We start from the raw sequence: 109906 nt of genomic DNA on the forward strand, positions 1-109906 counted from the left end.
AGTCCCGCCCCGGCCAAAGCGCCGCGACGCTCAAAGGCGCCGACCGCCGCCGTCAGTGTCACTGTCACGTCGGCTGGCGAGAGCGCATGGACGGTGTCGATTTTCCATGGAGCCAAGAAGCAGGGGAGACCGACCGAAGTGACCGCAGATCGGGTGGCGCGAGCGATGCGCGAGCTCGGAGACGACGCCGCGATCACGGCGGTCGACGGGGTGATCGAGTCGGCTCGGTCCGCGGCCAAGAAGCGAATCGACGAGCTCAGCCACGAACTGGAAACCGCGCGAGCAGCATTGGCCCATCTCGAGGGCCAGGGACGGGACAACTGACCGCGACGTCGAGCGCGGGCATCTGTCGCGACTACCCGGAGTCGCATCCGTTCCGCATTCCACCTGGCACTATTGGGATACGTCCGTCCACCGCGTAGGGGAACCAATGAAACGACTGTTGTCGGTACTCGGATCGGTCACCGCGCTCGCCTGCGTAATCGCAGCGCCCGCACATGCTGCCGGCCCGCCAGACGCTGTCAAGATCGCGAATGGTGCGGTCGCCGTCGCGCGAGGCTCCACGATGCTTCACACCAACACGTTCGGTCCATATGGGTGCGAAGACTTCGTGGACGCCGCCTACGGCCGAACCACCGCCAACGGGATACCCCACGATGGTGCTATGGCCTTCTATCACCGCCTGGCCGCACGCGGGGAGGGGCACAGCCGGCTCCCCGCTCCGCTGGGGGCGCTGGTGTTCTCCAAAGGAGAGGACGGCGATCACGTGGACATCTCCATGGGTAACGGCCAGTACATGAGCGGCGGTGTCCAGGGCTTCGGGCCTGGTTGGGGTGATGGCACCAACAACCAGATCCTGCCGTCGGCGAATCTGGGTAACTGGCACCTCGTGGGCTGGGCGTACGCACCGTGGAGCGCGACAGGGTTGTGACCTGAGCGCACCACAGTTGGTGCGCCGCAGATATTCACTGCGGCTGCGCGGTCGGCTCGTCCCAGCGGACCGCTCGGCCTACAGCCGCAACGCCCGCAGGGTGACCTGGGCCATCTGCCGCTCGCCGAGAGCGTTGGGATGAACGGGGACCGTCTGGACGTCGGTGATCAGTGGCTCTATCCACCGCACGCCTTGTGGCTTGCAGCTGTCATGGCCGACCGATGCGGTAGCGGCGTCGACATAAGTGATACCGGTCAAGAAGGCGGCCCGGCGGATGGCGTCGTTGAGGGTTGCCTGGATGCCGTGCATGTACGGAATGTCGCCGGGTGCGATGGGGAATCCGGCGCACTGCTGCACCTTGTTGGGCAGAATCCACGGATAGGCGACGACGGCTGTTCGGGCCAGGGGAGCCCGGGACCGGACCGCGGTGAAGGCACGGAACAGCTTGGGGAATGTCTGCCGACGGACCTCGGAGGCGATGGAATCTCCGTACATGGCGCGGCACGGTGATCCTTGGCCGGCCGTAGTAGCGGCTGCGGCAACACATTTGGCGACAGTCGAACCGAACACGTCGCCATCGTTGCCGCCGATCATGAAGGTGACCAGCCGTGTTCGGAAGCTCAGGGCATCGAGTTGCGGGCGGAGGCCGGGGTACTGCGACCCGAAGAAGTCGTTTGTCTTTGCTCCGCCGCAACTCACGTCGGTCAGTCGCGCGCCCGTCCGGGCGGCAACGAGATGCGCGTAGTTGATGCTCGACTGCGCGCACTGCGGGAGTGTGCCCGGAGCAGTGGGCAACACTCCGGACCCGGCCGAGTAGCTGTCTCCGAGATTCACGTAGTCGAGCGTCGGTCCGGGCACCCGCGGTGCCGCGGACACCGAACCAGCCGGTATCGATAGTGCGATGGCGGCGGCGGTCAGGATCGAGGCCCCGAAAGTCAATGCAGATGCTCGCAAGTTCACAAATCGAGATATAACACAGATCACATTCTCTGGAAGCGATTCCGAAATCTGACAATGCCGTTGGACCGATTAAGGTGATTTTCGGAGAATCGTCGATCTCCGGCGATGCAGTTGGTGCTCAACCGAAGTCGCGGCGACCGCGGGTGCACGTCGACAAAGTGGCGCCATTGGACTTCTCGGTTACCAGACGGTCATTTAGCCAAGTGTCGCATTGAGGTTGATTGTGCCCCGCTTTCGACGTCGCCGAGGAATCGCCTAGCGCTCTGGGGGTATGTCCACCTGGACTAGGGTGAGACGGTCGGCATCGATAGTGCCTGCATGGAGGAGGTACCCGTGTATCAAGGTGACCAGTTCCGCATCATCGACGTCAGTCCAACCCGTAGACCTCGATCGACGCTCGATTGAGGGCGGAACTCACGTGGTAGTGCTCGGCCATCGTCGAAGAGTAGGCCATCGGGCCTGAAGGAGCGTCGCTATGCCAACCGTTCCCCTGTGGGTCATACGCTGGGGGTGAGACATCCAAGCTTCGTGAACCCCGCTGCGGTGGAGACGGTTCGCGACGTAGACGCAGGAGACACGCCGTGGCCAACAACTACACATCGCCTGCCGAATGGTCCCGGATGGCTCGCGCAGTCGCAGAGGCAACTGACTTGGGCATCCGGGCGGCCCGGGCGCACGACCTCGAGAATTTCGCGGACGCCGTCGAACAGCTCGAGAACCATACCGAGGCAACTCGTGACCTGCACGCCCACATGGTGCGCGAGCTGCTCGAGACCCAGTATCAGGATGGCGTGAGCGGTGACGATGTCTCCGAAGTACTGACACGCACCGTCGGCGGTGCCGGCCTCTGGAACGTGCCGGTGGATCCGTCAGCCGTCGCGATGGTGCTCACCGTCGCGCTGGGTGTGGGGGAGAGTTCCGACACCAGTGACGCTCCGGCAACCACCATCCCGCCGGCCGAGATCATCGGTGCGGCCATTCTGGTGGTCGCCGACCTGGCCGCAAGCGCTGCAATCCATCACGAGCCATCCCTGGTGCGCGCAATGGAGGAGATCCGCCGCGCGCAGACGGTGGAGATGCCCTGACGGACCGAACCGGAAGATACCCAGATCTGACCAGAAGGCTGCTGCGACGGCCAGTCGACCGAGCGTATCGTTCAGCTGACCGTCGGTGACCAGCGGATACTTCACCTGTGGCCGATCCGGCGGTGGCCCGACCTCGGCAGAGTCAGGTGATCGGAAGTGCAGCCAGCGCCAGGTCCGATCCACGCGGTCCGACTGCGCAGAGACCCACCGGAGGACCGGCAACCGGGAGGGGGCTACTCACGGCGGGACGCCCGGTGATGCCGGCAAGACACGTCAGCTGGAAGGTCCGTGCACGAGTGTTTTCGATGACGGACCCACCGATGGCTGCGCTCGAACGCATGGGTGCCGTCGACGACGCTGACGCAGGAGAAGGATCGCGTCGCCGAACACGCTGTTGATGCGGTTGCGCGCCGTGGCGAGGACTTTGTCGGCTGCGGCGAGGTCGGCTGCGGTGACACCTTTGACGCCGTCTCGAACCTGGATCGGACATCAGGATTCAGTGACGTCCAATGCTGCGAGATCCACGCTCCGTGAGCTTGCCACACTTCCCATCCCTGGCGTGCCTGAAAGGCCTTGACCCACAGAGGTAGTGCACTGGTATCGAATGAGACCGAGCGCAGCGGCATCCGTGCACCCAACCTTCTGATACCGGCGCGCACAGCATTGGCCACATCGGGACTTGCGAGGTGGATGATGCCCTCGGAGTAGACCAGCGGGACGTCGACTCCCAGTCGGGCAGTGACCTTCATGACGATCGGTTCGACCCGATACCGCTGGGAGTTTCAGCTTCTCGACGGCGAAGAGGAATCCGATCTCGCCGACCTCGATGCACTCGCGCCTCTCCTGCGACCGTGGCTCGGGGTCGTCGGAATCGATCAGCTACATCTTGCTCGCTCCGCGCATTACATCTTCCGCGCGCGTCGACGAAAGATGACAGACCGCCGCGTATCCCTCCTGGTCGATTCTGCACATCTGAGGCCACCGGTGAGCGGGCAAAGTGCGGGTGCGGGGATTCGCGACGCAGCGAATCTCTCCTGGAAGCTGGAAAGTGTATTACGGGCACTTTGCGCACGCTCGACCGCTACGACGGTCACCAGCTAGGCACTCGGCCAAGCCGACTGATCAGATTCGTTGACCTGAACCCGACGGATCCTCCGGCGCGACAACTGCCCTCGTGGCTGCGATCGGCGCCGAACGCCACGCTGTCTATTGACAGTCGCGCAAGCCGTTCGGGCCAGGTCTGCAGGACTGCCGTATCGAAAAGCAGGATCGTCCCTGGGAACTTGCTCAACCGCGCGTTTCGCGCTGCCGACCCCAACCGGGTATTGGTCACCGATTTCACCTGTGTCAGAACGTGGGCCGGCTGGGTATACGTGGTGTTCATCATCGACGTGTTCTCCCGCAGATCGTGGCCCGGCATGCCGCGACGAGCAAGGATGTCACCCTGGTGACCATTCCGCCGCGGATGGCTGTGGCAACGAGGACCCTATGGTCATCCGGTCAAAGATGGTGATTTGATACATCATTCGGACGCAGGGTCGCACTACGCCTCGACGCGGCTCACGCAGAAACTATCGTTGGAGAAAATCTCTGCATCCATCGGATCGATCGGCGACGCCTACGACAACGCGCTGATCGAGTCCGCCAACGGCCTCTACAAGACCGAATGCATCCACACGACGATCTTCCATCACGGCCCGAACAAAACCATCGCCGACGTCGAGTGCGCCACCGCAGCCTGGTCGACTGGTACAACTGCAGCCGCCTGCACTCGAGCATCGGCCTGATCCCACCCAACGAATACGAGGCGTGCCACCACGCTGGCCACGTACTCGAGCAAGCCCCCACATTGGAGGCGGCACAAACCCGGGGACATGAAGACCTCCGGTTTCAGGAGCGGTTCCTAGACAGCTCCACACCTCACTCGGAGGTCTTCCCAATGTCACGTAGACGCGCCGAACGCCTCACCCAGCGTTCCGGGGCAGTACAACTAGTCATGGGCGGTGAATTGTAACGACACGGACCCCAGTCCGACCGGAATGATGGACATCGAAGACGGATCACATCCGTTCTCGTCTTCGGTGGCGATATCGTCACCCGCAGCAGTGGCTGTGCGGCGTACAGTCGAGGGTATCGGGTCGCCCGCGTCGTCGACGCGACCGCAGGCTCGGTTGAATGCGTCCGCATCGCCGGGCGGGACAGGAGCGTCAGTCATGACGCCGACAACGTCAGCACGATCCATCAGCACCGATGCCAGGGTGTCCTTCAAGGCACAAGTCACTCGCAACGACCATGTCGACGGAGCCTGGTGGCCGCAATCGGACGACCTTCACGCTGAACTCATCACTCTCCTACACTCGGTCGAGGCTCGAGTGAATCCCGTTGCGCGAGTGGTTTTCCACATGGGGGATTGGTCACAACCCCCAGTGTCTCGGACCGTGATCGATGATCACATGGTTCGATTCGACGGATACCACGACTGGCCCACCGGTGCGGTGAAGCTTCGTGGCCCCGGCGATCGAGATGCTCTGACGCTGATGGTGATCCCGCCGGGTACCGATGCCGACGCAGCGGCCTTGGTTACCACGGCAGCGGCCGATCCGGCCAACACGATGACGATCGGCGAACTTCTCGAACAATGCACGCCGTCCCTGAACGTCGACGAGCAACCATCGAGCTGATGAGCTGAACGGGAAGCCGAACACCTACACTCACTCAACCAACCCGGTGTTGTATCGACCAATTGAACTCGCCCAGTACACGTCGACGCGGCTGACGCAGAAACCATCATCGGGGAATACCTCTGTGGCAGTTCCCCGATAGTCGGTCCAGGCCGTTCTAGAGCCAGTTCCTACGTGCAGTCGATCAGTCGATCTCGCAGCCCACGGGATGGTGTTGGTGGGTGCACCCGGCAGCGTAGTCGGCCGGGTCTGATATCCCAGGGCCGAGCGCCGGTGTCTGTGGTTGTGGTCGTCTTTGAAGTCGCCGATCACCACGCGAGCCTCCAGAAATATGCGCCAGAAGTTGCGGTTCAACACTCGTCGCGCAACCGATTGTTGAACGACTCGATGAACCCCTTGTTCCACGGCATGCCGCGCGCAATGTAGGAGATCCCCACCGACCCTGTGCAAAACGTCTGTAGGGCTTCTGAGATGAACTCAGGCCCGCTATCCAAGCGCAGCACCAGCGGCGGTATGCCAAGCGCGTTCCGGAGACGTCGGCGATGTGGGCCGCCAGGCGCTTATTGGGGCGCTGGGACTCTGACGAGCTTCGCTCATTCTGGCTCGAGTACGGGCCGAAGGAGCTGGCGGTGGCGGTGGCCACATTCAACAGGGCGGTTACCCGCCGCGGCGACGTTGCCGCCGCATCGTCCATAGCGATCGGGGATTACGGCCTCCCTGTGTGTGGGAGATTGCATTTCGCCCCGGCGGTCCCGTCTCTACCGTGCATTGGGGTTGACCTAGGCCAACCTTGAGGGCGCAACCGTGTGGGGTAGGAATGCCGACGCCGGTGCGCTGTGGATCACCAACAGAATTGGTTTTGATACTCGATGATCACGGCGACAATTGTTGCTGCGGTGATTGTTTCCGCGGCCATGCCCCTGGGTTTGGGTTTCGGATCAGCTGATCTCGGTTCGTTGTTCCCGGGATCGGTGGGTGGTGACTCGGCCCCTCCCACGTTGCAGATTCGCTATGTCGACTCGGTGTCAGTCCCCGACGACCTCCAGTTTGCCGGGTAACGCGTTGGTGGCCTGTCGGGGTTGGACTACTACAGGCCCACCGACACCTATGTGGCCATCAGCGACAACCGTGGCGAAGAGGGACCAATCCGCGCATACACGTTGAAAGTCCCTCTCGATAGGGCAGGTAAGCCCGCACAACCGCACTTCCAGCGGCTCATCCGGCTGCGCGATACCAACGGACAGCTGTACGCGCCGCGAACTGCGGACACCGAATCGATCCCGTGGACACCCAACCATCACGGCTTCGTCTACACCAGTGAGGGCGAGGCAAAGGTCGGCCGGGCCGGCTTCATCCGACAATCCGATCTCCACGGCAACGTCGTGAGGGACTTTCCGATCCCCAAGGCGTACGCACCACGACTCGGCACCGCTAACACACCCGTGTCCGTGATTCGGGACAACCTCGGATTCGAGAGCATGAGCCTGGGCCAAGGCGGCGCGACCATCGCAGCGCTGAGCGAGAACGCATTGGTTCAGGACGGCCCATCGGCCTCGGTCGACTCGTCAAGCCCGGCACGCCTGTTGAAGATTGACCGCGCCACCGGCGCCAACTTGGGCGAATTCATCTATCCCGTCGACCGTGTCGCTCCGGGTGCCCTGCCGGTGGCCACCGGCGCCTCTGAAATGCTCACCGTCGACCACGACACCTTCCTCACGCTCGAGCGGAGCCTGATCCCCGACAAGGGCTTCACCGCCAAGATCTACCAAACCTCGACCACGGGCGGGGACAACGTCGCGGGCGCGGCCTCGATCCCGAAGACCGCGACACCGACGACCAAAGAGCTGATCTTCGACTTCGGCCCAACGTCGATGTCGGCGAGTTCAATCGTGGCGCGACAGCTGCAGGAGTCGCCGCCTTGGCATGGAAGTCCGACTATCGGGGCCTGGCAGCTACCCAGTGCGATCGAGCGCTGTCGCGTACCCACCAACCTACGCATGCAGGAGGTGAGCCGGAAGAAACCTACTTCGGGCGCGAGTCGCCAAAGGCGTCGGGAAGATTCTCACTTCCGCTGACGTTGTGAAGTTCACCATCAACCACTCCATCACTGCGAGACGGGATGCGACCGATGAAAATTGAAAAGAACGTGCAGGTGATCCCGGGGTCGCCAGAGATCGTCACCCAACGACTGCGTCTGCGACCCTGGGCCGTCGAGGACGCCAATGCGGCGCTGAAGATTTTCGGCCATCGTGATGTATCCCGTTGGCTCGCACCGGCTCTGAATACGATCACGAATCGCGACGAGATGCGGAACCTCCTCGAGGCGTGGCTCTCAGAATCACCGGCGATCGACATGCCGCTCGGCCGATGGGCCGTGGAACTTCGCGAGAGTGGCGAACTCGTCGGAGCAGCCTCGCTCCTGCCATTACCTCCGGGCCGAGCTGATCTAGAGATCGGTTGGCAAATTGCGCCTGCACATTGGGGGCACGGCTTCGGCGCCGAGGCCGGACATGCCGTCGCCCACCAGGCCTTCTCCACCGATGTCACCGAGGTGTTCGCCGTGGTGCGGCCGCGCAATAACCGCGGCATCTCCACAGCCCGTCGTGTCGGGATGGAATGGGTCGGCGAAACCGACAAATACTACGGTCTCACACTGCAGGTCTACCGGTTGGCGAAGGCAGATCTGGACATATCGACACCCGGCGATGCGGAGACAGCGGGCCCAACGGAGAGCTTCAACACCCAGGCGCTGTAGGCATGAGAGTGACGGCGTAGGGATGTCGGGGGCATGAAAGAGCTTCGCAATGCCGACCGTTCCCCCGTGGGTCATACGCTGGGGGTGAGACATCCAAGCTTCGTTGAACCCCGCTGCGGTTGGGAGACGGTACGCGAGTAGACAGGAGACATGGCGCGATCACCTACCGATCACCTGCCGAATGGCCCTCGACGGCTCGCGCTATCGCGGAGGCAACTGAACGGGGCATCCGGGCGGCGCGCGTCCACGACCTCGAGGGCTTCAACGAAGCCATCGAAAGCTAGAGATACGCCCTGGGGCGCGAGAGGTACACGCGCACATGGTGCGCCAGCTACTCGAGACCCAGTATCAGGACGGCTTGAGCGGTGACGATGTCTCCGAAGTGCTCACCCGCACCGTCGGCGACGCCGTCTCCTGGGACGCGCCAATCGATCCTTCGGGTGTGGTGCTGATTCTCACCGGCGCGCTGGGCGTGGGGGGAGCAGTCCGACAACCATGACGCTCCGGCAACAACCGGTCCGCCTTCCCTGATCACCGGCGCAGCGATCCTGGTGATAGCCGACCTGGCTGCGACCGCTGCGCTCGATCACGAGCGATACCTGGTCCGCGCCGTAGAAGAGACTCGGCGTGCTCAGACAATGGAGATGCCCTGAGACCATTCGAGAACCAAGGGCAACGGCTGAACAGGCTTGGGCAGAAGGCCGCGGTGCAGCGAACTCGGAGTGCCACACTGCAAGCGCGACGCTACGCGCAATGGTCGACCGGCCGTCCGGCCATCGATCGCATCATGTGGTGCCGTGACAGGGAGCGACGCTTTCATGATCGCCGTGTGCCCCTGCGCGGACACTGGAAAGCATTTCACCACAACATTTTTCATCGCTGTCCGACCGTTGTCTTCTGACGATCTTTGGCCCACCTTTCCGCCTCTCTCGAGTGTTCGCGCCACCAGATCACGCCCACGGCTGCCACGTTGACGGCCATGAGGATGAGGTAGGAGGGTCCGCCCGCGCCGGCGGAGCGTTCGAAGGTGGGTGATTGCCCGTTGGCGAGTGTGATGTTCAGGATCGAGGTGATGAGATTGTTGACCACGTGGAAAGCGATCGGCGCTTCGAGTCCACGGCTGAGCACGGCCATCGTTGCGGTGCTGACACCGAAGACGACGTAATAGGCGAACAGCCAGGGATCGGCGGAGCCGTGGACAAGGGCGAACAGGATGCTGGAGACGGCGATCCCCAAGCCGAGCGCCGGGCAGACGGCGCGGACCCAGGATGCGGTCGCCGGCATGATCAGTCCCCGGAAGATGACTTCCTCGCCGGCGGACTGTAGGGGAGCGGTGAGCACCGTGACCGCCAGTAGCGCAACAGTTGTCCCGGTGATTCCGAACCCTGCCCATTGTGTCGATTCGGGTGCGATCAGCGCGGTGGTAACCGCTCCGGCCGCGATGAGGACAGTCGACAGCGCCCCGTAGACCGCGAAGCGGCGAAGGTCGAGACTTCGTTTGAAGCTGAGCAGACTGCGCCACGGGACCTGCACGGCCCGAGCGGTCACGACAAGCGCGATGAGCGCAGTCGCTGCGACGCTGAGATTGTTCGCCAGCTGAGTGGTCGGGGCCATCTCGGAGGTGAACATCTGGTCGCGTCCGTCGATGAGAGAGGACACGGCGTAAAACGCGAGCTGCATCCCGAGGAACAGGATCAGAATTCCCGGCACGAGCAAGGCAGGCTTCCACCACTCCATACCCAGATGGGCGCCATAGCGGCGGTTGGCACGCAAGCCCTTCGACATCACTGGTCTCCTTTCGATAGTCGTCGTCAGTTCCCGGCCGCGTCGAGGAGCCAGTGGTAGCGCAGACGCAACGCTCGTTCGGTGCTCGCGATTGCGGCCGCTACACCGAGACTCGCGTTGAGCCACAGCGGAAGCGTGATCAGCGGCTCGATGCGTCCAAAGCGGTCTGCGATTGGCGGGACCTCGGCGAGCGGCACGACGATCTGCTGCGCCAGTAGGCCGATGCCCACCAGGAGCACCAGGATCGACGTTGCCGCGACGAGGCGGCTCGCCGCCGGGTGATTCAGGCCGAAGCGTGCACGCCGTCCTTCCGACGATCGTGGGTCAGGCGTCAGTTGGCGCTCGCCGCCGCCCTCGGCGACGAAGTGACAACGCTTGATCCCAGCCCCGCTCATGGCAACCTCGATCACCCCGCCGTCGATGGGAAACGCCACGGGCAATCGTCCGACCGCCTCCTGACGGCCGTCGCAGTAGAGCTGAGCCCTCACCTCGCCGGAGGACTGGTTGCCCCAATGACGCACGTCCACCGAATATCGTTGTGACTGAACGTCTTCATGGGTCTGCGCGAGATGAAACAGGGCGCGGCCCGGCAACTGCCACCACCGGAAAGGTTCGAGCATCCGGCCGTCACCGGGTTCGACGCGCTTCTGAGCGCGCCAACGTTGCCACTGCTGGAACATCGAGTCCTCCTCGGGTACGGCGACCCACTAACACGGTGTACTAGTTCGGACGTCTTCAAACTAGCACGCCGTACTAGTACGATGTGCTGCTAGGAGGTGAGGTGCCATCATGAACAACGAGAACGTGCCGAGCACACCTGAGCGGATTCTTGCCGCAGCAGCGGCGATCATCAACGAAGAAGGCTTGGGTGCGCGTCTCAGCGTGCGAACTGTCGCTGCGCGCGCCGGGGTGAGTACCGGGTCGCTGCGCCACCATTTCCCTACGCAGCAGGACCTTCGGGATGAGGTGATGCATCGCATCTATGACTGGATCGCGCCCGCCGACAACATCCACGACACCTCGATCCCGGCCCGGGACCGTCTGGTGCATTGCCTGCAGCAGGTCCTGGGGTTGATCGGCAGCGGACCAAATGCACGGTCCTCGATGGTCGACATGGTTCGAACGTTCATAGATGGCGAACAGACCGACCAGACGCGCGAGGCCTACCTCGCCATCGAGAATGACAGCCAACGAAGGATTGAGGCCTGGTTGAAGATAGTGGCCGACGAAGGCACACTTTCGCAGGAAGTCATTCCCGACCACGCTCGCTTCCTCTACACCGTCGTCAACGGCCTCGGGCTCGAACGCGCACTGCCGGCGGAGGATTCGATCGCAAATCGAGAGCTGACGACCCTCTACATCGCGGTGGACTCCGTACTCGACACATGAACTCAATCGACAAATGAATGAGTCGTCGGTGACCGGCGGTGACAGAAGGGCCCGGCATCCATCGCTCCGCCGAATGCTCGGTGAGTCTCGCGGCGCAGCGGCAGCGGCCCTCGAACTCTTGCAGCACGGCTGGTCGGCGTCGATACCGATGCTCTGGGCGTCGCCAACGCACGGAATCGGGCATGACGTCCCGATGGGTGGGAGCCGATGTAGCCCAGGCATTTCCACGTCTGCTTCGGTGGGGTGCGTCACCGTGGATGCCTTGTGGACACCTCGAAGTGACTCCTCACGATGAAAGGCGTTTCGTTCATGCGAGTTCGATCGTTCAAATTGTCATGCGCCCTGGTGGCGGCCGCTATCACGGCGACGTTGAGTGGGACATTCGCGGGACCCGCGACGGCCGCACCCGCAACGGGCGAAATGTTCGTCACCCTTGTCCGGCACACCGAGTCCGCAGGAAACGCCTCCGGCCTCATCGACACATCCGTACCCGGCCCCCATCTGACCGCTCGCGGGCAGGCGCAGGCCGACAAATTGGCCGTCGAACTGACCGGGAACAAGTTTGATGGCGCCTACGCCTCGAACATGGTGCGGACACAGCAGACTGGCGCCCCGACCGCCACGCGTCACCACCTCGCGATCAATGTGCAACCCGGATTCCGCGAGATTGAGGCCGGCATCTACGAGGGCACTCCCGAGGCGGCTGCGATGGGCGGCTATCTGACCGCGCCGATCAAATGGCTGTCGGGCGATCTCAATGCCCGAATCCCGGGCTCTATCGACGGTCACGAGTTCGACGCCCGCTTTGATCAGGCCCTGGCCACCGTACAGCGCAGCGGCAGCAAACGTCCCGTGATCTTTTCCCACGGTGGCACCATCATGTTCTGGTCCATGATGAACGCGAGCAACGCAGATCCCGGCAAACTGCGCAGCGACCCGATGCGCAATGGTGGACACGTCGTGCTCAAGGGCAGCCCCAAGAAGGGCTGGAAGATCATCGAGTGGGTGGGAAACCCCGACCTCGGCTAGCACGGCGACCACCAGGCGATCGATCTGCACGCGGCTTTACCGACGATCTCACAGTAGGAACGGTCGATGGGGGTCAAACCTCGTGCGCGGGACCACCACCGTCACCTCTCCGAGGACGACCTGACAGACCGGCCAGTTGTCTCGGTGCGGATCTCCGCTCGAGCGGGGTAGTGGTGAAAGGCGACCACGACTCCGGTGAGCGCTTCGCCGGAATCTCCGTGGGCGCCCTCGAGAACTACGGAATCGATGCGTTCTCGGTCGCCGAGATGGACGGTCATGGTCATCGCCGGTCACGACCCTCATCTGGTTCGTCGGGGACCGGAATGGATTGCTCCAGTGCATCGGCCTCGTCGACGTCTGGCGGTTGCGGGTGACGGCCAAAAGGCAGGCGATGAGTGCGCGAGCTCGCGACGAAATCATCTATCGGTCACCCCCTCGAAAGATTCCTCGCCCATCGAATCGTACGCAGCTCCCTACGGCGTCACGCGCCGGTCTCGCGGGAGCGTTCGGCGACCGGTTTCGACTCTGGCGAGCCCTTCTGGCGAAGGTAGATCGAGCCACCGATGATCGCGGCGACGGCGATGAACTCGCTCTGCCAGTTCTGCATCGACTCGAACCAGAATTGGGCGGTGCCGAGGTAATCCCACACCGAGACGGTCGGTTGGCCATGGTCGAGCTGTTCGCTGTTGTAGGCCGCGGCCCCACCGACGGCGTGGAGTGCGAACGAGGCGAAGAAGAGGACGAAGAATGCGCCGGCGAGGCTGTTCTGGTAGATGGTCAGCCAGATGCCGCCGCGGCGCACCGGCCAGGGACTGCGTGGGTCGGCGTGCACCGATCGCGGGTCTTGATCTTGTGGTGAGGTCTCGTGTGGTGGTTTCGACTCTGACGAGCCCTTCTGGAACAGGAAGATCGTGAGAACCACGTACATCGCCATCTGGAGGAACTCGGACTCCCAGTTCTCGAAGACCGCCTCGACGAAATCACCGGTCCGCAGATAGGACCACACGCTGATCGCCTCGGTCGCGCCGTGTTCCATTTGTTCGGAATTGTAGTGGCGCACCCCGGCCATGATCATCCCGACGAAGAAGACCGCGAACAGCGCCAGACAGGTCAGCAGAAGGCCATTCTCGTAGGCCCACGTGCGCAATCGCCGCCGTCGATGTCTCGGTTGGTCAACCGTTGCCACAGGCTGACAGTACCTGCGATCAGACGGACGGCACGGCTCACCAGATGGATCCGGACTTGTTTGAGCCGGCCCGCGATGTGGCACTCAGTGTCCACCCGAACCGAAGAAGGCCGCCCCCATGGACGCCCGGCGGACGCTCCGTGATCGCCGCGAGCGGCGTGGTCGTCGACGAGAAGCTCGTCCGGCCGCCCGTCGTACCGGTGGCGCGGTACTCGGGTCTGCCGTATCTGGTGCCGCTCGTCGAGCACGATGTCGAGGGCCCGCGTCATCTGGTCGTGACGGTCGACCACACACGAGTGCCGACATCGCCGTGGTCGACGGCGACGCCACCATGGCAACAGAAGCCGTTCAGGCCGTGGGCCATCCGGTACACAAAGCGGCCGGAGCCGAGACGCCCAAATGTGGCGGCCGGCAACAGAGGAGCGACAAGCAGAACCGCAGGAACATTCGTGAGGTCGCCGAGCGGCTCAGCGCGACGTCGACAGGGAGAAGCCCACGGTGGTGTTCATCGTCGGCGGGACGCGTCGAGGTCGGACATGGCATCGGTGGTTTCGGAACGAGTGGGCGAGCTCGTTGATGTGCACACAGGGTACGTCACAGTGGTGACGACCACGACGCCGTTACGCGGGCGGTCACCGAGGAGTTCGAGCGCAGGCGGAACGCGGTGATCGCCGACGCCGCAGACAGATACGTCGCAGAGGCGGGTCGCCGGTGGGGACTGGCAGCCGAAGGACTGACCGCGGTGTGTGGAGCGCTGCGCAACGGCGAGGTCGAGACCTTGTTGATCGGCGATCTGGAAGCGGCGACCGTCGTCGACGGAGGGGCCTCAGCTCGGTGACACCCACTCCGGAGAAACTGTCGGAACTGGGTCTCGCGCCGCAACGCAGCCTGCCCGCGGACGAAGCGTCCCGGTGGCGGCGGTGGCCCTACGCCTGCGTTTCCTCGTCGATCGCTACATCGGAGGCCATCTCGAACTGCGCGATGGTCGCAGGCGGCTACCCGTGACGTTCTGGGGCCAAACGTCCGTCCATCGTCGTTTCGAACCGCAGGAGACCGGGTAGATCTACCAGATGACGTCCAACAATTCGGCCGATGGCCTGCGGATCGTGGTCTGCGGGGCGACCGGGAATGTCGGTACCAGCGTGATCAGCGAGTTGCTCCGGCACGATGACGTGGCGGACATCCGTGGCATCGCACGCCGGCCGGCGAGTTGGACGGCACCGAAGCTCTCGTTCACCGCCGCGGATGTGGCCCGCTCGGATCTGAGACCGCTGTTGCGTGGCGCCGACGTCGTCATCCACCTGGCATGGCTGTTCCAGCCGACCAGGCATCCCGAGGTGACGTGGCAGAACAATGTCGGGGGAGCCATCAAGGTGTTCGAGGCGGCAGCGGCAGAGAACATCCCCGCGGTCGTTTACGCGTCTTCCGTTGCCGCATATTCGGAGGCGGATCCGAGCCGACGGGTCGATGAGGGCTGGCCGACCGACGGGTGGGGCGCGGCGGCATATCCGCGTGAAAAGGCGTATGTGGAAAGGTGGCTCGACGGTTACGAGCATCGCCATCCGAGTATTCGTGTCGTCCGGATGCGGCCTGCCTTCATCTTCAAACGGACCTCGGCGTCCTCCCAACGGCGCCTGTTCGGCGGGCCGTTCGTGCCCGGACGTTTGGTCCGGCCACAGTCGTTGCCCGTGGTGCCCCGGGTGCGCGGGCTGAGCGCGCAGGTGGTTCACACCGACGACGTCGCAGCGGCATATGCTTGCGCAGCGCGGACTTCGGTGCGGGGTGCCTTCAACCTCGGTTCGGAACCCGCGGTGGACTCGGACTTCCTGGCGCAATACTGCGCCGCGCGGACGATTTCGGTATCACCGCGGCTGCTCACGACTGCACTCGGGATCGCCTGGCGCTCTCGGCTGGTCCCCGCCACTCCTGGCCTGTTCGACACCGTGATGCACCTACCTCTGCTCGACAGCACACGAGCACGAGAGGAACTGTCCTGGGAACCGCGCGATCCGCGGGCGGTGCTCGACGAGTTCGTCGACGGCTTACGGGCAGGAGCAGGCGACGCGACACCGCCACTCGCGCCGGACAGCGCACGACGACGCCTACACGAAGTACACACCGGTGTCGGTGAACGCGAGAACTGACGCCGTCACACACCCAGTGGACCCGACAAATCGCACCGACGAGGAGCCCCGATGTCGACAGATGCAATCGTCATCCTGAAAGACGACCACAAAGAGATCAGGAAACTCTTCAGGGATTTCCGCAGCGCCGGTCCCAACGCGACGAAGACCAAGCGGGACATCGTCGGAAAGATCATCGAAGCGCTCACCGTGCACACATATATCGAGAACGAATGTATGTATCCAGCGGTACGTGAGGCCGTCCCCGACGTCGAGGACGACATCCTCGAATCGTACGAAGAACATCACGTCGCCGACCTGCTCGTGATGGAGCTCGTCACGATGAAACCCGAAGACGAAAGATTCGATGCGAAGACGACCGTACTGATCGAGAATGTCGAACACCACATCGAAGAAGAGGAATCCGAGTGGTTCCCGCAGGTGCGTAAGGCCCTGGGCCGTAAAGAACTTCAGCGCCTCGGTGGGGAATTGCTCGAGCTGAAGAAGACCGCCCCGCGCTCGCCGGCGCAGCCTTCCGCACTGAAGAAGACGCTCGACGCGATCGTCAAATAGACTCGAGGACTCATAGACGGAGGTGAGTTGTGACTGGCGACGACGTGGAGCGGATCTGCGCTGACATCGCGGCCAAGGCCGAGGGCAGGGGCGTGCGCATCGGGGTCGCCGAATCGCTCACCGGCGGCAACATTGCCGCCCGGCTGAGTCGTGCGCGTGGGTCGGGGGAGTGGTTCTCCGGTGGCATCGTCGCCTACCGGCCGGAGGTCAAGTACGGCCTCCTCGAGGTGCCGGACGGCCCACTGGTCTGCGCGGCTGCGGCTGCGGCGATGGCGCGGAGCACGGCGCGGCTGTTGAGCGCTGACCTCGTGGTAGCGGTCACGGGCGAGGCCGGACCCGATCCGCAGGAGGACGAGCCCGGCACGGTCTGTTTCGCACTGTTCGACGGCGGCGAATCCGCGAGCGCTGAGCAGTGTTTCAGCGGCGAGCCCGGCGAGATCGTTGCCGCCACGGTCCAGCACGCGCTACTCATGCTGTTGTCACGGCTGGCCGAACGATCAGGGCAATAAGCGATCTCCAAGGCTGCTGGACAGAACCTTGGAGATCTGGCCGTGACGAGCACCCGGGTGACCGCCGCGGTTGTGGTGAGAACTACCCATGGGCGTGGTCTGGTAAACCACCTGTGCAGGCGAGCGTCATGCCATCGGCTGTACCCGTTGAGTGCTGGTCTGACACATCTCGATCGCGCGGGACAGAGTTGCAAGCATGCCCAACTCGGCGTCTTCGCGGGCGTTCCGCGGAACGTGGTTCCGCCTCGTCATCCGCAGCACCCACATGGCGTCGCGGACGGCGGTTATGTTCAGACTCGCCGCAGCCAGAGCCGTTGACGGGCGACCCGTCGTAACCCGTCGACCTCGTGGTCGGGCTCGCTCTGTTCGGTGACCTCGAGAATGTGAGTGAAAAACTCGGTCTCGTCCATCCCAAACCGATCTCTGATCAGGGCCGGCGGTCCTCCTCCGTATCGTGCCCATTGTGCTGCGAAAGCCAGGAGCTCACGTTCTGGCGCTCGGTGTGTGGTTGAACTCATGCCCTGTCTCCGACATCAGGCGATTCGGATCTGGCGGAATGGTCATGAGCCGATCGACCGCTGTCCATGACTGCGGTCCACCAATCATGCAGGGGCGAGGGATCTGGCCACACCACATCAGAGGGCGGACCGCCCTGGGATTTCCCCGTCATGGTTGGCACTCCAGGAGTAATGACTTCTTGATTCGGGTTGACGGCCATACGTTGGCCTTCTCTCAAAATGGTTCGACGTGGCCAGCATTCTTTGGCTGTGTGAGAGTGTCCGCAACAGGCGGGTGCCAAACATTCCACCCCCGGCACGCGGCATCGTCGTGGATTCGGGAACGCGGATCAACGAGCTTGCGATCACAGCCACAGTCATTCGACATGGCTTGGCGCGGCATCACACAACAATGCGACAGCGAGATTCGCTGGGGGCGGGGGATTGCCCCGCTTGGACTGAGCGGGGCAATCCCCCCAGGCGGCACAGGCTTGCATACCTGCGCTCATGGGACAGATCGGGTCAGTCGGGTCTGGTGGTGATCGCCTGCGGATGGTCGGTGGCTTCGACGGCGATCTTGCGTGGCTTTGCCTTCTCAGCCAGCGGGATCGTGAGGGTCAGCACCCCGTTGTCGTAGTTGGCTGTGATTCCAGCGGTGTCGATGCCCTCGCCCAGCGACAGCTGACGCCGATAGGCACCCGAGAAACGCTCGCTGGTCAGCCAGTGCACGCCCTCTTCCGAGGGTGTACTGCGCTGCGCCGACAGGGTGAGCACCCCGTTGTCGACGGCGACATCGATCGATCCCGGATCAGCCCCGGGTAGGTCCGCAACGAGCATGTAGTGGTCATCGACCTTGTACAGATCCAGCGGCATGAACCGCGGTGTGCGCTGAGTACCGGCCACCGAGCCGGTCATCAATCCACGAGCAAGCGCATCAACATCGCCGAACGGATCAAAACGAAGCACAGCTACTCACCTCCTGAACATCAGGCTGCCCGCCACCCGTTGACGAGCAGCACACGCTGTACGACAACGAAAATAGCACCATCAACCCGGATGCGCTAGCACTCCTCAGCAAAGAGTGCCAGCGGTGCGATTGATTGCAGTCTCGCGCTTGAGGGAGCTGGAAAGTCAAGGAGGACAGCATGACCGACGAAACAGTCGGCGCCGGAAACCGGGAGACGATCCGATCCCTTCGTCCCTTGCGCCTGCCGGCGCCGGGCAGCAGAGCCCCGCTCGCTGTGGTCACGCGTGATCTGCTCGAAGTCGTCTGGCACTGAACTCACACGATCATCACGACGATTCCGATGAGCGTACCGATACCGCCGCCGGAACCGCCGGTTCAGCAGACGCTGCGGATGCGACAAGCCCAAAGGTCTGCGGCGTGTGCGGCGGGGTGGCGCCTGATGGAACGCCCACGCCCGAGTCGAGATCGGGAGTGGTTTGTGGATCGGGGTCCGGATCAGCTGGAGGATCGTGCTCTGGGATGTGGTCGGACAAGAGATCTCCTCGGATTTGTCGAACGCCGGATTGAGGCGAACGTAGGTATCCGGCTACCCACGACGCGATCGACCACACCTCGGGACCATGGGTCGGCGTTTACCGTTATGTGCCATGGGGCAATCCTTCGTCGCCGCTCGAGAACTGGGGCGGGAGAGGCGTTCGTGTGGTCGAAGCCGCGGCGGGCGATCGACTCGGGTCATTTGGCATCCGCGGCTCGTTGCTGAAGGAGGTGCGAAGTGTCAGCACAATTCATCTGCGCAACTTGCTGCGCCGACCCGACGAACGCAGCCAACGTGCGGCAATGTCGACGACGAACAGCGAGCGTCAACAGGTGCGGCCGGGAATCCGGCGGCGGATGGACACCTTCACCGATCAGGCCGCCTTCGTCCTGGGGCGACGCAGCGAACTCCTGGCCACCAACTCACTCCTCGACGCTCTACTCACTCCGTTCATCGACGAGCCGTCAGAACAACGCACGCAACCTCCTGCGATGGCTGCTCACCGACCCTGCTGCCCGCCGACTCTACCTCGACTGGGCGCAGGTCACCTCCGAAGTCGTCGGGGTGCTGCGTGCAGAAGCAGCTCGCCACCCGAATGACCCGCTCCTGCAGGACTCCTCACTGGCCGCGAGATCAAAATGCTGAAGATATGCAGTAAAGAGCGTGACCAAATCCAGCGCACTCTCCCAATTGATTGGTCCTTGCTGGGCGGTGGAGGAGTTGGCAAAGGACGCAAGCAAGAATCGGCTGGCGGAAAGCAACTGCGCGTCGCGTTAGGTGGTCTGCCCGGCAGTGGTCGCCGTCACTGACCGAGTTGCACAGCAAGAGCGCCCGAATGCGCCGCCTAGAGGCCGGAGACCAACTGTTTGACCTTCTGTCCCTCGGCAGCCGAGAGCCCATCGTTGATCTGGACGAACACCAAGGCGTTCGACGATCCGTATCGGTTCGGCCCGGCGAGCGCCGCAACCTCGTCGTACGCCGCAACGGTCTTATCGTAGATTTTGCTGTCCGAGAACACCAGGAGACGATGCCGCTCTCGAGAACGGTTTGTTCATCAAACCTACTCTGTATGATCAAGTGCCCAACCGATCCCGGCTTGCGCAAGAAGAAATCTTCGCCCCGGTGGGCGCAGTCATGACCTTTCGCACCGAAGACGAGGCTATTGCGCTGGCGAACGATATTCCCTACGGATTGACGGCCGGTTTCTGGACCACCGACCTCGACCGTGCTCACCGTCTGACACCGGCACTGCGCGCCGGTGTGATCTGGATCAATAAGTGGCGTCTTCACACCACAGCTGCCGTTCGGCGGCTTCAAATCCAGTGGTGTAGGGCATGAGACTGGCCTCGATGCACTCGAGCAGTACACCGAGAAGAAAGCGGTCTACCTCGGCATGACCCCCCGCTAAGACCGGCTGGCCCGTCGTGCGCGGCAACACGACGGGCCAGCAACCCACCAAGAGTGGCATCGATGCTCGGATCGTCCCGGCATCCGGTGCGTTTGAGCTCGACTAAGAACAGCTCAGGGTGGTGGACAGAGGTCCAACGTGCACCATGTTCACCGCCCCCAGCCCGACGTTTGCCATCGATTGCCTCTCGATCGTGCGCTCACCCCACGATGGTCAGTGCGCAAAAGATGCGGTTGCGGCCGACGACCGCGCGGCTATCGAACGTCTGGCGATATGGCCTATCGAGCTGGTCGTTTCGATACGTGCATGGTGATGGTGGCGGTGACGAAGGCGTGTCCGTGGGCGTCGAGGACGTCGACCGGGACGGACAGTTCGGTGGGTTCGTCGGTGAAGGTGGGGATGGAGTCGAGACGAGCCACCGACGAGACAGCGGTGGTGGCTGCGGTCTTGTACCGGACGCTCATGCCCACTGGTATCCATCGGTGGGTGGACGGCATGGTGGCGTCGGTCATCATCCCTGCGGCGAGCTCGGCCATGTTGCACGAGGCAATGGCGTGGTAGCTGCCCAGATGGTTGCGAACGCTTCGCCGGTTCGGTGCGGAGACTCGGCACAATCCGGGGCGCAATTCCTCGATCCGCGGATGCACGCTCCGGAAGTAGGGCGCCTTTAAACACAGTGCCTGGGTGAAGATCCTGTTTCCGAAGGGTATGCGTTGCAGCGTGTTCCAGATCTTCAAGTTCGTGCCGGCAGGTGCGGTGCTGGTGGTCATGGGACGTCCTGATGTCGCGGCGGATCGATCAGTTTCGGCCTTGTTGCAAGGCAGTGGTGACCGATGTGTACATGGTGGTTTTGATGGCTCCGAGCGTGTCTGGATTCTTGCCGAGAATCGGTGTGAGCCGGGCGGTCGCGACGTCGACGAGGTCAGCTTCTGGTGCTGTGTCGTCGACGATGCCAGCTGACAGTGCCTCGGGACCGCTAAACCGGCGCCCGGTCGTCATGGCAGTCAGTGCCGCCTGAGGGCCAAGCTTGGCTTGAATGAGGGCGGCCATTCCGGGCGTGAAGGGAATGTTGATGTCGACCTCGGGAAAGCAGAAGTAGCCGCGGTCGTCGCGCATCACCCGATAGTCGTGCGCCGTTGCGAGCATGGCGGCTGCGCCGAAGGTGTGGCCGTTGACCGCCGCTACGGTGGGGAGCGGAAATGTCAGGATCCGGCCGAACAGAGTGTGTACCTGATCGACGTACCATTCGGAACGGTCACCGTGAGTCAGGAGCCAGTCGAGATCTAGCCCGTTGGAGTAGAACTTTCCCGATCCGGTGGTGATGAGCCCCTGGGCGTTGGCGTTTGCGGCAGTCAGGTGCGCGTTAACGGTGTCGAGCCAGTCGGGGGAGAACCTGTTTTCATTGTCGCCGAGGTTGAGTACGGCGATGGTGTCGTGATATTCCAGGGTCGCGGTCATGGGACATCCTTTCGAAGTTGGCGTGATGGTTTGGCTGGCGGAGGGTCGATGGTCAGCACAGCTCGTACGGCAGCGGCGAGCCGTTCTCGTGCCTGGTGATCGGCAGTCTGCTTGCCGCGCAACAGCAAAGCGGTGGGCAATTCAACAACGCAGTCACGGATGACCGCGACCGCATACCGGTCGACCCGATCCCACAGATTCCGGGAGAGCCCGATGAGCAGGTCGCCCAAAGTCTTGTCGAGTGTGCGCAACTCCTCGGCGATGTCGGCGGGAATGTCGCTTGAACCCAAAAGCTCATCGCGGCGCACGGTGAGGAGAAACCGAGCCGAGACGGGATGCTCGATCAGAAACAAGGCAGGCGTGTCGGCCGCTGCGACCACCGCATCTACCGCCATGTCACGACTTGAACCGCCGGCGAGTGCCTCATTGACGGTGTTCCGCTGCAGCGCAAGGAACTGCCGAGCCGCACGCACCCACACCCGCCCAACCAACCCTGCCCGCGAACCGAACGCGTTGTAAATAGCGCCATTCGACACCGACGTTGCCTCAGAAAGAGCCCGAACAGTGACAGCCGCCGGCCCGACATCGACGGCCAACTTCTCGGCGACGTCCAACAAATGGTCGTGGTCGTGAACGCGGGGGCGTGCCATGAACCCACCATAACAGAGCACCTGCTCTGAAACCTAGCGCGATGGTTGCGAGCAGGCCGGGCCATAGCGATGACCGTGAGAAGTGTCCATTGGTGTGAATCAGATCGACTACGCCGTTAATTGACTCTCCATCGCGGGCGGTGACACAGGGCTAGGCCCGTTCGTTTCGTCACTGGTGACGAAATATCTTGTGGGACAGGAGGAACTGGTAACGAGACGTGTTGAAGTGAGACGAGTAGACCCCGCGCAGCCATTGGTTGCTGTTGGCGGCCAATGGCTAGGTTTCGTGTGGACGGCCGACGCCGAGACCGTTTGTTCTACACTCGGGGCATGGGGAGTTGCCGTTGCAGGTGAGTGCGGTCGTCTTCGATTGCGATGGGCTCCTGCTCGATACGGAGACATGCTGGTCGCGCGCAGAAGCTTCATTGTTCGCCGATTATGGGTACGGGTTCGGGCCTGCGGAGAAGGATCTCCTGATCGGACGAACGCTCGAGGCTGCGTGCGCGAACATGGCCGACTTAGGGCGCCCAGGTACTGGCCCCGAGCTGCAGGGCCCTGTTGCCACGGGTAGAGCAAGAACTCGCTGTCGGAGTCGAACCTATGCCCGGTGCCGTCGAGCTTTTGAAACTTCTGGCAGGCCGGGTGCCGCGCTCGGGGTGGCGACCAACAGTCAACGGGGCATGCTCGACGCGGCGCTCGCCGCAGCATCGATTGCCAACTTTTTCGCGGTCTCTGTGGCCGCCGACGAGGTCGCCCACCCCAAGCCGAACCCGGAACTGTACCTCCGTGCGTTCGAGCAGCTGTCGGCTTCACCGCGCACCTGTGTCGCACTCGAGGACTCGTCGACGGGCGTCGCAGCAGCGCGAAACGCCGGTGCTTACTTGATTACCGCTCCGTCTCAGCAAGGAAAGAAGCTCGAGGGAGACCTTGTTGCTTCCGCGCTCGATGACCCTCGTATCGTCGAGTGGGCGCTCACTGTCGACACGATGTGACCGCGCGGGTCAGTGTTCTCCATTATCGGGCGGTGTTCGTTTTTTGAACTGGCTGCGGAGTTCGCTCTCTAAGGCTGCCTGGGCGGACGTGAGCGCCCGACGCGTTGTGCCGATTGGTGCACGAAAGGCGCAGTGCAACAGATTCTTTCATCTATTTGAACTCGTCCTACTTAACTGGTAACGAGACGTGTTGAAGTAGGACGAGTAGGACCTAGGACTGCGTCTAGCCCCTTGCATCTGGTGCCGGCGGCAACTCGTCCCGAACGCCGAGTTCAGTCCGGCGGCTGGGCCTCCGTTAAAGGGGTCGGGGCCATCGCCGTGAAGGTGATCAGAACCGGCACTGTCGGCACCGGACGCAATGATGGACGAGTGAACTTCGATCAGATAGCCCGTATGGATGACGGCGCACCACGCGTCGCGCGCATCGATGACGTGCCAGCCCTGTTCTACCTCGGTATCGAAGCACGACGTGAGCTCTGGGGCCACGTCGGCCTCGTGCCCACACTTGAGTGGCTCTCCCGCATCTTCGCTGACCTAGACCTGTCACGCATGACCAACAGTGATGACGAGGTTGTGCTCGCGTTTCTATCCGAGGTCAGCGAACCAGCCAGCGCGCAGACTACCGGCTTGCTGGCTCACGGCAACGCTGTGCTGCATCCGATGCCGTTGTTCCTGGCAATCAAGGAAGTCATAGCGTGGGCCGATGTGGACGGAGATGCCGTGCCCACGAGTGATGAACTCCTTGCAGTCTTTCTGAGTCTGTCGGCCGAAGCTCATGAGGCGGCCATGCCGACCGAGGGGGCAGGATTTGACCAGGTGCTCGCCGAGATGACGCTGACCCGCCTGACCCAAACGGCGCTGCTGTATCCCGAACCACTAGAACTTCTGTCGGCGTCGACGGAGGGGATCTGGTACCGAGGTTGGTCAGACAGGACCTCGGCCAAGGTCAAGCGCAGCCTGGCCAAGCGTCCAGCCGCGCAGTGGGCCGAGATCACCGGGGTTGATCTCGACGACTTCCTGTCACTCGGGTGGTTGTTCTACAACCTTTGGAAGCACGAAGGATTCACGTGTATCGAGCCTGAATTCTTCGCTCAATACGCCGTTGCACCAGAGGCCGTCGACTTCCTGATGGACCATTGCACAGTGTCGATCGCAGAGCTGCGCACACAGCTGGCGCAGGAACGATCCGAGAACGCGTCGCTGTGGACTCGATACAAGCTTCAACAGACCCCATTTGTGCGTATCGACGACGGCACACTGCTGCCTATGAGATTTCAGTACGTGATCCAGCGCATCTTCGGAGACCATCTCTACCTCGAGACCGAACACATGCTACGTGCGACCGACTCGAAGAAGGCCGACCACTACGCGGAGGCGATGCGGAACATCTTCGAGGAACGCGTTGGCGAGGTCCTCCGACGCATCTGTACCTACGACGAATCGGGGGAGACAGTCCTCGTTGAAGAAGCCGAGATGAAGCGAGTCTGGCGAACGAACAAGTCGACGCTGCCGAAGATCTGCGACTTCGCGCTCTTTCGTGGGCACGGTTGCATTCTGATCGATGCCAACATGCGTAACTTGCCCCAACCGTTCGCGGAAGGCGAGGCGACGATCGAATCGCTACAGCTAGAGATCGAACAACGGTTCACAACAACCAAGTTCCGACAGTTACTCAGCACCGTCGAACTCTTCATGAACCGCGGCTGGAACAGGCTGCGTACGGCGGTCACTGGCCGCACCAGATTCGTCCCGATCGTGGTTGTTCCCGACGCGGGAATCCCGGGCGACATCGCGGTCGAGAACGCTGTGTACACCAGAGCATTCGGCCTGGTAGTTAAGTACAACGAGAATCCCAACATCACCAAGGTCCACGTGCCAGCGATTCTCACCTGGCGTGACCTACTCAGACTCGATGGACTAGCCGAACGCGGCGTCGACATCTTTGTCCTGCTCAAACGCTGGCGCGACATTGACGCTCTGGGTCGGTTCGGCCGTGAGCAACTACCTGTGCCGTTGAGTGAGTTCCTAGATCGTCGATACCCGGACTCACCGATGAGTCAGCGTGAGCACCGGCGAGGGTGGGACCTGTTTGAGCACCTTCGTTCCCACGTAGAGCAACACGCGATCGCGGCTGCTCCCGCGGCCCTTCGCCAGACGTTGGCAGCAGAGTTCGCGCACCAACGACGCCAGCTGCCGACATTCGACAACCGACACGAGTTCACCGAGCGCGATGGCCGCGCCATGAGAATCACCAACAGTTCATCGGATTGCGATTGAGGGGAACGATAACGGCTACAACAGATCCACTGTTGGCTTGTAGTGCGGCGGCTACGGGAGCGACCCAAGAAGCGGAAAATACGCTGTCTCACAAACACTTTCAATCGTCCTAGTTAACTGGTAACGAGACGTGTTGCAGTTGGGCCTGCGCGTCGAGGCATCCCGGCTTCCTTCGTTTGCTCAGCGAGTGCGCAGACGGTTCGTTCTTCCCGTTTGCTGGGTCGGTATCGTCTCCATAATGGAGCCCCGACAGCTCGACCGCTTGATCGAACAAGTTGTATCCGAAGCAACAACGTGGATGGGCGATGACGCCAGTGACTCACGACGCGAAAACGCTGCACACACCTGGTCACGTTTCCTCCAAGCGCTCAACGCGCCAGCGAGTATCGCGTGGCGCCTACACAATCCGGACACCGACGATGATCGGCTGCTACAGAGGCTCGACGCACCCCTAGTGGACCTCTTAGCTTGGGCATGCGACGTGACGACCGCCGCACTCGCTGGAGACGATTCACACGATGGCGTATTGCCCTACCTACGGTCCGGACTCCTGAACCACTTCACCACCGAGATCAGCAAGCCGTTCACCAACCTGTCTATGCCGGAAATCGCTGAAGGCGAATGGGTAGAGCCGGCGGCAATAGCCCTGAGCGACTTCTTGGACCAAGTACTCACTGAATACCCGGTCGCAGAGACAGCCATCCCTGTGACGGGGGAGATGTTCCTAACTCCGCCCGAACAGTCCACACAACTCTTCACATCTGCCAGCCCTCGGCAGGAACTCATCCGACAGCTCAACAAGGTCCGCGGTCGTCTCCAAGCGGAGTTCGAGCTAGCGGAGATGGTTCGCGCGGCCCGTGAAAAGCGCAGAGGCTGTCAAGGACATCGAAAAAGAGGCAAGGTCGGCAGCGGGAGGTATCGCAAGTGCGACTCTCGCGCAGCACTTCGCGAAGTTCGCAGCCAACCATCGCAAGTCGTCTCAGCTGTGGTCTGCGTTGACGATAGTTAGCCTCCTGGCCGTTGCAGCTATTGCTGCCCTTGTACTCTTCCTCGGCAACGACTCCGACGCTAGCCCTTGGGCAGAACTGCTGCATCTTGCGTTAACACTTCCGTTCGCGGCGATGGCGGGCTGGGCGTCACAGGTCGCCGGTCGCCACCGCGACCAGTGGGCATGGGCGGCGGCGACGGAAGCGCAGCTCATGACTGCACCCCTCTACGCCGAAGCACTCAATGATCCGCAGAGCCGATCCGACTTGCTCACACAATTTGGCCAGCGAATGCTGAGCGCGCCGGTCACACGCACGCCCAGCGAATCCGAGACAGCCTCGTTACTTGCCGGGCTGCAGTCGGTGATCGTCGAACTCGGCGAGAAGAACAGGGATTGACGCACTCTCCTTCGGCGGCGATGCGGGACGGCGGGAAAGATCGCGGAAGCTATCTATGCCCCTCGGAATTTCTCAACCCAACCTGCCTGAGACAGATGCTGGTTGGTTGTTCTTCTGTGGTTGATGCCAACGATGGTCGGGAGTTCGGAGGGCTTCCTGACGCAGGGGCGAGCTTTCTTCATCATTCCCATAAACAGCAGGTCAGCGGCGCCGGGGGGATCGATCCCGCTCATGGATGGGCGAGTAGGTCGGAGACTCCAGGAACCACTCCGCACCCAATGGTCGAGTCCTCTCATCTATTTGAACTCGTCCTACTTTTACGCCGATAAGATACATTATGTCAAGTAAACACACTGCATATCGCATTGCTCAGCAACGGAACTCAAGTGCCCCACCCACCACCATCCCAACCTGCGCATGACGTCATCGCGCAAGTCCCAGAAACGCCATCAACGAGCGTTCGACTTCAACGAGCTGTTCGGATGTCAGACGGCCGACACGCGTCTGAACATTCGACCGTCGTACCGCGGTTAGCTTGTCAACCATCACGTCACTGTCCCGCTCGAGGCCCGAGATCGCATCGCGATCACCCGGGATACGAATCCGCAACAAGGGCGCATCGATGAGCTGGCTCGTCATCGGCGCAACTACCACCGACAGAGTCGAATCGAAAAGGTCATCCTGCACGATGACGGCCGGCCGCGGTTTGGATGCATACACACCACCCGCAACGGTCCAGATTTCGCCGCGAATCACGCCTCGTCGTCCCAAGGCGCAGCGACAGCCTCGACGAAATCCTGCTCATCCCCATCGGCGTCGGCCTCTGCCACGAGAACCGACTGCCTGTGGGCTTGCGCGGCAAACTCTGGCGTTCGTACGTCAGGAACCCAGACCTGCAACGGTCGCAAACCTCGCTCACGCATCCGGCGCCGGTACTCGCCAACCCTGTCCCTCACTGCCATGCCCACATGTTACATGTAACGCTCCGGACTGGCCAGGGTGCGCAGCCCCGAGTTGGATATGCAGGAATCGAATATGCAAGGTTACCAGTACATCCTGCATATCGCATTGCGCCGCACTAGTATTCATGCCACCACCACCCCTGGTCGGGCGCCCTTTTCTGTTCAGCGCTCAGACTGTGACGACCTCAACGAGGTCGTCGAGCCCGATCAGATCCGACGGATTGCGCGTGTACAGGCGGGCATCGTGGGCATGGGCGGTGGCGGCGATCAGCAGGTCCAGTGACCGTGCGCGGGGCTGACGGCCCGCCTCGACGACCGCGGCTGCCACCCTGCCGTAGCTGTCGGCGACCGAATCGTCGACCGGCAACGCGTCGAAGGTCCGCTCGATGAACAACAGCCGCCGCAACCGCTCGGCGCGCGCAGCACTCGACTTGGCCACCAGCACCCCGAAGTGCAACTCGCCCAAGGTGATTACGCTAAGTGCCAACTCCCCCGGGATCGGCTGAACATCGGTGGCGATGACGACACTGGTGTCAAGAACGCCCCTCACTGCGGCCCCCACGGATCACGCACGCCGTGATCCACCGCGGCCGTGTCCTCGGCCCACTCCAGGTCGGCAGGGCCGGCGAACAACTTCTCCACATCGGCCCAGTCCCGCCACGTATTGGTCGTCGCAGGCACCAACCGCGCACTGGGCCGTCCCGAAACGGTGATCGTGATCTCCTCGCCTGCCTCCACTCGTCGCACCAGATCGGAGGCATCCTGGCGCAATTCACGTAATCCCACACTGCCCATAACCCCAGTGTAGCACCAGTGCTACACTGGGGTTATGGGCACGCCAAGGGCAACCACCTGAGTTCAGGTACACCGAGAGCTATCGGCATGCCAGTTGCGCGATGTCAATCGCCGCCGGTGTCGGTGTGTGGATGCGACAGCCATGTGTGCTGGAAATGGTTATCGGACTTCCGGCGGCGGAGATCCTCAAGTGGTTCTCGTGTCGCGCGAAACGAACGATGCGGTTCGGGTGGGTGTCGAACCGATAGGTGAAACCCCACAACTCTCCGTGAGTGGCAACGGTGTCGTTCACCCAGGTGCTCGGATTCCCCGGAACGGGTGCGAAGAAGTCCCAGGCGATGGCATCGCGCAGTTCGCGCCGGAAGTTGGCGAAATCGTGGATACCCGCGTGCAATTGAGCTGTCACCGGTACTCCGGCCGCGCGCAACGCCCTGGCGTATGACTCGAATCCCGGGCGTATCAATCCGATTTCACCGGGGTAGTCGCTCACGATGTTGTTGTCGTTGGGTTCACCGTCACTGGTCGGCGTGCCATCTCCGCTCGCGACAAACACGCGGGTCTTCGTCAGATTCGCGGCGAGACGGACGGGATTGTGTCCATACGCGTAAAAGCCCTCGAAGGGTCCGTAGACCTGGGTCAGGTCCAATGGTTTGCGCGCGTTGACTTGGGAGACCAGGCCGGCAGCATTCGGCATACCCGGGACGAGTTCGAGGTCGGTGAGACCGGAGATCGTCGCGACCGAACCGAAGAAGCCGGGGAGACGGCCGCCGAGGTAGGCGGCCCCGAGGCCACCCATCGAAACCCCGGCGAGCGCGTGCCACCGCCGCTCCTCGCGGATGGGATAGCGCTTGAGGATCTCCGGAATGACCACGTCGAGGTAGTAACTCTCCCAAGAGGGTTGACTCCTTCGGCCGCCATTCCACCAGTCGGTGTAGAAGCCGGTCGCACCCTCCGGCATGACGATGATGCCGGGGAAACCGGCGGCGGTCGTCCTGATCCGGCCCAGTTCTGAGTCAGACCAGGTCCGGTAGTCGCTGCTGGCACCGGCCAGCAGGATCAGAAGCGGATACTTCTTGTCAGGCGTGTATCCGCTGGGCAGTAGAACTTTGGCTCGTGGAGGTCCCGGGTAAGGGGCTGCGTGTTCTGCATTGAGGACTGACCCCAGCCACACATCCGCTACCTGACCCGGTTGTCCCGGAATCATGATCTCGACGAGGCGGTTGGACGGGGTTGCCATCGCAGTCGCTCCCCCATTGGCGATTACCGCCAGCAGCGTCGCCACCACGCATAACAGCGCGGCGACGACGCGTCGGCGAAACGGGCGTGCAGTGGGCGAGGCCGCCCATCGAACCTCTACCACGATCCGTCTGTGTGCCATTCTTCCTCAAGCCTTTTCGAATCCGTGGGCCATCATGGTGCCGAACAGGACGGCGGTTTGCTCGACGTCGAGGTCATTCGACTCGTCCAGGACAACCCGGACGGCCGCGTCGCAGGATGCCATGAATAGCTCGATCAGCGCGGGTAGCTTGCGATCGAGGTGCCCGGTGTGCCACCAACGCGTCATCGCGGGTGCGATCCACGCCGTAGCGGCGTCGGACACGGTCTTGCGTCCGGCCGCCACTCGTCGGCCGGCGGCGGACTCCGGGTGGGCGTCGAAGATGAGACGCCACGCTGCCGGACGATTGTCCACTGCGATCAGCAGCGCTCGGTAACCGTTGATGAATGCATCCACGGGATTATCACCCCGTGCACCATGAAGGGCCGCAAGTGTTTCGTCCACAAGGACACCCTCCTCGCGATCCAGCAAGGCGTCGAGCAACTCTTCACGACCAGGGAAGCACGCGTACACCACGGGACGCGTCGCGCCCAGCCTCGCCGCGACCTCGGCGATGCTGACTGCGGGAAGACCTTTTTCCAGGGCGATCTCGAGGGCGGCGTCGAGGACGAGCGGGCGTCGACGCTCGGGGCCGAGGTGCGGAGCCCGTTGTCGTGGTGAGGTGGTTCGGGTTGCCATGCCGCGAAGTCACTGACCTTTCCTGCGGGTTGATACAGCCCTACTACGAGACCGGGCGGTTGGTCGGAAGATTGATGAAGCTCGGTGAACGCGGATCGATCGTGATGGTCTGCGGGCGCAGTTGCGACTCGAGGAGAAGAGCGGGGATCATCATTCCCTTCGGGAAGTTGGCGGCAAAGATGTCTACCCGCAACCGATGGCCTGGTCGTAGGACGAGATCGGTTGGATTGAAGGCGATGTCGAGAACTGTCGGATCACCGGGAACAACCGGTTGGCGATCTGAGAGTGCCGTATACGGAACCGGTTTGATGTAGTCACCACCTGCGGATCTCCTCGATCGTGCAGCGTCGATCGCACGTAGGGATGCGGTCAGCTGACCCGATGTCACGACCGTGGGTTGCCCGTTCGGTGCGACATCGTTCAGGGTGGAGGTGAAGTATCCGTCGGTGGTCTGCAGTTGCGTGTTCAGGTGCAGGCTCACCGGTCCTGAAATCAGAGTTGGCGCAGTCACCGGTCGGGAGGTGAACGTTGCGGCGGCAACCTCGGAGATCCGGGCGTCTTTGGCGCAACCGTCTATGAAGCCCGCCACGCCTGCGGTGCCCTGAGCCGCATCGCGGGAACACACGGTGGCCAATCCCGGTGATACGACCGCATGCGCGCGATGGCGGGGCTTCTCCGGCGAGAGCGATCCGTCGAATGCGACGACGCCGACGCTCCTGCTGCGCGCGCCGGTCAGATATTGGCGCCCATAGGTCATCCCTGGTCGCGGATAGCTCGAGGCACTCGTCCACGCACCGCCCTGCTGATAGAGGGTGGCCGGGCTGAATCGGTCGATGCCGTTGTCAATACCCTTGAGCCACTTGTCGAACCATGCGCGCTGAAGGACATCCAGACGAGGAGGGGCGCCGGTGGAACCGAGGCCGGAGCCGATGGTCGAGTGGTACCAATTGCCCATCAAGAGCTTCTTCTGTGCAGGTGGCAACCCGATGGCCGCGACGATGTCGGGTTCGGAGTTCGTGAACAGATCATGCCACCCGCCGACCAGGAACGTGGGAACTCGGATCCGTTCCGGATGCCCGAGAATCCCCTGTCGGAACGGACGATTCGGGTCGATGATGCGTTTGACATCGGGTGGAATGTTCTTGACACTCGCGGTGAAGAATGCGCGCAGCAACGTATCGAAAAAGGTGATCGGACTCGACACGCGATCAGCGAGCCACCTCCAGTCGAACTGGCCGGTCACGATCGACTGGACGTCGGGTAACCATTTGAGGGTGTTGACCGCGGCGACCCACATCGGAATGAAGCCGACAGCAATTCCGCCACCGGGTGCGATGACATCCTGGAGAACATCACTGCCGGGTGCTGCGGCGAACACGGCCTTGATCGCCGAGTTCGGCTGCTCGGCACCTTGAAGCGCATTGATCGCCCCATAGGAGAGGCCGGTGGCTCCAACCGTCCCCGTCGACCACCGCTGGCGTGCTGCCCATTGGCTGACCTCGGCCACATCTCGTTGCTCTCGCTCGCCGGCACCGGTCCACACTCCTTGTGAGAATCCCGTGCCGCGGACGTCGATCACGACCTGCACGTAACCGGATCTGACCAACTGACGATCCACTGCGACGGTCCGGGCCACACCGCCGGTGAGAACGCGAAGCTGCTCACCGACCGCAGAGAGCGGGGTGCCGGAAAGATTGAACAGGTCGAATCGGTTGATCACCTGGATGATTGGGTCGTACAGACCAGGAATCGCCGTGGCCGATTCCATCAGCATATAGAGCAACTTGGTATACGGCGTCATGTTGACAACGGTCGGCAGTCGCCGGGTGACGATACGTCCGGACGCATCCATTGGCCGATACACGTTGGCCTTCAACACGGTTCCGTCGCTCATCCGGATCGGCACATCCCAGTCGATGTGCACCCCCGGATACTTCTGTGGCCGGTCCGCGGTCGCGGTCCACTGAGCCGCGAGTGCCGCATCGGTGGCCAGTGGTGCGGCCTGCGAGGTCGGAGCCGGCGCCGGGGAGATCATGATGAGGCAGATCGCCACGAGGCCTATCGCTAAGAGGGCCGCGGCCCGCGACCGCCGCCCTACCCCAGCGTCGAGCCCATGCGTGGTGGCCACGGCATGATGGTAACTCAATTTCCTTCAGTGGCGAAGGGTTTTCCTACAATAGTGAAGGAACTAGGGTTTGACCAGTCCACCAGCATTTGTTCGCCGACGATATCGACTGGAACAGACTTGACCAGTTCAACGTTATCGTTCCCAGTACCCGGACTGCTTATTGCACTGCGCTACATGGACATTCGCTTCAAGCGCCCGCTTCCACTGCCCGACGTCAGCCGGCGCAGGCCCCGCCGACTCGGCGCCACTCTTCATGGGTCAGGAGCGTAGCGTGCGCCGGACTTGTCAGCCGCTGACATCCCTCGGTCCACGGAGTCGGCACACCTCACCTCGCACGTAGCGTCCCCGTGTCCCGAGGCACGTGTGCGGCTTCCGCTCGATCAATCGGACACCAGCCAACGCCTGCGCTTGGTCGCGTAGTGACTTCGCAGTCGCGAACCGCGGACCGCACCGGCGTAACCGTCCTCTGTCAGAATCGACAGCGCCCGCGCAGTGTTCCCGTCGGGCCGGAAAGTGACCGCGTCAGCCAGTCCGATTGTCATAAGAATCTCAAGACATCGCGCCGGCATCTCGAGTCCTGGCAGCCTACGTCAGACCGGAGGGCACGATCTTGCCGTTGACCGTCACGGTGACCTCGCCGGTCTGGGTGTCCTCGGTGACCTTGCCGTTCTCAAAACTCGCCGATTGCACGGCACCATCAGTGGTCACGTCGCTGGTGGGAACTCCCAGAGGTCCCGGCGAGCCGTTCTTGCCGGTGAGCGACGGGGTGCCGTCAGGAGCACGCTCAGTGTTCCATGCGTCCCGAATCTTGCCCGACGTGATGATGTACGCCGGCGTCCCCGAGTCGTCGTTCTTCGCGATGATCACACCGCCTTGGAACTGCTGAAACACGACGCCACTCTCCCGGGTCCCAGCGTTGTGATCGCCGGTCAGCGGCTTGCCGAGCGCATCCTTCTGGGCGTCGGTCGCCGACGCGTACTTGACGGCGATCGGACCACCCAGTGTCACCACAACGTCGCGTTCGCCCGCGATTTCCACTGCGGCGGGCTTGGCCTGGGGCGTCGTATCCGCAACCGTGCCGGTGGTCGTATCTTCGCTCGTCGCTGCCGCCGATTCCGACACCACAGTCGCGGCCGACGAGACCTGCGACGCGGCGTCATCCGTCGTGGCATCGCTACCGCAGGCAGTGGCAACCAGCATGACCGCAAACAGGCCGGCGACGAATTGGGTGGGGCGGGAAACGATCTGCCTCATGAGTTCCTTTCGATCCTTCGACACATAGTCGATCCCACCAACGTGCCGCAAACCTTGGCGCACTTCGTCGTGCCACACTGTTCGCCCGCGTGAGAACCTCTGCACCTTATCCCGCGAACGGTCCTCTTGGCAGCGGGAGAGCAAGCCCAATATGCAGCAATCGAATCTACGGATTGCTAGTAATCCGCTGTATATTCCATTGGTAGTCAAAGCTTCTCGGCATCAATAGCCCGACGCCGAGCCGCAGATCCCCTACTGTCGATCGGGGTGGGTCACAGACCGGAGCTCAAGTCGCGGGATTCCCGCGAAGTCGGCTGGATTGCATGTGTAAAGCGGCAACGCATGGGCGATCGCGCTCGCCGCGATGAGTGCGTCGTACGCGCGCGCCGCAGGCTTACGCCCCGATGCGCGAAGTGCCGCCGCGACGGCGCCAAACGTCCGCGCACAGTCGCCATCAAACCGAAGAACATCAAAGTCCGCCTCGGCCTGCTGCAGGTGCTGCTGACGGGCGCTGCGCTCGGCATCGTCGCGCGCTACGTGCGGGAAAGCTCGGCGAGCGTGATCGCGCTGACAACCGATTCATCCGGAAGCTCGGATGGGTCAGATAGCTGACCGAGGAGAAGAACAGTTGAGGTATCCAACATCCCCTGCTTCGAACCTTGTGTCACAGTGACGGGTCGATCAGATCGTCGATGTCGCCCCGGAGCGCATCCGGACTCACCTGCGGAAGATTCTTACGGCGACGAATGAGTTCCGCTGGGCCGGCGCTGGTTCGAGGTAGGGGGTGGAGCTCAGCCACCGGCGCACCGTCGCGAGTGACGACGATGCGTTCTCCGTGCTCAACGCGGCGCAGGACTTCTCCCCCGTTGTTCCGTAGGTCGCGCACCGTCACCGTATCCATGCGAGCAAGTGCATCACCGGTGAGACGTCGGCACACGGCATCAGCCTGCACGGCTATCAGCAGCAACCCGTGGAAGCCCCGAGGACGTTGCACAGCGCATGCAGCGCATCGGGCCGGGCCCGGTAATAGACATTCATGCCACGCCGCTCGGGTGCGACCATGCCCGCCTTGCGCAGTTGACCCAGGTGATGACTGGTGGTGGCCTCGGTCAATCCGACCGTCGCCGCGAGATCGCAGGTACAGATGCCCTCCCCCGGCTCATCAGTCAGCAGAATCGAGAGCAGTTTGATCCGTACCGGATCGGCAAGGGCCTTGAGCCGCAACGCGATTTCCAGAGCGGCGTCATCCGCGAGCGGTGCCGCCGACACGGGGGCGCAGCAAATGGGTGCGCTGATATCGATCATCGGCAACGTCTTCGGCATGGTACGACCCTACTCGGCTTGTTGACATATGTCGAAAAGGTGTGCATGCTGGGTGACATCCCGATAGTTCGATATATGTCTCACAGGTAAAGGTGATTGATCATGTCCCGCATGCAGCTCGCACTCAATGTCGATGATCTTGATTCCGCGGTCGAGTTCTACTCGAAGCTGTTCAACACCGACCCGGCCAAACGCAAGCCCGGGTATGCGAACTTCGCGGTCGTCGACCCGCCGCTGAAGTTGGTGCTCCTGGAGAACCCCGGAGAGGGTGGCACGATCAACCATCTCGGCGTCGAGGTCGAATCCAGCGACGAGGTGCACGCCGAGATCGCCCGGCTATCCGGCGAGGGCTTGTTCACCCAGGAGGAGATCAACTCCACCTGTTGCTTCGCAACCCAGGACAAAGTGTGGGTGACGGGCCCGGCAAACGAAAAGTGGGAGATCTACACCGTGCTCGCCGATTCCGAGACCTTCGGGACCAGCCCGAAACTGCTGCAACAGAACGTAACTGATGACGCGGACGGAGTTTCGGCGTGCTGCGGCGGAAGCGCTGCCAACTCTGCTGATACCCGAACGGCGTGCTGCTGAAGGGGCCGCACCGTACGCCCTTGCGAACTATTCCAGGCGGTCGGCGAGGGCACGGATTCGGTCGGTGATGTCGTCACGTACCAGCCGCATCCGCTCGATGCCGTCGATACCACGATGCGAGGGTTCGTCGGTGTTCCACACCTGCAGATCAACCCCGGCTGGTGCGGTGACGTCTGCGGTACCGACGACGACCACCAGATCTGCCGCCAGCATCAGCTCCTCGGTCAGTCCGCGAGGCTGATGATGGCCACCGTCGGCACCGACCTCGGCAAGCACTTGGGCGGACAGCTCATTGATCTGAGCACCGGCCCTGGCGCTGGTGCCGGCCGAGGATGCAACGATGCGGTCGGTCACCGTGGGCGTGAGGCGTTCGGCCATCACCGATTTGCCCCGGTTGCTCACACACACGAACAACACCTTGGTGGGTTCAGGCATCGCGAACGCTCTCCCTCATCGAATCCGCGGGTAGGGCGAATCGGCGGCGCAGTGCCAAAGAGACATACACCAGCCCGATCAGTACCGGAACCTCGATCAGTGGACCGATCACGCCTGCCAGAGCCTGGCCCGAGGCGGCACCGTAGGTAGCGATCGCGACCGCGATGGCGAGTTCGAAGTTGTTGCCCGCGGCGGTGAACGCCAGAGTGGTTGTGCGCTCGTAGCCGAGTCCGAGGACCGCACCGAGGGCGAATCCGCCGCCCCACATGACGGCGAAGTAGATCAACAACGGCAGCGCGATCCGTACGACATCCCACGGCTGCGAGGTGATCTGTTCGCCCTGCAGGGCGAACAAGATGACGATGGTGAACAGCAGGCCATACAGCGCCCACGGCCCCAACCGGGGCAGGAACGACGCCTCGTACCACTCGCGCCCTTTCGCCCGCTCCCCCAGCCGCCGGGTCAGATAACCCGCAACGAGGGGGATGCCGAGGAAAATCAGCACCGATTTCGCGATCTGCCACGGCGAGGTATCGATGGTGGTCTGCTCCAGGCCGAGCCAGCCCGGCAGCACCGACAGGTAGAACCAGCCCAGCACGGCGAACATGACCACCTGGAACACCGAGTTCAACGCCACCAGCACCGCGGCGGCCTCCCGATCCCCGCATGCGAGGTCGTTCCAGATGATCACCATCGCGATGCACCGGGCCAAACCGACGATGATCAGCCCGGTCCGGTACTCCGGCAGGTCCGGCAACAGCAACCAGGCCAGGGCGAACATCAACGCGGGCCCGACAACCCAGTTCAACAGCAGCGACCCCGACAACAATCGGCGATCACCGGTCACTGAGTCCAGCCGGTCGTAGCGCACCTTCGCCAGCACCGGATACATCATGATCAACAAGCCCAACGCGATCGGCAACGAGATCCCGTTCACCTCGACGGCCGCCAGCCCGTCACCTAGGCCGGGCACACCGCGGCCCAGGAGCAAACCGACCCCCATCGCCGCACCTATCCACACCGGCAGGAACCGGTCGAGAGCCGAAAGCTTCCCCGCCACAGCGGTATCCGACGAGCTGCTCATTCGGGCACCTCACACGACCGCGATACCCCCACCACCGACGCCAGACCGCCGAGTAGATCGGCCAACTCGGCCAACGCATCGGTGTTCACCCGGTAATACACCCAAGTGGCCCGGCGTTCACTGGTCACCAGTCCCGCCTGGCGCAACACCTTCAGATGATGCGAGATCGTCGGCTGCGACAGATCGAATGGTCCCGAGATGTCGCACACGCACGCCTCACCACCCGGATGCTCCGCCACCTCCGACAACAACCGCAACCGCACCGGATCAGCGAGCGCCTTCAACGCCGGCGCCAGTGCCGACGCCTCTGCGGCACTCAACCCCAGGCCGGCGCCGGGGGCCAACAGGTTCTGCTTCGACATTCATCAATATTGACATCTATCGAATCAACCGTGCAAATGACAGTCGGCTATACCGACCAACGCGCACACTACCAACGAACCGTGTCATGGCGACACCGCCAGCCAAGGCGCACCCACCACGTCCCGCTCTCCCCCGCGGCCGGAAACCGTCATGCTGCGGTGTCGGTGAAGTAATCGCCGGTCTCGAGGTCCTCGAGAAGTGTCGCGTGGGCAGGGGCCCAATCGAGCAATTTGCGGGTTCGAGCGCTCGTGACCGGTGCGTCGACACCATACGCAACGCCGAGGAACGGGTTGTCGAAGTGTCGTGGAGCGTCCTCGGGTGCCAGCGAGCACGTCGGTACGCCGAGCATCGCGCCGACTTTCTCAGCGATGTGCTCGAATACGACGCCATCTTCACCGGCACCGTGCAAAACGCTTCCGGCTGGGGCATTTTCGACGGCGAGACGGAACAACCGCGCGGCGTCCCGCCGGTGAATCGCCGGCCACCGGTTCCGGCCTTCGCCGATGTAGGCGGACACGCCGGTCCTGCGAGCAGTCGCGACAAGCGTCGGGATGAAGCCGCGATCCTTCGGACCGTGAACTGTCGGCGCCAGTCGGACAACACTCGACCGCACGCCGCGCCCGGCAAATGCCAGACAAGCCTCTTCACCAGGGATTCGGTGCGCGCCCAGTGCCGAACTGTCCGTCGAATCCAGCTCACTGCTGACGCGGCCGGCCGGCATGACGAGGGTGCCCGAGGTACTCACAAATGGCTTGTTTGTTCCGACCAGCGCGTCGCCGAGCGCGACTGTGGCGGCGACATTGCGGAGTGTGAGGTCATCGAGATCCGAGAAGTCACCCGCGATACCCATATGCACCACACCGTCTGCGTGAACCGCTCCGGCGTGAAGTACGTCAGCATCATCCAAAGACCCACTGAGTGGCTTCGCCCCAAGCGCTTCGAGGCGTGCGGCGCTGGCGGTGGAACGGGCCAGTCCAGTGACAGCGTGCCCCGCTGCAATCAACTCGGCGACGATGGCAGGACCCGTTTGGCCGGTTCCGCCGGTTACGAAGATGTGCATGAGAACTCCCAGTGGCGGTACTTCAACAGTCGTAGTGTCTGTCACTGACACTACCACTGTCCAGTCAGTGACTGACACAACCCGTACCATCAGTACATGCCTCGAAGCGGAGAAGCAGCCCGGCAACGACTTCAAGCGGCGGCGCTCGATCTCTACGGTGAGCGCGGATTCGACTCGGTGACCGCGGCAGAGATCGCCGCCAGAGCCGGAGTCACCGAGCGCACGTATTTCCGGCATTTCGCCGACAAACGCGAGGTGCTCTTCGATGGTGAAGCACCGCTCCGAGAGGCCTTGTCTACTGCAGTAGAACGCGCTCCACGTGATCTGCCACCAGTGCCGACACTCTTGAGCGCCCTGCTTGCGGCCGCGGTTCCAAGACTTGAGGCGAACCGTGCCCTGACCGTGGCCAGGCATCAGGTCATCTCGGCATCCCCCGCGCTACGGGAGCGTGATCTGGCGAAGGCGGAATCCCTGACCTCCGCGCTCGCGGCGGCTCTCGAGCACCGGGGTGTCGGTGAACGCGCGGCACGCCTGGCGGCCGAGGTTGGCATGGTCACTTGGGCCCAAGCAGTGAACATCTGGCTGATCGAGCCGGTGATATCTCTGGCGACACACCTCGCGAATGAGTTCGATGCCCTCGCCGAACTGACCAGGCACATCAGCACCGAACGCGACCGTACTGAAGACCTCAGTACGCGTTCTTGATGACGAAGTAGGACCCGCGGATGGTGCCCGCGAGCTTCGACTTCTGCCGCGCGAACTTGAAAGTCGAGGCGAGCTCCTCGGGAATCTCCATGCCGTCGGAGAGTTTGAAGCCGACCGCCCGCTTCCCGCCGTCGTCGAGCGCATACATCACGTTGATCGACAGGCCGCTCTCGTAGAAGACGTAGGCCATCCGGATACCGTCGACCTCGAACTCAGTCGCCTCCAGAGGGCGAGAGCCGATGACGAGGCCTCGCTCCTCCTTGAGGATCCGATGTATCCAGTCGACGGTGGAAGTCGCTTCGTCCGCCGGCTCGACGGTGAAGACGTGGTCGTACTTGTTCTTGAAGTATCGCGCCTCGTTGGCCCGCAGCCCCGCCAGCGCCTCGGGCACCGGCGATGACTCGAGTCCGACGACTGAGACATTCTTGAAATCCACGGCGTATGCCATATTGACTGCCTTTCTGTCCGGTGAGGTCCTGCTCAGCTGCAGTGAGTTGGGGTCGTGACTCCGCTTCATCTCAAAGACTGCCAGTTCCGACCCGAGGCCGCCCCGAGTCCGGGTGATCGAGATGTGGGGAGTGGCAACGCCTGCGCCCTGCCTTGGTCTTCAGTCTTCGGTCTTCGCCCCATCCGACAGCCGGCACCCACTCGCGTTCACGGACCAGCGACCAGTACCGCCGCGAGGCCTTCTCGCAGATCCTTGACGAAATACTCGGGAACCTCCAGCGACGGGAAATGTCCTCCGTGCTCAGGCGAGTTCCATCGGACGATGTCTCGGTACCTCTCTTCGGCCCACGGACGCGGGCACTTCTCGATATCGCGGGGGTACATCGTGATTGCCGATGGGACGTCGACCCGAAGTTCGGGGTCGACCGAGTTGTGGCTTTCGTAGTAGATGCGCGCCGCCGATGCGCCGGTCCGCGTCAGCCAATACAGAGTGACGTCGTCGAGGACGCGGTCTCTGGAAATCGTCTCGAACGGACTGTCTTTCGTATCGGACCACTCAGCGAACTTGTCGAGGAGCCAGGCCAGCAGCCCGACCGGCGAATCGACGAGCGAGTACCCGATTGTCTGCGGTCGGGTCGCCTGCTGCTTCGCATACGCCGCGCGGTGGCGCCAGAAATCTCGGGTGTCCTCGGTCCACTTGCGCTCGGCCGCCGTCAGCCCTTCCGTCGACAACCCGGGCGGTGCCTCGGCGAACAGCGTGTGGATGCCGAGAACGTGTGTTGGGAACCTGCCGCCGAGGACCGTGGTGATATTGCCTCCCCAATCACCGCCGTGGGCCACGAACTTGCGGTAGCCGAGCCTGCCCATCAGTTCTACCCAAGCGGCCGCGATCTTTTCGGTCCCCCACCCGGTGGTGGTCGGTTTGTCGCTGTAGCCAAAGCCCGGTAACGACGGGACCACGACATGGAACGCCGGCGCATCCACGTCTTCCGGATCCGCCAGTTCCTCAACGATATCGACGAACTCGGCAATACTGCCTGGCCAACCGTGCGTCAAGATCAGTGGAGTGGCGTCTGCGCGCGCAGATCGCTTGTGCAGGAAGTGGATTCCCAGACCATCGATCGTGGTGCGAAACTGCCCGATCCGGTTGAGCCGGTCTTCGAAGGACCGCCAGTCGTACCCGGTGCGCCAGTAGTTCACGATCTCGACGAGATCGACGAGCGGAACGCCTTGTTCCCATCGACGTGGATCGGGTGCGGCGCGATAGACCGTCTCGGCTTCCGGTAGCCGGGCCGCGACAAGTCGCGCGTGCAGATCGTCGAGGTCAGCGTCGGTTGCGTGGGCATCGAATGCCTCCACGTCGCTGGTCGGACGGGCCATGAGATCGGTACCTCCGGATCATCGCGGAACCGGCACATGCATGGAACCGGCTAAGACAGTTCCACTGTAGTCCCGCCGTGCCCGATCGCAACCAGCTAAGGTGGTTCCATGCGAGCCGAGTTTCCAGACTTTCGCCTCGGTACCGAGCTGGCCACCAGCTTCACGGCAACGCTGACCGAGCGACAGGGCGACGCCGTAGAGCGCATTCCCACGCCGCAACGACTCGTCGACTGGCTGGCGGTGCACGGCCTCGCCGTGGAGTCCTGCACCACGGCCCAGCTCGATCACGCCCGGGAACTGAGGGAATCCATTCACGCCGCGGCGACGGCGACCGCGATCCAAGCCTCTCCCCCAGCGTCTGCCGTCCGAATCATCAACGCCTGCAGCGAACAAGGCCGGGCCGCGGCCATCCTGACACCCGACGGCAACCGTCAATGGCGGCTGAGCTCCGCTTCCTGTGTCGAAGATGCCCTCAGCGTGATCGCAGCCGACGCAATCAGCATCATCGCAGGCGAACGGACCGGCAGGTTGGCGTTGTGCGCATCACCAACCTGCCGAGCGGCCTTCTTCGACACCAGCCAGAGTCGCACCCGCAGATGGTGTGACATGAACACATGCGGGAATCGTCAGAAGAAGGCGCGCTTCAATGCCGGCCGGCGCAAGAATGCCGGATCAGCGGAATGATCTGCTGCCGCCGCACATCGCTCGAGAAGAGCTGTACACATGGCCGCACGGGCATCCGGTCACCGTGATAACGTCCGCCCACCACTGTGACAGTCCGACAACACACCTTCGAGGAAAGAAGCCGAATGTGGCCGCGGTGAATCGAGTAGTACCCAACCTCGACGTGTCGGACCTCCCCGAGGCAGTAGCCGAGCACCAAGCCGCGTTAGGACTCACGGTCTTGATGGACCACGGCTGGATTGTGACACTCGGCGATGAGGAAGGACACCAGCTCAGCCTCATGACCCGCGACGCGACCGGCCCGGCAAACCCAGCAGTCTCGATTTTTGTCGATGACGTCGATGAAGCGCTCCGAAAGGTACAGGAACAAGGCCTCGAGGTGGTGCACCCCCGAACGGACGAGCCTTGGGGTGTCACGAGGTTCTTCTATCGTGACAGCAGCGGAAATGTGGTCAACGTCGGAATGCACACCATCGTCGGGTAGCGGTGCACAGAAGCGCACGAGAATAAGGTGACTCCGCGAGAATGCTGATCGAACGGGCGAACTACGACGACCCCGCCCTCCAGGCGTTCTTGCGGGCACATATTGACGACATCGCGCCCACTGCGCCGAGCGACAGTCAACATGCGCTGACCATCCACGAGATGAGGGAATCACCAGGATTCAGGTTATGGGTCGCGTACCTCGACGACGAGCTCGTGGGCACGGTCGGGCTCGGGCCGGTAACTGAAGGTCACGAGGAATTGAAGAGCATGAGGACGGCGCCCCATCGACGCGGCAGCGGGATAGGACGGGCTCTCCTCGACCATGCGTTGGCCGACGCCAGAGGCCGCGGAGTGCACCGCGTGTCCCTGGAGACCGGCAGCATGGCTCATTTCGCGCCCGCTCGAACGCTGTACGTCCGAGCAGGATTCGTCGCGTGCGGCGCCTTCGGTGCATATCCCGCCGACGATCCGAACAGCACATTCATGACGATGGTCGTGGACTGACACCCGCTCGGTCGAGTTACTCGGGGCCGCTGCCGAACCATCTGGCCAGGCCAGTGTGCAACTCCGACTGCGTGTCCCCTACCCACGCGACATGCCCGTCCGGACGAAGCAGCACGGCCGGGACGTCGAGTTCGCTGCTGGTGTCGACGACGTGGTCGACTCGGTCCTTCCATCCTTCGACCGATAACCGACCCGTTTGATCGAGCAGCAGCCCACGGCCGGCGTGCATCAGATCGTAGAGGTTCCCGCCGCTCGCACTGATGTTTCGCAATCGCCGGCCCACGAGATCGTCGCCGTCACCGAAGTCGTACCTGACCGAGATCGCCGTGATCTTCTCGGTCAGGTACCGCGAGACATCATCGAAATCCATCAGCTCAGAGATCAACCGCCGCACCGCTTGTGGCCCGACCTCGGTGGACACCAAGACTGCCTGTGCACGCGTGTTGTCGAGTACGTCGGCGGCCACCGGCCGTCGTTCGGGTTCGTAGCTGTCGAGCAGATCGTGTGGCGCCCACCCATTGATGGTGGCGGCGAGCTTCCAACCGAGGTTGAACGCGTCTTGGACCCCGAGGTTGAGGCCCTGCCCTCCCATCGGGGGGTGGATGTGTGCGGCATCGCCGGCGAGGAACACTCGGCCACGGCGGTAGTGCTCGGCCAACCGGGTGGCATCACCAAAACGTGACAGCCATTGCGGCGAGTGGACGCCGAAGTCGGTGCCGGCGATCGCCCGCAGCTGTCGCTTGATGTCGTCGAGGGTCGTCGGGACCGCGCGATCCTCGACGACCTCGGCTGCCGGCACCACGAGGCGATAACGGCCGTTCCCCGACGGGGAGGGTCCGATTCCGAAGCGCTTCTGCGTTTCACGGATTTCGGCGACCCTGGCGGTCAGCTCCTCGTCCGGCATGGTGACGTCCACTTCGCCGATCAAGGTGTCCGCACTCGACGGCTCGCCGGGGAACCCGACGCCGATCAGCTTGCGGACGGTGCTGCGCCCACCGTCGCATCCGATCAGGAACTGCGCGCGAAGTGTTGTGCCATCGGACAATTCGGCGGTGACCCGATCCTCGTCCTGATGGACGCCGACAACACTCTTCCCACGACGGATCTCCGCACCGACTTCGGTGGCATGCTCGGCAAGGATCCTGTCGATCTCGGGCTGGGGTATGCCCAGTACGTAACCGTGCGCAGTGTCGAGATGCGTGGGCGCCGGTTTGGCGATACCCGCGAAGAAACCACCGAGCGGATACTTTCGTCCGCGCGCGAGGAATCTGTCCAGCAGGCCGCGCTGCTCCATGATCTCGATCGTGCGTACGTGGATGCCGAGCGCACGGACCATCGGGGTGGGCTCGGCGTCCTTGTCGAGGACGACGACCTCGATGCCCTGCAGCCGGAGCTCGCCCGCCAGCATCAACCCGGTCGGTCCGGCGCCCACGATGATGACGTCACTCATACAGATCCCTTCGCCGGACAAGACGTGCGCTTGCTCGCAGCAGACGAGTCTGCACCATCACCGGGGTCTTGCCGCAAGCCCCGGACCACGCGATATGGTGAGAGTGGCGCAATCAACCAGCCTGCGCAGCGCAATGCGTCGAGGCGCGCGGCGGATTGTTCAGGATTCCCTGAATACAGATATCCCTGTACTATCGTCCCATGGAATCGCAGACCCTCGTCCATGGTGAGGCGCTGACCCGCTTCGGCTACGCATTGTCGGACGCGACCCGCACCCAGGTCCTGTTGCGACTGCGGACCGGACCCTCCTACCCCGCCGATCTGGCCGATTCCATCGGGGTGTCACGGCAGACTCTGTCGAATCACCTTGCGTGCCTTCGCGGATGCGGATTGGTGGTCGCAGTTCCCGAAGGTCGGCGATCTCGGTATGAATTGGCCGATCCGCGGATCCGTAACGCTCTCGACGACCTGATCGGACTTGTTCTGGCAGTCGATCCCGCATGCTGCCCCGATGCCCAGACCGAAAGTTGCTGCTGATGGACGTCGGCCTCGGTCTCCCCGAGCGGATCGGGCCCGACACAGAACGCAAACAGATCCTCCAGCGGCGAATCCGCTGGTTCGTGGCAGCCACCATCACCTACAACGTCATCGAGGCCGCGATCGCATTGGCCGAAGGCGCACGGGTCTCCTCGACTGCGTTGATCGGATTCGGCCTCGACTCGGTCATCGAGGTGTCGTCGGCGGCAGCGGTGGCGTGGCAGTTCTCCGGACGCGATCCCGAGGCCCGCGAGAAGACGGCCCTGCGGATCATCGCGTTCTCCTTCTTCGGCCTGGCGGTTTACGTCTCCGCGGAATCCGCGCGCACACTGCTCGGCTGGGGTGCAGAAGCGCGGCATTCGACCATCGGAATCGGCTTGGCCGCAGCAAGTCTGGCAATCATGCCGATCCTTTCGTGGTTGCAGCGACGCGCCGGCGGTGAACTCGGTTCCAGGTCCGCGGTTGCCGATTCCAAGCAGACGCTCCTGTGCACCTACCTCTCGGCGGTTCTACTCGCCGGACTCGTCGTCAACACCCTCTGGGGCTGGTCGTGGGCCGACCCCGTCGCCGCACTCGTCATCGCCGTCATCGCCACCCGCGAGGGAATCAACGCATGGCGCGGCCAACTCTGCTGCGCTACCGGACACCCCGGTGACGACTCCGAGTGCGACTGTTGCACGAGTGAGTGACAGCACTTGACGAACTTCTCCCTAATGCAGGCATTTTCGGATCCATCGACTCAGATCTCGAACACCGACCAGCAGATGCCGTTCCGCAATCGCTGGTCGTCGAATACCAGCTCACGGATCGCGTCCGGGAGTTGCTCACGCTGCCACCGACACTCGAGACGTCCCGCGGCCTCACCTCGACCTTCCGGCGCTGCCGCACGCACTGCCTTGATCGCGTAGGCGGCCGCACCCAGGTCGTGGGCGGCGACATGGGCCACCGCCCCGGCCTGCCCGGCGGCATACGCCGCGTGACGAGGTGCTCCACGCAAATCCCGCGCCGCTCCCATCGCGTGTCCACCCGCTGCGCGAGCATCCATCATCTTGACCTCGCCACGGACCCATGCGCGCGCGTGTTCGATGGCCTCACGTGGACGCGGATCGTCGGGACGCGCCTGCTCGAAGAGGCCGAGGACGTGCTCGGCACACGCCGCTGCCCACAGCGCCAGGAGTTGATGATCGGCATCGGTGAGAGTTCCGCCGCGCCGGATGGTGATGAAACGAGGATCGCGCTCCTTGGGGAGAATCACGTTGATATCGTCCCAGACCGTCGCCCCCGCGCGTCTGCTGTGATTCAAAGATTGCGCCCAGCGGATCAGCTGCGCGCCTCCTCGACGCTTCCCGACAGAAAGTCGACGAGCCCGTGGGGCGCGCTCTTGCCGAGGCAGAGGTCCAGGATCTCCCATGCGTCCACGGCGGTGGCCGCGCTGCGGTGGAACATCGCGGTCTCGTACGCCGTGAGTGCCGCGTCGATGTCGTCGGGGTACGCGGCAATCGCATTGCCGAGCTCAGCACCATCGAACATCGCCAGGTTCGCGCCGTCGCCGGACGGCGGCATCAGGTGTGCGGCATCCCCGAGCAAGGTCACCCCGGGCACCCGATCCCATCGATGGTCGTTCGGGAGCGCGTAGATCATGCGTGGCACCGGCGCAGTCTCACCGTCGGTGATCAGAGCGGTGAGTTCCGGTGCCCATCCGTCGAATTCGGCTGCGATGCGAGCAGCCGCACCCGAGTCGGAGAAGTCGATGTCGGCGATCCACTCGGCCGTTCGGTTCAGCTGGACATACGTGTGCAGGACACTCCCCGCCTCACGATGCGCGGTTATACCGGTCCCCGGGGTGAGCGCATACATCGCGCCTCCCCCGACAGCGTCGGCCGTTGCCGCATGGCGTTCGTCGGCGTCGTACAGGTATGTCTCGATGAAGGTCGTACCCACGTATTCGGGCGTCGCGCCGGACAGTAACGGCCGGACCTTCGACCAGGCCCCGTCGGCGCCGACGAGGAGCTCCGTGACCACTGTCGTCCCGTCGGCGAAGGTCAGCTCGTGGCGCCCATCGCCCACTACGGAGACGCCTGCGAGCTTCTTTCCCCACTGGACCGTATGCGCAGGCAACGAGTCGAGCAAGATCTGACGAAGGTCTCCACGGAGTACCTCGGGACGCCCCGTTCCGTCGTCGGCAGGGTCGTCGAGCAGGATCTCTCCCGTCTCATCGAGCATGCGGGTGGCGTCGCCGCCTACGTGGATGATCGCGCGGAACTCCTCGGTGAGTCCGGCCGCCTCGAGCGCGCGCTGCCCATCGTCTTCATGGATATCGAGTTGACCGCCCTGCGTTCGCGCCTCGGCCGAAGGATCCGCCTCGTAGATCGTTGCGGGGATGCCGTGGACGTGCAGGACGCGGGCGAGGGTGAGGCCCCCGAGGCCCGCACCGATGATCGTGACTGGTGTCTTCATGGGAATTCTCCTTTCAAACATGCGTTGGAACGCCGTTCCATATCTCCATCTTGGAACACCGTTCCAACTATGTCAAGATAATCGCCATGGCCACCAAGACGCAGCGGAACGAACGACGCTCAGATGCTCTGTCGAAGGAGCGGATCGTCGAGGCCGCGATCGAGATCCTCGACACCGACGGCGAGAGTGCATTGACGTTCCGTGCGCTCACCGCCCGCCTGGCCACCGGTAGTGGTGCGATCTACCACCACGTCGCGAACAAGAACGACCTGCTCGTAGCCGCTACCGACGACGTCATCGCCCGGGCGGTGACCGACGTGGCCGAGGAGACGGACCCGCGCGAGGCGATCCGCGGTATCGCCTCCGGGGTCTTCGACGCAATCGATGCCCACCCGTGGGTGGGAACCCAACTCTCCCGCGAGCCCTGGCAGTCCGCGATCATGCAGATCTTCGAGGGCATCGGACAACAGCTACAGGCTCTCGGCGTTCCCGAACGGGCACAGTTCAATTCGGCGTCCGCGCTCGTGAGCTACATCCTCGGTCTCGCAGCGCAGTACTCGGCGGGCGCGAGGCTCCTCGCGCGCGAGACCGACCGGTCGGCCTTTCTCGCCACCGTCACCGAGCGGTGGATGCAGGGCGATCCCGCGAATCATCCCTTCCTTCGACAGGTGGCGACCCAGCTCCCCGAGCACGACGACCGCGAGCAATTCCTGGCCGGTATCGACCTGTTCCTCGCCGGCGTGACAACCGTCCGATAACACGATCACTCAGGCGTCAGCCTCAGGGTGGCTTGCGCGGCAGAGTCCGACATCATCCTGTCGACGGTCGCGACGCCGTACCGACGGTATTTCCGGCGATAGGCCGCGTCGACGTCGGCGCGCAACTCAGACGAACCGACCCCGACGTCCTCGACGGTGACGTCGGCCTCGATCTCGCCGACGCGCACGCGAGCCCGGCGCGAGTCGAGAACGTGCTCGAACCATCCCGTCGGTCGCCGGTACCAGGTCCGGACAAACACCTGATCATCGACGCGCACGACCCAGATCGGCACCCAACGGCGCAGACCTCCGCCTGCGCTCCGCACCGCGATCTCGAGTTCGTCACCGGAGTCGACGGCGCCCAGCTGTTCAGCCGACCACGTCACGATGGCAAACCCTGCGGCGGCGGCCACGCCCGAAGGCCGTACATGTAGGTCGTGAGGTACTCCTCGATCACCGGGACACGAATCTCTTCGGATTCCGGGATCGTGATGAGCAGCGCGTAGAGGCCGACCAGGAACGACACGCCGTTGTGTACCACGTCCACCTCGTCGGGGATCTCGCCGCGCTCTCGGGCGCGCTGCAGTTCCTCGACGACGGCACCGACAACCGGATACTTGTCCCACTCCTCCGACGGTGGCCGGGTCGTTGAGAAGTGCAGGGCCAAAAAGTCTTTGAACAACAGGCGTCCGAGGCGACGCTCGAGTTTCAGCAAGACACGGACAGATTCGGCCAGGGTTTCGCGCACGTCATGGTCCCGTCCGAAGAATCGTGTCAGTTCGGCCGCCATCTGAACCTGTTCGCGCTGCTCCAACTCGATCAGCACGTGTTCTTTGGTGGGAAAATGGAAGAAGAAGGTGCCGTGGGCCACCCCGGCCGCCGACACGACCGCGCCTGTGTCGGCGGCAGCCATTCCGGTGCGTTTGAACTCTGCAATCGCTGCTCCCAGCAATCGTTCTCGCGTCTGGAGGCCTTTCGAGCGGCGCTCCTGCGGCTTCGCTTTCAGCGGTCCACCCCTTGTCCTCGTCGAACCAGCCTGCTTCCTGCCAGCGATCGTACCCCAAAACAAAACTGACTCAGATCAGTAATTCCGCCGCGGACCGACATGCTGGCGCGTTACTCTGCTCGGAGAAACATCCGATACGCGAACGGTTTCGAATGCAGATGTAAGGTCAATCGGTCGGATTGTCGACGCACGAACTGACTGTTGTCAGTTGTTCGGGAGGGTGACGTGCAGATCGTCGAGCAAGCCCAAGACCTGCCGAGCGCAGGAAACATCAAGGCACAGTGGGTGAGCCTCTGGACAGGTCCGGCAGTCGGGGTGGTCCTGTTGGTGGCCGCGCTGGCTTTCCCGGGCTTCTGGCCGCCGATGTCCCCGACGATGTCGGCGGACCAGGTCGGCGCGTTCTACGCCGACCACACCGCGTGGATCCAGTTCAGCCAGGTCACGTTCAACCTGTGTGGGATCCTGGTGCTGCCGTTCTTCATGGTGATCGTGGTCCAGATGAAACGTATGACCACGCAGAGCCACGTCTTCGCCTACTGCTACCTCACCGCCATCGTCAGCAGTGCCACCATCTTCGCGTTGTCGAACATCCTGTTCCTGGCAGCCGCTTTTCGCCCCGAACGCGATCCGGAGCTGATCATGCTGCTCAACGATCTCGCGTGGATCGTCCTGGTGGCCCCGGTCGGAATGATGGTCATGCAGTTCGTCCTCCTCGGTCTGTCCGTCTACTTCGACGACGGTCCGGATCCGGTGTTCCCCCGGTGGGTCGGCCACTACTCGATGGCCACCGCGGTCGCCATGCTTCCTGCAGCGGCCGCCGGCGTCTTCCGAACCGGCCCCCTGGCCTGGAACGGCTTCCTCACGTTCTGGCTGCGCTACGGCGCGTTCGCCCTCTTCGTCGTGGTCATGTTCTTCGTCCTGCGACGGGCCGTCATCAATCAGGCCGTCACCGACGAAGTGGTGGCCGCGTGAGCATCCTGACGCGCAATCGCGCTGCGGACGTGACCGACCATCCGCCAGGTAAACCCGACGTCCGGCTGGTCACCTGGTTCTTCCCGATCTGGTACGGCCTCTTCGGCGTGATCATCTGCGTGCTGACCCGGGTCACGCCACCACCACGGCCGGACGTCACCGATGCCGGCAAGGTCGCGTTCTTCGCCGAGCACGGCGTGACGATCCAGATCGGTTTCAGTCTGTTGATGGTCCTGCTCGGCGGAGCAGCCGTGACCAACGGCCTGATCATGTATCACATGAAGCGGATGTCGGTCGGATCGACGTTCGCCTACGGGTACATTGCCGGCATGGGAGTCGGTGCGCTGCCCGGTTTCCTGCTTGTCGCCGTGTGCTTCCTGACCGCGACGTTCCGCCCCGACCGCAATCCCGAACTCGTCGGTCTGCTCTATGACCTCGGCATGCTCTCCTACAACGGTTCACTGGGCTGCTTCACGGCGGCCTATCTGGTGCTGGCGATCGCCATTCTCTACGACAAGAACGAGATCTTCCCCAAATGGTTTGCCTACGTGACCATCTGGCAGATCATCACCGAAGTCATCGCCTCGCAGATGTTTCTGTTCCATTCGGGACCGTTCGCGTGGAACGGGTCGATCGCCCTCTGGTGGGCGGTGGTGATCTTCTCTGTCTGGCTGGGAGCGCTGATCGTTCTGCTCCGACAGGCCGCCGCACACGAACCCGCAGACTCTCCGGCACCGGACTGAACCGACGCAAGGAATCATTGATGTCACGAGCGCAATCGCGACTGCCACTGTCGTCACCGGGCGCACAGCGACGGGTCTCCAAACCATCTGCCCGCCAACATGATCATCACCTCCCCGGCGATGGCCACATGTGGGTGATGGTGATCGGTGACCTGATCATCTTCGGTGGGTACTTCGTCGTCTTCATGATCTATCGGACCATGGACCCGAAGGGATTCCTTCAGGCGCAACAACACCTGGACATCACCATCGGCGCCATCAACACCGTGATCTTGCTGACCAGTTCATGGTTCATCGCCCGCGCCGTGCTGGCGACACGCTCCCAACGCCACGACCAGGCCATACGCCTGACGTATGCCGCCGGCGCCGGTGGTCTGCTGTTCATGCTCCTCAAAGGATACGAGTGGTACACCGAGATCAGCACCGGACACACGAACAGCGAGATGTTCTTCTCGTTCTACTACGTGCTCACCGGCGTGCATCTGGTCCACGTCCTGATCGGACTCATCGTGTTGAGTGTGGTTGTCCGGGAACTGCGGAACCCGACCCGCCAACGCGCCTCGATGGTCGAGTCCGGCGCAATCTACTGGCACATGGTCGATCTCCTGTGGGTGATCATCTTCGGCCTGCTCTACGTGATGAGGTGACCCGATGACGGACCTGACGGACTCCCCCACCCGTGCGACGTCCGCACGCACAGTGACGTGGGTTTGGCTGATTCTGGTCGCGATCACCATCGGCTCATGGTGGCTCGCACCTGCCCATTACACGGCGGGATTGCAGCCGAGTGTCGTGATCACGACGGCCGTCCTGGTGATCACGTTCATCAAATCGCGGTTGATCATCGGGTATTTCATGGAGGTGCGCACCGCACCTCGCTGGCTCAGAATGGCGACCGACTCGTGGCTGGCCGTATTGTTCATCGCCGTCTTCGCGATCTATCTCGTCTGAGGAAGTCGCGGATCGCCACGAACTCTAGGTCCCGCTGTTTCGGCTCACCATCTCAGCGATCCAGACGGGCGCGAACGGTGACGTGCATCCTGGCGATGTCGGATAGTCTTTGAGCACTTCCAGTCGCTCCCCGATGTCGATTGCGCGCGCCCGAAATTCCGGGTGCGAAATGCCGATCTGGGCAAGACACGTGTTCATGGCCCATTGGAGTCGATCCGGCGCCCCTTTCATCTCGGCATCGATGACGTCGAGCAGTGCGGTGAGATCGAGGCCGTCCGGTCGCTTCGTCACCCGCTGCGCGGTCAGTGCCCAGCCTGCACTCGCGACCGCCGGATCCGGATCGTCCAGCCAGGCCAAGCGCAGTTCCTCTGAGTGCGGGTTCTTCGTCACCACGTAATTCACGAGCCAGTCGTGCACCTTGGGTGTGCGTGCGTCACGCACCATGACGTCCAGCTCGTCGCGGTCGAACGTCTTGGGACGGCAGATCAGGATCGCCAGCAATCTGGCTGCCGTGTCCCCGGTCTCCCAGAGTTCACGTGCGAGTTCGTGCTGCGTCTTCAATCGCTTGGCGACCGCCCGCAACGCGCTGAGGTTCACACCGTGGTCGTCGCCGTGCCTCGAGTTGACGGCACGCACTTTCGGGTTCTCGAGTTCAGCGAGCTCGGTCATCACCTCGGCTACCTGCACCTCCGGCACCGGCATACCTCCTCCATCACTGTCACGTCAGTCGCGCGCGACGCTCCGCAACCAAGATGAGCCACTGCACATGAGCGACGCTCTATCCCGACAAGGGCCGCACCTCACCGATCTCGTACTCGGTGACCGATGCCGACCGTATCGCGGCACCCTGATCGTCACTCGGGCCCCCGCCACGGAACGCTTCGACGTCCGCCTGTGACTCCCAGCGCTCGAAGATGTTGATGCGCCCGGAGTCGAGCAGATCGGGATCGATGATGAAGTCGTGGCAGCCGGACGTGCGACGCGCTTGTTCGACAACGCGGACGCAGCCCGCGAGGTAGATCTCGCGCTGGTCGGGATCGACCGTGATGTGTCCTGCGACGATGAGCATGGTTGCCTCCCGTTCCGGTATGGGATTCTGCTGCGAACCGATCACTGATGTAGACCTCACCGGCGTGCGCATCTCATCGGAAGCGCCCGGTTCCAGGTAGGCAGATACCGTGTCCGTGACGACGAAGTGCACAACACCGACTGGGGGATCTCATGAAACCCGCTTGGCCACACCATCTTGTCACTGCGAGCGCAGGCGCTGTCGCAACCAACGTGGTCCCGCATCTCGCGCATGGACTCGCCGGTAGGCCCTTCCCCACGCCGTTCTCCGATCCGCCCGGGGTCGGCGACTCGTCACCGGCCCAGAACATCGTCTGGGCATCGATGAACGCCGGGTTGGCCGGTGCGATGGTGTACACACAGCGCTCCCGCCTGCGCAGCGCAGAATTCTGGGGAGTCTTCGGCGTCAGTGCGACAGCGGCCGCATTCGGTCTGCGGTCCTATTTCGGACGGGCCCGAGCCACGGCCTGACCACCCGATGCCGACCCGCCGGCGCCGAAACTATCCGGATGCGCGCAGGTGATCCGAGGTGTCACCGACGAAGTCCAGGTATCCGTAGTCACGTGAGCTGAAGATCCACCCTTCGCCGCGACGGGTCACGGTGTCGAGATGCCGGCCCGATGCGACGATCTCGATGCGACCGTCGCGCTGCTGAAGCACCGTGTAACAGGACCGGACATGCGCGCGATCTGGCCCGTCGAACTCGATGATCGGGTTCGTGATCAGGTGCCGGGTGCGCGGTGTGCCGTCCGGATGGACGATCACCATGGTCTCGAACATCGCGCGGACATGCGCGGCGCCGCGTCCGGTGACCTCGCCGCGAAGTGCGATGTCCGCATCGGCGAACAACTCGCCGACCGCGGCGAAGTCACCGCCGTCGAGGAGTTCGGCGTATCGATAGAGCAGCGTGCAGATCGCCTGATGGTCGGCGTGGTCGGTCATGACTGAACCGTAACCGGCAGGGTGCGGAGGCGCCGCACCATCAGGCTCCGCTCCCACTGCGGATCGGTGGTCTCGACGTCGAACGCCGTGGTGGAGTCGAGGAGGAACTCGATCGCGAGCTTGGCCTCGAGTCGAGCGAGTGGAGCACCGACGCACATGTGCAGACCTTTGCCGAATGCCATGTGCGGGCGGCGCTTTCCCTGGTCCAGGCAGATCTGTCCGGGATTGTCTACGGCAGCCGGATCGCGGTTGGCCGAACCCCACAGCAGATACAGGTGTGATTCAGCGGGTAGGTCGGTGTCACCGAGTGTGGTGTCCGCGACGACGTGGCGATAGTGGCCGCGGAACGGTGATTCCAGCCGTAGCGCCTCCTCGATGAACAGCGGCACGACGTCGGGGTGGGAGCGCAGGTCTGCCTCGATCCCCGGGTGCATCCCGAGCAACCAGACAGCACTGCCGAGCAGGCTGACGGTCGATTCCGACCCCGCCGCGACGAGTTGGATCAGGATCATCACTGCGCTGTCGTGATCGAGCCGGCCCGCAGCGACGAGGCGCGCAAGGTCGCCCATCACGTTCTCGCCGGGGACGACAAGCGCACGTTCGAAGGCCCCCGCGAGATATGCACTGAGCTCCCCCACCGCCTGCGTGGCGTCGGCAAGCTGTCCCGCGGTGACCACCCCGTCGAGGAGGACGGTGCTCGAGAAGGCCCAGCGAACCAGGTCGTCGATGTCGTATGTCGGGAACCCGACCAGTTCCGCGACAACGGCCATCGGCAAGCGCTGGGCGATCGCGTGGACCCAGTCGATGTCAGAACCGTCGAGACCGTCGTCCCACAGTCGCCGGAGTTCCTGTGCGATGAACGGTTCGAGCCCGCGCACTCGCTTGGCGACCATCGACGGCATCACCATCGTGCGGTGCATCCGATGCAGCGGTTCATCGGCGGTCGCCAACACATGCAATGGCGAGCCCATCTCCGCGATCGGGTATTCCGACACCGTCCCGTCGTCGTTCCACACCATCGTCGCCGTGAGATTCGACGAGAAGTCCTCGGGACGTCCCACCGCCTCGGCCACCAGATCCCATGAGCCGACCAGATAGAACGACGAGTCCGCGAGCCGTGTCACCGCCCCCTGCAGGCGAAGCGATTCGAAGTAGGGATACGGGTTGTCGAGATCATGCATGTGACCAGCCTCGACGACGTCGGGTCCGCGACACAACCGGGTAGCCGCAAATCGACACGGCCGACACGACCACACCGAGTCCGGTCGTCTCATCCGAACGTTGCGACCTGCGGAGCGACTTGAGATAGATCATCAATTCGTCTCACACTGAGATATGACGAACGACTGGTTGATCGGGGGAAAGCGTTCCGACTCGGCCCGGGACCGTCTGTATGCCGTCGCCACCGACCTCATCGCGCAGCGTGGGGTCGACGCGTTCGACATCAACGAACTCGCCGGGCGCGCTCACTGCTCACGCGCGACCGTCTACCGGCACGCCGGCGGCAAGGGCGAGATCGTCGAGGCGGTGCTCGCCGCCACATCGGCCGACATCATCACCGAGGTACGTTCGGCGATCACCGACCTGTCCGGAGAGCACCGCGCGATCACCGCCATCACTGTCGCTCTCGAAGCGATCCGCGCGGACCGGGTTGCCCGACAGTTCCTTCGGTCGCGTCATCTGATCGGCGCGGCCGGCACCGTGATCGCCTCGGCAACGGTCACCGATCTGGCCGCCGAACTGATCGGGGTCGATCGGGACGACAACGCGCTCGCAGCATTCGCGGTGCGCACGATCCTGACGATTCTCATCTGGCCACCGGCCGATACCGAGCAGGAGGCCGATCTGATCCGCGGAATCGTCGCGGGAGTCTTCCGACGCGATTTCCCGATCTGACACGGTGAGCGGCGCTCGGACCCAGATGTCCGTTTCGTGTTCGGTGCCGGTAGCGGTTCCCTATTCTGACCGGCATGGCCGAGAAGATCCGCACAATCGTCTGGGGCACGGGCAATGTCGGCCAGGCCGCCATCCGCTCCGTTCTCGCGCACCCCGATCTCGTCTTGAGCGGGGTCATCGTCCATTCTCCGGACAAAGTCGGCCGCGATGCCGGTTCCCTCGCCGGGATGGACGTCGATGTCGGTGTCGCCGCCACCGACAGCTTCGATGGCCTGAAGGCCGACACGGACGCCCTCGTCTATGCGGCGTCCGGCGACATCCGCCCCGATGACGCCCTGGCCGACATCGTGCGGGCAGTCGCAGCGGGTGCCGTTGTCGTCACACCGTCGCTGTATGCGCTCTACGACCCGCGGTCGGCGCCGGCCGAGATCAGGGACCCGGTCGTCGACGCGATCGCGAGCGGCAATGGTTCGCTTTTCGTCTCCGGCATCGATCCCGGATGGGGCAACGACATCCTCCCACTGCTCGTCAGCGGCCTCGGTTCGCGGATCGACGCAATCCGGTGCCAGGAGATCTTCGACTACACCACCTACGACCAGCCCGACTCGGTGCGCTACCTGGTCGGCATGGGACAGCCGATGGACTACGAGCCGCCGATGCTGACCGGAGGTGTGCCATCGATGGTGTGGGGCGGTCAGATCCGTTTGATCGCACGGGGCCTCGGCATCGAGATCGACGAGATCCGCGAGACCATGGAGCGCAGGGCTCTCGCCGCCGATGTCAGCACGCCGGCAATGGGTGTCTTCGAGTCGGGCACGCAGGGAGCTGTTCGATTCGAGGTGCAGGGCATCGTGGGTGATTCGATCCCGATCGTGATCGAACACATCACCCGGATTCACGCCGACTGCGCACCCGAATGGCCCTCGCCTCCCGACGGGGGCGACGGCTCGCACCGGGTCATCATCGAGGGCAGCCCGCACATCGAGATCACCGTCGAGGCCACCGATGACGACGGCAACCGCGCTGCCGGAGGCAACGCGACGGCGGTCGGGCGCTTGGTCAACGCCATCCCCTGGCTGGTCACCGCCGACCCCGGCCTGTACGACGCGCTCGAGGTACCACTGAGCCCAGCCGTCGGCAGAGTGGGCGCCCCACAAGAACCGTGATCGTGGCGCGCCGGATCAGGACAGCTGAGCCAGATTCTGAATCGATGCCCGGACATCCGATTCGATGACTCGTGCCACCAGCCTCCCGACCGGACCGTTGAGCAACCCGCCCCGCAGGTCCGCGTGCAAGCCGAAGCGAGAGCCGGGACCGGCAGGCGTGACCTTCATCGTGAGGGTGATCCGTACCCCGCCTCGACCGTGCCCGGCGAGCGCGATCACCTCGGGCTCGACGTATTCGGTCACCCGCCAATGGATCACGTTCCGAAAGCCTTTGACCTTGATGAGCGAGGAGATCCGCGTCCCCTCCTCGATCCGGGCCGGGACGTCGCCGCGCCATCCGCCGAAGATCGTCATCCATTCGGAGAACCTGCCGAGATCTGATGCGAGCTCCCATGCGGCCGCCGGCGCGATGTCCGAGTGAACCCCTACCTCTACCGAGGCCATCGCCCCTCCCTCCATGACGAATCGCGGGCACCTCGTGCCCCTGCCGACCGTACGATGAAAGGGTGACGTCCGCCGACTCGTCGATCATGGGGAACCCCGGGGTGCAGCTGCCAACGGTCGGTGTCGAGGAAGAATTCATCCTGGTCGACCAGCTGACCGGGCATCCGGTCGGCCGAAACCGTGAGGTCGCTGCGGCGGCGGCGAGGCGCGGCCTCGATCTGGACCTGGAGCTGACGTCCTGCCAGGTTGAGGTCGCCACGTCGGCATGTGCGACCGGCCAGCAGGTTCTCGCCGAGCTGCGCATGCTTCGTACCGTTGTCGCGAATGCCGCCGACGAGGTCGGTGTTGCCGTGATCGCCGCCGGCGTGCCTCCGACAGTGCCCGACCACTTCCCCATCACCGACACCGACCGATACCGGCACATCGGGCAGAGTTTCGGAATGCTGGCGCACGAGCAGGGTATCTCCGGATGTCACATCCACGTCGGTGTTCCCGATCGGGACACCGCAGTGGCGGTCAGCAATCACCTGCGACATCGTTTGCCGATCTTGCTTGCTCTGTCTGCCAATTCGCCGATCTACCGCGATGCCGACACGGGGCACGCCAGCTGGCGCTCGGTGCTCTGGTCCCGGTGGCCGGCGTCGGGACCGCCGCCGCATCTGCGCTCTCGCGAACACTTCGAGCAATTGGTGTCGATGTTCGTGACCAGTGGCGCGATCCTCGACGATCACATGGTCTATTGGGACATCCGCCCATCCGATCACCTGCCCACCGTCGAGATCCGGGTCGGCGACGTCCAGTCCCGAGCCGACGAAACCGTCGTCGTGGCAACGCTCGTCCGCGCCCTGGTGATCACCGCGCTGGACGACATCGCACACGACGTCACACCGCCGATCATCGATTCCGCCGTCCTGGCCGCGGCCATGTGGAAGGCGGCACACGATGGCATCGACGGAGATGGCATCGATGTGGTGACGCAACAATCGGTTTCGGCGATCGACCAATTGGCGTCGCTCGTGACCGACAGCCGCCCAGCACTCGACGCCCTCGGAGACACCGAATTGGTGGTCGCGGCCCTCGCCCGCCTCCGCACTGAGGGCAATGGCGCCACCAGGCGGCGAGATCGGTTCTTGCAGAGGGGAACCGGACGTGACGTCGTCGAGTCGGCCGCCCGCGAGTTCACCGGTTGAAGTGCCGTGCTGAACGCGTTTCTTCAGGTGCGCCGCAGAATCGGCCGCAAGTCGTCGAGCTTGTCGAACAGATGCCAGACGTAGCCGGTCGTACCGTTCTCACGGAGGGGGTGGAGATCGGCGAGTGCCGGATCATCTCGATAGCTCTCGAACGCCTCGATCGAATCCCACTCGACCAGCACCATGACCTGCCGAGGAGCGACGTCACCGACCTCGGCACGCCGGAACGCACCCAACGAGATGACGCGCCCACCGTGTGACTGCACCTCCGCCACCGACCGCCGCGAGTACGCGCGATAGTCCTCGTTGTCGGCGAGATCGAACAGGTTCAGTGCGTACACCGGGCCATCGTCGTCAACCATCGGTCACCTCTTCTCTCGAGCGGCCGCGCACGATCAGCGCAGTGTGGCACCGTAGGCGCGACCGACGCGAAGCACCATCAGGACGCGACGATCGGCAACCATCACGTCTCGATACTCCGCCCAGTCGGGATGCTCGCCTGCCCCTTGCCGGTAGTAGTCCACGAGGGCATCGACCTCCGGTCCGTTCGGATCGGTTCCAGGTCCGATCAGAGTCACGTCACCCTCGGCGGTCGCCCATGTGTAACCGTCGGGACTGGTGTATTCGATCGCCGCGCGCGGATCCCGCCGAAGGTTTGCCGTCTTGGCCCGCCCCTCGGTCATCGACACGTAGATGGTGTCGGTGTCGCGGTTGTAGACCGATGTCACCGGGGACAGCTGCGGGAGACCGTTCGACTTGATGGTGGCGAGGATGCCGAGCTTGCTGTCGGCGATCAGGGCTCGTGGATCGAACTGTTCGTCGCTCATGCTCATGCCAACCCGGTGGACCGGGTCAGCATTCCGAATTGGATTTCTACCCTCCCGTAAGGGTAGAGTCACCGCTCGCGCCTGACGCCCACACGCCACCCTGGCCCGTGACCCCGTCACCTGCTCGTCGCGTCTGGGCTGAAGGAGTATTCGCATGTCCTCGACCGCCACCGTGGTCTCCCCTGAACGCGAACAATCGGTGCTCGCCGCCTTGCGGTCGCCCCGCCGGCTGCGCACCGAGGTTCTGGCAGGCGTCGTCGTCGCGCTGGCCCTGATCCCAGAGGCGATCTCGTTCTCGATCATCGCGGGTGTCGATCCCCGGGTCGGACTGTTCGCCTCGTTCACCATGGCCGTGACCATCGCGATCGTCGGTGGACGCCCCGCGATGATCTCCGCCGCCACCGGTGCGGTCGCGCTGGTGGTCGCGCCGCTGGTCAAGAGTCACGGCCTGAACTATCTGATCGCCGCCGTGATCCTCGCCGGTGTGTTCCAGATGATCCTGGGCGGCATCGGACTCGCGAAGCTGATGCGGTTCGTGCCGCGCAGCGTGATGACCGGCTTCGTCAATGCACTGGCCATCCTCATCTTCACCGCACAGCTCCCGCATCTGATCGGTGTGCCGTGGCTGGTCTACCCGATGGTCGCGGTCGGCATCCTGATCATCGTCGGGCTGCCGAGACTGACCGCGGCCGTCCCCGCGCCCCTCGTCGCGATCGTCCTGCTGACCGCCGCCACCATCGTGTGCGGACTCTCCGTTCCCGATGTGGGTGACGAGGGTGAACTGCCCGACAGCCTCCCCTCGTTCCTGATCCCCGACGTCCCCTTCACGTGGCACACCCTCACCGTGATCGCTCCCTACGCCTTGACCATGGCACTGGTCGGGCTGCTGGAGTCCTTGATGACGGCGAAGTTCGTGGACGACCTGACAGACACCCACTCCAACAAGTCTCGGGAGTCCGTCGGCCAGGGCGTCGCCAATATCGTCACCGGCTTCTTCGGCGGCATGGGCGGGTGCGCCATGATCGGCCAGACGATGATCAACGTCAGGGTGTCAGGTGCCCGCACCCGCATCTCCACCTTCCTCGCCGGGGTGTTCCTGTTGATCCTGGTGGTCGGTCTCGGCGACGTGGTGGCCCTGATCCCGATGGCAGCGCTGGTCGCCGTGATGATCATGGTCTCGGTCGGCACGATGGACTGGCACAGCATCAACCCGAAAACGTTGCGGCGCATGCCCAAGAGCGAGACCACCGTCATGCTGGCGACGGTCGCCGTCACGGTCGCCACCCACAACCTTGCCTATGGCGTCATCGTCGGCGTCGTCACCGCGATGATCCTCTTCGCGCGTCGCGTGGCCCACATGACCGAGGTCGTCGAGGTCGCCCATCCAGACGACGACACCCGGGTGTACGCAGTGCGCGGCGAACTGTTCTTCGCCTCCAGCAACGATCTCGTCTATCAGTTCGACTACGTCAACGACCCGCAACACGTGGTCATCGACATGAGTGAGTCCCACATCTGGGATGCCTCGACCGTGGCTGCACTCGATGCCATCACCACCAAATACGAGGCCAAGGGCAAGACGGCGACCATCGTCGGCCTCGACGACAGCAGCGCCGCCCGCCACGAACGCCTCAGCGGGCACCTCGGCGCCGACCACTGACCTGATGCCCGAAAGGACACGTCACGTGAGCACTCCCGACGACAGCGACCACGGACATCGACAGATCGGTGAGGTCGCCGCCGAAACCGAGTTGTCGATCAAGACCATTCGCCATTACGACGACGTCGGTCTCGTGGTCCCGTCGGCCCGATCGGCCGGCGGATTCAGGCTCTACACCCGTAGCGACATCGACCGACTTCTGGTCATCCGACGCATGAAGCCTCTCGGTTTCACCCTCGACGACATGCGGCAGCTGCTCGCCGCCCAGGACGCGATCTCCGGATCGGACGGTGAGGCGCCCGCGATCGCGGCGGCCGCCACCCTCGCCGAGTTCCACGAGCGGGCCGAGCATGCCTGCGCCAAACTGGCCCGCCAGCTCGACTACGCACGCGAACTCACCGCCCAACTCGCGGACCATGCCGACCGGCGATAGTGCCCCGACGGCACGGGCGATCCGGAAATCGGCGCATCTGTCCGGATTTCCGACACGCGATCGGGTGACCTGAATCTGCGGGTCAGGCGACGGGCTGATGAGAGAATGAGCCGTCCGATGCGTCGAGGGAGGTGAGGAGCCGTCACGATGAGCCCCGAAGACAGCAATCCCCAACCGGCTGAAGAGTTCCGCGTCCCGGTGGGCCGACTGATCGCCATGACTCCCGTCGGAATGGTGGTAGGCGCGGTCTGCGCCCTGCTCCTCTGGGGCATTTCGGCTCTGGCCGGGTTGATCGAGCATCTGATCTGGGACGATCTCACCGACGCACTGGGGATCTCTTCGGACACCTGGTGGTGGATAGTGCTCGTCCTGACCGCGACCGGCCTGCTCGTCGGACTCGTCGTCCGGTATGTGCCGGGGCACGCCGGGGACGATCCGGCCACCACAGAACTGGTCGCCAAGCCACTCGCACCCAGTGTGGTTCCCGGCCTTGCGGTGGCCGCGATCCTCGGCCTTGCCGGCGGCATCAGCCTGGGACCCGAGAATCCGATCATGGCGATCAATGCGGCGTTGGTGGTGGCCATCGGCGCCCGATTCATCCCCAAGGTGACCGCACACGACTGGGTGGGGTTGTCGACGTCGGCCACGGTCGGTGCACTTTTCGGAACGCCCGTCGCGGCCGCCCTCATGCTGTCCGAGGCAAACGAGGGCGACCAGCGCGTGCCACTCTGGAACCGCCTGTACATACCGCTGGTCGCAGCGGCGACGGGCTCGTTCGTCATCACACACTTCACCGACCTCGACATGTCGCTCGGTCTGCCTGCCGACGACTTCGGCGGAGTCGCGGAGGTCTTCGTCGCCATCGGAGTTGCGATGGTCGCGGCCGCGGCCGGCGTCGTCGCGTCACGGGTGTTCGACCCCTTGCACAAGCTCCTCCACCGGATCGGGAACCCGATCCTCCTGCTCACCACCGCAGGTCTCGTCCTCGGACTGCTCGGCGTGGCCGGCGGGACGATCACGTTGTTCAAAGGCCTCGATCAGATGAAGGAACTGCCGGATCGCATGGCGACGACGACTGCGCTCGGGTTTCTCGCTTTGGCAGGCATCAAGCTGGTCGCGCTGCTCATCGCCAGCGCCGCAGGCTTCCGTGGTGGACGAATCTTCCCGGCCGTCTTCGTCGGCGCCGCATTCGGTTTCGCGGTCCACGCCCTGTGGACGGACCTGCCGGTGACGGTGACCGTGGCCGCGGCCACTGCCGGAATCGTGGTGGCCGCCACGCGCAACGGATGGATGAGCCTGTTCCTGGCATTGGCCGTGGTTCCGCAGTTGGACCTGCTCATACCGATGCTCTTCGCGACGCTCGCGGCTTGGCTGGTCGTCGTGAACCGCGCCGAACTCCGCGCCACCCCGATCATGTCGCGGCCGGCGCAGGCGCCAACCGAACCGACCTGACGACTGCTACCGGTCCGACGACACGGTCGCCCGCTGCGCTTCGCCTGCTGCTCGGTCGACCCTGATCAGCGACCGGTCGAACAGTGTGATCAGCACCAACAACACGGCAGCGATCAACATGAAGACGGCCAGCTCGTGCAGACCGCCATCCGTCGCCTGCGTCCCGAAGAAGGCGCCGCTCGCGCTCGATGCGAGCATCGCGCCGAGGTACATGAAGGTGCGGAGGAGACCGGACGACGCGCCCATCCGCTCCGGATCTGCCTGGTGATAGAGAGTGTTCTGAATCGCGAGATTGACCAATCCCTGTGGAACACCGACGATCACAGCGATCACGATCAGGAACCACACCGCCGAGGTCTCGTGCACGAACAGCATCAGCACGCAGGCCACCACCATGGTCGACGCACCGACGAGCAGCTTCCCGCGGATCTGCGGACGGCGGCCGGTCACCACCGCCACCACGATGCCGGTTGCGAATGCAGGCATGAGGACGAGTCCGGCCTGCGAAGCCGACAACCCACGCCCGCCTTCGAGCCACTGCGTGAATCCGTACAGGAACGCGTACGTCACCGTCGCGCCGAGGACCGAACGGAGGTAGGTGACGACCAACGGCGCATTACCACCGAGCACGCGCACGTCGATGAACGGATCGCGGGCACGTAGTTCACGGATTGCGAAGCCGCCCGCGGCGACGACGGCAACCGCGACCAGCCACAGTCGATCGATGCGGAAGTCCATCAGCAGGACGAGGATGGAGATCATCATCCCGGAGAAGAGAATCACTCCCACCACATCGAACCTGGAGTCGGTATCGGTGCGCGCCGCCAAACGCGTCCGGCGCGGGAGGACCAGCAGTCCGAGGATCAGGCACGCCACCGACAGTGGGATGTTGATGGCGAATACCGCTCGCCATCCGCCGATTCCGATGAGGAGACCACCGAGCGTGGGGCCGACCACCGCGATGGTCTGGGTGGTCACCGACAGCGCGGTGAGCACGCCTGCCGGACTGGAGACGCCGGTTCGCTTCTCCTCGCTGCGGATCAGGTACATCGAGGCCGGATACGCTGCGCACGTGCCGAATCCGAGCACGACACGAGCGGCGATGAGCATCCAGAGTCCGGGGGCGAACATACCCAACAGTCCCGCGATGCCGGTGAGCACCGCACCGATCAGATACAGCGGTCGAGGACCGAAGATGTCGACAAGTCGGCCGAACAGTGGCTGGCCGATCGACGTCGCGAGATACAACGCGGCAACCAACCAGGCGGTCTCGGACGCCGGCGCACCGAACGCCACCGCGATGGGCACGAGCGCAACCGCGATGATCGAGGAATTGATCGGGTTCAGGATGGATCCGAGCATCATCGGCGCCAGGAGGCGTCGATCGAACCGCTCGGACCGGACATTCGGGACGGTGGTGGGCGCGGTCATCGGCGGGCCAGGTTCTCGATGATCCCCGCCGCGCGATGCAGGACTCCCAGTTCCTGGTCGGTGAGAGTTTCCTCGATCGTGCGGGCGAGCCATTCGTGGCGGGCGTCGCGGTTCCCCATCTCGGCATCCCGGCCCGCATCGGTCAGGACGACGAGCTGGCGGCGACGGTCGGTGGGATCCTGCGTCCGGCTGACGAGACCGAGGTCTTCGAGCGCCGAGATCGTCACGGCCATCGATTGCGGCCGGACCCCTTCCAATGCGGCGAGTGCGGACGCCGATGAGGCCTCCCCTTTGCCGACCCTCGCCAGCACCGATGCCTGTGCTGCAGACAGTTCCTGGCCGTCGGAGACCTCACGGAGACGACGGATGAGCCGGCCGATCGCCACTCGGGTGTCGAGCGCGACCTGGAGTGCCGACGGAGCGGCCTGCGGGTTCGCTTCGGAGGTGTTTTCGGGCATAATCGACAGTCTAGACTGAGCAGTTTGGAATTAACAGTCCGGACTGTCTAATGTGTGCCGCATGACCCACTCACGATCAGTCCTGCTCGCGATGGATTTCCAGAACGGAATCGTCGATCGCCTCAGCTCGCCGGATGTTCTCGCACCTGCGGGCCGTGCCGTCGCGGCGGCGCGCACCGCCGGCGTTCCCGTCTTCTTCGTCCGGGTGGCATTCCGGGCCGGATATCCGGAGGTCGCCGAGACCAATCAGGGGTTCGCCGCCGCCAAGCAGCACGCAGGCGACACGATGGTCGAGACCGGGCAGGGCACGCAGATCCACGAATCGCTCGCACCGCAGGCAGGCGAGCCGATCATCACCAAACGCCGGATCAGTGCATTCACCGGCAGCGACCTCGACGTCCTCCTCCGCGGCGCGGGCGTCGACACGTTGATCCTGAGCGGAATCTCCACCAGTGGAGTCGTCCTGTCGACGCTGCGACAGGCCGCCGATCTCGACTACCGCATCACCGTTCTCGAGGACGCGTGCGCGGATACCGACGACACCGTGCACCGCGTGCTCATGGACGCGGTGTTCCCGCGCCAGGCGACGGTCACCGCCACCGACAGCTGGATCAGCTCGCTCTCGGCGTGATGCGCCTCGAGTGGATCAGCGCGTCGCGGTGCGACGGAGTTTGGTGTTGACGAACTCGCCCATTCCCCATCGGCCCAGTTCACGTCCGTAGCCGGAGCGTTTCACACCACCGAACGGCAGGCCGGGCAACGTCGTTCCGTGCTCGTTGATGTAGGCCATCCCGACATCGAGGCGGTCGGCGACCTCTGCGGCACGAGCGATGTCGGTACTCCAGACCGATCCGCTCAGGCCGAAGGCGACGTCGTTCGCCAGTGCCACCGCATCGTCGGCGGAGTGCACCCGGTAAACCATCGCGACCGGACCGAAGATCTCCTCGGCATAAGCGTCCATGTCCGGGGTGATCCCGGTGAGAACCGCGGGTCTCATGAACGCGCCGTCGCCGTCCACCGGTGCCCCACCCGTGTGCAGCGTCGCTCCCTGGTTCACCGCCGTCGTGACCTGCTCGACGACCGTGTCGCGCGCGGACACCGACGACAACGGCCCCACGTCGGTGTCCGGGTCGGTCGGATCGCCCACCACGGCCCGGTCGAACTCTCCGACCAGCCCTTCGACGAAGTCATCGAAGAGATCGTCCACCACGATGAAGCGTTTCGGGGAGTTGCACGCCTGACCGGCGTTGGACAGGCGGGCGCGGGCTGCGATCCGCGCCGTCCGCGCCATATCGTCGGTGTCGAGCAGCACGAACGGATCCGAGCCCCCGAGTTCGAGGACGGACTTCTTGAGATGCTTGGCGGCCTCTTGCGCCGCCGCTGCACCGGCAGCCTCGCTACCCGTGAGAGAGACCCCGCGGATGGCCGGATGCCCGAGCAGTTCGGCGACCTGATCGGCGCTCGCGTACGCGTTGATGTAGACGTCCTCGGGCACCGATGCGTCGTGCAACACATCGGCCATCAGCGCGGCCGAGGCCGCGCAGATGGATGCATGTTTGAGGATGATCGTGTTGCCCGCCAACAGGTTCGGCGCGACGAACCGAGCCACCTGATAGTAGGGATAGTTCCACGGCATCACTCCGACGAGCGGTCCGATCGGCAGGGTCTGGACGAGTGATTCCGCAGCACCCTGGGGATCGAGCGTCTCGGTGACCAGCAGTTCGGGGCCGTGTTCGGCGTACCAGCGGTAGATGTCCGCCGCGAGCTGCACCTCCCCGGCCGCCTGTTTGGTCGGCTTGCCCATTTCCGTGGTGATGGCCTGCGCCAGTTCCGTCGAGCGCTTCTCGTACAGGTCCGCGGTTCTGGCCAGCGCCTCGGCACGTTCGGCCACCGATGCGTACCGCCAGGTCTCGAATCCGTTGGCGGATCGTTCGGCGATGTCGTTGATCTGGTCGTCCCGCAGGCCTGGGTATTCGTGCTCAGTCCTACCGGTCGCCGGGTTGGTCGTCACATAAGCACTCATGACCCGATGCTACGGACTCCACAAGAGGCCATGGGCCACCTCGTCGGTCTCGTGCGAATCGGGGTGCTCGGAGCCACAACTGTCATCACGACGCCGCCGACGCAACTATCGTGACGGATATGGCCAATCGAACACCGGACTCTCCAGCCACCGACGTCGACATCAAGCCCAGAAGTCGAGACGTCACCGATGGTCTCGAGAAGACGGCAGCACGCGGGATGCTGCGCGCTGTCGGCATGGGCGACGACGACTGGGTGAAACCACAGATCGGCGTCGGCTCGTCGTGGAACGAGATCACCCCCTGCAACCTGTCGTTGGACCGTCTCGCCAAAGCCGTCAAGGAAGGGATCCACGCCGCAGGTGGATACCCCCTGGAATTCGGCACCATCTCGGTGTCGGACGGCATTTCGATGGGACACGAGGGCATGCATTTCTCGTTGGTCTCCCGCGAGGTGATCGCCGACAGCGTCGAGACCGTGATGAGCGCCGAACGCCTCGACGGCTCAGTGCTTCTCGCAGGTTGCGACAAGTCGCTCCCCGGCATGCTGATGGCGGCCGCCCGTCTCGACCTCGCCAACGTCTTCCTCTATGCCGGCTCCACCCTGCCGGGGTACGCCACCCTCTCGGACGGTTCGGAACGACAGGTGACGATCATCGATGCCTTCGAGGCGGTCGGCGCCTGCTCACGCGGATTGATGAGTCGTGAGGACGTCGACACCATCGAGCGCGCGATCTGCCCCGGCGAAGGAGCGTGCGGTGGCATGTACACCGCCAACACCATGGCCAGCGCCGCCGAGGCGATCGGCATGTCGTTGCCGGGCAGTGCGGCGCCACCGGCCCCCGACCGGCGACGCGACCGGTACGCCCGGGAGAGCGGCGAGGCGGTGGTCGAACTCCTGCGGCGAGGCATCACCGCACGCGACATCATGACCCGGGAGGCATTCGAGAACGCGATCGCCGTCGTGATGGCCTTCGGTGGCTCCACCAACGCGGTCCTGCACCTTCTCGCGATCGCGAACGAGGCGGAGGTCGAGTTGTCGCTCGACGATTTCTCCCGGATCGGCTCGCGGGTACCGCATCTCGCCGACGTCAAGCCGTTCGGCAAGCACGTGATGACCGACGTCGACCGGATCGGCGGTGTCCCGGTCGTCATGAAGGCGCTCCTCGATGCCGGGCTGATGCACGGCGATTGCCTCACGGTCACCGGGAAGACGGTGGCCGAGAACCTGGCCGACATCGCACCGCCCGATCCCGACGGTCTCGTCCTGAGAGCCACCACGAGACCGATACACCCGACCGGCGGGATCACCATCCTGAAGGGCTCGCTCGCGCCACAGGGGGCCGTCGTGAAGTCGGCCGGCTTCGATTCCGACGTCTTCGAAGGCGTTGCGCGAGTCTTCGATCGCGAGCGGGCCGCGATGGACGCCCTCGAAGACGGCACCATCACCGCCGGGGACGTCGTGGTGATCCGCTACGAGGGCCCCAAGGGCGGCCCGGGTATGCGCGAGATGCTGGCGATCACAGGTGCGATCAAAGGTGCCGGACTGGGCAAGGACGTACTGCTGATGACCGACGGCCGATTCTCCGGCGGGACAACCGGGCTGTGTGTGGGGCACGTTGCACCGGAGGCCGTGGACGGCGGCCCCATCGCACTCGTCGAGGACGGTGACCGGATACGCCTCGACGTCGGAACCGGAACTCTCGACCTGCTGGTCGACGAGAACGAACTCGACAAGCGCGCACAGGGATTCACTCCCCTGCCGCCGCGCTACACGCGCGGCGTCCTCGCGAAGTACTCGAAACTCGTCACCTCGGCGTCCGAGGGAGCGGTGTGCAGATAGGACCTCACGCAGGGGCGCACCGATGAAATTGCTGGTCGCCAATCGCGGCGAGATCGCCCTCCGGATTCTGGCAACCGCGGCCTCCATGGGGATCCCGACGGTGGCGATCCACCCCGACGACGACGTCACGTGCGCCCACGTCAACCGAGCCGATGAAGCAGTCACACTGGCGGGCGCCGGGGTCACGAGTTATCTCGACATCGGCGCGATCGTCGATGCTGCCCGCGACACGGGCGCTACGTTGCTCCATCCCGGTTACGGATTTCTCGCGGAGAACCCTGCACTGGCCCGCGCCTGCGCGGATGCCGGGATCACGTTCGTCGGGCCCACGCCCGAACATCTGGACAAGTTCGGCACCAAGACGTCTGCGCGTGACCATGCCGCCCGGTGCGGGGTGCCGACGATCGCAGCGACCGACTCCCCCGCCGATCTGACTGCGGCGCAATCGCTCTGGGACCGCCTGGGCGACGGGGCCGCGGTGATGGTGAAAGCCGTGGCGGGCGGCGGCGGACGCGGGATGCGCCACGTATCCGACCGTGATGGCCTCGGTCCAGCGCTCGAGCGCTGCGCGTCCGAGGCCCTCGCGGCGTTCGGCGACCCGTCGGTCTACGTCGAGGAAGCGCTCATCGACGCCCGTCACGTCGAGGTGCAGGTACTCGGCGACGGCTCAGATGTCGTCGTCCTCGGTGATCGCGATTGTTCAGCGCAGCGCCGCCGTCAGAAGCTCGTGGAGATCGCACCGGCGCCTGCGCTCGATGCCGTGGTACGGGAAGAACTTCACCACGCCGCGGAGAAGCTCATGTCGGGCTACCGCGGACTCGCCACGGTCGAATTCCTCGTGGGCCGAGAGACGTTCGCGTTTCTCGAGGTGAACCCTCGCATCCAGGTGGAACACACCGTGACCGAGGAGACCACCGGCCTCGATCTGGTCGAGCTGGCACTGCGGGTCGCGACCGGCGTGACCCTCGCCGAACTGGGCCTCACGTCCTGTCCACCACCGCGGGGTGTCGCCATCGAGGCACGGGTCAACACCGAGACCGTCGGCGTCGACGGCGACGTGGCCGCGGGTACGGGGCGCCTACGCCGATATCAACCGCCCAGCGGACGTAACATCCGGGTCGACACCCATGGATACGCGGGCTACGAGGTCGGGCCTCGCTACGATTCCCTGCTCGCCAAGGTGATCGTGCGCGGCGTCGACACCGAATCGGCCGCACGCGACTGTGCTCGGGCCCTGGCTGCCTTCGACATCTCCGGAGTTCCGGTCAACACCTCTCTGCTGCAAGCCATCCTGGCGCGACCGGAACTCGGCGACGGGCGCATCGACACCACCTTCGTCGACCGTGAGATCGCCGAACTCGTGACCGCCCCGGGGCAGTCGATCCTGCCCACCGACAAGGCCGCCGCCGAAGACCAGACGGACAGGGCCGGTCCACCGCGCAAGGCGTCCCAGCCCCCGGCGGGAGCGCGTGTGGTCCCGAGTCCGTTCCGGGGGGTCGTGGTGTCGCTTCCCGCCGCGGTGGGAGATGTCGTCACCACCCGAACCGAGATCGTCGTGCTCGAATCGATGAAGATGGAGCACGTCGTACACAGCCCGGTAGCAGGGCAGATCACCGCACTCAACGTCCGCGTCGGTGACGCCGTCGACCTCGACGACGCAGTTGCGTTCGTCGTGACCGGCGACATCGACGGCACCACCGACGACGCCACCACCGAGATCGACCTCGAGCACATTCGACCCGATCTCGCCGAAGTGCTCGCACGGCACCACAAGACCCACGACGAGGGTCGCGCCGCGCCAGTCCGCAAGCGTCACGCGCAGCAGCGGATGACCGCCCGCGAAGGGCTCGCAACCCTCCTCGACGAGGGCAGCTTCGTCGAGTACGGCGCGCTGACCATCGCCGCGCAACGTCGCCGACGCAGCGTCGACGAACTCATCGACCGAACCCCGGCGGACGGACTGATCACCGGGACGGGCCGTGTCGACGGCATGCCCGTCGCCGTCATGTCCTACGACTACACCGTGCTCGCCGGAACACAGGGGCTGCACAACCATCAGAAGACCGACCGTCTGCTCGAGCTCGCCCACCGCCGAGATCTCCCTGTCGTGCTGTTCGCCGAAGGAGGCGGCGGCCGGCCAGGCGACACCGACACGTCCGCGGTAGCCCAGCTCGACGTCACCACCTTCCGGCTGATGGCTCAGCTCAACGGCAAGGTTCCGACCGTCGCGGTGGTCGCGGGGTATTGCTTCGCCGGGAATGCCGCGCTGGCAGGCAGTTGCGACATCATCGTCGCAACCGAGGGATCGAGTCTGGGGATGGGCGGACCGGCGATGATCGAGGGCGGCGGGCTCGGTCGGGTCGCGCCGGGCGAGGTCGGACCGATGGATGTGCAATGGGCCAACGGCGTGGTCGACCGCCTGGTCCCCGACGACGCCGCCGCGCTTGCCGACACCCGGCGGTATCTCTCCTACTTCCGTCCGTCGTCGGTGGATCCGGCGGCGGAGTCCGATCACCCCGCTGCCGGGGACCAGCGGCGCCTGCGCCACCTCATTCCCGAGAACCGGCTGCGCGCATATCCGATCCGACCGGTCCTCGAGGCGCTGTGTGACACCGGCTCGGTGTTCGAACTCCGCGCCGGGTTCGGCCACGGCATCGTGACGGCACTCGCGCGTCTCGACCGGGTCGCCGTCGGCATCATCGCCAACAATTCACAGCATCTCGGGGGCGCACTGGACGGCGACGCCGCCGACAAGGCCGTACGTTTCCTCGAACTCTGCGAGGCCCACCAGCTGCCGATCGTGTCCCTCTGCGACACACCGGGATTCATGGTCGGCCCGGAGGCCGAACGAACCGCGACGGTTCGGCGCTTCAGCGACATGTTCCGAGCCGGGGCGCGACTGACCGTTCCGCTCGTCATGGTGGTCCTCCGCAAGGCCTACGGCCTCGGCGCCATGGCGATGGCCGGCGGCGACCTCCATGCTCCGGTGGCGACACTCTCATGGCCGACCGGCGAGTTCGGCGGCATGGGACTCGAAGGTGCCGTTCGCCTCGGGTACCGCGACCAACTGGAGGCCATCGATGACTCCGACGCACGACAGGCTCGCTACGACGAACTCGTCGCGATGCATTACGAACACGGCAAGGCCCTCAATGTGGCAAGCGTGTTCGAGATCGATTCGGTGATCGACCCCGCCGACACCCGGGCGACGATCGTCCGCTGTCTGGCCGCACACGGCCCGATCCGGGCCGGCTGAGAACGCCCCGGCGTCTATCATCACCGCATGCGCCTCGAGGACCTCATGACGATCGTGCCGACCACAACCACGGAGGCACTGGAGTTGTTCGACAGCGCGGAACCGGTTGAGCCCGACGCAATGCTCGGCACCTGGCGTGGCGCCGAGCTGCCCACCGGCCACCCGATGGATGGCTTACTCGCCGCAAGTGGCTGGTGGGGAAAACAATTCATCGACACCGAGACGGTGCACCCGTTGCTCTTCCCCGCACGTGACGGATCATCACTCTGGCCGATGAATCCGGTCCACGCATTTCGCGGCGTCGGACTGGGCAGATTTCCAGCGGTGAAGCGGCGATCGTTCGCGACACCGATCGCAGTGCTCAGTCCGATGGTACGAGCCCGGAGCGCCAAAGCACGCCTGCGAACGACCCGGTACCGAGGGACCGACACAGCCACGATGATGTACGACCAGCTACCGATCAACGATGTGTTCCGTCGGCTGTCCGACCGGTCGGTCCTCGGAGCGATGGACATGAAAGGTTCGGCGCAGCCGTATTTCTTCGTCCTGTCGCGCGACGACTCCTTGCCGGTGCGGTAGAGCGGGCCGCCAGCCGCACCTGTCGCGTCAGTCCAGGCAGAACTCGTTTCCTTCGGGATCCGTCATCACGATGTGCCCGCCCGCGAGCGGCGGCGCGGGTTCGTGGCGTGCCACGCGATTCGCGCCGAGTCCGACCGTCCTGGTGCATTCCACTTCGAGAGCGGCCATCCGCTCATCGCCGGTGAGTCCCGGAGCCGACCGGACGTCGAGGTGCACCCGATTCTTTGCCGACTTGCCCTCCGGCACCCGTTGAAAGAACACTCGCGGGCCCACTCCGTCCGGGTCGATCAACGCCGAGGCGTCATTTCGATTCTCCGGTGGTATGCCCATCGCTTCGAGCGCGGCCTCCCAGCTGTCGAAACCTGGTGGCGGATCCTGGATCCGATAACCGAGAACCTCCGCCCAGAAACCGGCGAGTGCCGCCGGGTCGCCGCAGTCGAAGGTCACTTGGAATTCGCGCGCCATCACTGTCTCCTCTCGATCGCGAGTGCCGATACCGTCACACTGCCAGGTGATGCGGACAGGTTCGGTCCGTTACCTCGGATCGAATCCCTTTCGGTAGCGTTACCCGCATGAAGATCCGTCGCGGCGCCCTCTTGTCGATCACAGCTCTCGCATTGACGCTGACCGCCTGCACCTCGGGCACCGAGCCCACCACAGACACCACCGACAGCGCGCCGACCAGCGCAGCAGCTGCCGCGACGTGCCCCTCCGACGCACCCCAGGGCTCGGTCGACCCCGAATGGACCCTCCAGGGATCCACCGGCAGCGTCGCGGTTGTCGGGTCCACCGACACGGCCGCCCCGCGGATCGACGTCCAGACCCCCTTCGCTGTCACCCAGACCCAGGTCCACACGCTGACCGCCGGCGACGGCCCGGTTGTTCCCGACTCGGCATCGGTGTCGGTCTGCTACCTGGGCGTCGACGGTCGAGACGGAAAGGTCTTCGACAGCAGCTACGAGCGCGGCACGCCCGCCGACTTCCCACTCGACGGAGTCGTGCCCGGTTTCAAGAAGGCGATTGCCGGCCAGAAGGTCGGTTCGACGGTAGCGGTTGCGATGGCGCCCGCCGACGGATATCCGGACGGCATGCCCGATGCGGGAATTCAGAAGGGCGACACGTTGGTGTTCGCGATCAAGATCCTGTCCGCTCAGGGATAAGGCCTGACGAGCGGAACCGCCTCCGCGCCTCTCACCGTCCCTCGAGACCCGCCAGGATCCGCCGAGCCTTGTCGACGCGGGTCTGCACCTCGCTCAGAGCCTGTGCGGCACTCTGACCCTCATCGTCGGCAACCGTCAGCTGCCGCCGGGCGAAGCGTAGTTCGGCGTCGCAATGGGCGAGTTCCGCGCGCAACCGTTCGGCCTGCTCGGCCAGCTCATCCGCGCGGCGCGCCGCCTCGGCGCGCTGATCCGCACGCTGCGCCACGTCCTCACGCGCACGATGTTCGTCCGCCTCCGCGGACCTCAGCGCCGCCGCGGCGGCCGCGATTCGCTCGTCGAGGTCGTCGGATTTCTCGGCCTCGGCGGCCGGATCGTTGTCGGGATGATCGTCGGTGTCCTGGTCGCTCACGTCGGCCACCGGCTCCGGCACCGCGAACACCCCGGCCGGCCCGAAACCGCTGTACTCCGCCGCGGTGACGAGTCGCCCGCGCTGCAGCTCTGCGCCCACCTCGGGATCGGCGAGGGCGGCTCGTAAGGACTGTCCGACCTCGCGAATCGCATTGTCGGAGAGAGCCGCATCCAGTTCCCGCGCTCGCTCCGCCACCGCCACAACCGTTTCGGCGATCAACCGTTGCCGCCGGACGGACAGGTCCCGCAAGCGATCCGCCGCCGCACGTCGCTGAGCCGCTGCGAGTTCCGCGGCCAGATCGAGGATCGCGCCGACTCCGTCGGGATCATGTCTCGCCCACTGGTTCACCGCCCACGCGACCCGGGTCGGGCGTCGAAGGGCGGCGACCTCGGCAGCAAGCCTCGTACGGCCCGCGCCCTTCGCCTCCTTTGCCAGCACGTTCCGGCGCGCCACGAACTCGGCAGGCGGGAGTCCGTAGAGTTCGTCGACGATCTCGTCGAGGTCCATCAGTGGCCGCCTCTGGGTCCTGCGATGGAACCGTCGAGAGCAGCGGTCGCCGAGTAGCTCGGTCTGGCCATGTCCGGTCTCCTCACTGACCGCAGCGGTCGCCGAGACGGCGGTCGCAGTCATCTTCCCATCGTCGCCGGTGTCGGAGACCCCGCGCCGAGCGTTACCGCGGCCACCCCACTACCCTCGGGCGGTGCAGATCTCGACCTGGCTCGCGCTCCTGACGGCGTGCCTGCTCATCAGCTTCACACCGGGTGCCGGTGCGATCAACACGATGAGCAATTCACTCAACGTCGGATTCCGCAGGGCGATCTGGGGCGTGCTCGGTCAACAGGCGGCGCTCGTCATCCAGCTTCTCGTGGTCGCAGCCGGACTGGGCGTGGTCGTCTCCCGATCACCGGCGACCTTTGCGGTGATCCGCTATGCCGGCGCCGCCTATCTCGTCTACCTCGGCATTCGCCAGTTCCTCCGACGCCCCGACCCGGCGCCCGACCTTGCCCCGCAGTCTGTGCCGGAATCGGGGTGGTCGATGTTCGTGCGCGGTCTGTGGGTCAACTTGCTCAACCCCAAGGCGATCGTCTTCCTGCTGGCCTTCATCCCCGGGTTCGTACACACGAATCAGTCCCTGGTCGGACAGTATGCGGTCATCGCGGCCACGATCGTCGCCGTCGACATCGTGGTGATGTGGCTGTTCTTCGCGCTCATCGCGCGCGGATTCCGTCGGGTGACCACCAGCGAACGCGGACAGCGGAACCTCAACCGCACATTCGGGCTGCTGTTCGTCGGCGTTGGCGTGCTTCTAGCGACGGCCTGATCCCGATCGTCGGGAGGTCGACCGGTCGCGCGCCGTCGACCGGCCGACGATTGACACGATGCGGACCTCCGAGTACCCAGACGGAATGGGCACGTCGTCGAATTTCCGAGAAAACCGCTTCGACGACGTGACCGTGTTGATGTCGGGCCACGGGGGCGCGTTCCCGTACGGCAACACCGTTGTGGTGAACGGTTCACAAGCGCGGTTGGTGATCGATCCGTCGCTCGACATCGACCACGATCCGGTCGGCGCCGATGCGGTGATGATCAGCCATGCCCACGAGGACCACATCGCCGGGCTCAAGCACTTCGCCTGCGACAAGTACGCCCACCACGCCGACGTGGACGGTGTCCGCTCCCTGCAGGTGCTCCTCGACGGATACGGGCTCACCTCCGAGGAGCTTCACGCCGTCGGCGCGCAGATCGGCGAACAGTTCGCGCTCCCCGACGGCTTCCCGGAAGCCATCGGCGTCGGCGAGGGTCATGTTTTCGACCTCGGCGGCGCGAGCGCCACCGTGATCCATCTGCCCGGCCACACCGCCGGACACTGCGGGGTCCTGATCGAACCGGCGGGCTTCCTGTACGTCGCCGACATAGACCTCACCTCCTTCGGCCCGATGTACGGCGACGTCGGCAGCAGCGTCGACGATTTCCTGACGTCGATCGAGAGAGTCCGCACCATCGACGCCCGCTGGTACGGCACGTTCCATCAGAAGGGGGTCGTCGAAGGCGCGGCGGCGTTCCGACGCCGGCTCGACGACTACGCCGCGGTGATCCTTCGTCGAGAGGAACGACTCCTCGAGTTCCTCGATCGGCCACGCGCGATTCCCGACATCGTCGCGCACCGCCTCGTCTATCGACCGCACGTCGAATTGCCGTTCGTCGACGCGGTCGAACGCCGTACCGCGCAACTCCACCTGGATCGTCTCGTCGCGCACGATCAGGTCATCACGACCGACGGCGGTGAATTCGTCCGGCGGTGAACGCGCGGTGGGCCGAGCAAGGCCTGGGTCCGTCGCGATGGTTGAAATCGTTCTGATCAAAGCGACCCGGCCTCCGCACGCCCCATGGAAGTATCGAGTGCATGAGCGAGCACACCTATCGAGTCATCGAAGTCGTCGGCTCCTCGCCGAACGGTATCGACGCCGCGATCGCCAACGCGATCGCCCGCGTCTCGGAGACCACCCGCAATCTCGAGTGGTTCGAGGTCGTCGGGACCCGTGGTCACCTCGTCGACGGAGCGATAGCCCACACCCAGGTGACCGTGAAGGTCGGTTTCCGCATCGAGGCGAACGACTCACTCGACTGAACACACCGGTCGGCACGCACTTTTCGTCGAAGACTTGACTCAGTCCAGAAAAGACGCCATATTGTGTGCGTGCAGTCACACTCGGAGTACGCGAGCCAGTTGCGTGACGCCGATCTACGAGTCACCCGACCCCGGGTGGCCGTGCTCGAAGCTGTGTGCGCGAGTCCCCATGCAGACACCGAGACCATCGTCGGCGCGGTCCGTGCCGGCCTGCCCGACGTCTCGCGCCAGGCGGTCTACGACATTCTCCGTGCCCTGACCGCCTCGGGCCTGGTGCGGCGCATTCAGCCGTCCGGCCACGTCGCTCGTTACGAGTCCAGGGTCGGCGACAATCACCACCACGTCGTATGCCGCTCCTGCGGGATCATCGCCGATGTCGACTGCGCCGTCGGGGAGGCACCATGCCTCGTCCCGTCGGACCACCAAGGCTTCGTCCTGGACGAGGCCGAAGTCATCTATTGGGGCCTGTGCGCAGAGTGCGCAGCCTCTCCCACTTCGGGATCACGCCCGTGATCACAGCCCGAATCACCCACTCCCGAAAGGATTGTCGTGACTGAGGAAAACCCGGCCCACGCAACGGAGCACCCGCCGATAGCGGAGGCCAACACCGACGCGGACGACAAGGCCTGCCCGATGCGGATCAAGCCGCCAGTGGAGGGCGGCGGTAACCGTGATTGGTGGCCCAACCAGCTGAATCTCAAACTGCTGGCACACAATCCGGATGTCGCCAATCCGGTTGGCTCCGACTTCGACTACGACTCCGCCCTCGAGGGTCTTGATGTCGACGCACTGAAGTCCGACCTCACCGACGTGATGACTAACTCCCAGTCGTGGTGGCCTGCCGACTTCGGCCACTACGGACCGCTCTTCATCCGGATGTCATGGCACGCCGCCGGCACCTACCGCGTCGAAGACGGCCGTGGCGGAGCGGGTTCCGGGATGCAACGCTTCGCACCGTTGAACAGCTGGCCCGACAACGCGAGCCTCGACAAGGCGCGTCGTCTGCTGTGGCCGGTGAAGAAGAAGTACGGCAAGGCACTCTCCTGGGCCGACCTGCTGGTCCTGGCCGGCAACGTCGCACTCGAATCGATGGGCTTCAAGACCGCTGGCTTCGCGTTCGGCCGCGTCGACGAATGGGAGCCGGAAGAGGTCTACTGGGGCCCCGAGGCCGAATGGCTCGGCGACAATCGCTACAGCGGAGAGCGCGATCTCACCAACCCGCTCGCAGCCGTTCAGATGGGCCTGATCTACGTGAATCCGGAAGGCCCGAACGGCAATCCGGACCCGATCGCGGCGGCCACCGACATCCGGGAGACGTTCGGACGGATGGCGATGAACGATGTGGAGACCGCCGCACTCATCGTCGGCGGCCACACGTTCGGCAAGACCCATGGCAACGGTGACGCCGAGCTCGTCGGGCCCGAGCCCGAGGCCTCACCCATCGAGCAGCAGGGGCTGGGCTGGCTCAATCCACAGGGCACCGGCGCGGGAGCGGACGCGATCACCAGCGGACTCGAGGTCACCTGGACGCACACACCCACCAAGTGGGACAACAGCTTCCTGGAGATCCTGTACGGCAACGAGTGGGAGCTGACGAAGAGCCCCGCAGGCGCGAATCAGTGGCAGCCGAAGGACGGCGGCTGGGCGAGCTCGGTGCCCGAGGCGCACGGGTCCGGCAAGACGCACCCGTCGATGCTGACCACCGATCTGTCGATGCGGCTGGACCCGGTCTACGGCGAGATCACCCGCCGTTGGCTCGACCATCCGGAAGAACTCGCCGACGAGTTCGCCAAGGCCTGGTTCAAGCTGCTGCACCGTGACATGGGCCCGGCGATCCGCTATCGCGGTCCGCTGGCGCCGTCCGAGACCTACCTGTGGCAGGACAACGTGCCCGCGCAGGAAGGGCCGGTCGTCTCCGATGCGGACGTCGATTCACTCAAGTCGCAGCTCCTCGAGTCGGGACTGACTGTCGCACAACTTGTCTCCACTGCGTGGGCGGCAGCGTCGTCCTTCCGTGGCAGCGACAAGCGTGGCGGCGCCAACGGTGGCCGCATCCGGCTGCAGCCGCAGGCAGGCTGGGAGGTCAACGAACCCGACGAACTCGCCCAGGTCATCAGCAAGCTGGAGCAGATCCAGGAATCGTTCAACAGTGGTTCCGGCGCGAAGGTGTCGTTCGCCGATCTCGTCGTGCTCGGCGGTGTCGCCGCAGTGGAGAAGGCCGCCAAGGACGCCGGGTTCGACATCACCGTGCCCTTCACCGCGGGCCGCACGGACGCGACGCAGGAGTCGACCGATGTCGAGTCCTTCTCGTACCTGGAGCCCAAGGCGGACGGCTTCCGCAACTACGAGGGCAAGAGCAGTGAGTTGCCTGCCGAATACCGGCTTCTCGACAAGGCCAACCTGCTCACCCTGTCGGCCCCGGAGATGACCGTCCTCGTCGGCGGACTGCGGGTACTCGGTGCGAATTACAAGGATTCCGCCCTGGGTGTCCTGACCGACAAGCCAGGACAGTTGACGAACGATTTCTTCGTCAACCTGCTCGACATGGGCACCGAATGGACGCCGTCACCGGCCGACGACGGCACCTACGTCGGCAAGGACCGCGACTCCGGCGCCCAGAAGTGGACGAGCAGTCGGGCCGATCTCGTCTTCGGATCGAACTCGCAACTCCGCGCGCTCGCCGAGGTCTACGGCGAGGATGACGCGAAGGAGAAGTTCGTCAAGGACTTCGTCTCCGCGTGGGACAAGGTCATGAATCTCGACCGATTCGATCTGTCCTGACACAGCACAACGGCCCACCCGGGCCGAGGGCGACGGCGCCTCTCCTGCTCACCGTGGGAGGGGCGCCGTTCCCGTTGCGCCATTCCGGTAAACCACCCGTGTTCGGGCCGGGCCGGTGAGACAGTTCAGATTCGGGAACGACCTGCGGAATCACTGAGCGGATCGAACATGGCCGTGCTGGAGGCATCGTGATGTGGGATCAGAACTACGCGCCATACGACTCGGTGTACCTTTCGGCGCTCGTCGGTGCGATCCCCATCCTGGTCTTTCTGCTCGGGCTGGTGGCACTGAAACTCAAAGGCGTCACGGCGGCCACGATCTCGGCGGTGATCGCCGCCCTGGTGGCCCTGATCGTCTTCGGGATGCCGCTCCCGAAGATCGTCGGCGCCGCACTCTACGGTGCGGTGTCCGGACTCTGGCCGATCGCATGGATCATCGTGATGGCCGTCTGGCTGTACAAGATCGCCGTCAAGAGTGGCCAGTTCACCATCATCCGGACCTCGATCGGCGGTATCTCCAACGATCAGCGGATCCAGGTGCTGCTGATCGCATTCTGTTTCGGCGGGCTCCTCGAAGGAGCGGCCGGATTCGGTGTTCCCATCGCGATCTGCGCCGCGCTCCTCGTCGAACTCGGATTCCGTCCCGTCAAGGCCGCCATGCTGTGTCTGGTCGCCAACGCCGGCGCAGGTGCCTACGGCGCGATCGGCATCCCGGTCATCCAGGGGGCCAAGGTCGGTGAGGTCGACCTCGGCTCCTTGTCCGATTGGATGATCCCGGTGATCCAGGGATTGACCGCACTCCTGCCGCTCATCCTGATCGCGATCCTCGACGGATGGAAGGGCATCCGGCACACGTGGCCGGCCTGGCTGCTGACCGGCGTGGTGTTCTCCGGTACGCAGTGTCTGGTCCTGTGGCTCGCCGGCCCCGAGCTCACCGACATCCTGCCGCCACTGCTCGCGATGGTCGCCCTGGCGGGCCTCACGCGCATCTGGCAACCCAGCGAGGTCTACCGTGAGGCCGGCGCCACCGCGCCCGACACCACCCGGTACTCGGTGTGGGAGGTGATCAAGGCGTGGTCGCCGTTCTACTTCCTGACCGGCGCGATCCTGGTGTGGAGTGTCACGTGGTTCAAGAACCTCTTCGTCCCGGGTGGTGCGCTCGACTTCACCGTGCTCAACATTCACATGCCGTGGATCGACGGCACGATCGTCCAGCATCCGCCGGTGTCGTCGACGTCTACCCCGCTGGCGGCGATCTGGCAGGTCAGTCTCATCGGCGCCTCGGGAACCGCTGTTCTCGCAGCCATTCTCGTCACCGGAGCGTTCGCCCGGATCACCGTCCCCCAGGCACTCGACCAACTCCGCGCGACGATCTCCGAGCTGTGGAAGCCGATCGTGCTGATCCTGTTGGTCCTCATGCTCGCCTACATCTCCAACCTGTCCGGCGCAACGGCCGCGATCGGGCTGGCATTGGCCAATGTCGGCGAGATATTCCCCCTCGTGTCCCCCGTCATCGGGTGGATCGGTGTGTTCATCACGGGTTCGGTGGTCAACAACAACACGCTGTTCGCCAAGCTCCAGGCCGTCACCGCACACCAGCTCGGGATCGACCCCACCCTGCTGGTCGCGTCGAACACCGGCGGCGGCACGATGGCGAAACTCGTCTCCGCACAATCGATCGCGATCGCGGCCGCCGCTGTCGGGGAGACGGGCAACGAGTCGTCCATCCTGCGGAGCACGCTCAAATACTCGCTGGTGTTCCTGGCCGTCGTGTGTGTGACGGTCTTCGTCCTGTCATTGATCGCATGAGGGTGATCGCCGAGGGCGACGTCGGTCACTCATCGGCCTGCGTCCGCACACCGGTCGGACGAGGCGGCCCGAAGGTCTCCCGGTGCACGACATCCGACAACGACCGTCGCGCGCGCCAGCCGAATCGTTCGAGATCGGGCACGCTCTGCAGCTGGGTGACCGGCCCGACACACAGCCAGGCGATCACCTCCACCGACGCGGGGACACCGACGAGCTCGCGCAGAAACGGCTCCTGATAGAACGAGACCCAGCCGACGCCGAGTCCTTCGGCGGTTGCCGCGAGCCACAGGTTCTCGATCGCCAGCCCCACGGAGAGCCGACCGGTCGAGTCGATCGTGTGTCGGCCGAGGATGTGCCTGCCGCCTCGGCCGGGGTCGTAGGTGACCACGATGCCGGTCCCTGATTGCTCGATTCCCTCGACCACGATGGGCCCGAAGGTCGCCGCTCGATCGGCGGGCAGCGACCGCGCGAAGTCGGCGCGGCAGCCGGACACGTGCTCGGCGAACCGGGTCAGCGTGTCGCGATCCTGAACAACCACGAAATCCCACGGCTGGGTGTTGCCGACACTCGGAGCGGCGTGGGCCGCCTCGAGAACCCGCGACAACCGAGCGTCGTCGACCACGTCGCCGCTGAATTCGTTCCGGACGTCGCGTCGAGCACCGATCGCCTCGTAGACGTTCATCGAGCTTCCCCCATCTTGCCGTTCACTTCCCCGACCATTCCGCGAGCTCCGTTGCGCCGAGTCCAAGAGATCGCGTGCCAGGATGAACCATGGGCACTCGATGGGAACAGGCCGACGCACCGAAGGGCGATGCCTACGATGCCAGGTGGTCGCAGATGGCTGCGGCCGGGCAGGACATCCACGGCGAGGCCGATCTCGTGGGATCGCTACTCGATCAGATCGGGGGGACACGTGTGCTCGATGCCGGATGCGGGACCGGCCGGGTGGCGATCGAACTCCGTCGACGCGGCTTCGAGACGGTGGGCGTCGACGCCGACACGACGATGCTGGACACGGCCCGACGCAACGACCCCGACATCGAGTGGATACACGCCGACCTAGCCGATCTCGGATCACACCTGGTCGACGACCTCTTCGATGTCGTGGCATTGGCCGGCAACGTGATGATCTTCGTTCATCCCGGCACCGAGGAGTCGGTGATCGCTCAGCTGGCGCGACGACTGCGGCCCGGCGGGCTGCTCGTCGCCGGGTTCGCGCTCCGACCGGATCGGATCTCGCTCGAAGAGTACGAACAGTGCGCATCGTCGGCGGGGCTGACACCGTTCGACCGCTGGGCCACCTGGGATCGCCTGCCGTTCGACGGCGGCGACTATGCGGTGTCGGCACACCGACGCGCGGGCTGAGATCAGGCGCCGATCGAGGTCCTCGCCGGATCCCGTCACCCGGCATACGCTGGAGGTGATCGTTATGCTGGCGGTTTCCTCGGACGGCCAGGGCGACCACCCGGTCGCCGGGGATCGACAGGAGCGACGATGACCGCAGATCTGAACGCGAACTCCGTGCCACCGACCACACCCGGGGCCGTCGGTCACATCCGGCTGACGTCACACAGCGGCGGCTCCGACGCCTTGCCCATCAGGTGGGGGGCAACGACCGCCGCCGAACGCGGCCCCGTCGTCGGCACCACGTCGCGACGTGCACATCGAAATGTCATCGGCACCCACAGTGGGTCGTACAGCGTCTATCGGGCACTCGCCGTGGCAGCCGGAGCGCTCTCCCGCGAGCATCGCGCCGACCTCACCGACACCGCCCCCACCGACGTGGTTGGCCCCTATCCACAGTGGTGGGAGCCAGGAGCGATCGTCAGCCTGGATCCTTGGGGTGCGATGACGGCCGAGGCGTTTCGCACCGAGCTGGCCGCAGGCCACGACATCCGTCCCACCATCGCGATCACCAAAGCGCACGTGGTGCTGCCGGAGATCGCCGACGCCATCGCCAAGGGACGGCTGCACCCGGACGGCCGGTATCTCCTGGCATCGGGCGCTGCGTCGGTCACCAAGGCAGCGATCGAACCGGTGTGGCATCTGCCCAGCGTCGCAGAGCGTTTCGGGTGCACCGAGGCCGAACTGCGACGCGTCCTGTTCGAGGAGACCGGCGGCATGTATCCGGAACTGGTCACCCGATCCGATCTCGAGGTGTTTCTGCCGCCCATCGGCGGTCAGACCGTCTATATCTTCGGCAGCGCAGGCGATCTCGCCGATCCCACGATCGAACTCACCGCCCGCGTCCACGATGAGTGCAACGGCTCCGACGTCTTCGGGTCCGACATCTGCACCTGCCGTCCCTACCTGACACACGCCATCGAGGAGGGCATCCGGGGCGCGCAAAGCGGAGGGGTCGGTCTGGTCTCCTACTCGCGCAAGGAGGGACGTGCGCTCGGAGAGGTGACCAAGTTCCTCGTGTACAACGCACGCAAACGCCAAGTCGGCGGCGACACCGCGGACCAGTACTTCGCGCGGACCGAATGTGTTGCCGGCGTGCAGGACATGCGATTCCAGGAGCTCATGCCCGATGTCCTGCACTGGCTCGGCGTACGCAAGATCCACCGGCTCGTCTCGATGAGCAACATGAAGTACGACGCCATCACCGGATCCGGGATCGAGGTGGGCGAGCGGGTCAACATTCCCGACTACCTGGTTCCCGAGGACGCACAGGTGGAGATCGACGCCAAGATGGCGGCCGGCTACTTCACGCCGGGCCCGGTTCCGGATGCCGTCGAACTCGGTAAGGCCAAAGGACGAGGGCTGGACGGATGATCGCCGACACCGCCGGGAGTGCCCCGCGGCACGACACCGGCAACCTCCATGACGGCGTCGCACTGCTCCGCACGACCACGGCCGTCCGGGAACGCGCCGCTGCGCTCGTGGAGCGGGCCAGGGGCGGCGGGTCGAGGTGGTTCGCGGTGCACGACGACGCACGCGCGGCCGCCGCAGACGAGGTCGCCTCGGTCACCCGGCAGCGCTACCCCGATCTGGACATCCCGTTTCACAGCCGGTGGCGGCATTTCGAGACCGGCGGCGTCGACCGCCTGGCCTCGATCGACGACCGACTTCCCACCGATACGGTCGAGCGAGTCCGTTCACTGACCGACCTCGCGGTGATCAGCGTGCTCCTCGACGCCGGAGCGGGCCCCGACTGGACCTTCCACGAGACGGCCACCGGACTCCGGATCGCGAGATCCGAAGGTCTCGCGGTCGCGAGTTGGCATGCATTCGTGGCCGGCCTGTTCTCCAGCGATCCGCGACAACCGCTGCAGGTCGACGCAACCGCCCTGCAGCAGCTGACTGCCGAGTCACTCGGCGCGGCCTTCCAGATGAGCGCGACCAATCCTCTGGTCGGTGTGGACGGACGCGTCGAGTTGCTCCGTCGGCTCGGAGCCGCCCTGGCGACGCAGCCGCAGGTGTTCGGTACTTCCGGCAGGCCCGGGCACCTCCTCGACTTCGCCACCTCGTCGCCCCGATCATCGGTGGCCGCGACCGACATCCTGGCCGCGTTGCTCGGGTCGTTGTCCGGCATCTGGCTGTCCGGCAACAGCATCGGCGGCCAACCGCTCGGCGACTGCTGGCGCCACGATGCGGTGGCCGGACCTGGTGTGACCGACGGGTGGATGCCGTTCCACAAGCTCTCGCAATGGTTGACCTTCTCGCTGCTCGAGCCACTGGCGTGGGCAGGCGTGGACGTCACCGGTATCGACGAGCTGACCCCGCTCCCCGAATACCGCAACGGCGGACTGCTGCTCGACACCGGCGTCGTCGAACTGCGCGACCAGGACCTCGTACACAAGATCTGGTCACCCGGCGACGAACTCGTCGTGGAATGGCGCGCACTCACGGTCGGCCTGATCGACGAACTCGCGCCGCTGGTCCGCGACACCCTCGGGGTCGACCGGGAAAAGCTGCCGCTCGCCTGTGTCCTCGAGGGAGGGACCTGGGCCGCCGGACGCGCGCTGGCGGGTCGGCTCCGCAACGGTCTGCCGCCCCTGACCGTCGCAAGCGACGGCACCGTCTTCTAGCACGAAGGACACTGATGGACGACGTCGTTCTCATCGAACACCCACTGGTGCAACACAAATTGACCCTGATGCGCCGCAAGGACACCTCCACCAACGATTTCCGACGCCTGCTCAACGAGATCTCCACGCTCATGGCATACGAGGTCCTACACGACATGCCGATGCAGCCGATCACGATCGAGACGCCGCTGGAAACGATGACCGCGAATGTCATCGACGGCAAGAAGGTGGTGTTCGCATCGATCCTGCGCGCGGGCACCGGGATCGTCGACGGGATGCTGACCGTGGTGCCCGGCGCGCGCGTCGGCCACATCGGGCTCTACCGGGATCCGAAGACGCGGGTTGCCGTCGAGTATTACTTCAAGATGCCCGGCGAACTCACCGAACGCGACGTGGTGATCGCCGATCCCATGCTCGCCACGGGACATTCGGCGGTCGCCGCCGTGGATCGCATCAAGGAGTACTCACCGCGATCCATCAAATTCGTGTGTCTGCTGACCTGCCCGGAGGGCATCGCCGCGCTGCACGCCGCCCATCCCGACGTCCCCATCTTCACCGCCGCCGTCGACCGCGGACTCGACGACGACGGATACATCGTGCCGGGCATCGGCGATGCAGGCGACCGGATCTTCGGTACGACGTGACGATGCCTGCACGGTTGCCGATGGACGCGCCCACCGCGTCGACCGCAACCTCTGTCGTGACTCAGGACGGCAGATGCCAGGCGACCGCCGCACCCACCGCGCCGATCGCGTTGAGCGCCCAGTGCAGCGCGATCGGGGCCAGCAGGCTGTTGGCGCGATACCGTAACCAGCCCAGCACGAGTCCGGCCAGCGCCGTCGCCACGACCGCACCGAGAATGCCTGCGATCTGACCGAGCGTGCCCGAGCCGAGAACTCCACTGAGACCGGCATTCCCCGACGTCAACCCGAGCGACGAACTGATGTGCCAGAACCCGAAGGCGACGGCACCCAGTCCCAACGTGGCGCGCACCCCGAACAGGCGCCCCAGTGACCCCTGTAGGACACCCCGGAAGAGCAACTCCTCAGGCAACACCGTCTGCAGCGGGATGACCACGAGTGCGGCCAGTGCCGCCTCTGATGCGCTGTCGTAGCGATCGGACAAGAAGAACTGCCGCGTGGCCGGGATCGCCACGGCCACCGACACGACGGCGAACACGACGACCACTGCGGCCACCGCGTACGGAACCCCGGACCGTAGCTCCGAACGACTCAGACCCATCTCACGCCATTGGAGGCCCGCCAAGCGGGTGCCGGTGACGAGCAGCACGGCCGCGACCGGCACCGCGAGCATCCCGGTCCACCGCCCGGTGAAATGCGCGACGACGTTGGTGGCCACAAGGAATCCGACAACCGCGACCAGCATCCACACCGAACGGGTGCGCAATGCCGCGACGTCGGGATGTGCCGGCCTGTCCGAGGAGCGTTCCGGTGATGTCATCCGGTCGACCGCCGGCTGTCCGACCACCGGCTGTCCGACCACCGTCGACGACGCCACGCGGATACCGACATCCGCTGCAATCGGGCCATCGCGCATCCTCGTGTCGGGTTCACTGTTGTGCATGAACGTACCCGGAATCGCAGGCGACCCGGGCACATCACCCGCGCGGAGGCGCCGATGACCACATCCACGTCTCTCCGGTTCGCGCTGCTGATCACCGGTGCCGGCGGATTCCTGGACAGCTATACCTACCTCGCTCGTGGGGGCGTGTTCGCCAATGCCCAGATGTGGCAGTCACCACGACCGGAGATCTGATCCCGGCCGGATTCCTGTCCGTCACACTCGTCCTCTTCGTCATCGACGAGCAGCGGGAGCCCCGAGTGGACCAGTGAGATAGCCCTGGACCACCGGGCCGACTAGTGCGGCGAGCTCGTCGGCGGTCGCATCCCGGATCGCGGGCACCTTGACGATGTAGCGCATCAAGGCGAGGCCGAATATCTGCGTGGCAACCAGTCCGTACCGGAGTTCGGGGTCATCGTCGGTGACGACCCGGCTCAGCGCAGACCGCACCACGCCGAGCTGGAATTCGCGCATCTCGGCGGCGATCTCGTCGCGGGTGGTGGCCACCTTCATCAACGCGATCACGCGTGCGCGCGCCTCCGGATGCCCCTCCCAGAAGCCGACGAGTCGTCGGACGAACTCGATCCCCGGCGAGTGCACGGCGTCCACGCCGGCGAACACGGCCTCCACGTCGATCTCGGGCCGCAAGGCTTCGACCAGGAGCGCATCCTTGGTCCCGAAATAGTGGTGGATGAGGGCCGGGTCGACACCGGCCCGCTTTCCGATCGCGCGCATGGTCGTTCGATCGAATCCGTGGTCCGAGAACAGCTCACGTGCAGACGCCACGATTGCCGCCCGATTGCCACCCGACTCGTCGACGAGACGTGGACGGCCACGCCCTCGACCGGTCACCCGTCGGCCCCGCGGGCCAACACCAACATCCGTTCCTCGATCGTCGCGCGGACCGACTCCAGCCGAGCGTCGATACCCGCCGAGGACAACACATCCGAGAGCAACCGCTTGTCGGGATCCGGCACCCGGATCGCGCGTCCTGCCAGTATCACCGGGATACCCGCATCGTTGAGCACCGCGAACGCGTGAGCCCAGTCCTCGGTCTGCACCGCGACCGCACGCGTATCCCCGATGATGTCGTCCTCACTCCCCTCGGCGACCAGTCGTCCACCGGCCATGAGCAACAGCCGATCGCACTGCTGGGCCTCCTCCATGTAGTGGGTGGTGACCAGTACCCCCACACCGCTGTCGGCCTGGGCGCGGATCGTGTCCCACAGCCCGGCCCGCGACAACGCATCGACTCCCGAGGTCGGTTCGTCGAGCACCAACACGGTCGGATCGTGGGCCAGCGCGACGACGAACGCCGTCTGCCGCTGGGCTCCGAGCGCGAGGTCCCCGACCAACGTGTCGCCCACGTCTCCGAGGCGGTCCGGCAGTGCCGGAACCCGCACCCCGTAGGACCCGGCGCTGAACGACAAGTTCTCCTGCACGGTGAGATCGCGGTACAGACCGAGGTTCTGGGGTACATATCCGAGGTGCGCGCGCCGCGCACGGTCAGGCAGACCGCCGAGCAGCTCGACCGAACCCTGCGAGACCCCCAACAGCCCGAGCAGCATCCGGATCAGCGTGGTCTTCCCGGCCCCGTTCGCACCGAGAAGGCCGACCACCTCACCGGGACCCACCGCCATCGATACGTCGTCGACCGCGATGAAGTCACCGAATCTCCTTGTGACCGAACGCGCGCGCAGGACGTCGGGACTCATGAGAGGTGACCTTTCCGACGGCGCTCGAGCGACAGCGCGATCACGATGTCCTCGAGATCCGGCGACACAGTCACGGTCTCGGCCTCCGTCGGTCGATCCGGCCAGTATTCATGTCGCTCCCGACCCCGCCGCCATGACCACTCCGGCCGGACCGGGTCGGCGCTCCGGGTGATGGTGCCGGTGAATCCCGCCCGCACGTCGTCGTAGGAGCCGTGGACCAGGGCTCGCCCGTCGTCGAGCACCACGAGATCGCCTGCGCGCTCGGCCTCGTCGAGGTACGTCGTCGACATCAGCACCGCAGCACCGTCGGTGGCCGCCTCGGAGACCATGCGCCACAGATCGATCCGGCTCACCGGATCCACGCCCGTACTCGGTTCGTCCAGGAGCAACAGCTCGGGCCGGTGCAACATCGCCATCGCTGCGCCCAGTTTGCGCCGCATACCGCCGGACAATGCGGACGCCAGACGGTCGGCCGCAACACCGAGTCCCGACCGCTCGATCAGTTCCTCCCGCCGTCGGTTCAGCCTCTCGCCGCCGAGTCCGTAGATGCCACCGACGAAATCGAGGTTCTGCCGGACGGTGAGGGCCGCCCAGCTGCCCGGCCCCGCCGAGAGGAACCCGATACCGTGCTTGCCGGGTGCGTGCACCGTTCCGTCCTCCGGTGCGATCTCGCCCGCGAACACACGCAGGAGTGTCGATTTGCCTGCGCCATCTCCGCCGACGAGCGCCACCACCTGACCCGCCGGCACGTCGACGGTCACATCGTCGAGAGCCGTTGTGTCACCGAATCGAACAGTCACCGAACGCGCCGAGGCGATCATGCCGCGTTGGCTCTCGATGCATGCGACTTCGACGCATCAGGCGCGAGATCACGACGGAATCGCAGGGTTGCGCCCGTGAAGACGACGACCGCCATCACCGTCAACACCACCAACGGCAACCACAACGACGTGATCGGCGCATCCCGCAGCATCACACCCTGCGAGATCATCGTGAAGTAGGTCAGCGGGAGCAGGTACCCGATCCATCGAACGCCCTCGGCCATGGCGTCGAGTGGAAAGATCATCCCGGACAGCAGGATCTGCGGCAGCAGGAAGAAGAACGCCGTCTGGATCGCCTGCCCGGTGGTCTGCGAGATCGTCGATATGAGTACTCCCAGCCCCAGGACGACGAACAAGAAGATGGCCGCCCCGAGCGCGAACACGAACACATTGCCGTTGAAAGGCACACCGAACAGCAGCATGCCCAGGACCGTCACCACGATCATGTCCAATGCGGCAAGCAGAAAGTAGGGCACGATCTTGCCCAGGATCACCTGGCTGGGCCGGATGGGCATGACAGCCAGTTGTTCCAGAGTGCCTGCCTCACGTTCCCTGACGAGGCCGATACTGGTGACGATCGTGCCGATGAAGGTCAAGATCAGTCCGATGATCGCGGGCACCATCACCCACGACGTCTTGAGGTCGGGATTGAACAACACCTCGGTGTCGACCCGCTCGCCCAGCTTGTTGAGAATCGACACCGTCGACTGCGCCGCGAACAGGTTCGACCCGTCCACCAGGGCGGTGACCTGCGCACCCGGATCGGCCCCGGTGACCAGTGCGACATCGACCTTGTTCTCCCGCAACAGATCCTGCGCCTGGTCGCGGCTGTCAGCCGGCGCGGTGACGGTGACGTCGAAGTACGAGGGCAGCGCCGACGCCACCTGTTGCGCGGACGGCCCGGTCACCGCGGTCGGCACCGACGACACGTAGAAGTTCGCGGCGTACCCGAAGATCACCAGGAGCAGCAGAGGAAGCACGACAAGCATTGCCAGGGTGCGGCGGTCCCGTCGCAGTTCGCGGAATTCCTTGAGAATCATGGCGCGCATATCGGATGCTAGGCATGATCGAGGCCTGAGGTCAACAAGCGATGAATTAATTTTCGCCCATGTCGAGAGCATCCCTGTGCGTGACGCACAATGGTCGGATGTCCGAGCACGGCGCCATCACGCGCATGATGGAACGGCGCCAAGTGCTGATGTATGTCGGCGGAATGGGCGTCGGAGCACTGGTCGGACTCGCCGCACCCGCTGCCGCGGCGGTCCTGGACCACGCGATCAACCCTGCGATCGCAGCCCTGCTGTACGTGACATTCCTTCAGGTGCCCGTGGCGAATATGGGTGCCGCACTCCGTGACACCCGATTCATGGCAGTGCTGCTCGGGGTGAATTTCGTCGTGGTCCCGGCGATCGTCGCCGCGCTCTACCCACTGTTACCCGGCGACCCGGCGATCCGTGTCGGAGTCCTGCTGGTCCTGCTGTGCCCGTGCGTGGACTACGTGATCGTCTTCAGCGGGCTCGCCGGCGGCGACAATCGTCGACTACTAGCGGCGACGCCGGTGTTGCTGATCCTCCAGATGGCGCTGCTGCCACCGTTTCTCGCGGTGTTCATGGGCAGCGAGGTGGCCGATGTGGTGGACGTGTCACCGTTTGTCACGGCTTTCGTCGTGTTGATCGTCATCCCGCTGGCGCTGGCCTGGGGCACCCAGGCGCTCGCGGTACGATCAGCACCGGCGCAACGGTTCCGGGACGGTGTCGACGTCGCGATGGTGCCGCTGATGACAGTCGTCCTCGCGGTCGTGGTTGCGTCACAGATCCGCACCCTCGACGACCACGGACGTGACGTCGCCGGACTGATCCCGGTTTATGCGGTGTTCCTGGTGGCGATGGCCATCCTGGGGTTGCTGATCGCCCGGCTCGCGCGGATCGATCTGGCGGGTCGGCGGGCGATCGCGTTCTCCGGGGCCACCCGCAACTCGCTCGTCGTGCTGCCACTCGCCCTGTCGCTGCCGCCGGGCTTCGAGGTCGCCGCCTCGGCGGTGGTTACCCAGACACTCGTCGAGGTCCTCGGAATGGTCGCGCTCGTCGCGATCATTCCGAGGACCACTCGGTGAGAGTCGACGTCAGTTGTGCGGCACGTCGGCGGTCAGTCCGCCGTCCATCACGAACTCGGCGCCGGTCGCGTACGACGACTCGTCGCTCGCCAGGAAGATGATGAAGGTCGACACCTCACTGGATTCGGCGGGCCGACCCAACGGGGTCTTGATGATGTCGTCCGGCAGCCCTTCGGTCATCGGCGTGCGGATCAGACCGGGATGGATCGAGTTGACGCGGATGTTGTGCGGGGCGAGTTCCAGTGCGGCGGACTTCGCGAGTCCGCGGACGCCCCACTTGGAGGCGACGTAACCATGCGCCCACGGGCTGCCGCGCAGCCCCTCGACCGACGACACGTTGATGATGGACCCGCCACCCGCGGCGATCATCGGCTCGACCGCAACCTGCATGCCGAGGAAGGTCCCGGTCAGGTTGACGTCGATGATCTGCTTCCACTTGTCGAGACGGAACTTCTCCAGGGAACTCCCGTTCACGATGCCCGCATTGTTCACGAGCACGTTCAGTTTGCCGAAGTCGTCAACGGCCGTCGCGACAGCTGCCGCCCAGTCGTCCGGCGACGTCACGTCCAGGTGCACATACCGCGCCGCGTCGCCGAGCTCGGCGGCGAGAGCCTTGCCCTCATCGTCGAGGATGTCGCCGATGACCACCTTGGCACCCTCGTCGACGAGCATGCGCGCATGCGACGCTCCCATTCCTCGTGAACCACCGCTGATCAGCGCGACCTTGTCATCTACACGTCCCATGGCGAGCCAGGTTACCTGGCCAAGCGCCAAATGAGAACAGGTTCTACCGACTCGTCGTCCGACGTGATCTACTGATATGGACAGTAGTCCGGACAATTGTTCACCTGACCAGGACAAGGAGCATTCCATGCCGATTCGCGTGGCTCACGTAGGAACCGGAAATGTCGGCCGTCTGGCCCTTCGCCAGCTGATCGACGACCCTCGATTCGACCTCGTGGGGCTGGCCGTCTCGTCACCGGAGAAGGTCGGCAAGGATGCCGCCGAGCTGGCCGGGCTGGACCACGCGCCGACGGGAGTGGTCGCCACCGACGATCTGGACGCGATCATCTCGGCCGCGCCCGACTGCGCGGTCTACTGCGCGATGGGCGACACCCGCCCGGTCGAGTCACTCGACGACTGCGTGCGACTGCTGTCGGCAGGCATCGATGTGGTCGGGTCGGCGCCGGGGACCCTGCAATTCCCCTGGGGCGCGATGCCTTCGAAGGCCATCGCCAAGGTCGAGTCGGCGGCCGAGTCGAGCGGATCGAGCATCTTCATCACCGGCGTCGATCCGGGATTCGCGAACGACCTGATCCCACTGGCCTTCGCCGGGACGTGCCAGCACATCGAGCAGGTCCGATGCATGGAGATCGCCGACTACGCGACGTACGACGGCGCGACGGTGATGTTCGACGTCATGGGATTCGGCAAACCGATGGACGAGACGCCGATGCTGTTCCTCCCCGGTGTTCTCGGGCTGGCCTGGGGCACGACGATTCGCCAGCTCGCCTCCGGTTTGGGTGTGGAGGTCGACGAAATCGTCGAGCGGTACGAAGACCTGCCCGCCCCCGACGATTTCGACATCGCATCCGGACACATCGCGGTGGGAACACGCGCCGCGGTCCGCTTCGAGATCATCGGGATGGTCGGTGGCAAACCCTTCATCGTGATCGAACACGTCACCCGGCTCCGGGACGACGTGGGCGACGACTGGGCACGCCCGGCACAACCGGGCGGCTGCTACCGGGTCGAGATCATCGGCGAGCCGTCGTATCGGGTCGACATCTGTCCGACAAGCGAACACGGCGACCACAACCACGCGGCGATCGTCGCCGCAGCAGGACGCATCGTCAACTCCATCCCAAACGTCGTCGACGGCCCACCGGGAATCCGGACAACGCTCGACCTGCCGCTGGTGACCGCGGCGGGCACCGTCGCGCCCTGAACGGTCCACCTGCACGCGGCCGGATTCACCTCAGCGCTCGAGGACCAAACCGGTCGCGGACAGGTAGCGGCGGTAGACGTCGGCTCCGACACCGGACTCGGTGGGTGTGCCGTCGTGGTGCTCGGCAGCGAGATCCCAGGCGGGCAGTTCCCCGGTGAGCGCCCAGGCGGCCTGTCGCGCCGCACCGCGCGCCACATATTCGCCTGGCGCGGGGACTGTCACCGCACGGCCGAAGAGTCCGGGCGCGATCGCGAGCACCGCGGCCGACCGGGCGCCTCCGCCGATCATCACGATCCGGTCGATCCCGATCCCCTGCTCGCCGATCAGATCGAGGCAGTAGGCGAGGGAACACAGGAGACCTTCCACCGATGCCCGTGCGACATTGCCGGGAGTCCAGTTGTCGGCGGTGATCCCGAGGATCGACCCCGTGGCGTCCGGGATGTTGGGCGAGCGTTCGCCGGACAGGTAAGGCACCATGACCAGGCCTGCCGCGCCGGGCTCCGCGGTGAGCGCCAGCCGGCCGAACTCGTCGAGATCGACCCCGAGCATCCCCGCCGTCGACGCCAGTACGGGCGCCCCGTTGAGTGTGCACACGAGCGGTAGTTGCCTGCCGGTGGCGTCTGCGAATCCGGCGACGAGTCCGGACCCGTCGCGCGGGGGCGTGTCGGTGACGGCACTGACCACACCCGAAGTCCCCAGGGACACAATGCAATCACCGAGACCAGCGGCCAGGCCGAGTGCCGCGGAGGCGTTGTCCCCGGCGCCGACGCCGAGCAGGGAGCCACTGCCGGTGCGCCCCGCCGACGCATCCGGCTCCAGCACACGAGGCAGCCCGGGCCGGCGGCCGCGGAAGGCCAACTCGAGGAGATCCGGCTGATATGACCCGTCGGCCGCGGCGAAGTATCCGGTACCGGAGGCGTCGCTGCGGTCGGTCGTCAGCGTGTCGATTCCGTCGGCGCCGCGCAGCCGCCAGGTCAGCCAGTCGTGCGGCAGACAGACGGCGGCGGTCGCATCAGCGACATCGGGTTCGTGATCGGCCACCCACCGCAGCTTGGCCGCGGTGATGGCGGCGACCGGGACCACACCGACCCGCGACGCCCACTCGTCGGCGCCGAGTTCGTCGACCAGCGCTGCGGCGCTCGCGGCCGATCGGGTGTCGTTCCACAGCAGCGCATCCCGGATCACCTGACCGTTCCGGTCGAGACAGATCAAGCCGTGCTGCTGCCCGGAAACCGACATCGCGTCGACATCGTCGAGCCCGCCCGCTGCTCGGATCGCATCCTCGAGTGCAGACCACCAGTGCTCCGGGTCCACCTCGGTGCCCGCGGGATGTGCGGCCTTGCCCTCGCGCACGACCATTCCGGTGTCGGCGTCGCACACCACGACCTTGCACGACTGGGTCGACGAATCGACCCCGGCCACCAGGGTCATGCGAGCAACCCTTCCAGCGTCGCGCGCGCGCCGCGGGATCGCAGCGACTCCAGAGCCGCCAGATACGGTTTCGTGAATCGCTCGTCGAGGGCGAGATCGCCGAACAGCTCTGCGTCGGCGACGAACGCCAGCGGCTCGGTGCGCGATTCGCGCGCGAGCGGCACCAGTCGGTCGGCCAGCGGATCGGCCACCTCGATCGCCTCCCCGTGCTCGTCGGTGCCCTCTGCATACCGGGTCCAGCTGGCCACCACCGCGGCGGCCAGCGTGACGTCGCCGCCTGCGGCGAGTCGCTCACGGATGACCGGTACCAACCATTTGGGGATCCGATCGGACGAGTCCTGGCAGAGTCGGGAGATCGTGTCGGCGATCGCCGGATTCGAGAACCGCGTGATCAGGGTCCCGGTGTAGTCGTCGAGATCGACACCGGGAACCGCCCGCAGGGTCGGCCTGCCCTCTTCGGACATGTAGCGACGCAACAGAGTCGCGATCAGCGGGTCCGACGTCGCGTCGTGTACGTATCGATAGCCGAGGAGATACCCGAAGTAGCAGAGCGCCTGATGGCTGGCGTTGAGCAGCCGGAGTTTCATCAGCTCGTAGGGCGTGACGTCGTCGACCACCTGCACCCCGACATCCTCCAACCGCGGTCGCCCCATGGAGAAGTCGTCCTCGAGCACCCACTGCGTGAACGGTTCGGCGACGACCGGCCAGCGGTCGTCGATACCGGTCCGGGACAGCACCTCGGCACGCAGGTCCGGCGGCGTCGCCGGCGTGATCCGGTCGACCATCGAGTTCGGGAAGCAGGTGTGTTCGGCCATCCAGCCCGCGAGCTCTGGATCCTTGAGACGCGCGAAGGCGAGAAAGGTCGACTTCGCCACATCACCGTTGCCTTGGATGTTGTCACAGGACATGACGGTGAACGACGGGATGCTGCGCGCACGCCTGCGTCGCAGGGCCTCGGTCACCAACCCGAAAACCGTACGCGGAACGGAATTCTCGACGAGATCGGCGATGATCTCGGGGTTCTCCGCGTCGAACTCGCCGGTAGATGGGGAGAAGTTGTAGCCACCTTCGGTCACCGTCAGCGAGACGATCTCGGTGTCGGGCGAGGCGAGCCGCTCGATGACACGGTCGGGGTCGTCGGGTGCGAAGAGGTAGTCGCCGACGGATCCGATCACTGACGTCTCGACGGTGCCGTCCGGGTGTTTGAGCGTCAGGCTGTACAGGCCGTCTTGCGGGACGAGCGCGTCGCGCATCGCCGCGTCGGCCGGCCGGACACCGACGCCGCAGATCCCCCAGTTGAGAGCGTCGTCACCACCGGTGGCGAGCAGACGGTCGAGGTACATGGCCTGATGCGCCCGATGAAATCCGCCCACACCGAAATGCACCACACCCGTTCGCAACCGCGTCCGGTCGTAGTGCGGCGCCGGCGTCCCCACGATGCCCGGCAGTTGCGTTTGACTCAACTCACGAGACCCGCTCACGTGTCACGTCCCTTCTCTGTGTCGGATGCCGGCCGGTCCGCCGACGACGATACGGACCGGGACATACCCGGGTAGATGACCGACTTGATGCTGCCGGGAGTGCGGTCCGCGTCGAGGGCGGCCCGAGCGTCGTCGAGACCGAACCTGCCGGTGACCATTGCGTCGAGGTCCACACGTCCCGAGGTGATCAGCGAGATCGCGGTCGGCCAGGTGTTCGCGTAGCGGAACACTCCGGTGAGGACGATCTCGCGGTTCTGGATGACCGTCACGGGCAAGGTCATCGCGTCCGCCCCCATCCCGACCAGTACCGCCCGACCCGCCGGTCGCAGCGCCGAGATCCCCGCCACCACGGCGGCCTCGACACCGCTGGCGTCGACGAACGCGTCGACCGACGACACGGAACCGCCGGGCTCGATGATCTCGGTCGCCCCGAACCGGCCGGCCGCCGCGCGCCGGTCCGGATCGGGCTCACTGATGACGATCCTGGTCACCCCCGCCGCACGGGCGACTTGCGCACACATCAGACCTATCGGGCCCGCTCCGGCGATCAGCACCGAATCTCCCATACCGACACCGGCTTTACGAATGGCCGCGATCCCCACCGACAGCGGTTCACACAGCGCGGCGGCGTCGTCGCTGACCGTGTCGGGCACATCGTGGGCGAAGGAGGCACCGATGGTGACGTATTCACAGAGCGCTCCATCGATCGGCGGTGTCGCGAAGAACCGCATGTGCGGACAGAGGTTGTAGACGCCACGCCGCGACTCGGCGCTCGTCGGGTCGGGCGTCTGCGGCTCGATCGAGACCCGCCTGCCGATCCGGGACCCCGCGATCCCCGGTCCCACCGCGACGATCGTCCCGGCCGCCTCGTGTCCGAGGATCAACGGTGCGTCGACGACGTGGGTGCCGATGCGTCCGTGGCGCACGTAGTGGGCGTCGGACCCGCAGACCCCCACCGCGCTGACCCGGATCAGCACTTCGCCGGGCCCGGGATCGGGGACGGGTCGCTCCTCGACGGTCATCTCGCCACCCGGGTACAGGACACTTGCGCGCATCGCGCTGATCGTCAGATCACTCTCGGTGCCGGTTGTTGCGTACATCACACGAGCGATGTTAGCGTATTGAGCATATTTCCGGCTAGTGAGCAGATGCTCACCGGCGACCGTGAGGCATTTCGATGACGACTCCCGCGAAGACCACCCCCGACGCAGGCCACGACCTGCGTCTTCTGGTGCGTGCGGCCACCATGTACCACCTGGAGGGCCTCACCCAGGCGGAGATCGCCACCCGGCTGGGCGTCTCTCGCCCGACCGCCGGCCGTCTTGTCGCCCGAGCGCGGGCACAGGGTCTGGTCCAGGTCACGGTGACCGCCCCCGCGCATCTCAGTGCATCGATCCACACCGACACCGAACGCACGGTCGAGGAAACGTTCGGACTCGACGAGGTCCTCGTCATCGACGAACGTGCCGACGGCACCACGTCGGGCAACGCGGCCCTCGGCCGGGCCGGTGCCTCGGTGCTCGCCAGACGCGTCCAGGCGACCGATGTCCTCGGTTTCACGTGGGGGCCCGAGCAGGTCGCGGTCGCCGACGCCATGCACGCCAGCTCGTCGTGCCGACAGGTGGTGCAGATGGACGGATCGATGACCTCGGTCGAGTACCACACCGGCGTCGACCATGCCCTGGCGCGCCTGTCGGACCGCCTGCACGCACAGCCGATGCGGCTCGTCGCACCGCTCTACGCCGACCCCGACACGGTCTCCGCACTTCAGCGGGATTCCATTCTCTCGCAGTCATTGTCGGCAGCACGATCGGCGAACGTGATGCTTTTCGGGGTTGGTTCCGTCTCCACCTCGACGACCCTGTTCGAGGGCGCGTTCATCGATGCGATCGTCCTCGACGAACTCGAGGAACTCGGTGCAGTCGGTGAGATCGGCGGTCGGTTCTACGACGCGTACGGCGTGGCGGTGGCCTCGACACTCGTCGACCGGACCGTCTCCGTCCCCCTCGACTCCGTGCGCGCCTGCCCCACCTCCATCCTCGTCTCCGGTGGCGAGCATCGACGCGACTCCATCCTCGGCGCACTCCGCGGTGGCTACGCGACGATTCTCGTCACCGACCTCTCGACCGCCGAATGGCTTGTCGCCCAGAAGAAAGGTGATCACTGATGGCCGAAGAACCGATGCCTCCCCGGCGCATCGGCCGCGTCACGCGCCGTGCCCGGACCTACGCGGTGTGTATCGCCGCCGCACTCGCCATGGTGACGACGGCGTGCTCCGGCGCCGGTTCGCTGACCGACGGCGGCAGCGACGCCCTCACCATCGCCATGGTCTCGAACTCGCAGATGCAGGATGCCGTCAAGCTGTCCAGCCAGTTCGAACAGCAGAACCCCGGTACCAAGCTGAAGTTCGTCACGCTGTCGGAGAACGAGGCGCGGGCCAAGATCACCGCATCGGTGTCCACCGGTGGCGGCGAGTTCGACGTGGTGATGATCAGCAACTACGAGACACCGATGTGGGCGGAGAACGGGTGGCTGGTGAACCTCACCCCGTACATGGACGCCGACCCGTCGTACGCCGCGGACGACTTCGTCCCGACGCTCAAGACCGCACTCTCATACAAGGGTTCGATGTATTCGGCGCCGTTCTACGGGGAGTCGTCGTTCCTCATGTACAACAAGAAGATGTTCGCCGACGCGGGGGTGTCCCTGCCGGCGAAGCCCACCTGGCCGCAGGTCGCCGACGCCGCGGCCAAGCTCACCAAGGGTGATGTGTCGGGGATCTGTCTGCGCGGCAAGCCCGGCTGGGGCGAGCTGCTGGCTCCGTTGAACACGGTCATCAACGCATTCGGCGGCCGCTGGTACGACGAGAACTGGAATGCTCAGCTGACGAGCCCAGAAGTCGAAGCGGCAGTGAAGTTCTACGTCGACACCGTCCGGAAGTCCGGCGAGCCCGGCGCGGCGTCGTCGGGCTTCCAGGAGTGCGGCAATCTGCTGTCCCAGGGCCAGACGGCGATGTGGTACGACGCCACCTCGGCGGTCTCCGTGCTCGAGAGTCCGGACACGTCGACGATCGCCGGGAACGTCGGATACCTCCCTGCACCGTCGATGGCCAAGTCCGACAACGGATGGCTCTACACCTGGTCGTTGGGCATCCCGACCAGCAGCAAGAAGCGCGATGACGCATGGAAGTTCATCGACTGGATGACCAACCGCGCCTACATCCAGCACGTCGCCGACACCCTCGGCGCCAGTCACATCCCGCCCGGGAGCCGGATGTCGACCTATCAGCTCCCCGCCTACCAGGCCATCTCCAAGCCGTTCGCGGATGCGACGTTGTCGGCGATGACCACGGCGGATCAGCTCAAGCCGACGCTGAAGCCGGTCCCGTACACCGGTATCCAGTTCCTCTCGATCCCGGAGTTCCAGGATCTCGGTACCCGCGTCAGCCAACAGATCTCGGCGGCGATCGCCGGACAGATCAGTGTCGACAAGGCACTGGAACAGAGTCAGAAGTATGCCGAGACAGTCGGCAAGACCTATCAGAAGGAGAGGTGAGACGTGGCCACCGCACTCGCCCAACCCGGGGCTGATCCACAACCACGGTCCGATCTGCCGACGAGCTCACGGCGAGATCACATCTCGCGCGCCGAGGGATGGCGTCGACGGGGGCCGTTGCTGCCTGCGCTGATCTTCATGCTCGTGGTGACGCAGATCCCCTTCGTCTTCACCCTCTTCTATTCGACGCAGTCCTGGAACCTGGTGCGTCCGGGCTCACGGAGTTTCGTCGGGCTCGACAACTACATGGAGGTGTTCACCGACGGCCAGTTCTGGCGGGTGACCCTCAACACGATCCTCCTGATCGTGGGCACGGTGATCGCATCGGTGATCCTGGGTCTGATCTTCGCGCTGCTGCTCGACCGTAAGTTCCTGGGCCGCGGCATCGTTCGCACGCTGCTGATCACCCCGTTCCTTGTCACGCCGGTCGCCGCGGCGTTGCTGTGGAAGACCAGCCTGCTCTCCCCCACCAACGGTCTGGTCAACTGGGCGTTGAGCCCGTTCGGTGTCCACACCGACTGGCTCAGCCAGTACCCGCTGATGAGCGTGATCGCCGAATTGGTCTGGCAGTGGACGCCGTTCATGATGCTGCTGATCCTGGCCGGTCTGCAGTCCATGCCGAACGACATCAGCGAGGCGGCCAAGGTCGACGGCGCGACGAGCTTCCGGCTGTTCCGCGAGCTGACGCTCCCCCATCTTCGTCGGTTCATCGAACTCGGTGCTGTGCTGGGTGCCATCTACCTGGTGAACACGTTTGATGCCGTGTACATGATGACCTCCGGCGGCCCCGGGGTCTCGAGCGCCAACCTGCCGTTCTACATCTATCAGCGCGCGTTCCTCGGCTTCGACATCGGTCAGGCCGCGGCGATGGGCGTGGTCACCGTGATCGGCACCATCGTCGTCGCTTCGCTGGCGCTACGACTGATCTTCAAGAGCTTCACCGGGAACGAGGAGGCAGCCTGATGAGTACCGCAACGCAATCTCGCCCGTCGTCGACGACCGTCGACGGGGTGGAGATCGCCCGCCGCAAGAACCCGCGCGGGGTCCTGCTGACCGTCTTCACGTGGATTCTGGCGCTGGGGTTCTTCTTCCCGGTGCTCTGGATGGTGCTGACGGCGTTCAAGAAGGAGAGTGACGCGGCCACCAACCCGCCGACGTTCATCTTCACCCCGACGCTGGAGCAGTTCAAGGAGGTGTTCGACGCCGGTATCGGCACCCCGTTGATGAACTCCTTGTTCGCCACCATCGTCTCGACGATCCTGGTTCTGGCCCTGGGTGTTCCGGCCGCGTTCGCGCTGTCGCTGCGGCCGGTCCGCAAGACCCAGGATGCGCTGTTCTTCTTCATCAGCACCAAGATGCTGCCCATCGTGGCCGCGATCATCCCGTTGTATGTGATCGTCGGCCGCATCGGCATGCTGGACAACATCTGGACACTGGTCATCCTCTACACCGCGATGAACCTGCCGATCGCCGTCTGGATGATGCGTTCGTTCTTCCTCGAGGTCCCCAGCGAACTCCTCGAAGCGGCCAGCATCGACGGCGCGAGCCTGTGGACGTCGGTGCGCGAGGTGATCCTCCCGCTCATCTCACCCGGCATCGCGGCGACCGCGTTGATCTGCGTGATCTTCTCGTGGAACGAATTCTTCTTCGCCGTCAACATGACCGCGGTCAACGCCCAGACCATGCCGGTGTTCCTCACCGGGTTCATGTCCGGCCAAGGCCTGTATTGGGCGCAACTGTCGGCCGCATCGGTCCTCGCCGCGCTCCCGGTGGTGATCTGCGGCTGGATCGCCCAGAACAAACTCGTCCGTGGCCTGTCGTTCGGCGCCATCAAGTAGACCGTCCCACCCACTTCCCCCAGAATCCAGGAGACCCACCATGGCTTCCATCAGCTACGACGACGCGTGCTGCGTCTACCCCGGCGCCGACAAACTCGCCGTCGACCGCCTCAACCTCGACATCGCCGACGGCGAGTTCGTCGTCCTCGTGGGCCCCTCGGGCTCCGGCAAATCGACCGCACTGCGGATGCTCGCCGGACTCGAGGAGATCGACTCCGGCGCCATCCGCATCGGCGGACAGAACATGGTCGGCGTCGCACCCAAGGACCGCGACATCGCCATGGTCTTCCAGAACTATGCGCTCTACCCCAACAAGACCGTCGGGGAGAACATGGGATTCGCACTCAAGATGCGCGGCATCCCCACCGACGAACGCAAGAAGAAGGTCGCCGAAGCCGCGAAACTCCTCGACCTCACCGACTATCTGGACCGCAAACCGGCCAAACTGTCCGGCGGTCAACGCCAACGCGTCGCGATGGGCCGCGCCATCGTCCGTGAACCGCAGGTCTTCTGCATGGACGAGCCGCTGTCCAACCTCGATGCCAAACTCCGGGTACAGACCCGCACCCAGATCGCTGCACTGCAACGGCGTCTCGGCACCACCACCGTCTACGTCACCCACGACCAGGTGGAGGCCATGACCATGGGTGACCGGGTCGCCGTCCTGCGCAACGGTGCGCTGCAGCAGTTCGCCACCCCGGCCGACCTCTACGACCGTCCGGTCAACGCGTTCGTCGCCGGCTTCATCGGTTCCCCGGCGATGAATCTGTTCACCGCGCCAGTCACCGACGGCTCCATCACGATCTCCGGCGCGACCGTCGACCTCGACAACGAAGCGCAAGGTCTGCTGCGCAAGTCCGGACTGTCGAAGGTGATCGTCGGCATCCGTCCCGAGCATCTCGCGATCGGCGGTGACCGCGGCATCACCGCGGACGTGGCACTCCTCGAAGAACTCGGGAGCGAGAGTTACCTCTACGCCAAGGTCGACGATCCGTCGATCGCCACTCTCGAGGGCGACCCCGTCACCCTCGTCGCGCGATCACCCCACCGTGCCCCGGCGAAGCTCGGCGATGCGGTGCGCCTGTACCAGTCCGATCACGCCGTGCACCTTTTCGATCCGGAAACGGGGAATCGCCTGAGCTGAGGTGGGTCCCGCGCACGATCTGCGCTGATACTGTTACTGCTCCGACGACCTGCAGGAGCACATCCGGTGACACTCGAGCGCGAGACGACGACGGACGCGGACTCCGGACAGGACCAGCCCGCCGAAACCATCACCGAACCCACCCCGGCCCATGGATGGTGGCGCAGGCACCGCGAACGCTACGCGTTCACCGGGATGGTCGTGGCGCTCGCCTTCGTCTGGTTGTCGATGACGCCGTCGCTGTTGCCACGCGGCGCCCTGTTCCAGGGACTCGTGAGCGGCGCGTCAGCGGCAGTGGGTTACTGCATCGGGGTGTTCCTCGCGTGGCTGGTGCGCTTCATGATCTCGCGCGACGAGCCGTGGCGGAGCGCGAGCCGCCGATCGTGGCTCATCCTCGCCGGCGTGGCGATCGTCGGGACGGTGCTGATGCTCGTCTGGTTCTCCCAGTGGCAGTCCGACATCCGCGATCTGATGGGGGTCGGGCAGCTGACCTGGACGGCGTTCCCGACGATCGCCGTCCTCGCCGTGATCGTCTTCGTTGTGCTGATGTCCCTCGGACAGGCCTTCGCCTTCGCCGTCGGATGGTCGGTCCGACAGCTCAATCGCATTGCTCCCCCACGTATCTCGGCGGTGATCGGGGCAGGCCTGGTGGTCGTCCTGACCGTCTTCGTCCTCAACGGCGTGGTCGCGAAGTACTCGATGCAGTGGCTCAACGCGAGTTTCGCCGCAGCGAACGAGGAGACGAAGGCCGACAACTCCCCGCCGACCTCCGCGCTGCGCTCCGGTGGCCCGGGCTCCCTGGTCACGTGGGATTCGTTGGGCCGCGAGGGTCGTGTGTTCGTCTCCCGGGGACCGGATGTGGGCGCACTGACGCAATTCAACGGCTCTCCGGCAACCGAACCCATCCGGGTGTATGCGGGCCTGGAGTCCGGCGACAGCATCCGGGAGAATGCCGAATTGGCGGCCGACGAGCTGGTGCGCACCGGCGGTTTGCAGCGCAAGGTCATCGCGGTCGCTTCGACGACCGGCAGCGGCTGGGTGAACAAGGCCACTGTGGACTCGCTCGAGTACATGTACAACGGCGACATCGCGACCGTGAGCATGCAGTACTCGTATCTACCGAGCTGGCTCTCGTTCCTCGTCGACAAGGAGCGGGCCCGGCAGGCCGGTCGCGCGTTGTTCGAGGCGGTCTCCGAACGTGTCAGCGCCATCCCGGAAGCCGACCGGCCCAAGCTGGTGGTCTTCGGCGAGAGTCTCGGCTCGTTCGCCGGTGAAGCCGCGTTCGGCAGCATCCCCGCTCTCGCGGCCCGCACGGATGGTGCGCTGTTCAGCGGTCCGACCTTCAACAACACCCTGTGGAAGGACACCACCGCCGACCGTGATGCCGGGTCGCCGCAGTGGCAACCTGTCTACGACAACGGCTCCCAGGTCCGTTTCATCGCCGACCAACAGGATCTGGGTCACCCCGATGCGCTATGGAAACCGTCGCGCATCGTCTACCTGCAGCACGCCAGTGATCCGATCACCTGGTGGAATCCCAACCTCATCCTCAACGAGCCGGACTGGCTCGCCGAGCCCCGGGGTCGCGACGTCCTGTCGTCGACGCGGTGGATACCGTTCGTGACCTTCCTTCAGGTGTCGGCGGACATGGCCGTGGCGGTCAACGTGCCCGACGGGCACGGCCACGACTACATGTCGGCGATCCCCTACGCCTGGGCGGCGATGCTGGAACCGCCGGGATGGACCGACGTCAAGACCGAGGCCTTGCTGCCGCGCCTGAACCGCGACTGACCGCGGGCCCGTTCGACGGCCGATCGAACCGTCAGATCAGACCCGTGGCATCGAACACCCAGCTCGTATCCGCCTTCGCCAGGTCGTCCATCCACGTCGCCGGGGCCGAGTTGATCAGGGTGGCGGCGTCCCAATAGTCCTTCCACAAAGTCACCTTGCCGTCGACGACCCGGTGCACGGTGACGAACGGGAGCACCGCGACCTCGCCGCTCGCCCATTCCCACCGCTCGGAATGCTCGTAGATCACGTCGTCGCCGTGTGCCACCAGCACGCCGTCGTGGTTGGTGTACGCCGCCAGCGGCTCGAAGCCGACCTTGATCCGCTTGACGATGTCATGGGGACCACGGGCCGCCAATGTCGGACCGTACGGCATGTCGACGTAGATGCACTCGTCGGCGAGGTATGGCATCACGGCATCCCAATCTCGTTGTGCGAGAGCAGACCAGAGCCCCCGAACGATCGCTGCCGAGTCGCACTCGCTGACTGCCTCAGCGGACATCGGCGAGCCCCGAATCGGTTGCGGTAACGGTCGGATCAGGCACCGCAGGCGCCCGGAGTCCGTGTCGGAGGAACTGCCCGGTCCGCGAAGCACCGACGATGTCCGTCGGAACCCCGTGGTCGACGACCTTGCGACCGCTGACGAAAACCGCGACGACGGTGTCGTCGTTGCGGTTCACCATGCGCGAGAGCCCACCATAGGCCTCCACCGGCGCCTCCGCGTACTCCTCGAGCGACTCGTCGAGATGCTCCGGATCCACGATCATCAGATCCGCACGGTCGCCCGGACGCAGATGACCCGCGTCGATCCCATACCAGTCCGCGAGTTCGCCGGTCATCCGGTGCACTGCGGCGGCGGTGTCGAGGAAGGGCTCGCCGGCCAGCTCAGCGGAGCGGACGTGCCTCAGCAACCGCAGGCCGAAGTTGTAGAACGCCATGTTCCGCAGGTGGGCGCCGGCATCCGAGAACCCCAGTTGGATGCCCGGTTCACGGGCCATCTGCTTCAGCACCTCGGGACGGTGGTTGGAGATCGTCGTCCGCCAGCGTAGTTCGGTTCCGTGTTCGAGAACGAGGTCCAGGAATGCGTCCACCGGATGCAGACCGCCCCGGTCCAGTCCGACCTGCCCGAACGACTTCCCGATCACCGAATCATCCGGACAGCCGACGATCTGGGCATCGAAGAAGTCCCGATGCCACACGCGCACACCGTATTTGGATTCGTAGTCCTTACGGAAGCGTCGCCGGTACTCCTCGTCGCGCAGCAACTCGTCGCGTGCCAGCTCCTCTTTGAGGTGCAATGCGGCCGCCCCGGAACCGAACTCCTCGAAGATCACCAGGTCGATCCCGTCGGCGTAGACCTCGAACGGGACGGGCAGATGCTGCCACCGGAAGTCACCGCCGAGCCGGTTCACCAGCGCGGCAAGCGGACCCATGATCTTGATCGCATACGGATTGGCCTTGATGTCGGCCGCCGACAGGAGGCTGGTCTTGAGATGCGGACGACCGATGCCCAGCGACGTGAGCGCCTGCGACCCGACATTCACGGGGTTCGCGATGTCGGGTCCGGCCTGCAGGATGCGGCCGGATCTCCGCAACAGAGCCTTCAGCCTGCGGAGTTCGCGCGGCTTGGCATAGGTCGACGGCAACGTACGCGAACGGCAGGTCTCACCGTCGACCTTGTCGAAGAGGAGCTGCTGCGAGGACATACCGACGAACCCCACCTCGAGCGCATCGGCGAGCCATCGTTCCATCTGCGCCTGCTCGGAGCCGGTCGGCCGCGTCGATTTCTGGGTTGCCCGGTCGAGTCCCATGACCGCCGACCGCATATCCGAGTGGCCGATGAATGCCGCGACATTCGGGCCGAGCGCCCGGGACTCGAGGGCGTCGATGTATTCCTTGGGACCTGACCAGGTCTTGTGCCGGTCGACCGTGCTGATCACGTGCTCACGGGGGATCGCCTCCACCCGACCGAAGAGATCGCCGGCATCCGTCCCGTCGACATGGATCGTCGACAACGAGCAGGACCCGAGCAGCACGGTCGTGACCCCGTGCCGCAACGACTCCGAGAGCGACGGCTCGGCGAGCACCTCCACGTCGTAATGGGTGTGGATGTCCACCATGCCCGGCATCACCCACATCCCGTCGGCATCGATCACTTCGGGACACCCGGAGTCGTCGATGGGATCCACGGAGACGACGGCCACCTGGCCGTCCCGGATGCCGAGTGTGCGGATCGCCGCGGGCGCGCCGGTGCCGTCGAACCAGAGGCCGTTGCGAATGATTGTGTCGTAAGTCACTCGACCATTAGAGACAGGGTCCGGAATCGATGTCAACGATTGAGTAGACAAATTCCCAATTCTGTACACCCGACCAACTCCCGCCTTCGAGTGATCGCCGGTGACAGGCTGAGCAAGAACGGTCGGGCGCGACGACCGGCAGGCGACGGATACTGATGACATGACCGACACCGGCCGCGACCGGATCCGCGAACTGCTCGATGCCGTACTCGCCGACGATCACCACACCCTCGACGACATGGCGACGGGCGCACACGCGTCGGCATTCCATTTCAGTCGCCAGCTCGCGCGCCACACCGGCGAATCACCGGTGGCCCTGCGACGTCGCGTGATGCTCGAACGCGCGGCCTGGCACCTCCAGCGCGGCGAATCGGTCACCGACACCGCGTTCGCATCGGGATACGAATCGGTCGAGGGCTTCGCACGCGCCTTCACACGGGCGTTCGGCCACCCACCGAGTCGTTCGGGCTCGCGCACCGAGCACGGACATTGGCTGCCGTCACCCAACGGCATCCACTTCCACTCCCCAACCGTTCTCTACATCGACACCGGCGGCGCGTCAGAGGAGTCCGCGGGCGACGTGGTGGCATTGATGGTCCGACACGACCTCGACGACATCGCCGCCTTGCTCGCCGCGGCCAAGGACATTGACGACGAGTCCTGCGCGACGGTTCGTCTGCCGGGACACCGCGTGCTGCCATGGGCCGGTCCCGACGAGACGATCGCCGACGTCCTCACCCACCTCGTCGTCGACAAGGCCCCGTGGATGGCCAGCATCGACGGCACCGACGAGCCCGATCTCGACGGGCCACACGACGTGCAGGCACTGATCGAGATGCACGAGGAGATCGCACCGCGCTGGCTCGCGTTGACCCGCGACATCGACAGACGTGGCGCATGGCCCGACCGGATCGTCGACGCGATCTGCGATCCACCCGAATCCTTTCTGCTGTCGCAGATCTGGTCGCATGTGCTGACCTTCTCCGCACATCGCCGCCAACTGGTCCGGTGGATGCTCGCCGACGCCGGGATCGATGTGCGGTCGATCGACCCCGACCCCATCATGTGGCATCGACAGCGATCCGGAGGATTCACATGAACACCAGACCCAGATTCCGCTACTACACCGCGACCACCCTCGACGGCTATCTCGCAGACGAGAACGACTCCCTCGATTGGCTTCTCACACAGCCGATCGACGACGACGGCGCAATGAACTACGGAGCGTTCATCTCCGACGTCGGGTGCGTGGTGATGGGAGCGACCACCTACCGATGGCTGCTCGATCACGAGGTGGTCGACGGGAAGCCCTGGCCCTACGACATGCCGTGCTTCGTGTTCACCCATCGCGATCTCACTCCCGTCGCCGAATCGATCCGGATCGTCTCCGGCACTCCGGAAGAACATCATTCGACGCTCGTCGAGGCGGCGACCGGAAAGGACATCTGGGTCGTCGGGGGTGGCGATCTGGCCGCACAGTTCGCCGAAGCAGGGCTGCTCGACGAGGTCATGGTGTCCATCGCCCCGGTCACCCTCGGCGCCGGGCGGCCGCTGTTCCCACGCCGGTTCGACCTGGAACTGCTGACGGTGGAACGCAATCGAGCGTTCGTGTGTGCGCGTTACCGCGTGGTGGGACCGCGTGAGCCGGCTCAAGGATGACCGGTCATTCGAGTGGGTCCGGTGGAGACCAGTGGACCAGCGGTCCGCGTGCCGTCACGCGTCGCCGACGCCCAACTGTCGGCTCGCGTCGAGACCGCGAGCCCACCGCGGCATGATGAAGATGCCCTCCGCCTCGGCGCACAGACCGTCGGCGGTCGAGATCGTCCCGCTGGCAAATGACTTGTGGCCCTCGGTGCGGTCGAGTCGGCCCTCGACGCGGATCGGACCGAGAACCGTCCCCTGCCGATACCGGATCGTCAACGTCCCGGTCATACCGGGCGACCCGGCATTGACCGCCGCGTTTCCCAGGACCTGATCGAGGATGAGACCGATGACGCCACCGTGCACCAGCCCGGGCGGACCCTCGTATTGCGGCCCGAGATCGAACTCGGCCCAGACATGATCGGCCTCGGCGTGGAACTCGACCGGAGGGGCAAGGGGATTGCGGATACCCTCGACCGCATTTCCCCAGTTCCGCAGCCGCCCATCGGAGTTGAAGCGCAAACCGAACGACGAGTCGATCCGGCTGCGCTCGAGGATCTCGGTGGCCGCGTCGATGTGCGCTCGCGCCTCGGCCAGCTCGTCCTCGCCTACGTCGGTCACCACCGTTGCCGTGACCAGGCCACGCACGCTGTCGCCGAGCTCCCTCGCCTGCTCGATCTGCCGCGTCAGTTCCTCGGCCGGGATCTCCTCGGTGATGTACCCGCTCATCGCTCACCTCACACTGTCGAAACGGCCCGAACGACCACGCTATCCCACCGGATAATCGGGTCACGGTTCCGGCGACG

The 109906-nt window shown here is 64.7% G+C and carries 124 protein-coding genes and 5 pseudogenes (1 of these 129 cut by a window edge); 68 read left to right on the plus strand and 61 right to left on the minus strand.

Annotation, left to right across the window (positions count from 1 at the left end):
• Window positions 1-324 carry the end of a DUF6319 family protein gene (locus OVA31_RS23650; protein ID WP_420714112.1) on the plus strand. 396 nt of this gene lie to the left of the window's left edge, so the window shows 324 of its 720 coding nt (coding positions 397-720); the start codon falls outside the window, past its left edge; its stop codon occupies window positions 322-324.
• 241 nt (window positions 325-565) lie between these two features.
• A complete protein-coding gene (locus OVA31_RS23655; protein WP_267628964.1) occupies window positions 566-931 on the plus strand; it encodes a hypothetical protein in 366 nt (121 codons plus the stop codon).
• A 78-nt stretch (window positions 932-1009) separates the two neighbouring features.
• Here the strand turns inward: OVA31_RS23655 and OVA31_RS23660 are convergent, their stop codons facing one another.
• Complete coding sequence (locus OVA31_RS23660) at window positions 1010-1807, minus strand: SGNH/GDSL hydrolase family protein (protein ID WP_267628965.1); 798 nt, start codon at window positions 1805-1807, stop codon at window positions 1010-1012.
• 665 nt (window positions 1808-2472) lie between these two features.
• On the opposite strand from OVA31_RS23660, the gene OVA31_RS23665 reads away from it, so the two are divergent.
• From OVA31_RS23665 to OVA31_RS23680, 4 genes are all read left to right on the plus strand, one after another.
• On the plus strand, window positions 2473-2976 hold the full coding sequence (locus OVA31_RS23665; protein ID WP_267628966.1) for a hypothetical protein: 504 nt from the start codon (window positions 2473-2475) through the stop codon (window positions 2974-2976).
• Between the two features lie 747 nt (window positions 2977-3723).
• On the plus strand, window positions 3724-4077 hold the full coding sequence (locus OVA31_RS23670) for an FAD-dependent monooxygenase (protein ID WP_267631682.1): 354 nt from the start codon (window positions 3724-3726) through the stop codon (window positions 4075-4077).
• A 476-nt stretch (window positions 4078-4553) separates the two neighbouring features.
• Window positions 4554-4763: an integrase core domain-containing protein gene (locus OVA31_RS24805; protein ID WP_420714113.1), complete on the plus strand. Its 210-nt coding sequence runs from the start codon at window positions 4554-4556 to the stop codon at window positions 4761-4763.
• Window positions 4764-5189: 426 nt separating this feature from the next.
• The gene (locus tag OVA31_RS23680; RefSeq protein ID WP_267628967.1) at window positions 5190-5657 is read left to right on the plus strand and encodes a DUF5994 family protein; all 468 of its coding nucleotides are present in this window, start codon (window positions 5190-5192) and stop codon (window positions 5655-5657) included.
• A gap of 350 nt (window positions 5658-6007) precedes the next feature.
• Here OVA31_RS23680 and OVA31_RS24810 read toward each other — a convergent pair whose 3' ends face one another.
• Window positions 6008-6160 (minus strand): integrase core domain-containing protein, encoded by a 153-nt coding sequence (locus tag OVA31_RS24810; protein WP_420714114.1) that lies wholly within the window; start codon window positions 6158-6160, stop codon window positions 6008-6010.
• Between the two features lie 567 nt (window positions 6161-6727).
• Between OVA31_RS24810 and OVA31_RS23685 the strand changes: the two genes are divergently transcribed.
• The 3 genes from OVA31_RS23685 (at window position 6728) to OVA31_RS23695 (ending at window position 8911) form a co-directional block, all read left to right on the plus strand.
• Window positions 6728-7732: an esterase-like activity of phytase family protein gene (locus tag OVA31_RS23685; RefSeq protein WP_267631683.1), complete on the plus strand. Its 1005-nt coding sequence runs from the start codon at window positions 6728-6730 to the stop codon at window positions 7730-7732.
• Window positions 7733-7785: 53 nt separating this feature from the next.
• Complete coding sequence (locus OVA31_RS23690) at window positions 7786-8412, plus strand: GNAT family N-acetyltransferase (protein WP_267628968.1); 627 nt, start codon at window positions 7786-7788, stop codon at window positions 8410-8412.
• A gap of 319 nt (window positions 8413-8731) precedes the next feature.
• Window positions 8732-8911 (plus strand): hypothetical protein, encoded by a 180-nt coding sequence (locus OVA31_RS23695; RefSeq protein WP_267628969.1) that lies wholly within the window; start codon window positions 8732-8734, stop codon window positions 8909-8911.
• Between the two features lie 374 nt (window positions 8912-9285).
• Here the strand turns inward: OVA31_RS23695 and OVA31_RS23700 are convergent, their stop codons facing one another.
• Entirely contained in the window at window positions 9286-10197 is a 912-nt protein-coding gene (locus OVA31_RS23700; protein ID WP_267628970.1) for a CPBP family intramembrane glutamic endopeptidase, read from the minus strand.
• A gap of 26 nt (window positions 10198-10223) precedes the next feature.
• Window positions 10224-10877, minus strand: a complete 654-nt coding sequence (locus OVA31_RS23705) for a hypothetical protein (protein WP_267628971.1) — start codon at window positions 10875-10877, stop codon at window positions 10224-10226.
• A 109-nt stretch (window positions 10878-10986) separates the two neighbouring features.
• Here OVA31_RS23705 and OVA31_RS23710 point away from each other — a divergent pair, with 109 nt between their 5' ends.
• Together OVA31_RS23710 and OVA31_RS23715 are read left to right on the plus strand one after the other, a co-directional pair.
• Entirely contained in the window at window positions 10987-11586 is a 600-nt protein-coding gene (locus OVA31_RS23710) for a TetR/AcrR family transcriptional regulator (RefSeq protein ID WP_267628972.1), read from the plus strand.
• A 420-nt stretch (window positions 11587-12006) separates the two neighbouring features.
• Window positions 12007-12615, plus strand: a complete 609-nt coding sequence (locus OVA31_RS23715; protein ID WP_267631684.1) for a histidine phosphatase family protein — start codon at window positions 12007-12009, stop codon at window positions 12613-12615.
• Between the two features lie 481 nt (window positions 12616-13096).
• Here the strand turns inward: OVA31_RS23715 and OVA31_RS23720 are convergent, their stop codons facing one another.
• Window positions 13097-13801, minus strand: a complete 705-nt coding sequence (locus tag OVA31_RS23720; RefSeq protein ID WP_267628973.1) for a DUF6766 family protein — start codon at window positions 13799-13801, stop codon at window positions 13097-13099.
• 118 nt (window positions 13802-13919) lie between these two features.
• Here OVA31_RS23720 and OVA31_RS24815 point away from each other — a divergent pair, with 118 nt between their 5' ends.
• The 5 genes from OVA31_RS24815 (at window position 13920) to OVA31_RS23740 (ending at window position 17006) form a co-directional block, all read left to right on the plus strand.
• Window positions 13920-14378, plus strand: coding sequence for a hypothetical protein (locus OVA31_RS24815; protein WP_420714115.1), 459 nt, complete (start codon window positions 13920-13922; stop codon window positions 14376-14378).
• A gap of 87 nt (window positions 14379-14465) precedes the next feature.
• A complete protein-coding gene (locus OVA31_RS23725) occupies window positions 14466-14639 on the plus strand; it encodes a hypothetical protein (RefSeq protein WP_267628974.1) in 174 nt (57 codons plus the stop codon).
• Window positions 14640-14871: 232 nt separating this feature from the next.
• Window positions 14872-15945, plus strand: coding sequence for an NAD-dependent epimerase/dehydratase family protein (locus OVA31_RS23730; protein ID WP_267628975.1), 1074 nt, complete (start codon window positions 14872-14874; stop codon window positions 15943-15945).
• 51 nt (window positions 15946-15996) lie between these two features.
• Window positions 15997-16497 carry a hemerythrin domain-containing protein gene (locus tag OVA31_RS23735; RefSeq protein ID WP_267628976.1) on the plus strand — a complete coding sequence of 167 codons (501 nt, stop codon included), beginning with the start codon at window positions 15997-15999 and terminating at the stop codon, window positions 16495-16497.
• A gap of 29 nt (window positions 16498-16526) precedes the next feature.
• On the plus strand, window positions 16527-17006 hold the full coding sequence (locus OVA31_RS23740; protein WP_267628977.1) for a CinA family protein: 480 nt from the start codon (window positions 16527-16529) through the stop codon (window positions 17004-17006).
• 290 nt (window positions 17007-17296) lie between these two features.
• On the opposite strand, the gene OVA31_RS24820 is transcribed toward OVA31_RS23740, so the two are convergent.
• Together OVA31_RS24820 and OVA31_RS23745 are read right to left on the minus strand one after the other, a co-directional pair.
• Window positions 17297-17524, minus strand: a complete 228-nt coding sequence (locus OVA31_RS24820; protein WP_420714116.1) for a DUF3263 domain-containing protein — start codon at window positions 17522-17524, stop codon at window positions 17297-17299.
• Window positions 17525-18025: 501 nt separating this feature from the next.
• Window positions 18026-18469, minus strand: a complete 444-nt coding sequence (locus OVA31_RS23745) for an Hsp20/alpha crystallin family protein (RefSeq protein WP_267628978.1) — start codon at window positions 18467-18469, stop codon at window positions 18026-18028.
• Window positions 18470-18648: 179 nt separating this feature from the next.
• Between OVA31_RS23745 and OVA31_RS23750 the strand changes: the two genes are divergently transcribed.
• Window positions 18649-18783, plus strand: coding sequence for a hypothetical protein (locus tag OVA31_RS23750; RefSeq protein ID WP_267628979.1), 135 nt, complete (start codon window positions 18649-18651; stop codon window positions 18781-18783).
• Window positions 18784-18796: 13 nt separating this feature from the next.
• Here OVA31_RS23750 and OVA31_RS23755 read toward each other — a convergent pair whose 3' ends face one another.
• Window positions 18797-19081 carry a DUF6480 family protein gene (locus OVA31_RS23755; RefSeq protein WP_267628980.1) on the minus strand — a complete coding sequence of 95 codons (285 nt, stop codon included), beginning with the start codon at window positions 19079-19081 and terminating at the stop codon, window positions 18797-18799.
• Between the two features lie 226 nt (window positions 19082-19307).
• Between OVA31_RS23755 and OVA31_RS24825 the strand changes: the two are divergent.
• Window positions 19308-19448: pseudogene (locus OVA31_RS24825) on the plus strand (transcriptional regulator); the annotation flags it as partial.
• 28 nt (window positions 19449-19476) lie between these two features.
• Window positions 19477-19650 (plus strand): annotated as a pseudogene (locus tag OVA31_RS24830) (transcriptional regulator); the annotation flags it as partial.
• A gap of 199 nt (window positions 19651-19849) precedes the next feature.
• Here the strand turns inward: OVA31_RS24830 and OVA31_RS23760 are convergent.
• Complete coding sequence (locus OVA31_RS23760; RefSeq protein ID WP_267628981.1) at window positions 19850-20023, minus strand: hypothetical protein; 174 nt, start codon at window positions 20021-20023, stop codon at window positions 19850-19852.
• 59 nt (window positions 20024-20082) lie between these two features.
• On the opposite strand from OVA31_RS23760, the pseudogene OVA31_RS24835 reads away from it, so the two are divergent.
• Window positions 20083-20413: pseudogene (locus tag OVA31_RS24835) on the plus strand (aldehyde dehydrogenase family protein).
• A gap of 278 nt (window positions 20414-20691) precedes the next feature.
• On the opposite strand, the gene OVA31_RS23770 reads toward OVA31_RS24835, so the two are convergent.
• From OVA31_RS23770 to OVA31_RS23780, 3 genes are read right to left on the minus strand one after another with little or no spacing between them, the layout of a single operon-like run.
• The gene (locus OVA31_RS23770; RefSeq protein WP_267628982.1) at window positions 20692-21183 is read right to left on the minus strand and encodes a hotdog fold domain-containing protein; all 492 of its coding nucleotides are present in this window, start codon (window positions 21181-21183) and stop codon (window positions 20692-20694) included.
• A gap of 28 nt (window positions 21184-21211) precedes the next feature.
• A complete protein-coding gene (locus tag OVA31_RS23775) occupies window positions 21212-21871 on the minus strand; it encodes an enoyl-CoA hydratase/isomerase family protein (protein WP_267628983.1) in 660 nt (219 codons plus the stop codon).
• A complete protein-coding gene (locus OVA31_RS23780) occupies window positions 21868-22521 on the minus strand; it encodes a TetR/AcrR family transcriptional regulator (RefSeq protein WP_267628984.1) in 654 nt (217 codons plus the stop codon). Before OVA31_RS23780 ends, OVA31_RS23775 begins: the two co-directional genes overlap by 4 nt.
• A 350-nt stretch (window positions 22522-22871) precedes the next feature.
• Between OVA31_RS23780 and OVA31_RS23785 the strand changes: the two genes are divergently transcribed.
• From OVA31_RS23785 to OVA31_RS23795, 3 genes are all read left to right on the plus strand, one after another.
• Window positions 22872-23513: an HAD family hydrolase gene (locus tag OVA31_RS23785; protein ID WP_267628985.1), complete on the plus strand. Its 642-nt coding sequence runs from the start codon at window positions 22872-22874 to the stop codon at window positions 23511-23513.
• Window positions 23514-23744: 231 nt separating this feature from the next.
• A complete protein-coding gene (locus OVA31_RS23790; protein ID WP_267628986.1) occupies window positions 23745-25790 on the plus strand; it encodes a hypothetical protein in 2046 nt (681 codons plus the stop codon).
• An 857-nt stretch (window positions 25791-26647) separates the two neighbouring features.
• The gene (locus tag OVA31_RS23795) at window positions 26648-27175 is read left to right on the plus strand and encodes a hypothetical protein (protein ID WP_267628987.1); all 528 of its coding nucleotides are present in this window, start codon (window positions 26648-26650) and stop codon (window positions 27173-27175) included.
• Window positions 27176-27598: 423 nt separating this feature from the next.
• Here OVA31_RS23795 and OVA31_RS23800 read toward each other — a convergent pair whose 3' ends face one another.
• The 13 genes and pseudogenes from OVA31_RS23800 to OVA31_RS23860 form a co-directional block, all read right to left on the minus strand.
• Window positions 27599-27931, minus strand: coding sequence for a type II toxin-antitoxin system PemK/MazF family toxin (locus OVA31_RS23800; protein WP_267628988.1), 333 nt, complete (start codon window positions 27929-27931; stop codon window positions 27599-27601).
• Complete coding sequence (locus OVA31_RS23805; RefSeq protein WP_267628989.1) at window positions 27928-28137, minus strand: antitoxin MazE-like protein; 210 nt, start codon at window positions 28135-28137, stop codon at window positions 27928-27930. Before OVA31_RS23805 ends, OVA31_RS23800 begins: the two co-directional genes overlap by 4 nt.
• A gap of 169 nt (window positions 28138-28306) precedes the next feature.
• Window positions 28307-28699: a type II toxin-antitoxin system VapC family toxin gene (locus OVA31_RS23810; protein WP_324290154.1), complete on the minus strand. Its 393-nt coding sequence runs from the start codon at window positions 28697-28699 to the stop codon at window positions 28307-28309.
• Window positions 28684-28932: a type II toxin-antitoxin system Phd/YefM family antitoxin gene (locus tag OVA31_RS23815; RefSeq protein ID WP_267628991.1), complete on the minus strand. Its 249-nt coding sequence runs from the start codon at window positions 28930-28932 to the stop codon at window positions 28684-28686. Before OVA31_RS23815 ends, OVA31_RS23810 begins: the two co-directional genes overlap by 16 nt.
• 79 nt (window positions 28933-29011) lie before the next feature.
• The gene (locus tag OVA31_RS23820; RefSeq protein WP_267628992.1) at window positions 29012-30169 is read right to left on the minus strand and encodes an alpha/beta hydrolase; all 1158 of its coding nucleotides are present in this window, start codon (window positions 30167-30169) and stop codon (window positions 29012-29014) included.
• A 147-nt stretch (window positions 30170-30316) separates the two neighbouring features.
• The gene (locus OVA31_RS23825; protein WP_267631707.1) at window positions 30317-30664 is read right to left on the minus strand and encodes a hypothetical protein; all 348 of its coding nucleotides are present in this window, start codon (window positions 30662-30664) and stop codon (window positions 30317-30319) included.
• A gap of 132 nt (window positions 30665-30796) precedes the next feature.
• Window positions 30797-30946 (minus strand): annotated as a pseudogene (locus OVA31_RS23830) (TetR/AcrR family transcriptional regulator); the annotation flags it as partial.
• 43 nt (window positions 30947-30989) lie between these two features.
• Complete coding sequence (locus OVA31_RS23835) at window positions 30990-33074, minus strand: CocE/NonD family hydrolase (protein WP_267628993.1); 2085 nt, start codon at window positions 33072-33074, stop codon at window positions 30990-30992.
• A gap of 380 nt (window positions 33075-33454) precedes the next feature.
• On the minus strand, window positions 33455-33616 hold the full coding sequence (locus OVA31_RS23840) for a hypothetical protein (RefSeq protein ID WP_267628994.1): 162 nt from the start codon (window positions 33614-33616) through the stop codon (window positions 33455-33457).
• 43 nt (window positions 33617-33659) lie between these two features.
• Window positions 33660-34328 carry an LGFP repeat-containing protein gene (locus OVA31_RS23845; protein WP_267631686.1) on the minus strand — a complete coding sequence of 223 codons (669 nt, stop codon included), beginning with the start codon at window positions 34326-34328 and terminating at the stop codon, window positions 33660-33662.
• Between the two features lie 252 nt (window positions 34329-34580).
• Complete coding sequence (locus OVA31_RS23850) at window positions 34581-34907, minus strand: PIN domain-containing protein (protein ID WP_324290240.1); 327 nt, start codon at window positions 34905-34907, stop codon at window positions 34581-34583.
• Window positions 34908-34992: 85 nt separating this feature from the next.
• Window positions 34993-35229: a type II toxin-antitoxin system Phd/YefM family antitoxin gene (locus OVA31_RS23855; protein WP_267628995.1), complete on the minus strand. Its 237-nt coding sequence runs from the start codon at window positions 35227-35229 to the stop codon at window positions 34993-34995.
• A 56-nt stretch (window positions 35230-35285) separates the two neighbouring features.
• Window positions 35286-35651, minus strand: a complete 366-nt coding sequence (locus OVA31_RS23860; protein ID WP_267628996.1) for an Rv2640c family ArsR-like transcriptional regulator — start codon at window positions 35649-35651, stop codon at window positions 35286-35288.
• 102 nt (window positions 35652-35753) lie between these two features.
• On the opposite strand from OVA31_RS23860, the gene OVA31_RS23865 reads away from it, so the two are divergent.
• Window positions 35754-36239 carry an ArsI/CadI family heavy metal resistance metalloenzyme gene (locus OVA31_RS23865; protein WP_267628997.1) on the plus strand — a complete coding sequence of 162 codons (486 nt, stop codon included), beginning with the start codon at window positions 35754-35756 and terminating at the stop codon, window positions 36237-36239.
• Window positions 36240-36266: 27 nt separating this feature from the next.
• Here OVA31_RS23865 and OVA31_RS23870 read toward each other — a convergent pair whose 3' ends face one another.
• The 4 genes from OVA31_RS23870 to OVA31_RS23885 all read right to left on the minus strand — a co-directional run bounded on the left by OVA31_RS23870 (window position 36267) and on the right by OVA31_RS23885 (window position 39181).
• Entirely contained in the window at window positions 36267-36674 is a 408-nt protein-coding gene (locus OVA31_RS23870; RefSeq protein WP_267628998.1) for a low molecular weight phosphatase family protein, read from the minus strand.
• Window positions 36667-37758, minus strand: coding sequence for an ACR3 family arsenite efflux transporter (arsB, locus tag OVA31_RS23875; protein WP_267628999.1), 1092 nt, complete (start codon window positions 37756-37758; stop codon window positions 36667-36669). Before arsB ends, OVA31_RS23870 begins: the two co-directional genes overlap by 8 nt.
• Entirely contained in the window at window positions 37755-38120 is a 366-nt protein-coding gene (locus OVA31_RS23880) for an ArsR/SmtB family transcription factor (RefSeq protein WP_267629000.1), read from the minus strand. Before OVA31_RS23880 ends, arsB begins: the two co-directional genes overlap by 4 nt.
• A 149-nt stretch (window positions 38121-38269) precedes the next feature.
• Complete coding sequence (locus tag OVA31_RS23885) at window positions 38270-39181, minus strand: SDR family oxidoreductase (RefSeq protein WP_267631687.1); 912 nt, start codon at window positions 39179-39181, stop codon at window positions 38270-38272.
• A 177-nt stretch (window positions 39182-39358) separates the two neighbouring features.
• Here OVA31_RS23885 and OVA31_RS23890 point away from each other — a divergent pair, with 177 nt between their 5' ends.
• On the plus strand, window positions 39359-39886 hold the full coding sequence (locus OVA31_RS23890) for a TetR family transcriptional regulator (protein WP_420714117.1): 528 nt from the start codon (window positions 39359-39361) through the stop codon (window positions 39884-39886).
• Here the strand turns inward: OVA31_RS23890 and OVA31_RS23895 are convergent.
• Window positions 39870-40334: a phage tail protein gene (locus OVA31_RS23895; RefSeq protein ID WP_267629002.1), complete on the minus strand. Its 465-nt coding sequence runs from the start codon at window positions 40332-40334 to the stop codon at window positions 39870-39872. The genes OVA31_RS23890 and OVA31_RS23895 overlap by 17 nt on opposite strands.
• A gap of 206 nt (window positions 40335-40540) precedes the next feature.
• The gene (locus OVA31_RS23900) at window positions 40541-41713 is read right to left on the minus strand and encodes an epoxide hydrolase family protein (RefSeq protein ID WP_267629003.1); all 1173 of its coding nucleotides are present in this window, start codon (window positions 41711-41713) and stop codon (window positions 40541-40543) included.
• A gap of 108 nt (window positions 41714-41821) precedes the next feature.
• Between OVA31_RS23900 and OVA31_RS23905 the strand changes: the two genes are divergently transcribed.
• From OVA31_RS23905 to OVA31_RS23915, 3 genes are all read left to right on the plus strand, one after another.
• Window positions 41822-42397, plus strand: a complete 576-nt coding sequence (locus OVA31_RS23905; RefSeq protein WP_267629004.1) for a CGNR zinc finger domain-containing protein — start codon at window positions 41822-41824, stop codon at window positions 42395-42397.
• Window positions 42398-42524: 127 nt separating this feature from the next.
• Entirely contained in the window at window positions 42525-42881 is a 357-nt protein-coding gene (locus OVA31_RS23910) for a VOC family protein (RefSeq protein WP_267629005.1), read from the plus strand.
• A 41-nt stretch (window positions 42882-42922) separates the two neighbouring features.
• A complete protein-coding gene (locus OVA31_RS23915) occupies window positions 42923-43387 on the plus strand; it encodes a GNAT family N-acetyltransferase (RefSeq protein WP_267629006.1) in 465 nt (154 codons plus the stop codon).
• Between the two features lie 16 nt (window positions 43388-43403).
• On the opposite strand, the gene rox is transcribed toward OVA31_RS23915, so the two are convergent.
• Window positions 43404-44837 (minus strand): rifampin monooxygenase, encoded by a 1434-nt coding sequence (gene rox / locus OVA31_RS23920; RefSeq protein ID WP_267629007.1) that lies wholly within the window; start codon window positions 44835-44837, stop codon window positions 43404-43406.
• Window positions 44838-45037: 200 nt separating this feature from the next.
• On the opposite strand from rox, the gene OVA31_RS23925 reads away from it, so the two are divergent.
• Together OVA31_RS23925 and OVA31_RS23930 are read left to right on the plus strand one after the other, a co-directional pair.
• Window positions 45038-45373, plus strand: a complete 336-nt coding sequence (locus OVA31_RS23925) for an ArsR/SmtB family transcription factor (protein ID WP_267629008.1) — start codon at window positions 45038-45040, stop codon at window positions 45371-45373.
• Window positions 45373-46062: a cation transporter gene (locus OVA31_RS23930; RefSeq protein ID WP_267629009.1), complete on the plus strand. Its 690-nt coding sequence runs from the start codon at window positions 45373-45375 to the stop codon at window positions 46060-46062. Before OVA31_RS23925 ends, OVA31_RS23930 begins: the two co-directional genes overlap by 1 nt.
• Before the next feature lie 50 nt (window positions 46063-46112).
• On the opposite strand, the gene OVA31_RS23935 is transcribed toward OVA31_RS23930, so the two are convergent.
• Both OVA31_RS23935 and OVA31_RS23940 read right to left on the minus strand, forming a co-directional pair.
• Window positions 46113-46628 (minus strand): putative immunity protein, encoded by a 516-nt coding sequence (locus tag OVA31_RS23935; protein ID WP_267629010.1) that lies wholly within the window; start codon window positions 46626-46628, stop codon window positions 46113-46115.
• A gap of 65 nt (window positions 46629-46693) precedes the next feature.
• Window positions 46694-47830: an FAD-dependent oxidoreductase gene (locus tag OVA31_RS23940; RefSeq protein ID WP_267629011.1), complete on the minus strand. Its 1137-nt coding sequence runs from the start codon at window positions 47828-47830 to the stop codon at window positions 46694-46696.
• A gap of 86 nt (window positions 47831-47916) precedes the next feature.
• Here OVA31_RS23940 and OVA31_RS23945 point away from each other — a divergent pair, with 86 nt between their 5' ends.
• On the plus strand, window positions 47917-48588 hold the full coding sequence (locus tag OVA31_RS23945; protein WP_324290155.1) for a TetR/AcrR family transcriptional regulator: 672 nt from the start codon (window positions 47917-47919) through the stop codon (window positions 48586-48588).
• 5 nt (window positions 48589-48593) lie between these two features.
• On the opposite strand, the gene OVA31_RS23950 is transcribed toward OVA31_RS23945, so the two are convergent.
• Together OVA31_RS23950 and OVA31_RS23955 are read right to left on the minus strand one after the other, a co-directional pair.
• The gene (locus OVA31_RS23950) at window positions 48594-48974 is read right to left on the minus strand and encodes a DUF2255 family protein (RefSeq protein WP_267629012.1); all 381 of its coding nucleotides are present in this window, start codon (window positions 48972-48974) and stop codon (window positions 48594-48596) included.
• Window positions 48971-49594: a TetR/AcrR family transcriptional regulator gene (locus OVA31_RS23955; RefSeq protein WP_267631689.1), complete on the minus strand. Its 624-nt coding sequence runs from the start codon at window positions 49592-49594 to the stop codon at window positions 48971-48973. Before OVA31_RS23955 ends, OVA31_RS23950 begins: the two co-directional genes overlap by 4 nt.
• Before the next feature lie 225 nt (window positions 49595-49819).
• Here OVA31_RS23955 and OVA31_RS23960 point away from each other — a divergent pair, with 225 nt between their 5' ends.
• The 4 genes from OVA31_RS23960 (at window position 49820) to OVA31_RS23975 (ending at window position 52260) form a co-directional block, all read left to right on the plus strand.
• On the plus strand, window positions 49820-50566 hold the full coding sequence (locus tag OVA31_RS23960) for a hypothetical protein (RefSeq protein WP_267629013.1): 747 nt from the start codon (window positions 49820-49822) through the stop codon (window positions 50564-50566).
• Window positions 50563-51309, plus strand: a complete 747-nt coding sequence (locus OVA31_RS23965) for a hypothetical protein (protein ID WP_267629014.1) — start codon at window positions 50563-50565, stop codon at window positions 51307-51309. The genes OVA31_RS23960 and OVA31_RS23965 overlap by 4 nt, the downstream gene beginning before the upstream one ends.
• A 128-nt stretch (window positions 51310-51437) precedes the next feature.
• Complete coding sequence (locus OVA31_RS23970) at window positions 51438-51956, plus strand: cytochrome c oxidase subunit 3 (protein ID WP_267631690.1); 519 nt, start codon at window positions 51438-51440, stop codon at window positions 51954-51956.
• A gap of 4 nt (window positions 51957-51960) precedes the next feature.
• Window positions 51961-52260: a cytochrome C oxidase subunit IV family protein gene (locus OVA31_RS23975; protein WP_267629015.1), complete on the plus strand. Its 300-nt coding sequence runs from the start codon at window positions 51961-51963 to the stop codon at window positions 52258-52260.
• Window positions 52261-52284: 24 nt separating this feature from the next.
• Here OVA31_RS23975 and OVA31_RS23980 read toward each other — a convergent pair whose 3' ends face one another.
• Both OVA31_RS23980 and OVA31_RS23985 read right to left on the minus strand, forming a co-directional pair.
• Entirely contained in the window at window positions 52285-52962 is a 678-nt protein-coding gene (locus tag OVA31_RS23980) for a DNA alkylation repair protein (protein WP_267629016.1), read from the minus strand.
• A gap of 76 nt (window positions 52963-53038) precedes the next feature.
• Window positions 53039-53329: a putative quinol monooxygenase gene (locus OVA31_RS23985; RefSeq protein WP_267629017.1), complete on the minus strand. Its 291-nt coding sequence runs from the start codon at window positions 53327-53329 to the stop codon at window positions 53039-53041.
• A gap of 152 nt (window positions 53330-53481) precedes the next feature.
• Between OVA31_RS23985 and OVA31_RS23990 the strand changes: the two genes are divergently transcribed.
• Complete coding sequence (locus OVA31_RS23990; protein WP_267629018.1) at window positions 53482-53799, plus strand: hypothetical protein; 318 nt, start codon at window positions 53482-53484, stop codon at window positions 53797-53799.
• Window positions 53800-53829: 30 nt separating this feature from the next.
• Here the strand turns inward: OVA31_RS23990 and OVA31_RS23995 are convergent, their stop codons facing one another.
• Window positions 53830-54270, minus strand: coding sequence for a nuclear transport factor 2 family protein (locus OVA31_RS23995; RefSeq protein WP_267629019.1), 441 nt, complete (start codon window positions 54268-54270; stop codon window positions 53830-53832).
• Window positions 54267-55451 (minus strand): cytochrome P450, encoded by a 1185-nt coding sequence (locus OVA31_RS24000; protein ID WP_267629020.1) that lies wholly within the window; start codon window positions 55449-55451, stop codon window positions 54267-54269. Before OVA31_RS24000 ends, OVA31_RS23995 begins: the two co-directional genes overlap by 4 nt.
• A gap of 154 nt (window positions 55452-55605) precedes the next feature.
• Between OVA31_RS24000 and OVA31_RS24005 the strand changes: the two genes are divergently transcribed.
• Window positions 55606-56166, plus strand: coding sequence for a TetR/AcrR family transcriptional regulator (locus OVA31_RS24005; RefSeq protein WP_267629021.1), 561 nt, complete (start codon window positions 55606-55608; stop codon window positions 56164-56166).
• A 74-nt stretch (window positions 56167-56240) separates the two neighbouring features.
• The gene (locus tag OVA31_RS24010) at window positions 56241-57332 is read left to right on the plus strand and encodes a dihydrodipicolinate reductase (protein WP_267629022.1); all 1092 of its coding nucleotides are present in this window, start codon (window positions 56241-56243) and stop codon (window positions 57330-57332) included.
• Between the two features lie 15 nt (window positions 57333-57347).
• Here the strand turns inward: OVA31_RS24010 and OVA31_RS24015 are convergent, their stop codons facing one another.
• The gene (locus tag OVA31_RS24015) at window positions 57348-57776 is read right to left on the minus strand and encodes an SRPBCC family protein (RefSeq protein ID WP_267629023.1); all 429 of its coding nucleotides are present in this window, start codon (window positions 57774-57776) and stop codon (window positions 57348-57350) included.
• Between the two features lie 86 nt (window positions 57777-57862).
• Between OVA31_RS24015 and OVA31_RS24020 the strand changes: the two genes are divergently transcribed.
• A complete protein-coding gene (locus tag OVA31_RS24020; protein ID WP_267631692.1) occupies window positions 57863-58966 on the plus strand; it encodes a carboxylate-amine ligase in 1104 nt (367 codons plus the stop codon).
• Between the two features lie 23 nt (window positions 58967-58989).
• Here the strand turns inward: OVA31_RS24020 and OVA31_RS24025 are convergent, their stop codons facing one another.
• Both OVA31_RS24025 and OVA31_RS24030 read right to left on the minus strand, forming a co-directional pair.
• Window positions 58990-59328: a DUF1330 domain-containing protein gene (locus tag OVA31_RS24025; protein ID WP_267629024.1), complete on the minus strand. Its 339-nt coding sequence runs from the start codon at window positions 59326-59328 to the stop codon at window positions 58990-58992.
• Window positions 59329-59361: 33 nt separating this feature from the next.
• Window positions 59362-59793, minus strand: a complete 432-nt coding sequence (locus tag OVA31_RS24030; RefSeq protein WP_267629025.1) for a PPOX class F420-dependent oxidoreductase — start codon at window positions 59791-59793, stop codon at window positions 59362-59364.
• Window positions 59794-59947: 154 nt separating this feature from the next.
• Here OVA31_RS24030 and OVA31_RS24035 point away from each other — a divergent pair, with 154 nt between their 5' ends.
• The 3 genes from OVA31_RS24035 (at window position 59948) to OVA31_RS24045 (ending at window position 63338) form a co-directional block, all read left to right on the plus strand.
• Window positions 59948-61453: a SulP family inorganic anion transporter gene (locus OVA31_RS24035; RefSeq protein ID WP_267629026.1), complete on the plus strand. Its 1506-nt coding sequence runs from the start codon at window positions 59948-59950 to the stop codon at window positions 61451-61453.
• Window positions 61454-61478: 25 nt separating this feature from the next.
• Window positions 61479-61886, plus strand: coding sequence for a MerR family transcriptional regulator (locus OVA31_RS24040; RefSeq protein ID WP_267629027.1), 408 nt, complete (start codon window positions 61479-61481; stop codon window positions 61884-61886).
• A 147-nt stretch (window positions 61887-62033) separates the two neighbouring features.
• A complete protein-coding gene (locus OVA31_RS24045; RefSeq protein ID WP_267629028.1) occupies window positions 62034-63338 on the plus strand; it encodes an ion channel protein in 1305 nt (434 codons plus the stop codon).
• 6 nt (window positions 63339-63344) lie between these two features.
• Here the strand turns inward: OVA31_RS24045 and OVA31_RS24050 are convergent, their stop codons facing one another.
• Window positions 63345-64769, minus strand: coding sequence for an MFS transporter (locus OVA31_RS24050; protein ID WP_267629029.1), 1425 nt, complete (start codon window positions 64767-64769; stop codon window positions 63345-63347).
• Complete coding sequence (locus OVA31_RS24055) at window positions 64766-65227, minus strand: MarR family winged helix-turn-helix transcriptional regulator (RefSeq protein ID WP_267629030.1); 462 nt, start codon at window positions 65225-65227, stop codon at window positions 64766-64768. Before OVA31_RS24055 ends, OVA31_RS24050 begins: the two co-directional genes overlap by 4 nt.
• Window positions 65228-65288: 61 nt before the next feature.
• On the opposite strand from OVA31_RS24055, the gene OVA31_RS24060 reads away from it, so the two are divergent.
• Entirely contained in the window at window positions 65289-65858 is a 570-nt protein-coding gene (locus tag OVA31_RS24060) for a cysteine hydrolase family protein (protein WP_267629031.1), read from the plus strand.
• 15 nt (window positions 65859-65873) lie between these two features.
• On the opposite strand, the gene OVA31_RS24065 is transcribed toward OVA31_RS24060, so the two are convergent.
• Window positions 65874-67250: an NAD-dependent succinate-semialdehyde dehydrogenase gene (locus OVA31_RS24065; protein ID WP_267629032.1), complete on the minus strand. Its 1377-nt coding sequence runs from the start codon at window positions 67248-67250 to the stop codon at window positions 65874-65876.
• A gap of 119 nt (window positions 67251-67369) precedes the next feature.
• Between OVA31_RS24065 and ilvD the strand changes: the two genes are divergently transcribed.
• Genes ilvD through OVA31_RS24080 form a run of 3 tightly spaced genes read left to right on the plus strand, consistent with a single transcriptional unit; the run spans window position 67370 to window position 72926 of the window.
• Entirely contained in the window at window positions 67370-69091 is a 1722-nt protein-coding gene (ilvD, locus tag OVA31_RS24070) for a dihydroxy-acid dehydratase (RefSeq protein ID WP_267629033.1), read from the plus strand.
• A 22-nt stretch (window positions 69092-69113) separates the two neighbouring features.
• Window positions 69114-72347 carry a carboxyl transferase domain-containing protein gene (locus OVA31_RS24075; protein ID WP_267629034.1) on the plus strand — a complete coding sequence of 1078 codons (3234 nt, stop codon included), beginning with the start codon at window positions 69114-69116 and terminating at the stop codon, window positions 72345-72347.
• A 27-nt stretch (window positions 72348-72374) separates the two neighbouring features.
• Entirely contained in the window at window positions 72375-72926 is a 552-nt protein-coding gene (locus tag OVA31_RS24080; RefSeq protein ID WP_267629035.1) for a DUF4334 domain-containing protein, read from the plus strand.
• A gap of 27 nt (window positions 72927-72953) precedes the next feature.
• Here the strand turns inward: OVA31_RS24080 and OVA31_RS24085 are convergent, their stop codons facing one another.
• Window positions 72954-73391 (minus strand): VOC family protein, encoded by a 438-nt coding sequence (locus OVA31_RS24085; RefSeq protein WP_267629036.1) that lies wholly within the window; start codon window positions 73389-73391, stop codon window positions 72954-72956.
• A gap of 107 nt (window positions 73392-73498) precedes the next feature.
• On the opposite strand from OVA31_RS24085, the gene OVA31_RS24090 reads away from it, so the two are divergent.
• Window positions 73499-74086 carry an FKBP-type peptidyl-prolyl cis-trans isomerase gene (locus tag OVA31_RS24090; RefSeq protein ID WP_267629037.1) on the plus strand — a complete coding sequence of 196 codons (588 nt, stop codon included), beginning with the start codon at window positions 73499-73501 and terminating at the stop codon, window positions 74084-74086.
• 31 nt (window positions 74087-74117) lie between these two features.
• On the opposite strand, the gene OVA31_RS24095 is transcribed toward OVA31_RS24090, so the two are convergent.
• The gene (locus OVA31_RS24095; protein WP_267629038.1) at window positions 74118-75125 is read right to left on the minus strand and encodes a hypothetical protein; all 1008 of its coding nucleotides are present in this window, start codon (window positions 75123-75125) and stop codon (window positions 74118-74120) included.
• Between the two features lie 70 nt (window positions 75126-75195).
• Between OVA31_RS24095 and OVA31_RS24100 the strand changes: the two genes are divergently transcribed.
• The 6 genes from OVA31_RS24100 (at window position 75196) to OVA31_RS24125 (ending at window position 81713) form a co-directional block, all read left to right on the plus strand.
• Window positions 75196-75816 carry a LysE family transporter gene (locus tag OVA31_RS24100; RefSeq protein WP_267629039.1) on the plus strand — a complete coding sequence of 207 codons (621 nt, stop codon included), beginning with the start codon at window positions 75196-75198 and terminating at the stop codon, window positions 75814-75816.
• Window positions 75817-75901: 85 nt separating this feature from the next.
• Window positions 75902-76798, plus strand: a complete 897-nt coding sequence (locus tag OVA31_RS24105; RefSeq protein ID WP_267631693.1) for an MBL fold metallo-hydrolase — start codon at window positions 75902-75904, stop codon at window positions 76796-76798.
• A gap of 101 nt (window positions 76799-76899) precedes the next feature.
• Complete coding sequence (locus tag OVA31_RS24110) at window positions 76900-77124, plus strand: dodecin (protein ID WP_164309844.1); 225 nt, start codon at window positions 76900-76902, stop codon at window positions 77122-77124.
• Between the two features lie 69 nt (window positions 77125-77193).
• Window positions 77194-77637, plus strand: a complete 444-nt coding sequence (locus OVA31_RS24115; protein ID WP_267629040.1) for a Fur family transcriptional regulator — start codon at window positions 77194-77196, stop codon at window positions 77635-77637.
• 120 nt (window positions 77638-77757) lie between these two features.
• The gene (katG, locus tag OVA31_RS24120) at window positions 77758-79905 is read left to right on the plus strand and encodes a catalase/peroxidase HPI (protein WP_267631694.1); all 2148 of its coding nucleotides are present in this window, start codon (window positions 77758-77760) and stop codon (window positions 79903-79905) included.
• Window positions 79906-80096: 191 nt separating this feature from the next.
• The gene (locus tag OVA31_RS24125; protein WP_267631695.1) at window positions 80097-81713 is read left to right on the plus strand and encodes an L-lactate permease; all 1617 of its coding nucleotides are present in this window, start codon (window positions 80097-80099) and stop codon (window positions 81711-81713) included.
• Between the two features lie 25 nt (window positions 81714-81738).
• On the opposite strand, the gene bluB is transcribed toward OVA31_RS24125, so the two are convergent.
• Complete coding sequence (gene bluB / locus OVA31_RS24130) at window positions 81739-82395, minus strand: 5,6-dimethylbenzimidazole synthase (RefSeq protein ID WP_267629041.1); 657 nt, start codon at window positions 82393-82395, stop codon at window positions 81739-81741.
• 89 nt (window positions 82396-82484) lie between these two features.
• Between bluB and OVA31_RS24135 the strand changes: the two genes are divergently transcribed.
• From OVA31_RS24135 to upp, 4 genes are all read left to right on the plus strand, one after another.
• On the plus strand, window positions 82485-83078 hold the full coding sequence (locus tag OVA31_RS24135; protein ID WP_267629042.1) for a class I SAM-dependent DNA methyltransferase: 594 nt from the start codon (window positions 82485-82487) through the stop codon (window positions 83076-83078).
• 129 nt (window positions 83079-83207) lie between these two features.
• The gene (locus OVA31_RS24140; RefSeq protein WP_267629043.1) at window positions 83208-84491 is read left to right on the plus strand and encodes a GTP cyclohydrolase II; all 1284 of its coding nucleotides are present in this window, start codon (window positions 83208-83210) and stop codon (window positions 84489-84491) included.
• Entirely contained in the window at window positions 84488-85747 is a 1260-nt protein-coding gene (locus OVA31_RS24145) for a URC4/urg3 family protein (RefSeq protein ID WP_267629044.1), read from the plus strand. The genes OVA31_RS24140 and OVA31_RS24145 overlap by 4 nt, the downstream gene beginning before the upstream one ends.
• A gap of 14 nt (window positions 85748-85761) precedes the next feature.
• Complete coding sequence (upp, locus tag OVA31_RS24150; protein WP_267629045.1) at window positions 85762-86391, plus strand: uracil phosphoribosyltransferase; 630 nt, start codon at window positions 85762-85764, stop codon at window positions 86389-86391.
• A 61-nt stretch (window positions 86392-86452) separates the two neighbouring features.
• Here the strand turns inward: upp and OVA31_RS24155 are convergent, their stop codons facing one another.
• On the minus strand, window positions 86453-87208 hold the full coding sequence (locus OVA31_RS24155; RefSeq protein ID WP_420714234.1) for a CPBP family intramembrane glutamic endopeptidase: 756 nt from the start codon (window positions 87206-87208) through the stop codon (window positions 86453-86455).
• A gap of 177 nt (window positions 87209-87385) precedes the next feature.
• Between OVA31_RS24155 and OVA31_RS24160 the strand changes: the two are divergent.
• Window positions 87386-87493, plus strand: a pseudogene (locus OVA31_RS24160) (DUF1275 family protein); the annotation flags it as partial.
• 69 nt (window positions 87494-87562) lie between these two features.
• Here the strand turns inward: OVA31_RS24160 and OVA31_RS24165 are convergent.
• Genes OVA31_RS24165 through OVA31_RS24180 form a run of 4 tightly spaced genes read right to left on the minus strand, consistent with a single transcriptional unit; the run spans window position 87563 to window position 90913 of the window.
• Window positions 87563-88180 (minus strand): TetR family transcriptional regulator, encoded by a 618-nt coding sequence (locus OVA31_RS24165; RefSeq protein WP_267629046.1) that lies wholly within the window; start codon window positions 88178-88180, stop codon window positions 87563-87565.
• Window positions 88177-89043 (minus strand): ABC transporter ATP-binding protein, encoded by an 867-nt coding sequence (locus OVA31_RS24170; protein ID WP_267629047.1) that lies wholly within the window; start codon window positions 89041-89043, stop codon window positions 88177-88179. Before OVA31_RS24170 ends, OVA31_RS24165 begins: the two co-directional genes overlap by 4 nt.
• The gene (locus OVA31_RS24175) at window positions 89040-89864 is read right to left on the minus strand and encodes an ABC transporter ATP-binding protein (protein ID WP_267629048.1); all 825 of its coding nucleotides are present in this window, start codon (window positions 89862-89864) and stop codon (window positions 89040-89042) included. Before OVA31_RS24175 ends, OVA31_RS24170 begins: the two co-directional genes overlap by 4 nt.
• The gene (locus tag OVA31_RS24180) at window positions 89861-90913 is read right to left on the minus strand and encodes an ABC transporter permease (RefSeq protein WP_267629049.1); all 1053 of its coding nucleotides are present in this window, start codon (window positions 90911-90913) and stop codon (window positions 89861-89863) included. Before OVA31_RS24180 ends, OVA31_RS24175 begins: the two co-directional genes overlap by 4 nt.
• 98 nt (window positions 90914-91011) lie before the next feature.
• Between OVA31_RS24180 and OVA31_RS24185 the strand changes: the two genes are divergently transcribed.
• Window positions 91012-91977 carry an arsenic resistance protein gene (locus OVA31_RS24185; RefSeq protein ID WP_267629050.1) on the plus strand — a complete coding sequence of 322 codons (966 nt, stop codon included), beginning with the start codon at window positions 91012-91014 and terminating at the stop codon, window positions 91975-91977.
• Window positions 91978-91986: 9 nt separating this feature from the next.
• On the opposite strand, the gene OVA31_RS24190 is transcribed toward OVA31_RS24185, so the two are convergent.
• On the minus strand, window positions 91987-92721 hold the full coding sequence (locus tag OVA31_RS24190) for a glucose 1-dehydrogenase (RefSeq protein ID WP_267629051.1): 735 nt from the start codon (window positions 92719-92721) through the stop codon (window positions 91987-91989).
• A 127-nt stretch (window positions 92722-92848) separates the two neighbouring features.
• Between OVA31_RS24190 and OVA31_RS24195 the strand changes: the two genes are divergently transcribed.
• Entirely contained in the window at window positions 92849-93925 is a 1077-nt protein-coding gene (locus OVA31_RS24195) for a diacylglycerol kinase (protein WP_267629052.1), read from the plus strand.
• A gap of 30 nt (window positions 93926-93955) precedes the next feature.
• Here OVA31_RS24195 and xylB read toward each other — a convergent pair whose 3' ends face one another.
• The 3 genes from xylB to OVA31_RS24210 are packed head-to-tail and all read right to left on the minus strand — an operon-like array spanning window position 93956 to window position 97937.
• Window positions 93956-95356, minus strand: a complete 1401-nt coding sequence (gene xylB / locus OVA31_RS24200; protein WP_267629053.1) for a xylulokinase — start codon at window positions 95354-95356, stop codon at window positions 93956-93958.
• A complete protein-coding gene (locus OVA31_RS24205; RefSeq protein ID WP_267629054.1) occupies window positions 95353-96837 on the minus strand; it encodes a mannitol dehydrogenase family protein in 1485 nt (494 codons plus the stop codon). The genes xylB and OVA31_RS24205 overlap by 4 nt, the downstream gene beginning before the upstream one ends.
• Window positions 96834-97937: an NAD(P)-dependent alcohol dehydrogenase gene (locus tag OVA31_RS24210; protein WP_267631697.1), complete on the minus strand. Its 1104-nt coding sequence runs from the start codon at window positions 97935-97937 to the stop codon at window positions 96834-96836. The genes OVA31_RS24205 and OVA31_RS24210 overlap by 4 nt, the downstream gene beginning before the upstream one ends.
• 77 nt (window positions 97938-98014) lie before the next feature.
• Between OVA31_RS24210 and OVA31_RS24215 the strand changes: the two genes are divergently transcribed.
• The 6 genes from OVA31_RS24215 (at window position 98015) to OVA31_RS24240 (ending at window position 105165) form a co-directional block, all read left to right on the plus strand.
• A complete protein-coding gene (locus OVA31_RS24215) occupies window positions 98015-99004 on the plus strand; it encodes a sugar-binding transcriptional regulator (protein ID WP_267629055.1) in 990 nt (329 codons plus the stop codon).
• 89 nt (window positions 99005-99093) lie between these two features.
• Window positions 99094-100392, plus strand: coding sequence for an ABC transporter substrate-binding protein (locus tag OVA31_RS24220; RefSeq protein WP_267631698.1), 1299 nt, complete (start codon window positions 99094-99096; stop codon window positions 100390-100392).
• A gap of 54 nt (window positions 100393-100446) precedes the next feature.
• Complete coding sequence (locus tag OVA31_RS24225; RefSeq protein WP_267631699.1) at window positions 100447-101355, plus strand: carbohydrate ABC transporter permease; 909 nt, start codon at window positions 100447-100449, stop codon at window positions 101353-101355.
• Window positions 101355-102230, plus strand: coding sequence for a carbohydrate ABC transporter permease (locus OVA31_RS24230; protein WP_267629056.1), 876 nt, complete (start codon window positions 101355-101357; stop codon window positions 102228-102230). Before OVA31_RS24225 ends, OVA31_RS24230 begins: the two co-directional genes overlap by 1 nt.
• A gap of 40 nt (window positions 102231-102270) precedes the next feature.
• On the plus strand, window positions 102271-103374 hold the full coding sequence (locus tag OVA31_RS24235; protein ID WP_267629057.1) for an ABC transporter ATP-binding protein: 1104 nt from the start codon (window positions 102271-102273) through the stop codon (window positions 103372-103374).
• Window positions 103375-103440: 66 nt separating this feature from the next.
• Window positions 103441-105165: an alpha/beta hydrolase gene (locus OVA31_RS24240; protein WP_420714118.1), complete on the plus strand. Its 1725-nt coding sequence runs from the start codon at window positions 103441-103443 to the stop codon at window positions 105163-105165.
• 31 nt (window positions 105166-105196) lie between these two features.
• Here OVA31_RS24240 and OVA31_RS24245 read toward each other — a convergent pair whose 3' ends face one another.
• Both OVA31_RS24245 and OVA31_RS24250 read right to left on the minus strand, forming a co-directional pair.
• Window positions 105197-105664 carry a nuclear transport factor 2 family protein gene (locus tag OVA31_RS24245; protein ID WP_267629058.1) on the minus strand — a complete coding sequence of 156 codons (468 nt, stop codon included), beginning with the start codon at window positions 105662-105664 and terminating at the stop codon, window positions 105197-105199.
• A complete protein-coding gene (locus OVA31_RS24250) occupies window positions 105654-107459 on the minus strand; it encodes an N-acyl-D-amino-acid deacylase family protein (RefSeq protein WP_267629059.1) in 1806 nt (601 codons plus the stop codon). Before OVA31_RS24250 ends, OVA31_RS24245 begins: the two co-directional genes overlap by 11 nt.
• 160 nt (window positions 107460-107619) lie before the next feature.
• Between OVA31_RS24250 and OVA31_RS24255 the strand changes: the two genes are divergently transcribed.
• Together OVA31_RS24255 and OVA31_RS24260 are read left to right on the plus strand one after the other, a co-directional pair.
• The gene (locus tag OVA31_RS24255) at window positions 107620-108558 is read left to right on the plus strand and encodes a helix-turn-helix transcriptional regulator (protein WP_267629060.1); all 939 of its coding nucleotides are present in this window, start codon (window positions 107620-107622) and stop codon (window positions 108556-108558) included.
• Window positions 108555-109118 carry a dihydrofolate reductase family protein gene (locus OVA31_RS24260; protein WP_267629061.1) on the plus strand — a complete coding sequence of 188 codons (564 nt, stop codon included), beginning with the start codon at window positions 108555-108557 and terminating at the stop codon, window positions 109116-109118. Before OVA31_RS24255 ends, OVA31_RS24260 begins: the two co-directional genes overlap by 4 nt.
• 54 nt (window positions 109119-109172) lie before the next feature.
• Here the strand turns inward: OVA31_RS24260 and OVA31_RS24265 are convergent, their stop codons facing one another.
• Window positions 109173-109829 carry a PaaI family thioesterase gene (locus tag OVA31_RS24265; protein ID WP_267629062.1) on the minus strand — a complete coding sequence of 219 codons (657 nt, stop codon included), beginning with the start codon at window positions 109827-109829 and terminating at the stop codon, window positions 109173-109175.
• Window positions 109830-109906: the final 77 nt, after the last annotated feature.

The sequence above is a fragment of the Gordonia sp. SL306 genome (genome assembly GCF_026625785.1).
GTDB lineage: Bacteria > Actinomycetota > Actinomycetes > Mycobacteriales > Mycobacteriaceae > Gordonia.

Excerpts from the sequence above, each read along its gene's own strand:
- OVA31_RS23655 (WP_267628964.1), top strand. The coding sequence starts at position 566 with ATGCTTCACACCAACACGTTCGGTCCATATGGGTGCGAAGACTTCGTG.
- OVA31_RS23670 (WP_267631682.1), top strand. The coding sequence starts at position 3,724 with ATGACGATCGGTTCGACCCGATACCGCTGGGAGTTTCAGCTTCTCGAC.
- OVA31_RS23680 (WP_267628967.1), top strand. The coding sequence starts at position 5,190 with ATGACGCCGACAACGTCAGCACGATCCATCAGCACCGATGCCAGGGTG.
- OVA31_RS23690 (WP_267628968.1), top strand. The coding sequence starts at position 7,786 with ATGAAAATTGAAAAGAACGTGCAGGTGATCCCGGGGTCGCCAGAGATC.
- OVA31_RS23695 (WP_267628969.1), top strand. The coding sequence starts at position 8,732 with ATGGTGCGCCAGCTACTCGAGACCCAGTATCAGGACGGCTTGAGCGGT.
- OVA31_RS23700 (WP_267628970.1), bottom strand. The coding sequence starts at position 10,197 with ATGTCGAAGGGCTTGCGTGCCAACCGCCGCTATGGCGCCCATCTGGGT.
- OVA31_RS23705 (WP_267628971.1), bottom strand. The coding sequence starts at position 10,877 with ATGTTCCAGCAGTGGCAACGTTGGCGCGCTCAGAAGCGCGTCGAACCC.
- OVA31_RS23710 (WP_267628972.1), top strand. The coding sequence starts at position 10,987 with ATGAACAACGAGAACGTGCCGAGCACACCTGAGCGGATTCTTGCCGCA.
- OVA31_RS23715 (WP_267631684.1), top strand. The coding sequence starts at position 12,007 with ATGTTCGTCACCCTTGTCCGGCACACCGAGTCCGCAGGAAACGCCTCC.
- OVA31_RS24815 (WP_420714115.1), top strand. The coding sequence starts at position 13,920 with ATGGACGCCCGGCGGACGCTCCGTGATCGCCGCGAGCGGCGTGGTCGT.
- OVA31_RS23730 (WP_267628975.1), top strand. The coding sequence starts at position 14,872 with ATGACGTCCAACAATTCGGCCGATGGCCTGCGGATCGTGGTCTGCGGG.
- OVA31_RS23735 (WP_267628976.1), top strand. The coding sequence starts at position 15,997 with ATGTCGACAGATGCAATCGTCATCCTGAAAGACGACCACAAAGAGATC.
- OVA31_RS24820 (WP_420714116.1), bottom strand. The coding sequence starts at position 17,524 with ATGAGTTCAACCACACACCGAGCGCCAGAACGTGAGCTCCTGGCTTTC.
- OVA31_RS23750 (WP_267628979.1), top strand. The coding sequence starts at position 18,649 with ATGACCGACGAAACAGTCGGCGCCGGAAACCGGGAGACGATCCGATCC.
- OVA31_RS23770 (WP_267628982.1), bottom strand. The coding sequence starts at position 21,183 with ATGACCACCAGCACCGCACCTGCCGGCACGAACTTGAAGATCTGGAAC.
- OVA31_RS23775 (WP_267628983.1), bottom strand. The coding sequence starts at position 21,871 with ATGACCGCGACCCTGGAATATCACGACACCATCGCCGTACTCAACCTC.
- OVA31_RS23780 (WP_267628984.1), bottom strand. The coding sequence starts at position 22,521 with ATGGCACGCCCCCGCGTTCACGACCACGACCATTTGTTGGACGTCGCC.
- OVA31_RS23805 (WP_267628989.1), bottom strand. The coding sequence starts at position 28,137 with ATGGCAGTGAGGGACAGGGTTGGCGAGTACCGGCGCCGGATGCGTGAG.
- OVA31_RS23815 (WP_267628991.1), bottom strand. The coding sequence starts at position 28,932 with ATGGGCAGTGTGGGATTACGTGAATTGCGCCAGGATGCCTCCGATCTG.
- OVA31_RS23820 (WP_267628992.1), bottom strand. The coding sequence starts at position 30,169 with ATGGCAACCCCGTCCAACCGCCTCGTCGAGATCATGATTCCGGGACAA.
- OVA31_RS23840 (WP_267628994.1), bottom strand. The coding sequence starts at position 33,616 with ATGACAATCGGACTGGCTGACGCGGTCACTTTCCGGCCCGACGGGAAC.
- OVA31_RS23845 (WP_267631686.1), bottom strand. The coding sequence starts at position 34,328 with ATGAGGCAGATCGTTTCCCGCCCCACCCAATTCGTCGCCGGCCTGTTT.
- OVA31_RS23855 (WP_267628995.1), bottom strand. The coding sequence starts at position 35,229 with ATGGATACGGTGACGGTGCGCGACCTACGGAACAACGGGGGAGAAGTC.
- OVA31_RS23860 (WP_267628996.1), bottom strand. The coding sequence starts at position 35,651 with ATGCCGAAGACGTTGCCGATGATCGATATCAGCGCACCCATTTGCTGC.
- OVA31_RS23865 (WP_267628997.1), top strand. The coding sequence starts at position 35,754 with ATGTCCCGCATGCAGCTCGCACTCAATGTCGATGATCTTGATTCCGCG.
- OVA31_RS23870 (WP_267628998.1), bottom strand. The coding sequence starts at position 36,674 with ATGCCTGAACCCACCAAGGTGTTGTTCGTGTGTGTGAGCAACCGGGGC.
- arsB (WP_267628999.1), bottom strand. The coding sequence starts at position 37,758 with ATGAGCAGCTCGTCGGATACCGCTGTGGCGGGGAAGCTTTCGGCTCTC.
- OVA31_RS23880 (WP_267629000.1), bottom strand. The coding sequence starts at position 38,120 with ATGTCGAAGCAGAACCTGTTGGCCCCCGGCGCCGGCCTGGGGTTGAGT.
- OVA31_RS23885 (WP_267631687.1), bottom strand. The coding sequence starts at position 39,181 with ATGCACATCTTCGTAACCGGCGGAACCGGCCAAACGGGTCCTGCCATC.
- OVA31_RS23895 (WP_267629002.1), bottom strand. The coding sequence starts at position 40,334 with ATGGCATACGCCGTGGATTTCAAGAATGTCTCAGTCGTCGGACTCGAG.
- OVA31_RS23900 (WP_267629003.1), bottom strand. The coding sequence starts at position 41,713 with ATGGCCCGTCCGACCAGCGACGTGGAGGCATTCGATGCCCACGCAACC.
- OVA31_RS23905 (WP_267629004.1), top strand. The coding sequence starts at position 41,822 with ATGCGAGCCGAGTTTCCAGACTTTCGCCTCGGTACCGAGCTGGCCACC.
- OVA31_RS23915 (WP_267629006.1), top strand. The coding sequence starts at position 42,923 with ATGCTGATCGAACGGGCGAACTACGACGACCCCGCCCTCCAGGCGTTC.
- rox (WP_267629007.1), bottom strand. The coding sequence starts at position 44,837 with ATGAGTGACGTCATCATCGTGGGCGCCGGACCGACCGGGTTGATGCTG.
- OVA31_RS23925 (WP_267629008.1), top strand. The coding sequence starts at position 45,038 with ATGGAATCGCAGACCCTCGTCCATGGTGAGGCGCTGACCCGCTTCGGC.
- OVA31_RS23930 (WP_267629009.1), top strand. The coding sequence starts at position 45,373 with ATGGACGTCGGCCTCGGTCTCCCCGAGCGGATCGGGCCCGACACAGAA.
- OVA31_RS23940 (WP_267629011.1), bottom strand. The coding sequence starts at position 47,830 with ATGAAGACACCAGTCACGATCATCGGTGCGGGCCTCGGGGGCCTCACC.
- OVA31_RS23945 (WP_324290155.1), top strand. The coding sequence starts at position 47,917 with ATGGCCACCAAGACGCAGCGGAACGAACGACGCTCAGATGCTCTGTCG.
- OVA31_RS23970 (WP_267631690.1), top strand. The coding sequence starts at position 51,438 with ATGTGGGTGATGGTGATCGGTGACCTGATCATCTTCGGTGGGTACTTC.
- OVA31_RS23975 (WP_267629015.1), top strand. The coding sequence starts at position 51,961 with ATGACGGACCTGACGGACTCCCCCACCCGTGCGACGTCCGCACGCACA.
- OVA31_RS23980 (WP_267629016.1), bottom strand. The coding sequence starts at position 52,962 with ATGCCGGTGCCGGAGGTGCAGGTAGCCGAGGTGATGACCGAGCTCGCT.
- OVA31_RS23985 (WP_267629017.1), bottom strand. The coding sequence starts at position 53,329 with ATGCTCATCGTCGCAGGACACATCACGGTCGATCCCGACCAGCGCGAG.
- OVA31_RS23990 (WP_267629018.1), top strand. The coding sequence starts at position 53,482 with ATGAAACCCGCTTGGCCACACCATCTTGTCACTGCGAGCGCAGGCGCT.
- OVA31_RS23995 (WP_267629019.1), bottom strand. The coding sequence starts at position 54,270 with ATGACCGACCACGCCGACCATCAGGCGATCTGCACGCTGCTCTATCGA.
- OVA31_RS24000 (WP_267629020.1), bottom strand. The coding sequence starts at position 55,451 with ATGCATGATCTCGACAACCCGTATCCCTACTTCGAATCGCTTCGCCTG.
- OVA31_RS24005 (WP_267629021.1), top strand. The coding sequence starts at position 55,606 with ATGACGAACGACTGGTTGATCGGGGGAAAGCGTTCCGACTCGGCCCGG.
- OVA31_RS24010 (WP_267629022.1), top strand. The coding sequence starts at position 56,241 with ATGGCCGAGAAGATCCGCACAATCGTCTGGGGCACGGGCAATGTCGGC.
- OVA31_RS24015 (WP_267629023.1), bottom strand. The coding sequence starts at position 57,776 with ATGGCCTCGGTAGAGGTAGGGGTTCACTCGGACATCGCGCCGGCGGCC.
- OVA31_RS24020 (WP_267631692.1), top strand. The coding sequence starts at position 57,863 with ATGGGGAACCCCGGGGTGCAGCTGCCAACGGTCGGTGTCGAGGAAGAA.
- OVA31_RS24025 (WP_267629024.1), bottom strand. The coding sequence starts at position 59,328 with ATGGTTGACGACGATGGCCCGGTGTACGCACTGAACCTGTTCGATCTC.
- OVA31_RS24030 (WP_267629025.1), bottom strand. The coding sequence starts at position 59,793 with ATGAGCGACGAACAGTTCGATCCACGAGCCCTGATCGCCGACAGCAAG.
- OVA31_RS24035 (WP_267629026.1), top strand. The coding sequence starts at position 59,948 with ATGTCCTCGACCGCCACCGTGGTCTCCCCTGAACGCGAACAATCGGTG.
- OVA31_RS24045 (WP_267629028.1), top strand. The coding sequence starts at position 62,034 with ATGAGCCCCGAAGACAGCAATCCCCAACCGGCTGAAGAGTTCCGCGTC.
- OVA31_RS24050 (WP_267629029.1), bottom strand. The coding sequence starts at position 64,769 with ATGACCGCGCCCACCACCGTCCCGAATGTCCGGTCCGAGCGGTTCGAT.
- OVA31_RS24055 (WP_267629030.1), bottom strand. The coding sequence starts at position 65,227 with ATGCCCGAAAACACCTCCGAAGCGAACCCGCAGGCCGCTCCGTCGGCA.
- OVA31_RS24060 (WP_267629031.1), top strand. The coding sequence starts at position 65,289 with ATGACCCACTCACGATCAGTCCTGCTCGCGATGGATTTCCAGAACGGA.
- OVA31_RS24065 (WP_267629032.1), bottom strand. The coding sequence starts at position 67,250 with ATGAGTGCTTATGTGACGACCAACCCGGCGACCGGTAGGACTGAGCAC.
- ilvD (WP_267629033.1), top strand. The coding sequence starts at position 67,370 with ATGGCCAATCGAACACCGGACTCTCCAGCCACCGACGTCGACATCAAG.
- OVA31_RS24075 (WP_267629034.1), top strand. The coding sequence starts at position 69,114 with ATGAAATTGCTGGTCGCCAATCGCGGCGAGATCGCCCTCCGGATTCTG.
- OVA31_RS24080 (WP_267629035.1), top strand. The coding sequence starts at position 72,375 with ATGCGCCTCGAGGACCTCATGACGATCGTGCCGACCACAACCACGGAG.
- OVA31_RS24085 (WP_267629036.1), bottom strand. The coding sequence starts at position 73,391 with ATGGCGCGCGAATTCCAAGTGACCTTCGACTGCGGCGACCCGGCGGCA.
- OVA31_RS24090 (WP_267629037.1), top strand. The coding sequence starts at position 73,499 with ATGAAGATCCGTCGCGGCGCCCTCTTGTCGATCACAGCTCTCGCATTG.
- OVA31_RS24095 (WP_267629038.1), bottom strand. The coding sequence starts at position 75,125 with ATGACTGCGACCGCCGTCTCGGCGACCGCTGCGGTCAGTGAGGAGACC.
- OVA31_RS24105 (WP_267631693.1), top strand. The coding sequence starts at position 75,902 with ATGGGCACGTCGTCGAATTTCCGAGAAAACCGCTTCGACGACGTGACC.
- OVA31_RS24110 (WP_164309844.1), top strand. The coding sequence starts at position 76,900 with ATGAGCGAGCACACCTATCGAGTCATCGAAGTCGTCGGCTCCTCGCCG.
- katG (WP_267631694.1), top strand. The coding sequence starts at position 77,758 with ATGCGGATCAAGCCGCCAGTGGAGGGCGGCGGTAACCGTGATTGGTGG.
- OVA31_RS24125 (WP_267631695.1), top strand. The coding sequence starts at position 80,097 with ATGTGGGATCAGAACTACGCGCCATACGACTCGGTGTACCTTTCGGCG.
- bluB (WP_267629041.1), bottom strand. The coding sequence starts at position 82,395 with ATGAACGTCTACGAGGCGATCGGTGCTCGACGCGACGTCCGGAACGAA.
- OVA31_RS24135 (WP_267629042.1), top strand. The coding sequence starts at position 82,485 with ATGGGCACTCGATGGGAACAGGCCGACGCACCGAAGGGCGATGCCTAC.
- OVA31_RS24140 (WP_267629043.1), top strand. The coding sequence starts at position 83,208 with ATGACCGCAGATCTGAACGCGAACTCCGTGCCACCGACCACACCCGGG.
- OVA31_RS24145 (WP_267629044.1), top strand. The coding sequence starts at position 84,488 with ATGATCGCCGACACCGCCGGGAGTGCCCCGCGGCACGACACCGGCAAC.
- upp (WP_267629045.1), top strand. The coding sequence starts at position 85,762 with ATGGACGACGTCGTTCTCATCGAACACCCACTGGTGCAACACAAATTG.
- OVA31_RS24155 (WP_420714234.1), bottom strand. The coding sequence starts at position 87,208 with ATGACATCACCGGAACGCTCCTCGGACAGGCCGGCACATCCCGACGTC.
- OVA31_RS24170 (WP_267629047.1), bottom strand. The coding sequence starts at position 89,043 with ATGAGTCCCGACGTCCTGCGCGCGCGTTCGGTCACAAGGAGATTCGGT.
- OVA31_RS24175 (WP_267629048.1), bottom strand. The coding sequence starts at position 89,864 with ATGATCGCCTCGGCGCGTTCGGTGACTGTTCGATTCGGTGACACAACG.
- OVA31_RS24180 (WP_267629049.1), bottom strand. The coding sequence starts at position 90,913 with ATGCGCGCCATGATTCTCAAGGAATTCCGCGAACTGCGACGGGACCGC.
- OVA31_RS24185 (WP_267629050.1), top strand. The coding sequence starts at position 91,012 with ATGTCCGAGCACGGCGCCATCACGCGCATGATGGAACGGCGCCAAGTG.
- OVA31_RS24190 (WP_267629051.1), bottom strand. The coding sequence starts at position 92,721 with ATGGGACGTGTAGATGACAAGGTCGCGCTGATCAGCGGTGGTTCACGA.
- OVA31_RS24195 (WP_267629052.1), top strand. The coding sequence starts at position 92,849 with ATGCCGATTCGCGTGGCTCACGTAGGAACCGGAAATGTCGGCCGTCTG.
- xylB (WP_267629053.1), bottom strand. The coding sequence starts at position 95,356 with ATGACCCTGGTGGCCGGGGTCGATTCGTCGACCCAGTCGTGCAAGGTC.
- OVA31_RS24210 (WP_267631697.1), bottom strand. The coding sequence starts at position 97,937 with ATGTACGCAACAACCGGCACCGAGAGTGATCTGACGATCAGCGCGATG.
- OVA31_RS24215 (WP_267629055.1), top strand. The coding sequence starts at position 98,015 with ATGACGACTCCCGCGAAGACCACCCCCGACGCAGGCCACGACCTGCGT.
- OVA31_RS24220 (WP_267631698.1), top strand. The coding sequence starts at position 99,094 with ATGGTGACGACGGCGTGCTCCGGCGCCGGTTCGCTGACCGACGGCGGC.
- OVA31_RS24230 (WP_267629056.1), top strand. The coding sequence starts at position 101,355 with ATGAGTACCGCAACGCAATCTCGCCCGTCGTCGACGACCGTCGACGGG.
- OVA31_RS24235 (WP_267629057.1), top strand. The coding sequence starts at position 102,271 with ATGGCTTCCATCAGCTACGACGACGCGTGCTGCGTCTACCCCGGCGCC.
- OVA31_RS24245 (WP_267629058.1), bottom strand. The coding sequence starts at position 105,664 with ATGTCCGCTGAGGCAGTCAGCGAGTGCGACTCGGCAGCGATCGTTCGG.
- OVA31_RS24255 (WP_267629060.1), top strand. The coding sequence starts at position 107,620 with ATGACCGACACCGGCCGCGACCGGATCCGCGAACTGCTCGATGCCGTA.
- OVA31_RS24260 (WP_267629061.1), top strand. The coding sequence starts at position 108,555 with ATGAACACCAGACCCAGATTCCGCTACTACACCGCGACCACCCTCGAC.
- OVA31_RS24265 (WP_267629062.1), bottom strand. The coding sequence starts at position 109,829 with ATGAGCGGGTACATCACCGAGGAGATCCCGGCCGAGGAACTGACGCGG.